Here is a 113,533-nt window from a genome sequence, read left to right as displayed (position 1 = left end):
CAAGCACACTTGCCATACAAAGCCCTGCTCCAAATGACTTGACGTTCATGATACCCACTCTCCCTTTCGTTTCTTTTTGTCATTTAACTACATTTTTAGACAAAAAGAAACGACCGTTTGTCCTATTTTTTAAATTTTTCCATTTATTTGATCTAGTTGTCACAAAAAAGCAAAATAAAAATGCTTATGATCCTCTTGATAGTGATCATAAGCATTTCGTCCTTTATGTTTTTTCATCATGTGCTGCAAGACTTCTTGTTTTGTTTTTGTCTTCCTTTCGTGTGTGCTAAAATGCGGCATGTTTCCTCTCGACAGTTCTGGATTTCGGCTGTGCTGTCTTTGGATATGCTCTCGTTTTTTCTTTGCTTTGCTTTTTCCCATTAGGCAAAACCCCTTTCGTTGACGTTATGATACACGATGTTACATAAAAAAGATAGACGTAAATACGTCTATCTTTCTGTTTTTACCATATCAAGATGCGGAATCCCATCTTCATCATAAACATCTGAGACGGCCTTGAAACCAAATGATTCGTAAAATGACTTCAGGTAGGCCTGCGCCTGTATTTTGACACTTGTTTCACCTAGTTCACTAAGCTTTTCCAAAGCCTTGATGAGTAGCATCTTTCCATACCCTTTTTTCCGGCCGGCCTGCGTCACAAGAACGCGGCCGATGGACGCCTCTTTGTACACGATCCCGTTTTGAAAAATTCGGCAATAAGCCACAATGGTGCCGTTCTCTTTTGCGATGAGATGAATTGCTTCTTGGTCCCTGTGATCAATTTCAGGGTAAGGGCATGTTTGTTCTACAACAAACACGTTGACTCTTTCCATTAGAATCAAGTAAAGATCCTCTTTTGACAATTGTTCAAACGTTTGACATGTCCATTTAATGTGACTCATGATTGATATCCACCTTACCGTACACTCCGCCTCCACCAGCGATTAGTTCGACTTCACCCTTTCTTGCTTTGATGATGTAGCCCGCTGTCTTTTCTGGCAGAACGGCTTTTAGTTCTTGTTCTGTTGCTTGATGCAGAATATTCATCTCTGTGTGAAACACGGCTTTTAGCTTCTCCAGCGTTTTGGGTCCAACACCCGGAATAAACTGAAGCGGAAGCTGATGAACATAAGGAGGTCTCGTTCTTTTTTCACTTTCTTGGTCAGCAAGCTCTTTTAAACGCTCACTTACTCCTTTTGTCATCCGGGTATGTCCGCATACGTGGCACCCTTCTTGATCTGGTGCGTGAGGTCTTCCCCCGCATTTCTCGCAGGTCGTATGATAATACTTGCCAAGCCGCGGAGCAAGTCCATAATTTCCTGTGACAGCTCTGCCATCTTTTTCTTCAAGGGCTAGCTTGAATTCGGCAAAAGAGGCATGATCCATTCTGATTTTTGTATATTCTCGCGCGATTTTCCCTAAAGAATGAGCATCTGAATTCGTTAAAAAGGGATACCGGTTCAGTTCACTCAGCTGGGACGCCATAGACGTATCACAGCTAAGACCAAGCTCAACTGCATCAATAAGTTCCGGATCAAATACTTCCGTTAAAGAAGTGTTGACCCCTTTGCCGTATAGACTTTTATGCGGCGTAAAAATATGAGCAGGAATAAACAATCCTCCTAGCTCCTTAACCTTGCGCTGAAGTGTTTTCCCATCAACATAGAGGCGCTGTGAACTCAAATGCACATTTTTCATATGAAGCGAAAGCCATGCGGAGAACTCAGACATTTTGTGTAGTGTGGGCATAAATGCCAGCACATGAATCGGTCCCTTTGAATGATCATCATTGATTTCTAATTCACTGCCTAAAAGCAGCACTGTCGGTCCAAATGATAGACCGCCGTCATTTAGTTCCGTGTACCGGCCTTCCTTTACACCCTCTATTAGCTCTTCTAAGACTTCTGGAGATTGTGCATCAATCACACCAATCATCCCCATCCCTTTACTTTCTGCTGCTTCAATGAGAATTTGGTCAATTGTCAATGACCTTGCACCTGTAATTTTGACAGCTCTGCCTGTTCTTGTTCTGCCAATATGAATATGGATGTCTGCAAAAAATTCCTTCATTTTGTTGACTCAAGTACCTCTTGCAGTTGTAAGTATTGAATGGCATAGGCTGTTTTTGCATCGTAAATATGTTGCTCTTCAATGAGGTGCAAGGCTTCTTCTAATGAAACTTCCATTACTTCGACAAATTCATCTTCATCCAGCTCTCTTTTTTCTTCAAGCGGAGCTAGCTGATCTGCTAGATAAATGTGAACAATTTCATCTGCAAAACCAGGTGATGTATAAAAGGCCGTCAGCTTTTGAAGCTGCTGAGTTGTATATCCTGTTTCTTCTTCTAATTCTCTTAATGCTGTATGTGCCGGCTCTTCCCCTTTTTCTAGTTTTCCAGCCGGAATTTCAACGATGGCTCTCTCTAGTGCTTTACGGTATTGTTTGACCAAGATGATTTTATTTTCGTCTGTACGTGCAATGACAGCTACTGCACCAGGGTGTTTAATGATTTCGCGTTTGCCTTGTTTTCCATTAGGCAATTCTACATCTTCAAGAACCAAATCAATGATTTTTCCGTTGTATAATTCTTTCGACGATAATGTTTTTTCTTCAAAGTCCTTCAATTTTGTCAGCTCCTCGTTCTACTTTCACTTTTTACTTCATTTATTTTAACATAGATGATTTAAGAGAAGCGAAAAGCGAAACGCTTGCTTCAATGCGCCATTTGAAATCACCTAACTTGAATTCCTGATTTTTTTCACTTACTGTGAAAGGATAGGAGTGTGATGGAATTGAAAAAAAGACGAATTGGCACCTCAGATCTTTTAGTGAGCGAGGCGGCACTAGGATGCATGTCTCTTGGAACTGAAAAAGAAAAAGCGCTCTCTTTATTAGATGAGGCCATTGATCTCGGAATTAACTATTTGGATACAGCCGATTTATATGATTTTGGGACAAATGAGGAATTTGTTGGAAAAGCCATTAAAAACAGACGGCAGGATTTGATTTTGGCGACAAAAGGCGGCAACCGCTTTGAAAAAGGCAAACCAGGCTGGGACTGGGACCCTTCAAAGGCGTACATAAAGGAAGCAGTAAAACAAAGCCTCAAGCGGCTTCAAACAGATTATATTGATTTATATCAATTGCACGGAGGCACGATTGATGACCCCATTGATGAAACAATTGAGGCTTTTGAAGAATTAGTAGAGGAAGGCGTTATTCGCTATTATGGCATTTCATCTATCCGTCCAAATGTCATTAAAGAATATGCCAAAAAGTCCAATATCGTAAGCGTGATGATGCAATATAGCTTACTCGACCGCCGCCCGGAAGAATGGTTCTCTCTTCTTGAAGAACAAAGCATTAGTGTCGTCGCAAGAGGTCCTTTAGCGAAAGGATTATTAACTGAAAAGCCACTTTCTCAAGCAAGTGCAGCGATTCAAAAAAACGGCTATCTTCAATATTCATTTGAAGAGCTTCAGCAGATCATTCCTTCTTTAAAGAAAGTCGCTTATGACCTGTCCCTCACTGAACTGTCCATTCAGTATGTACTGAAACATTCTGCGGTCAGTTCCGTTGTATTTGGCGCGAGCTCGGTGGATCAGTTAAAAGAAAACATAGCAGCAGCAAATGCACGTTCTTTAAGTGACCAAGAAGTCAAAGCATTAACTTACTATACAAAACCGTTTGTGTATGAAGCGCACCGATCCAAATAAGAAAAAAATCACATCATTTGATCTCGTCAGATTGTAGAAAAACTCATGTTTTTCTACATTTTTTTATGTTTTTCTCTATATAAAATAAGGAGGGGCTTAAAGCCCCGTTGTCTTATCTTGCACTTTCGTAATATGCATAATTTCCAGATTTGCCTTTAAGATAAAATGTGATACCAAAACGACTGAAACTATTTGCAAAAGAACCATTATCTGAATACATACATAATCGATTACTTGCACCTTTAAAAGGAGCTACAGAACAATCTACAATTGAAGTAGCCTTTGTGCAAGAGTTTGTCCAGAAACAGGTAAAAGCAATCCTAAAGATAAAGCGACTCCAGCCATTGTTTTTCTCAATTTCACGTGAATCATCCTCATTACCAATTTTTGTAATTCATCTTCATTATAAGGAGAATGACTCTCTACCAAAAGGGGTTTAATGGTCATATTTTCGATACACCTTTTTACTTCTATTTCAAACATAAGTTATGGGATTTCGTTTCGTTTGACTGTAAAAATCATACTGTCACGATTCTAAAATGAAGTGATATGAAGGGGGCAAAAATGCTTTTCTCTTTATGGACCTATGTTTATTCTGTGGATCTATCTCAAGATGATCACATGAAAAAAGGAGCATCATTGCTCCCTTTTTAGCTTTTATACTTTCTCCAGTCTAAATGGCTTTCATCTAGCAGCTCTGAAAAGCTTTTGTTTTTTTCTTTTTCTTTCTGCTGCCGAAGGAGGTCTTGTCGTTTTTGTTCTTCTCTTTTTTCTGTTTCGACGGCGAGGTTCTGTTTCATTTGAAGAAGCTGCTGTTTGACATCGTCCTTTATGCCGTCCTTTAATTTCGCTTGATCCTGCTTGATCTTTTTCATTGTGCCTCTCTCCTTTTGACTTAGTGTATCATCCGTTTTATTTTCTGAGCAAGAGGCACGCCCATCTACCAACATGTGGTATGATCGTCATAGAAAAAACTCCGGAAAGGAAGAATCGGCTAGATGAAGAAATGGATCGCTATATTTGCCTTCATATTATGTCCACTCGCTGTAATCGGCATTTTTTTCACCAATAAAATGATGTATATTCGAAAATTAACGGATGAAGAGCTCATCAAACGAGAATCAGATGGAGGCCATTATCATCACGAGGAATTTCAACAGCTTAAGAAAGAGAAAGTGTGTATTCCTTCAGCATTTGGTTATAATCTACATGGCTATTTTGTGCCGTATCCTCATACAACACGCACAATCGTACTTTGCCACGGTGTGACAGTCAGTTTGATTAATTCCGTTAAGTATATGAAATTATTCCAAAAGCTCGGATGGAATGTGCTGCTTTATGATCATAGAAGACATGGGATGAGCGGCGGGAAAACCACGAGTTATGGATATTATGAAAAAGAAGATCTAGCAAAGATCGTAAAGTGGCTCAGACAAAGACTCGGAGAAAGTGCCATCATTGGGATACACGGAGAATCAATGGGTGCAGTCACGACCTTGTTATATGCCGCAAAGCCGGAAACAAACGCCAATTTTTACATAGCAGACTGCCCTTTTGCTTCTTTTGAGGACCAGCTTCTGTATCGATTAAAAACAGATTTTCGCCTTTCAGGGCAATGGATTCTTTCACTAAGTGATCAAGTATTAAAATGGCGGGACGGATACCGCATCCGGCAAGTTTCTCCTCTTGATGTGATCGATGAGGTGAAAGAACCTGTACTTTTTATTCATAGCCGCCATGACGACTATATCCCCTGTGAGCAAAGTCAGCAGTTATATGCACGAAAAAAGGGTGACAAACAGTTATTTATTGCGCCACACGGTGCGCATGCAATGTCTTTTAGCGAAAATAAGGAAGCTTATGAGCAAGAAATTCAAGCATTTCTTCAAAGATTTGAATTGAATGAAAATAAAAGAGGAGAATGAACAGCAGTTCGTCCCCTCTTTTTGAGCTAACTTATGCGATAGTCACCACTGTTGTATGGTGTCTGCCCGCAAGCTCCATATGGCTCTCTTCCGATTGCTGCTGACTCATGACCGATAATCCTGCAGTTGCTGCCAATAAAAGAACTATCAAACTCGTTTTCATATAAATGACCCCCATTTTGAATTTTTGATATGGCTTGAATTTTCCTTTCGTAAAACCGGGTAGATACTTCAAACAGTCCAAGCTCATTGTAATAATGAGCCGCATCAAGTGCCAATTCCTCAATATCTGGGTATAAGCGCTTGTCCTCGAGCAGGTCTAATGTATCGTCTATGATTGTTATGTCTGCATCAACGTATAATGCTTTTAAGAACTGAAATTTGCAGATGTAAATTTCATCTTCTAATTCACAGGCCTTCATAATACCTTGTTGATAGAGGGTTAACGACTCTTCTATTTGTTTTTGTTTAAACAGGATTTGTGTCAGCATAAATAGTGGGTCTAGAGAGCGATTAAGATGGGTTAAATTCTCCTTTTCAAACACTTCAATAGAGTCTTTCAGATAACGGCTTGCTTCCGCAAGATCGTTCATTTGATAATAACAGTTACCTAAGTTGAAAAGGGCCGAACCTATGACTCGAGGGTTTCCAATTGAGCGTGCTCGCTTTAGAGCATTTTTAAAGTAGGGCAATGCATGTTCATAGCATTTCAAATCATCATAGTTTGCACCGATGACAAATTCACAGTGGATGATTCTCAGCGTGTACGTTCTGTAGGCAGAATACGTATCTAACGCTTGCAAGGCATAGTGCATCGAAAAGTGGGTTTGTTTCATGTGGTAGTAAATTTCTGCTAATTTAAAGTAAAATTCTGCTCTTTCTATATCATCGGATATAAGATTGAGCTTTTTTTCTGCTGAGCGGTAATAAGCAATAGCACTTAAATAGTTTCGCTGTTCAAATTCAAACATTCCTGTGAAAAAATGAACATAGTATTCAAGCATATCCGTTAATTTCGTTTGTGAATGTTCGATCGTTTCTAGCAAATTCTTAATTTCTTCATCATTTGAGGCTTTCTTTGCCGGTTCAAAATATTCAAGCATCACCTTGTGGCGAAAATCCATCAGCTGGTAAAACAATAACAAGTTTTGATCCTGCTCCATTTCGAGGATTTCCTGCTCGATCTCCGCCTTCAGCTTCTCTGCTTTCATCACATGAAATCCGCAAATCTGCCTATACCATTCGTTTATTTTGATTCCAACCTGAGGCGATGACAGCTTGAGCTTCAATTCACTTTAGCACCTCCCTTCTCATATACGATACATGTTGTATTCTATCACATTTCCTCGAATGGAAGAAATATGAAATGTCATTTTTCGCAAAGTTTTCGGTATCCCGCAATAAACGCTGCGAATGCCTATTTTTCGGCATTTACAGCCATTATTTTTTTATTTCCAGCTTGCTCATTTTGTCGAATTGTTTGTTGAAAACTGCTTTTTCCGCTTCAAAAGATCATTTTTCAGATTAGACAACCGTGCGGTTTGATGAGATGATGAACGCACGAAAAAAACCCTTTCGAAAAAGGGCTCTTATAATACATCTGTTACTTGGTCCATATTCTCTTTGATCCAATTGACAGCTAATTCGAGCGTTGGAAATTCTTCCGTTTCAAATGTGACTTCATCTTGAAGAAGCCAAACGTCCTTTTTCACCGAATCCATTCCACCTATTGACCAGTGCAAAAGGCTATAGGGATGATTGTTATTTAAAAACGACACCCATGTTTTATTTTGTGCCGTATTTTGTATCACTTTTAGCTTTTGATCCACTACATTTCCACCTTACTTTACAAGTATACCCATTCTCGGGCTGAGTATTTGTTGAGGACTTTTCAACATGAGTGTGTTGGCTTTTTCATTAAAATCAATCGTCATTTCCTCGTCAAAAAAGACCTTTTGTGCTGTGTGTATGTACAGCTTAAAGAGCTGATTATGCTTGAGCTCTTCCCATTCGCCTGTTCTTTCACCTATGAGCCAAATCATTGGAACACCGCTTACCGCACAGCCGCACCCATCTGAATCATATCGAAGGAGCAGTTCTTTTGTTTCATGCGCTGCTTGTTGTTTTGTAAGGAACGCTGCTGCTGGTTCTGTTATATGAATATACATGCCGAACATCCTTTTTTCGTTGATTGTTACATTGTAACATATCAGTCATTAATTAAACATGTTCACGTCCTGCCAGCTCTTATGTCTGATCGTTTGTCTTTAACTGCTCTGACCAATTGTACGCTTCTTGTTCAATTTCTTTAATGAGCCCATCTTTTCCTTTCATATAACTTGCCATATCTTCAGGATAGGCTTTTGCCAATTGACGCTTTTTATCGGAATAGGCTTTGGCACGATCAGGTGCAGCTTTTAAATAATCTCGGAACACCAAATGCCTTTTTACATCATCATGTCCGGCTTCATAGGCGTGAACGTGATGTGTTCGGTTCAAGCCGCCTTTTCTAAAAAAACGTCTTCCCTTGAGTCCATTTTCTCCGAGCGGTTCATATCCAAGCTTGCGAAAAAGGTGGTTACACTCATCTAAGCTGCTGATATGCTTCACCTCTAGCAAGATATCAATAATTGGCTTAGCCGCCATTCCTATGACTGAAGTACTGCCAATATGGTGGCCATATACCCAGTTGTCACCAACTATCTTTTTCAGCTTGTCATGCTCATCTTGAAATTGTTTTGGCCAGCTCGATTGGTATTCAATCACTTCCACTTTTCGAAGCATCAAACGTTCCATCTTTGTTAACATCAGATTGTTTTCCACCTGCAAACGGTCCTTCTGTTTAAACCCTAGTTTTTCATAAAGCTTGATTGCTGGTATATTTGCTTCCGCTGTTGTGAGCTCAATTGTTTTTTGATGCTGGATTATGGATTGCAGGAGCGCTGTCCCGATTCCTTGTTTGACATGATGAGGGTGCACAGCTAACCGGCTGAGGATGATCCGATCGTCATGCAGTTCATATGAAGCGACCCCTAACAAATGCCCCTCTTTTTCAAATCCTATGAAAATTTCATTTGTTTCTATTATATCTTTAACTGTTTCTTTTAAGGGCGGTAAATCTTGATAGCCAATTTGCTCTGCCTCCCGCTGATATGCAGCCAATTGGATATGTAACAGCTCTTTTGCTTGTTCTTTATTTTTTTGATCCAGTCTAATGATCATGCTTTCGCCTCCAGCTTTTTCACAAATAGCACCCTGTCTTCATGAATGCCATCGTAATCTGAAAAAACTGAAATGCCATCAACCGTTTTATCTCCCTTTTCTATCTGAAAACCGAGCTTTGTATGGTAAGCAATCGAGACTTTATTGATAGGAGCTGTGATCGCCTTAATCGTTGTTCTTCCTTCCTTTTCAGCCGCTTCATAAAACGCTTGATAGAGAATTTTGCCAATCTTTAATTTTCTGTGGTCTGGATGTACCCCCACAAAGTGAATATACGCTTCATCTGAATGCGATTGCGATAAAAAACCGACTAAAAAGCCGATCAGTTCACCTTCTTCAACAACGACAAAACTTGTTTGCTGAAAATGTTCGAAAAATAGCTTTGGCAATTTTGCGCGCAAATCTCTGCCTCCCCACCAGCTTTGAATGACGGATGTGACCGCATAAAAATCTGACGGCTTCACTTGACGTATCATGATGGCCTCGCCCCTTTCCATTTTTAGCTGTACCGTTTCACAAAAAATCAACTGTTTCAATAGTCTACCTGTCTGATCGATTGTTTGTAAAGATGATGTATCAGCCTTTTTTCCTTTCAGCTTTGTTGGTTCTTCGTTCTTTCGCTGTCATCTCCTTTTAAATCTTCACACTTATTTCAAAAAGTTCACTTTTTGTGTGAAAGCTTTATTCTTTTGTTATGTTAAGATGGTTCATATAGGAAATGGAACAAATGTTTATTGGAGATGATGATATTGGTTTGGATTGTTACTTCACTTGTTGTGTTTAGTCTTTTAAAGCTGCTTGTCACTTCGCTGCCTTCCGGTGTTGTTGAACGCCTTTTTAGTCGTTATGCGGTGCATGCAAAAGTAACAAGTGATCAAACAACGATGACGTTTCAAGGACGTCCACTCGATGATCAGCAAACATCTGAAATTATTCAACATTTTAATGATGCGATCTTTATTGAACGCTATTATATTTATCCTGGTGACGAAGAGCGTTTTCTTCATCCACAGGAAGGACCGACGCCGCTTACCATGCAAACAAAGCTTGGCAAGCATGATGTGACCCTTTATCTGTATCATTACGATGACCACGTGGATGTGGTGCGGCAGTTTACCCATAAGCCTAAGAAAAAGCTAACGGCCTATCGTTTGCGTTCTGAGCCTCTCCAAACATCCAATAACTTGGCACATGCTTAAAATGGCTCATTTTACACAGATGAGACGAAGTGGAGACACTTCGTCTTTTTTGTATGGATTTACACTCTTCTCTTTGAATGATTTACCAGTATCAATTTCACCTTCTGGCGGTTAAAATATATACAGAACATATGTTCTAAGAGGTGAAAATGATGAATGAACGAGCCATTCTGCTTGTGGATATGCAGTCGTTTTATGCGTCGGTCGAAAAAGTGGAGGCTCCCCATTTGAAGGATGTACCGCTCATCGTTTCAGGAGATCCCAAGCGGCGGAGCGGGGTCGTACTTGCGGCCTGCCCGCTCGCTAAAAAACGGGGCGTACAAAATGCATCAAGATTATGGGAAGCACAGGAAAAATGCCCTGAAGCCGTCGTTGTACGTCCACGTATGCAGCGTTATATTGATGTTTCTGTCATGATGACAGAACTACTTGAACAATACACAGATCTTGTCGAACCCTATTCAATTGATGAACAGTTTCTTGATATTACGGGGAGTGTGACACTACTCGGTTCACCCCGCGAGATCGCCCAAAATATACAAACGACCATTATGAACCAAACGGGCATTTACGCACGTGTTGGCATTGGTCCTAATAAAGTACTTGCTAAAATGGCCTGTGACCATTTTGCTAAAAAAAACACATCTGGCATCTATGAACTTCGTGCAGACCGAGTTGCGGCTGATTTATGGCCGCTTCCGGTCGGAAAACTATTTGGCGTCGGCAAACGAATGGAGCACCATTTAAAACGAATGGGCATCAGTACCATTGGGACGCTTGCTACTTATCCGTTAGACCGGCTAAAAAAGCGCTGGGGAATCAATGGGGAGCTTCTACAGCGAACAGCTTTAGGACACGACCCTTCCCCGGTCACTCTTCACACACATGATCAGCAAAAAGCGGTTGGTCATCATATGACCCTTCCCCATGATTATGCGTCCTTTGAGGACATTAAAGTCGCCATTCTTGAATTGAGTGAAGAAGTGGCAAGACGGGCGCGCTTTAAGCATTATGTTGGGCAAACGGTGTCTGTTGGCGTAAGAGGCGCTGATTTTTCTCATCCGACTGGATTTCATAGACAAATCAAGCTCCATTCACCCACACAGTACGGGACAGATATTGCAGACGCAGCCATTCAGCTATGCCAGCAGCACTGGGACGGCCAGCCCGTTCGCAGTGTAGGTATTACTCTCTCACAGTTGCAGCCTGACAGCCAATATCAGCTGAGTTTATTTGATCACCATTTAAAAAAAGACAGACTCAGCAAAGTATTTGATGCCATCCATATGAAATATGGACCTGCTGCACTCTTGCACGCTTCGTCACTAACAAGTGCAGGGCAGGCGTATCACCGCGCCGAAAAAATTGGTGGACATTACAAATAACGGAGGCGAACAGCCATGAATCCCAATAAATTAACACCTGGATACAACATCATGTGGGAATCAAGCCGAATGATGCTCCCAGAGCACCGTGAACAGCTGCTTGCTCAAAAACGAAAGAAAAAAGAATACACGCCTCCTCCGCTGAGCACTGATCAGCTAGAGGAAATGAATTTTTTGATCACACAGTCGATTACAGAAGACCAAGCGATTTGCGTGACATATGCTGCAGCAGGTATGAAACAGCAGTTTTGGGGCTGGGTGAAAGCCATTCATTATGAAACGCAGCGCATAAAAATCGTCAATGATGAAGATGTTCTCCACCTGTCCTTACAGCAAATTGTCGCGATTGATCTTGATTAAATGGTCTTTAAGTGATCGTACGAATCAGCAGATTTAAAAGACATAGAAGCATCAGCAGAAAAAACATGCTCTCCAAATTTGTGAGCTATTCGGAGCTCCTCTGTCATATGGCGGATGTCTCCTCCATCAAATTGTGTATTTAATTTGCACAATTTTTCATGTATGATTGGAACATCTTAACACTCAGGGGAGAAACAGCATGAAAAATAACTTACGTACTTTACATCCACTTAGTTGGACGATCATCATCGGCACCATATTCGGCCGAATGGCGACGTCCATGAGCATTCCTTTTTTGGCCGTTTATTTGACACAAGTCAAAGGGGCTTCAGCTTCTTCAGCTGGGTTAATCATTGCCGTCAGCTCCCTTATTGGGATCGTGGCGAGTTTTTACGGCGGCTATGTTTCTGACCGAATCGGCAGGAAAAAGGTCATGCTTCTATCCATCTTCGGCTGGACACTTGTCTTTGTTGGCTTTGCGTTTGCAGATGCCATATGGGTCTTCTTTCTCATGAACGCTTTAAATGGACTGTGCCGGGCACTGTTTGAACCGACGTCTAAGGCACTCTTATCTGATGTCACCCCATCAAGTATTCGGTTGTTTGTTTTTAATTTACGGTATACGGCCATTAATATTGGTGTGATCTTCGGCCCGCTGCTTGGCTTATATCTCGGGTCATCGAAAACAACGTTTCCATTTCTTGTCGCTGCCTTCATTTATTTGTTATACGGTTTAACACTGGCCTGGCAATTTCAGAAGCATCCAGTTGCTGCTCCAGAAAGCACGAAACAAATCAGCGTCAAAAAAGCCCTTTCCATTATCCAAAAAGATACGGTCTTTAGCATCATCCTTATCGGCGTTACCTTATGTTCGTTCGGGTATTCGCATTTAAGCTCAACACTGCCTCAATACTTATCCGCGTCACCTATGATTGAGGATGGTCCTAAACTGTTTGGATATCTTTTATCTCTAAATGCAGTCGTTGTCATTGTCGTACAATACCCCCTCATCATGATTGCGAAGCGTTACTCCACCATTTTGTCGCTGACCACTGGGAATATTCTTCTTGCCGGCAGTTTGTTTGCCATTGCTTTTTCACAAAGTCTCGGCATGCTTGCTTTCATCATTGTCGTGTTTACGATTGGGGAGGTTCTGCTGTTTGCGATGATGGATCTTTTTGTAGACAATATTGCAAAGCCTGAAGTGAAGGGGTCGTACTTTGGGGCGATGGGATTTTCTCAGCTCGGCAGCGTCATCGGACCATTTGTCGGCGGACTGTGCATTGACTATTTTGGCGCAGCCCATCCCCTCTCCATTTTTACGGTCTTGTCAATGATCACCATCGCAGGCGTTCCATTCTTACTCATAGGATATTACCGTTTAAAAAAGCGATCGGCGGCAGACGTAGCTATTAAAGTAAGTGGAGATCATTAAAAAAACCGCTCTCTCGTTTGAGCGGTTTTTTCTTTATACCCGGCGGATGGCGATCTCTTCCACCTTGTGCTGATCACCTTTTTTCAAAATGAGATCAGCTCGATATTTTGTCGGTAAAATATTTTGATATAAATTAGGGCGGTTCACAGTATTCCAAATGGTGCTTGCCATTTGATCTGCCTCTTCATCCGTCAAATCTTTATATTGATGAAAGAAGGATTCAGGGTCTTGGAAGGCTGTTTCCCTTAGCAAACGAAATCGTTCTTTATACCATGATTGAATTTGCGTTTCAGCGGCGTCTACATAAATCGAAAAATCAAAGAAATCTGATACAAACACACGCGGTTCATCCTTCAGATCATCCAGCGCTGGTGATTGAAGTACATTGATTCCTTCAATAATGACAATATCCGCATCCTCTACCGTTTCATACACCCCTTCTAGCCGGTCATAGGTCAGATGAGAATATACCGGGGCATGCACAGTTTGTTTACCTGATTTTAATTCATTTAAAAAAGACAGCAGGGCTTTGACATCATAGCTTTCCGGGAAGCCCTTCTTTTCCATCAGCCCTCGATCCTTTAATTCTTTTTGAGGATATAAAAAGCCATCTGTTGTCACAAGACTCACCTTCAGCCCATCTCCAAGCCTTGATAAAAGCGTTTCAATGATACGAGCCGTTGTGCTTTTCCCGACAGCTACACTTCCAGCAATTCCAATTAAAAAGGGAATTTTGGCATGATGCGGGTAGTTTAAAAAGGCATTCACATGCTGGTTTTTTTGTTTTTCTGCAAAGACATGTAATGTTAGAAAACGAATAAGCGGTATGTAAATATCTCGAACTTCTTCAAGCGATAAATAGTCATTTAACCCTTGCAGCGCTCTCGCTTCCTCTTCTGAAACTGATACCGGCATATATTCTCCAAGAGCGGCCCAGGCCTCTCTCGTATGGCGCGTGTATAGCGTATTAAAATCTAGTCGCGTGTCACTCAAAGTCTTTCCCACCAATCTTCACTAAACTCGTAACCCAAAAAGACGATAATCCGATTGTAGCTTAAAATGAAGGCGCTGTCTTTATTTTTCAGCGAAAGTTTGCTTCTTTTGCGAAAAAAAGCATTAAAAAAAGGAATATGAGGGTAAATAAGAGTATTCAGTACGATAGATAGAAGGGAGCACACCAAATGAAATATGTGATGATTGGCGGAGATGCAGCAGGAATGAGCTGCGCTATGCAAATATATAGAGAGGATCCAGATGCACACATTGTTGCTTTTGAGAAAGGAGAGATTTTCTCATATGGACAGTGCGGACTTCCCTACTTGATCGGCGGTCTCATTGATCATCACAGTAAGCTGATCGCACGCAGTGCTGAAACCTTTCGTGAGAAATATGGAATTGACGCCAGATGCTTACACGAAGTGACCTCCATTGATCCAGAGCAAAAAACAGTGTCGGGTCATCATACAAAAACAAAAGAACCTTTTACAGAAAGCTATGACCGTCTTTTAATTGCAACAGGAGCAAGCCCTGTCACACTGGATTTAGACACTCAGCCATTAGAAGGCGTACACGTATTAAAAACCATCCCGCATGCGCTGTCCATTTTGAACCATTTAAAAAAAGACATCACACATGTCACCATCATTGGCGGTGGATATATCGGCCTTGAAATGGCTGAAAATTTAAAAGCGCTCGGAAAAAACGTACATATCATTCAGCGGGGAGCAGCACTCGGCCCGGGCTTTGACTCCGATATAGCAATATACCTTAAAGAAGAGGCTGACGCCAAGGGTATTCACGTGTCGCTTGGAGAAACAGTGCAGCAATTAGAAGGCAAGTCACATGTCACAGCTGTTATCACAGACAAACAAACCATTCAAACAGATATGGTCATCATAGCCATCGGCGTTACTCCGCAAACCTCCTTTTTACATCATACCGGAATCAAGCGTCTTCAAAATGGCGCTATTGCAGTAAATCAATACATGCAAACCAATATAAAAGACATTTATGCTGCTGGTGATTGCGCGGCGACCTATCACCGCATCAAAAAATCACTGGATTATATTCCGCTTGGCACAACTGCGAATAAACAAGGGAGAATCGCAGGCTTTCATATGACAGGAACAAACCGGGCGTTTCAAGGCGTGACTGGAACAGCCATCATGAAATTTATGGAAGTGACAGCGGGAAGAACAGGCTTATCAGAAAAAGAAGCAAAAGCAGCGGACATTCCTTTCTCCGTGATCACGATTGATAGTACAGATCACGCGAAGTATTACCCAGAAGCGCAGAAAATGAAAGTGAAACTGATCTACAGAAGCGATGACCATACCTTGCTTGGTGCCCAAATCATCGGCAGAAACGGTGTAGATAAACGGATCGATATCGTGGCGGCTGCCCTTTACCAAGAGCTGACCATAACAGACCTTGAAGATTTAGATATTAGCTATGCACCGCCCTTTAACAGTGTATGGGACCCGCTTCAGCAAGCGGCAAGACGGATATAGAAAGACTTCTGCAATGAAGCCTTATCAAAAAAAGAAACCAGTTCAAAACCGGTTTCTTTTTTGTTACTTTTTCATCAACGCTTTGCGTGCTGCTTTTTCAAATAAAAATGGGAATAACTGATACAATTTGCTGCCAGCGTTCATCCACCCGGGCAGATTAATCTCTCTCTTTTTTGTCATCATGGCAGATACGACTTTGCCTGCCACCTTGTCCGCACTGAGCATCATAAAATCAACGTTCTTCACATATTCACCGCTGCGGTCAGCGATGGTAAAGAAATCTGTTGCAATCGGTCCTGGATTGACCGTTGTTACGTGAATACCTGAGTCTGCCAGCTCCATTCTGAGGCTGTTTGAAAATCCAAGAACAGCATGCTTTGATGCAGAATAAATGGCTGATTTGGGAGTCGCAACCTTTCCTGCCTGGGATGCGATATTGATAATATGTCCCTGCCCTCTTTGCTTCATCTCAGGGATGACCTTTTTCGTGCAGGCGATTAAGCCAAACACATTCACCTCAAACATCGACACCATTTCTTCGATGGACGCATCTTCGACGAGATCGAATACACCAAAGCCGGCATTGTTGACCAAAATATCGACCGGCCCCACTTCTTCATACGCGCGATCAATGTCCTCGAGCTGACTGACATCAAGCTGAGCGATGTGACACACCCCGCCAGCGCTCACAATTTTTTCTTTCACATCTGTAAGCTTTTCTGTTCGTCTTGCTGAAATAATGATCTCTGCGCCTTCTTCTGCTGCCAAGTACGCCATTTTTTCACCAATGCCCCCAGATGCGCCTGTAATCCAAATTCTTTTTCCTGTCAATCGCCCCATACGTTTCACTCCTTAGTTTGCCCTGTAATAGACGATTCCGTCTTTTTCAACTTCTTCAATTTGCCCAGCCGCTAAGAGCACATCAAGCTGACCGACTGTCTCTGACATCGTTAAAAATAAGGCCTCTTCATATAGCACTGGAAATAGCTTACGGCAAAGATGAAAGGCTGTCATTTCTTTTTGTTTGAGCAGCTGATACATTGTGTTTGCCCGTTTTTCTTGTTTCTTAAATCTTTCTTCGATCAATTCATGGTGAGCCGTGATGAGCTGACCGTGTCCCGGATAAATCGTCTTGATTGGCAGACGCAATAACCGATTGAGTGATGTTTTATATTGAAGCAGTGATTTTTGACGTTCCTCGCCTTCATCCGGTGCTTCCATTAACGGATTTGAGGAAATGGTCGTCAAAAGCAGGTCGCCGCCAATAAAATTCCCCGTTCTTTCGTCTAGAAAGGAAAGGTGAGACTGTGCGTGTCCGGGTGTTTCCATCACAAAGAAGTGTTCATGCCCGCTTAAACGATCACCTTCTTTTATGACCTCATCTACATGTGAAGTACAAGAATATGTATAAGATTGCTTCACCATTTTTTCACACTCATTTTGTCGAAGCGGCACACCTAACTGCTGAAAAAAAAGAGTCATAAAGTCCACTTGGCGCTGCTTAAACACCGGATCCTGACTAATATACGGCTCATTTAGCTGGTGCCCGATCACACGGACATGAGGTTTCATCAAATTCAATAGACCCACATGATCTGCATGATGATGGGTCAGCACCACTTGATCAATATCGTCTATCGATAAACGATGTTCCTTTAGTTGGGTGACAAAGGCATGCTCTGCCTCTTCTGTCATCGGCCCGCAATCTACTAAGGTTACGGCCTCTCCTTTTAATACATATGCATGCACATCCCCAACGGCAAACGGCGTCGGGATGGATAATTGAATGATGTCTTCTTTCACTTTTATATGTCATCTCCTGCTTTTTGACTCATGATTGTGGGACTCAGTCTTCTTACTTCATTGTATCTTGCAAAAGGCAGACTGTCATGCGGTTTAGATGGGCAATTTTTTTAACTGCCCCTATTGACATAAACTTGTCCATCGTTGCATAATGAACAACAAATATATGATGCGCGATGACAAGGATTAGTAAGCAAAATAATGATGCAAGAGAGTGAGGTCCGCCGGCTGTAAGACTTCACCATCCTCTTATTTGCTGAACCTGCCCTTTGAGCTGTTAGGCAAACCTAAACGTTTCCCGCGTTAAGGGACTAGAGCTGAGTATGCATGTTTGCATGCTAATTGAGGGTGGTACCGCGAAAAACCTTTCGTCCTTTTCAGGCGAGAGGTTTTTTTATTTTCTACAAGGAGGAGCAGCTTATGAGTAAAATTGGATTTATCGGTGCAGGCTCGATGGCAGAGTCTATGATCAAAGGTTTATTAAAAAGCGGCATGATGTCGAATGAAGATATCATTGTCACAAACAAAACGAATGAAAAACGATTAGAGGAATTACAGGCGCGATATGGGGTCAAAACGGATTTCGCTCGGTCCTTTATTTATGAAGAAGCGGATATTCTCGTTTTTGCCTTAAAACCGAAGGATGCAGAAAGCGGAATTTCTGAAGTCCGTCCTCATTTACATGGACAGCTGATCATTTCTATTTTAGCGGGTATTTCCATTGAAACGATTCAACACTATGCTGGCGGAAAGAGTGCAGTCGTTCGTGCGATGCCAAATACATCAGCGGCGATTCAGCAGTCAGCAACAGGTATTGCCGTAAGTCAAGAAGTGACTGAGGAGCAAAAGAAAAAGGCCGTCGAGCTGTTTGAAACAATCGGGCATGTCACCGTATTAGATGAATCGCAGCTAAATGCGGTAACAGCCATCGCAGGCAGCGGCCCTGCCTTCATTTATCATTTGATTGAAGGAATGGAGCGAGGTGCTTCGGAACTTGGAATGGACCAAGCAACTGCGAAATTACTCATTTGCCAAATGATTGCAGGCGCCGCCAATATGCTTCAAGACAGCGGAAAAGAACCTGCCGAACTGCGCAAAGAAATCACAAGTGAAGGCGGAACAACAGAAGCCGGCCTGAACACACTGGCTGCCTATCAATTTGAAGAAGCTGTTGTCGATTGTGTCAAAACAGCCACTAAACGCGCAGCAGAATTAAACGAAATGTTTTCAGCAAGCACGTATAAATGAATTTGAAAAGCACCTGTTTTGATGCAGGTGCTTTTTCACATATACCCCTCTATTTTTTTTCGCTGGCCACTGGGTGTGAATTTCGTGATTCACACTTCGGTTCTTTCTGTTCTTTACTAGAAATGGCTTGTTGTAATAAAGAATCACGTGCCTGATAAAAATTCACATCAACTAACAATTCTTGATGCTTCACTATTAGCACCTCCTCATGTAGATGATTCACTCATTGACATGATGGCTTTGATTTGATCCAGATGATGTTGTTCATGTAAAGCGATGGTTTCAGCTAATATTTGAACGGTCATCAGTCCTTCTTCCGGATGCAGGCCTGATTGTTCCCATATATCTTTTTCTAATAGCCGAAGCGTGTTGTATCTTCTCTCTTTCATCCGTTTGATCAATGCTTTGATCTCCTCTGCGTTATACCATTCATACGCTCTTTCTTTCACATACATTTCAGGATCATACGATTGAAAGGACGTTTGATCATCTGATATCGCCTGCTCTATCCGCTCTGACCAGACTTCTTCTGTGTCATACAAATGCCCGGCGAGCTGCTTGATTGACCACTTCCCCTCCCCCAAAGATTGATCCAGTGTGTTATCATTACAAGCCTCCACTAGCTTCTCAAGTTCACGCATACTTTCCTGAAGCGATGTGATGATGTCTGTTTTTGTTAATTTCCCAGTTTCCATTTAATGTTCTTACCCCCTTCAAATAAATGTAAGTCTTCATCAATATCATACTCTATTTATCTAAATGGAAAGATCATTTATTTAAAAATAGAAGCCCTATCATCAAGATAGGGCTCTTCATCACATCTACTTACTTTTTCTCTAATAAAGCATGAATCGTTGATTCTAGTAATTCTGGCAAAATGCCAAAAGAGAACGGGACGTGCAGCCGCTCTGTCCATTTGTGCGGGTCCTTTCCTAATGGACCCACGTTGATGACTGGAACGTAAAGGGCTTCCTTTTCTCCTTGTGGTAAAGAATAGCCTTTTTGGTAAAGTGGCATATTGGTCGTGTAATGACCTACCTCCTGCTTTTCGAGCTGTAAGTAACTTAAATCAGACAATCCCGGGAAATATTTCACTTCCTCCACTTCAAGTCCGTACGCCTCTTTTGCCTCTTCTTGAATCTTCTTTAATGTCGTCTGAATATGCGGATCTTCTGTTGAGGACACAGAAGGGTAAAATGGCGGACTATAAAATAGAACAATCAGCGGTCCTTCTTCCTTACAAAGCGTCGTCAGCTCCGAGACAATTTTCGTTGAAAAATCACGATCTCCAAGCTCACCTCGGTTGGCGAATGCATAGTTGACAATGCGCTCGACTTCCTGTTCACCAGAACGTTCTGCGGCTTTTTGATACAGCTCGTGATACGTGAGAACCGTAACCCTCGCATCGATGGGTGTAAAGTGTTTGAAGCGCTGAAAGTCAGCTGTTTTTTGCTGAAGATTGGCCTCGATTTGGTCTGCGGCTTGTTTCGCAGTATCATAGAGAAGGCAATGCAGTTCTTCACTTGAACGTTTCATCATGAGCACATTAAATAAAGATACGGCTGTGTGAGGTGTTTGAACGGAATAGGCTTCTTTTAAGTCTTTTTGCATTAAGTTCGTAGGGGGAGGCGTTACTTCACCATCTACTTCCTCACAATAATCACTATTGAGCTCTAACAGCCGGTTTAGTTCAGATACCATAAAATTCGCATTTAAGCCTGAGAATGGTTCTCCTACATGCGTTTCAATCCCTTTACAGAAAAATCCGGCTAATACCTTTCCTATACTGCCTGTATACATATAATGATGTTCATCCCCTGGATACTTTTCAAACATGGGCTCACTGTTTAAACACGCGGTATAGTCAAGGTCATGCTTTTCTTTAAGCTCCTTTAGTTTCGGGACAGCCTCAAGCATTCCTTGTGAATTCACTTCTTCATCAGGGACTGTGACGAGCAGGACATTTCCATCAAATGTTTCTGTCATCGCTCTTTCCAGCATAGAAAGCTGCACGGTGAGACCTGCTTTCATATCCATGGCCCCTCTCCCAAACAGCCAGTCGCCTGAAGCAAGGTCCTCTCTTGCCCTCTTTGGAAGAAGCGCACTTTTTTGCGAAAAGGATGCCATTAACTCTTCAGGCTTGCATGCCATGTTTTGGAATTCGCCGTAATCTTCTGTATCAACTACATCAAAGTGACTAAGAAGCAGCACGGTACACCGCAGCGTACTGCGCTTCACAAGTGCCGTTAAATAATACCGGCCATCTTTCATCGGATGCAAAGCCAAATGATCAGGGTTCTGCTCAAAATAAGGCCGTTCCCTTAGCAAATAATATAAGTATTCCGCTAACGCGACTTCTCCTGTTGTACCTGATATGCTTTCATATTGCATAAGAGCTGTCAGGAGCTCCTTTAGTTCACTCTCTGTTTGCCATTTCATCCGTTCTCCCCCTTTGATGTCTCTATCTCTCCATTATACAAAAACGTGTATAAAAGCTATATTCTTTGAGCACCTTTTATGACGAAAGTTTGAATGGCTGTTATAATCGGCTATACAATTCCATGAGGAGGCGAAGGTATTTGGAAACAAAACTCTTTTCACCTTGGACATTAAAAGGTGTTACACTGAAAAACCGCATCGTGATGTCCCCGATGTGTATGTATTCATCCTATGACCGTGATGGGAAATTACAGCCTTTCCACTTCACACATTATATTTCCCGTGCACAAGGTCAGGCTGGCCTCATCATGGTGGAAGCAAGTGCTGTATCTCCTGAGGGAAGAATTAGTGATCAAGACCTCGGTATTTGGAGCGATGAGCACATTGAAGGATTTGCTTCATTAAACGAACAAATCAAAGCATACGGAACGAAGACAGCCATCCAGCTAGCCCATGCAGGACGTAAAGCTGAACTTGATGGGGACATCCTTGCACCATCAAGCATTCCATTTGATGAAACATCTAAAACCCCTGTCGAGATGTCTGTTGATCAAATCAAAGATACCGTTCAGGCGTTTCAGGATGCAGCTGTACGGGCAAAAAAAGCGGGCTTTGACATCATTGAAATTCATGGTGCACATGGCTATTTAATCAATGAATTTCTTTCACCGCTGGCGAACCACCGAACAGACGACTATGGCGGTTCACCAGAAAACCGCTATCGTTTCTTAAGAGAAGTCGTAGACGCAGTCAACGCCGTATGGGACGGACCTTTATTTGTCCGTGTGTCGGCTTCTGATTACACAACAAAAGGACTTGATATTGCAGATTATATTGGCATTGCCACTTGGCTCAAAGAGCAAGGTGTCGACTTAATCGATGTCAGCTCAGGTGCTGTCGTACAGGCGAAAATCAACACATTCCCCGGCTATCAAGTAACATTCGCTGAGAAAATAAAAGAAGGTGCCGGCATTCAAACAGCTGCTGTCGGTCTGATCACATCTGGTGTACAGGCAGAGGAGATTTTACGAAATCAGCGTGCAGATTTGATCTTTATTGGCAGAGAATTTTTACGCGATCCATACTTTCCAAAAACAGCTGCTCAAGAGCTCCGTACATCCATTGAAAGCCCGCGTCAATATGATCGCGCTTGGTAAAAGCTCTTAGGAAAAAAGGTGTCTATTTTTCGAAATAGGCATCTTTTTTGTTTTTAAGAGAAACATATCTGCCTTTTGTGCCGTCTTTTAGCTAAAGAACCACTTAGAGGAGATGGAAGAATGAATTCGGCAATGATTGAAAAAATGTATCATATAGATGGACACCATTTTTATACAAAACATCGTCAAGGCAAAAGGCAAGCCACGATTATCTTTGAAGCCGGCTACGGCATTTCTAGTGATACGTGGTCGAATATGGCCCGTGATATTGACCCAGAGCTTGGGGTTTTCTTATACGACCGTTTAGGAAATGGAAAGAGCAGTGAGAGCTGTGAAGGAAGAACCTTGCATGACCTCGCTGATGATTTAGATGCGCTACTGAAAGAAGCCAATATTCAGCCGCCATTTCTCATCGTCGCTCACTCATTCGGCTCTCTTGTCAGCCGGCTATGGGCAAGCCGAAGAGGAGATGATGTCATTGGCATGGTGCTGCTAGACCCAGCAAGCGAGGAACAAGAGCAGGTGATCTTGCCGCTTTTATCAAAGGAAGAACGCACTTCATATATGACGCAATTTACAGCAGAATGTACGCATGAGGACTTTCAGCAAATGTTAAGCACAATCAAAGAGGAGCAAAACCATTATGGGATGATGCCGCTTCTTGTCATTTCATCAGGTAAGAGCCGATTGTTTCATCCAGCGCATGAAGCTTGGCTCAGACTTCATAAACGCATGCTGTCTTTGTCATCCCAAAGCGGATGGATTCAGGCGCAGAACAGCTCGCACTATATTCATCAAGATGAACCGCATATTGTACAGCTTGCCATCTATGATGTATGGTGCGCAGCCAAACAACCTGTCTCCTATTATCAAACTGCCAATTAAAACGAAAAACTCCTTGACCTGTTATGAGTCAAGGAGTTTCTTTAATTTATGCCATTGGAGCAGATTGACTTTTTTCAGAAAGCAGCTTTTCAATGCTGACAAGCTGAACACATAATGTAAAGATGTCAATCGCTTGCTCTAGTTCTTCAAGAGCCGGGAATGTTGGTGCAATGCGAATGTTACGATCAAGCGGATCTTTTCCATATGGATATGTTGCACCTGCACCTGTCATTGTGACACCTGCTTCTTTAGCTTTTTGCACAACAGCTTTTGCACAATGATCAAGTGTATTTAAACTAATAAAATATCCGCCATTTGGCTTGTGCCATTCAGCGATGTCTTTCCCGCCAAGTTTCTCATCAAGAATAGAAAGAACGAGGTCAAATTTCGGCTTAATGATCGCTGCATGCTTTTTCATATGTTCCTTCAAACCTTCTGGATTTTGGAAGAAACGAAGATGTCTTAGTTGATTGATTTTGTCCGGTCCGATCGTTTGAATCGATAATTGCTTTTGAGTAAAGCTCACATTGTCCGGGCTAGACGCCATCAGAGCAACACCTGAGCCTGGGAATGTAATTTTAGACGTAGACGCAAACATAAACACACGGTTCGGGTATCCTGCCTCTTCGACTGCTTGAAAAATATCTTTTAACGTATCAGGTGTATCCGTTAGATGGTGGACTGCATATGCATCATCCCAAAAAATTCGGAAGTCGTCTGCTTTTGTTTTCATTGAAGCTAGGCGGTCAACGACTTCATCTGAATACGTAATGCCGTCTGGATTGCTATATTTCGGTACACACCAAATGCCTTTAATCGCTTCATCTTCTGCGACCAATTTTTCTACCTGATCCATATCAGGTCCATCAGCCTTCATATCGACCGTGATCATCTCTATGTTAAATAGCTCACAAATGGCAAAATGACGGTCATACCCTGGGCTTGGTGCAAGGAATTTTACCTTTGGCAATTCTCCCCAAGGTGTTTTGCTGTCACATACGCCGTGAGTCATCGCACGTGCAATGGTATCATGCATCATATTCAGACTTGAGTTACCGCCGATGATGATTTGTTCTGGCTTTAAATTCAGAACTTCTGCAAAAAATTTCTTCGTTTCAGGAAGGCCTGTCAAGCCGCCATAGTTTCGCACATCTGTGCCATCTTCAGCTGTCATTGCATCCTTTGATGTCACAACATCGAGCATGCCCATAGACAAATCGAGCTGTTTTGGTGAAGGCTTCCCTCTAGACATGTCTAAGTGCAAGTTTTTACTTTTGTAAGTTTCATACTCATTTTGTAGTGCCACATATAGGTCATTCAATTCTGCTTCACTTAATGCTGTAAAACCGCTCATCTTTGATTGTGCCTCCCGTATTCTTCATAGTTTGATTCGTCATTTGTTTTTTCTTCACCATTTTACCACTACCTGAAAAAGAGCGTCATCATAAATATCAAAAAAATCACACAACTTTTTTTGACGATTCATCCAATTTTTACAGGGTGCGTTCAATGGGGAAAGAAGAGAAATCATGTGCAGCTTCTGTCAGCGGAAATATATCGCGGGCTTCTTTCAACAGTTGTTTCAGTGCCTCTTCTCCTTGGTAACGTGCACTTATATGGGTCAAAATAAGCCTTTTTGCGCCTGCTTCCTGTGCTGTTTTCGCTGCTTGTTCTGTTGTGCTGTGATAATAATTGTAGGCTAAATCTGCATCTTCTTTACCGAATGTTGCTTCATGGACTAACACATCCGCATTTTTGGCAAGCCTTGTTATATTCTCGCACAAACGGGTATCTCCTGAAAATGCAACGATTCTCCCTTTTTTAGGGGGTTCCAAATAATCGGTTCCATCGATAGTTCTTCCATCTTCGAGTGTCACGGATTCCCCATTTTTCAACTTCTGATACAAAGGTCCAGGTTTTACACCGATTTCTTTTAGGTCTTCGGCTTTTAATGCACCAGGCATATCTCTTTCCACAACCCGGTAGCCGTAAGCTGGAATCCCGTGAGAGACTCTTCTTGCTTCTACTTGAAAGGTATCATCTTCAAATACGATCCCTTCATCTATTTCTATGATATGCAGCGGATATGTCAAATGCGTTTGCGAGGCTGAAAGTGCTGCGTTTACAAAGGCCTTGATGCCCTTTGGTCCATAGATCGTCAATTCATCCTCCCCGCCTTGAAAGGATCTGCTGCCAAGAAGTCCCGGAAGGCCATATACATGATCTCCGTGCATATGTGTGATAAATATTTTCTCGATTTTTCTCGGTTTAATCGTTGTATGTAAGATTTGGTGCTGCGTTGCTTCTCCGCAATCAAAAAGCCACACTGCATTTCTTTCTTCTAAAAGCTTTAGCGCTGTGCAAGTGACGTTTCTTGTTTTTGCAGGAATGCCTGCACCTGTTCCTAAAAAGAGCAGTTCCATTACTTTTCCTCCTAAAGCCGGTATACAATATCTTCATTCATATAGAATACATGAAGACAAGGTAAATGTGAATTCAGCGGAATTTTTGAAAAAAGTGAAACGAGAGCAGAAAAAGTCGAATCAAATGTTTGCTTTACGAACAATGAACCTTTAAAATAAAGAAAATGTACATACATTCTCGGTTTTTACAACAATGCTACGAATAAAGTGAGGTACTTCTCGTGAATACAGAAACTAATAACCCTAAAGCAGTCATTGTCATTTTTGGCGCAACAGGAGACCTTGCCAAACGCAAGCTCTACCCTTCTATACATAGACTTTATCATAGCGGAAAGCTCGGTGATCAATTCGCTGTTGTCGGAGTTGGACGCCGTCCGTGGTCTCATGAGGACCTCAGAGCTGTGGTAAAAGAATCTGTTTCTTCTGATGATGCAGAAGCGAAAACAGAGGAATTCATTTCACATTTCTATTATCACGATTTTGACGTATCAAGCCCTGCTTCCTATCAATCACTTAACACGCTTCTAACAGGCCTTGAAGATACGTACAGTATTCCAAATAACCGCATGTTCTATTTAGCTATGGCACCGGAATTCTTCGGAACGATTGCGAAGTTCCTAAAGAGTGAGGGCGTATCAGAAACAACCGGCTGGTCACGACTTGTCATTGAAAAGCCATTTGGGCATGATCTGCCAAGTGCGAAAACATTAAATGAAGAAATTCGTGATGCATTCACAGAAGATCAAATTTATCGTATTGACCACTATCTTGGTAAACAAATGGTTCAAAACATTGAGGTTATCCGTTTTGCGAATGCCATCTTTGAACCACTTTGGACAAACCGTTATATCTCAAACATTCAAATTACATCCAGTGAATCATTAGGGGTTGAAGACCGGGCTCGATATTACGAAAATTCTGGTGCACTAAGAGATATGGTCCAAAACCATATGCTTCAAATGGTTGCCCTTTTAGCAATGGAGCCGCCAATTAAACTGAATACAGAGGAAATCCGCAGCGAAAAACGGAAAGTATTGCGCGCTCTTCGTCCTTTCTCTAAAGATGAGGTCGATCAATTCTTTGTCCGCGGACAGTATGATACGGGTACGATTGATGGCAGCGAGGTTCCTTCTTATTTGGAAGAGCAAAATGTTGACCCGAACTCAAACACAGAAACATTTGTGGCAGGGAAACTGCTCATTGATAACTTTAGATGGGCCGGGGTGCCATTTTACATTCGGACAGGAAAACGGTTAGAAAAGAAATCTACTCAAATCGTGGTTCAATTTAAAGACATTCCAATGAACCTGTACTATGGTAACGGAAATGCCATGCATCCAAACCTACTTGTCATTCATATTCAGCCAGATGAAGGCATCACCCTTCACCTGAATGCTCGCAAGCTGGATGGCGGCACGTATGCGAAACCGATTAAACTCGACTACCAAACAAACTATAACGACATCATGAATACACCAGAAGCATATGAAAAACTGATTCATGACTGCTTACTAGGCGATGCAACAAACTTTGCTCACTGGGATGAAGTAGCACTTTCTTGGAACTTTGTTGATCCGATTTCTGAGAAATGGGCAGAAAACAAAACATTAAAACCAAACTATCCTGCTGGTTCTATGGGACCGAAAGAAGCGGATGAGCTTCTAGAAAAAGATGGATATCATTGGTGGAATATATAAAAAAGAGCAGTCTCCCTCGGGGGTTCTGCTCTTTTTTTAACGTCCTGTTTTCGTGATTTCAACCGTTGAAAAGTCAAATTTATCATAGCGGTGATGGCTAAATGAGTATTCAAACGGCCGCCCGGTGTTTAAATAAGCAACCTGCTCGACTTCAAGCACGGGATCCGTTGGGTCACAGCCCAAATACTGCTGATCCAGCTGATCTGATTTAGCCGCTCTGATTTTCTTGTGCGCTCCTGCTACTTTTAAATGAAGATCATTTGAAATGTAGCTATAGATAGAACCAAGTAGAACCTCTTCATCTATGCCCTTAATGAGATTGACAGGCATAAACGTTTTTTCTAATACATAAGGCTCTTCATCCACTAGACGGAGCCGGATGATATCATAAACAGGTGTGGTTGAGTCAATAGATAGATGGGCTGCCACCTCTTCGCTTGGAAAATGGACATCAAAGTGAATGATTTGAGTCGTGACGTTTTTATCCGCCATGACTTTTGTGAACCCTTTATTTTCATGGCCTGAGACATTGATGGCCCCTTGATTGAGCGCTGCCTTTACAATAAATGTACCGTGGCCTCTTTTTCTAAAGAGCAGACCTTCTGCAACGAGAAGATCAAGCGCACGCTTCATCGTCATTCTGCTGCATTGAAATTCAGCGGCAAGCGAGTTTTCATCTGGAATGGGTTGATCTTCTGGATAATATGCTGTTCCTATTCGTTTTCTGATTTCTTCTGAAATGAGTTCGTACTTCTTCATCTCACACCACCAACTGACTTGTTTTTTCATAGCGCCTTATTTCTAGAAGGAATATGGCGTTTTTGTAGCCTTCCTCTCATTCTACACTAAGGGATGTGAGCTTAAAAGGTGCCAGCCATTTTTGTTTCATCCACTTACCGTCACATAAGAAAAATACTTGCCCTTTTCAAGGAAAGAGCAAGTATTTTGATTAAAAACCGTTATTCTTTGAAACTGATTGAAACCAGTATCCACTCTTCTTAATCGTTCGTTTCCCGTCTTTTTGAAGATCAACTGAGACAAATCCATAACGATTTTTATATGCATTCGACCAGGACCAGTTGTCCATAAATGTCCACAGATGATAACCTTTCACATTGCTTCCTTCTTGAATGGCTTGATGCACCCACTTGAGATGCTCAGATATAAAGTCAATGCGGTAATCGTCATGAATCATTCCTTCTTCATCCTTAAACCGCTCCTCTCCTTCGACACCCATTCCATTTTCAGAAATAAAGCATTCGATATTATTATAGTCTGTCTGGACTTTTTTCAATATATCGTAAATGCCCTTTTCATAGATTTCCCAGCCTCGATACACATTCATTTTTCTTCCCGGCATCTCAAAAGAATCAAAGTAATGGTTCGGCATAAATGGTGCTTGAGGATGCGGCATATACTCTTTCGCTTTCACTCTTCTTGGTTGATAATAGTTGATGCCAAGAAGATCAATCGTATTCTCTTGAATCAGCTCAAGGTCCCCTTCTTCCATACTTGGCATAAAGCCTTCTTTCTTTAAGACTTCTACTAGTTTTTCCGGGAAATGTCCTTTCACCGCAGGATCTAAGAAGGAGCGGTTAAAGAAAGCATCGGCCATCTCTGCTGCTTCTACATCGCGCGGATTCTGACTTCGCGGATACGAAGGGGTCAGGTTTAAGATGATGCCAATCTTACCGTCTTGCTGCATCTCTTTATAAGCCGCAATCGCCTTCGCATTTGATAACAGTTCATGAAAACCGACCTGCACAGCCTTTTGGAAATCGACTTCGTTTGGATAATGAAAGCTATACATATATCCGCCTTCTACAGGGACAATCGGTTCGTTATGGGTAAACCATTTTTTCACCCGGTCACCAAATAATTGGAAGCATAATGTCGCATAGCTGACATAATCGTCGACCACCTGTCTGTTCACCCAGCCGCCTTTCTCCTGCAGCGCCATTGGCATATCGAAATGGTATAGGTTCACAAATGGCTCGATATCATGTGCAATCAGTTCATTGATCACATCATTATAAAAGGACACCGCTTCTTCATTGACGGCACCTGTTCCTTCAGGTAAAAGTCGTGACCATGAAATCGACAGCCGAAATGAATTGTGGCCAATTTCTTTCATTAGACGGATATCTTCTTTATATTTTCGATAAAATTGAGATGTCACGTTCGGCCCTACGCCATCAAAAAAACGAGTCGGCTCTTGTTCAAACCAATGATCCCAAATGTTTGGTCCCTTTCCATCACCAGGGACGCTCCCTTCCGTTTGCGTCGCCGAAGCAGAAGATCCCCACCAGAAACCTTCTGGGAATGTATATGATTGCTTGTTAGTTTCCATCGACATGTATTGAGTCTCCTTCACCTTTGATGTTTGCTGCCTTCGTATTTTCTGTTGTCGTTATTTTTTCATTTTTCACATTCATCCGGTCAATAAATTTCAGGAACGGGAACCAAATGACAAACACAATCATCAGGTTAAACAACTGAAGCAGACCGCCAGCTAGTGAATTAGTCGCCATCATTCCGCTAATAAAGATCGGTACTGTCCACGGGATATTCACGCCTGTAGGCGGCGGTACAATGCCTGATGCCATCGCAAAATAAGTAATACATGTAATGACCATTGGCGCCAAAATCCACGGAATCAGAATAAGCGGATTCATAACAATTGGTAAACCGAAGATAATCGGTTCATTGACGTTAAATAATCCTGGTCCTAAGCCGAGCTTGGCTACTTGTTTTAATTGCTTACTTTTCAGGAAAATTAAAATGGTAAATACAACAGCAAGCGTCATACCGGTTCCACCCATTCCAACCGTATAGATTTCAATAAACTGCTTGCTGATGATATTAGGAACCTCACCTGTTTTTGTATAGCTCTCTAGGTTTTGAATGGATAATGTATTCCAAATCGGATCCATGACAGAGTTGATAATAATTTGGCCGTGGAGCCCAAAGAACCAAAGAATTTGTATAAAGAAAACAGCGATCAACGTCGGAATGATACCGCTTCCAAGACCGACAAGCGGCGCCTGAATTGCATGATAAATCAGATCATGCATATTTGTTTTGAAGCCTTGTGTAATGATGATATTAATTAATAAAAAGGTTGTAAGTGTCAAAGTAGCCGGGATCAGTGCAGCAAAAGACTTGGAAACAGCTGGCGGAACCCCTTGCGGCATATTGATCACAAATTTCTTCTGGACAAAATAACGATAAATTTCAGCAGATAAAAAGCCTGTGATCATTCCTAGGAACATCCCCTTTGCACCTAAACGATCGACTGGGATGACGCCTGCAATCGTTGCACCGCCTTCTTGTTCTAGTAAAAACGGAGTTAGAAGCAAGAAAGAGGCTAAAGCAATCACGCCGCCAAAGACAGCTTCTACATCATAGCTTTTTGATAAATAGTAGCCGATCCCAAATACAACAAACACACTCATAATGCTGATGGTCGCACTCGGTGCGATATTCAGTGCAGACTGGACGCCTTCCAGTACGGTTTTACTCATGATTTTATCTAAAAATGGCAAATTCATCAGCACAACCATAATGGAACCAAAGATGGTGAGCGGGAACGCAAGCATAAAGGCATCCCGTAATACGCCTAAATAGCGGTTGTTGTTCAATCTCCCAGCAATCGGAACCAAAATGGCACTTATTTTATCAAACATTGGTTTCCCCCCTTGTTTACACCCTTTATTGTTTCAGCGATTGGAATATCGGCAGGAGCTCTCCCACAAGCTCCTTGATAGTAATGGTCGACATTAAGTGATCTTCGGCGTGCATGAGCAGTAAGGAAAAGGATGTTGTTTCTCCTCCTGCCTCCTTCTGTACGAGTTGAAAATGGATGTCATGTGCATGCCGTAAATCTTCTTCCGCTTCTTTCATGAGACCAAAAGCCTGTTCTTCTAGACCTTCTCGATATTGTTTCAGAGCCTCGAGCAATTTGCTGCGTGCATTCCCACTGTGTAAGATCAATTGAAAGCTGACTTGTTCCTCCGTGAGCCCTTCGAGTGTTTTCTTTTCCATCCTTTAAGATTCCCCCATCAGTGTAAGTGCCTGTTCATACGCTTTTTGTCCATCAGCAAGCCCGTACGCCTGCATATCAATGACCTCTACCTCAATTCCGTATTTTTTTGCTTCTTTTTGCAGGTCTCCTTTTAAAAAGCTCATTTGCGGTCCGATTAACACAACATCCGCATTCGCCATTTCTTTTCTCGCTTGATCTTGCCCAACTGCCCAAATTTCTGCTTCGTCCCCAATTGAATCGGCATGTGCTTTCATCTTTGTCACTAGTAAACTCGTAGACATTCCTGAACTGCATGCTAATAAAATACGTTTCATTTCTCTCACCCCATTGTTGTAATAAAAGCGCTTCCAATTAATATTATATATTTTTATTTTTAAATGTCTAGACATTTAGTTTTATTTGTCTGTATTTAATATAAAAAAGAGCGTATTTTACGCTCTTTTTTTATATTATCCTTTTCCTGCCTGAAACCCAGGATACTTTGTCATGCCGCCGTCTACATATAACGTTAGGCCCGTAACATAGCTTGCTTCTTTTGATGCCAGCCAGACAGCGCATGCTGCCACTTCTTCCGGCTTTCCAATATAGCCGATTGGAATCAGCTCAATCACGCCTTTTTTCAATTCTGGATCATCGAATTTTTCCGCATTAATCGGGGTATCAATGGCGCCTGGTGCAATACTGTTTACACGGATTTTTTTAGGGGCATATTCAAGCGCCAATGTTTCTGTCAAAAGCTTGGCGCCTCCTTTACTAGCTGCATAATGCACAAAATGAGGCCAAGGAATTTGCTGATGAACCGACGACATATTAATGATCGAGCCTTCTATCCCATGATCTGTCATATACCTCAGTGCATCACGGCATCCTAGAAACATACCTGTTAAATTGGTAGACATCACTTTGTTCCAATTATCCAGTGTCATTTCGGTGGAAGGCACTTCATTTTCAATGCCTGCGTTATTGATCATCACATCAAGACTGCCGAATGTATCAACAGCTTTATTAATCATCGCCTGCATATCCTCTTCCTTTGATACATCTCCCTTGATTTTCACAGCCTGTCCGCCATGTTTTTGAATTTCTGCAATGGTGTCATCCGGATTTTCTTTATCGAAGAAGTAATTGATCACCACATTGGCTTTTTCTTGTCCAAATCGGCGTGCCATCGCTTGGCCAATTCCTGTACCTGCGCCTGTAATTACAACTGTTTTTCCTTCTAAATCTGGATACATTCGTGTAACCTCCTATTTTGTAAAGCCTAGCAGCACACCGCCTGCAATAATCATCAAGCAGCCTGCAATGACAAAGCTTGTTCTCGATGCTTTCTCTTTTAATAAGTAAATGCCGCCTAGCGTTGAGATAACAATCCCTGTTTGTGACATCGAAAAGCTTACGGCTACGCCAATTAATGGAATGGCCAAAAGCAGCCCAAGATTTCCTGTTGACCAAACAAGACCGGCAATGATATTTCTAAACGTATATTTACTAAATGGATCCTGCTTTAAACTAATCGCTAAGGATGAAAGCAGCATGCCGACAGATTGCGGGACGAGTGCAGACCAGCCATCAATATCAAACCATCTTAAAATGACGACATATCCGACGTAGCCAACGGTTGAGATGAGAAGAATAATGATCCCTTTTTTAAAATTGCCTCTGCCATCCTCACCGCCATTCTTTTTTTGACCGAGCGATGTCATGACAACACCTGCAATGATTAGTAAAATGGCGCAAGAACCAATGAGTATGACCGTCATCGTCTGCCATTCTTTGAAGACCATGACGCCAAATAGCGTTGTGCTCACAAGCTGCATGCCCGTTGATAAAGGAACCGCTTTAGACACGCCGAGAAAAGCGACACTTGAAAGCTGATTCATTTGTCCAATACTCCAAAAGATTCCTGAAATGACGGAAACCGCAAATATAAGCGGTGTCAGCTCTGGCATTTTGATGAAAAAAGCTACAATCGAAAATAAAAACGCGCCGAGCGTAATGCCGAGGGTTTGCTGATACGCATTCCCGCCTAATTTGACACTGATGAGAACAATACTTCCCCAAAATATCGCTGGGAGAAGTGCATATAAGATGCCCACCTCTATCCCTACTTCCTTGTCTTTTTTACATAGCATCCCTCTTTTTCACATTTTTAGCCGAAAAGATGCAAACAAAAAAACCTTACCAAAGGTAAGGTTTTTCAGTCGTTCTCTATTTATTTCATCCATTCAGTATGGAATACGCCTTCTTTATCTGTGCGCTCATACGTATGTGCACCGAAATAGTCACGCTGTGCTTGAATTAAATTCGCTGGAAGGACAGCTGTGCGATAGCTATCAAAGTAAGCAAGTGCACTTGAGAATGAAGGAACAGGAACTCCTTGTTCCACTGCAAGTGAAATGACTTTACGAAGTGATGATTGATAGTTTTGAGCAATATCCTTAAAGTATGGATCAAGCAATAGGTTTTTCAGTTCAGGATTACGGTCATATGCTTCTTTAATTTGTTGTAAGAAGGCTGCACGAATGATACATCCGCCGCGGAAGATCATCGCAATTTCACCGTATTTTAAATCCCAGTTATATTCATCAGACGCTGCTTTCATTTGCGCAAAGCCTTGTGCGTAAGAACAGATTTTACTCATGAATAGGGCTTTTCTAACCGCTTCGATCAGCTCTTGTTTATTCTCAGCTGATTGCGCAGGCTCAGGACCTTGGATCAATTGACTTGCTTCCACTCGCTCATCTTTCATTGCTGAAATGTAGCGCGCAAAAACAGACTCAGTAATGATTGGAAGCGGGACACCTAGATCAAGTGAGCTTTTGCTTGTCCATTTTCCAGTTCCTTTTTGACCAGCTTTATCTAAGATCACATCCACAAGCGGCTGGTTTGTTTCTTCATCCACTTTTGTGAAAATGTCAGCTGTAATTTCGATTAAATAGCTGTCAAGCTCGCCTTTATTCCACTCTGAGAATACTTCATGAAGCTCCCCTGCTGACAATCCAGCAACATGCTTCAAGATAAAGTAGGATTCAGAGATCAATTGCATATCTCCGTACTCGATACCGTTATGAACCATTTTGACATAATGTCCTGCTCCATCTGGGCCGATATACGTTGTACAAGGCTCGCCATCTACTTTCGCAGAGATCGCTTCTAAAATTGGTTTCACTAGCTCATGTGCTTCTTTTTGACCGCCTGGCATGATGGAAGGACCTTTTAGCGCGCCTTCTTCACCGCCGGAAACACCTGTACCAATAAAGTGAATGCCACTTTCTGCAAGCTCTTGATTACGTCTTTGTGTATCCTTGTAATATGTATTTCCACCATCAATTAAAATGTCACCTTTCTCTAGGTGAGGAAGTAATGATTGAATGGTTGCATCTGTTGCTGCACCAGCTTTTACCATTAAAAGAATTTTACGCGGTGTTTCAAGCGACTGAACAAATTCTTCGATGCTGTATGTGCCAACAACGTTTTTTCCTTCTGCTTCTTGCAGAAACTCTTCTGTTTTGCTGCTAGATCTGTTATAAACGGATACGGAGAAACCGCGGCTTTCAATATTGAGGGCAAGGTTTTTCCCCATAACGGCTAGTCCAACCACACCGATTTGTTGTTTTGACATAATTCTGACGTCCCTTCTAACACACTATATTGATTACTGCTGAAATGATGTACCCTTTGAAATTACCACAACATCACCTCTTTTATCAAGTTTTCAGGCTAGTCATTTCCTCTTTCGTCCTGAAAAAAATCTTTATTGAAACTTGTCCCGCTTGTTTTACTCTCTTTTTCCTTAATGGTGATCCCTCTTTGCACCAATGGTTTTCCATATTTTTCTTTCAGTCCATCTAAAATGGTTTGGAGGGGCTCTTCTTTTGCATCTTCTGTATATGAAAATAAATCAAGCTGTTTAACGGCTGCTTTTCGTTCGACAAGGTCTGTCCCCGTTACACCTAAGAGCCTCACTGGCTGGTCATTCCAATGTTTCAGGAATAACTGCTTTGCCGCTTCAAATATTTCTTCCTTTCGATCCGTTGGATTTGTGAGCATGACACTTCGCGTGATATTTTTCCAGCTTGCATACCGAATCATGATGAGCAGCCGATTCGCCATCACTTCTTTTCTCCTTAACCTTGCACTCACAGATTGTGACAGCTTATCAATTAACGTGACAAGTTCATCTGAATCATCCGAATCATGAGGCAGAGTGGATGAATTGCCGACGGATTTAAATTCGTATATTCTTTCTGGGTCCACGATGCCGTCATGTTCACCATTCGCCTTTTGCTTTAATCTCGGTCCATTAATGCCAAGCAATTCTTTTAGCGTATACTCATTCGCTTTCGCTAAGTCTTCTATAGTATGAATTCCGATGGTTTTCAATTTATCTGCCGTTTTTTGTCCAACCCCGTGCATGTCACCAGCAGGGAGCGGCCAAAGCATATTCGGAACATCTCGTTTACGCAATATGGTGATTCCCATTGGCTTTTTCCAATTAGACGCCATTTTCGCTAAAAATTTATTCGGTGCAATGCCGATACTTGAAGGAAGCATCAGCTCCTCTACTAGCCTTGTTTGAATATCATGAGCCGTTTTTACCGCATGTTCGGCATATGGCGTATGCGTTAAATCAATGTAGCCCTCATCAATCGATACAGGTTCGACTAAATCACTGTATTCTCTTAGTATTGTAAACATCTCTTGTGAGGAGCTGCGGTACCGGTCAAAGTTCGGTGTGCGGACAATGAGTCCCGGACATAGCCGCTTCGCCTCCCACAAGGGCATCGGGGGCTTCACACCTAATGCTCTCGCCTCGTAGCTGCACGTCACAACAATCCCTTTACGCTCTTTTGCATTTCCGCTGATGGCTAAAGGTTTCCCTCGCAAAGAAGGATCATACGCCATTTCTACATTGGCATAAAAAGCATTCATGTCTATATGAAAAATAATATTTGACATTGGCATAACCCCATTTTCTGTCTACCTGAATTTTGATCAGCTATTTTTGATTATACATTGATTTATTTCATCTTTCCTTAAAAAAACCTTCTCTAAAAAAGAGAAGGTTTCACGTTCATTTACACTTTTTCTTCAAGTATACCATGTTGATATTGAATGTCCTCATATGTGAATACTTCATTTTTTTGAGGATATAATTGTTTCACAACCGGAGTAGGCTGTTGATTAAAATTCATACTCAAACTTTGATTGGAGTAGTGTCCAGCCGGATCAATATAATACTTGTAATCAATGACTCTTTCTACATCAATGTCAGCGTAAGCAATTCCCTCTGTTTCAGCTGGAACCATATCACTGATCGGCTCCCCATCCGGCCCGTAAATGCACGTATGCCCGCTCTTAAATGTTTCAAAGTAATCTCTTTGCTCCTGCGTTAAACAAATCATCGCTTTCATTTCTTCCGTATATATAGATGATGTCATCAGCACAAATGTCTGTGTCGCGATGGCATAATATCTGCTTGATATTTCATCATCAAAATAACCTGGCCAAGAGGCTACATGTACCTGCTCATTTTGGGCATTCATCGCCATAAGATTTAGCGGGACTTGATGCTCCCAGCACATCAATCCGCCTAGGTTTCCAATTTCAGTTTGAAACACCGGCATCATACTGCCACTTCCATCCCCCCAAATGAGTCTTTCTGCTACAGAAGCTCTCATTTTCCGATGTTTTCCTATTAAATCCCCATTTGGATTAAACCAAAGCTGAGCTAAATAGAGAGAGCCGCCATCTTTTTCACTGCATGATATACAAACGTACGTTTCATTTCTTTTTGCTGCTTCACTGATTTTTTGAATGGCTAAGCTAGGGATTTCAACTGCATTTTTATATAATTCATGATAGAACTTTCTTGTATATTCTGGATGACCAATAAAAGCAAACCAAGGGTAACCAGGTAAAAATGCTTCTGGGAATGCCACAAGCTTTGCACCATTTGAAGCTGCCTCGTCAATCAGGTCGCATGATTTCTCAACGGTTGCTTCCAAATTTAAGTAGACTGGTGCTGCTTGTACCGCAGCTGCTCGAAACTTTGGATAAATACTTGTCATATTCAAAACCTCCATTTCTTTTCATCCCCCTCATTATAGGATAGGAAATATGAAGTTTGGATGACATTACCTATTTTGAACAAAATAGGTAATTTTATTTTATAGAGAAAACACGCGGTTCTGTTAGACATTTAACCATGTGTATAGTACACTGTGAGTAATGAAATGGATGTGATAATCATGATTATTGATACATTCAATGAAGTCTTTTTCCTTGTTGAATTCTTTACGATTATTCTTCCAGCGCTGACGGCCATCGGCATTGCGTTTTTACTAAAAGACTGCCGTATGAACGAACACCTTGGTGGGCATCGTTTGGAAGAGTTGGACGCATCTTGCTTGAATCGAACAGACTTTCTGTTTATCATATATGATCGCATTACAACTTGGATTAGTAAAGTCATTCGAATGAAAAGATCATCTAATGATGATGAAGACCATTCGCTTCTTCTCACGAATTAAATTTTTTTAATCATGAGGAGGAAACGAATTGAAACGTTTATTGACTGTGTTTACGACTTTATGTTTGATGATGATTGCGTCACCTGCATTTGCAGCGAGTGCGCAAACGAATACGAGCTCTGATGGGTTTTTCCATCATTATTTTGTTCAGCCTTTTTCTGAGCTGATCATTTGGCTTGCGAACTTTTTCCATGATGATTATGGTTTATCCATTATGTTCGTCACCTTGATTGTCCGCCTGCTGATTTTCCCGCTTTTTGCGAACCAATTTAAGAAGCAAAGAGTCATGCAGGAAAAAATGGCACTGGTGAAGCCTCAGATTGACCAAATACAAAGCAAATTGAAGAAAACGAAAGATCCTGAAAAACAAAAAGAACTGCAAATGGAAATGATGAAAGTTTATAAAGAGAACAATGTGAACCCGCTTGCCATGGGCTGTCTGCCGATGCTGATTCAAATTCCAATTGTTCTTGGCTTTTACTCAGCGATCCGCTCAACACCTGAGATCGCAACACACTCATTCTTATGGTTTAACTTAGGACAAACCGATTTATTGGTGGCTATTTTTGCAGGAGCTATGTATTTCTTGCAATTTTATGTCACGCAAAAATTTGCGAAGCAATCAGGCACCCAGACAGAGGCTGCGCTGAAGCAAGCGAAAGTAATGGGCATGATTTTTCCAATCATGATGCTGTTTCTTTCAATTAATGCACCCGCTGCTCTTCCTTTATACTGGATGACAAGCGGACTACTACTCACGATTCAAACGATTATTTTAAATGTCATGTACCAAAAATCAAAAACGAAAGCTGCGGCTAACGAACAAGCCAAACCAGCTGCTGAATAAAAATAAACCCCTTATCTAAAGATAAGGGGCTTTTCATTATGCCAATTCTTCTTTCAACCGGTCTGGCAATTGATCGAGGTCCTCAATTTTCCCAAGGAACTTATTTGGGTCCACTTGTAAAATCATTTTGTTTTCTCTCTCAACAACGCCGAAGAAATATTCAGAGGCCTTCGTGTTCATATGAAATGGCTTGATCTCGCTTTGCTCGATATCGATAATATCTTTTGCATCTGAGACAAGACAGCCAATCATTTGATCGTTTACTTCAAATAGCAGTACCTTTGACTGCTCGTTTACATCAAGAGGCTTTCCGTGAAGCATCACACCTGTGTCACTGACAGGAATGACCTCTCCTCTTAATGACATCAGCCCTTTAATTTCTTTTGGAAGGTTCGATACTTCTTGTAAGTAAGGGACCTTTTCAATCGAACGAATATGCTCTACACTGATGCCAAACTCCTCTTGCCCCACCTGAAAAATAATAATCTTTTGCGCGCTCACAGAGTCTCCTGCCTTTACGATGGATTTGTCGTTTCTTCGATAATGGCGAGAACCATTTCAGCTGTTTTGACTAATTCTTCAATCGGCATTTTCTCATTTTTCGTATGAATATCTTCATATCCAACAGCTAGGTTGACAGTTGGGACGCCGTTGCCTGCAATGACGTTTGCATCACTGCCTCCGCCGCTCGTCTGCAGTTCTGAAGGACGACCAATTTTTGCTGCCGCTTTTTTCGCCACTTCTACGACTTGATCGCCGTGTGAGAATTTGAAGCCTGGATACATGATGTCAATTTGTACATCGGCACTTCCGCCCATTTCTTTAGCGGTTTTTTCAAAGGCTTCTTTCATCTTCGCTACTTGAGCTTCCATTTTTGCTGGTTCTAAAGAGCGTGCTTCCGCCAAAATATCGACTTGATCGCACACAATATTCGTCTGTGTTCCGCCTTCAAAACGGCCGATATTCGCCGTTGTTTCTTCATCAATCCGGCCAAGAGGCATGCTGGCAATTGCTTTTGATGCAATAGTAATCGCAGACACACCTTTTTCAGGCGCGACACCTGCGTGAGCTGTTTTTCCATAAATCGTTGCACGTACTTTTGCCTGTGTTGGTGCAGCGACGATAATCGTACCAACCTTGCCATCTGAATCAAGGGCATAGCCGTATTTCGCTGTCATCAAATTCGGATCTAACGCTTTTGCTCCAACAAGTCCTGATTCCTCACCTGCTGTGATCACAAATTCAATCGTCCCGTGCGGTAAATTTTTCTCTTTCAACACGCGGACCGCTTCAAACATAGCAGCAAGTCCTGTTTTATCGTCAGCTCCAAGAATCGTTGTTCCATCTGTTTTCACATAGCCGTCCTCAATGACTGGTTTTACGCCATTTCCCGGTACAACTGTATCCATATGGGAAGTGAAATAAATCGTATCTGCCTCTTGATTTCCTTCTAATGTGCAGACAAGGTTGCCTGCGCCGTGGCCTGTTACCGCTTTTGAATCGTCTTCAACCACTTTTAGACCAAGCTGCGAGAATTTTTCTTTTAGGACTTCAACAATTTTCTCTTCGTGTTTTGTTTCTGAATCAATCTGAACTAATTCTAAAAATTCGTCTAGTAAGCGTTTTTCATTGATCATGATGATGCTCCTCCTCTTATAGCGGCATGTTGCCATGCTTTTTTAACGGTCTATCTTCTTCCTTACTGCGCAGTACATCAAATGAGCGGATCAATCGCTTTCTCGTTTCAGCCGGCATGAAAATATCGTCTATCAGACCTGCCTGAGCCGCTTTCCATACACTTGGTTTGTTCATAGACTCGCGCGAAGCAGGATGAACGATTTCGTCTGCGAACGTTTTCCCCATGACATCAATTTCGGCCTCTGGCCATGCATAAACAAAGTCAGCGCCTAAGCCCTTACTATTCATCGCGACATAAGCACCGCCAAACGCCTTTCTTAAAATCACAGTGATTTTGGGAACGGTTGCTTCAGCATACGCATATAAAAGCTTTGCACCGTGGCGGATAATTCCTGCATGCTCAGCTTTCTCCCCTGGTAAAAAACCAGGAACGTCCACAAGGGTTAAGATCGGAATATGAAACGCATCGCAAAATCGAATAAACCTGGCCGCTTTATCGGCAGCGTCAAGATCAAGGCTGCCTGCCAGCACCTTTGGCTGATTGGCAACAACACCAATGGAGGCTCCTTGTAATCTGGCAAAACCTGTGACAATATTTTTTGAGAAACAAGGCTGCGTTTCAAAGAATGAGTCTGGATCGGTTATCGCTGTCACCACTTGTTTGACATCATAGGTGCGTGATGGATTCTTTGGCAGAATTCTGCCTGGATCGGCGGAATCGTGCTTTCGTGCCCCAGCGCGTGTGACAGCCTGTTGTTTCGTTTGTATGTACGTTAAAAGAGTTCGAACCGCTTTTAACACGTCCTTCTCATCTTTCCCAGTATAGTGCACATTTCCGCTTGTCTGATGCTGAACACTTGCACCGCCAAGACGGTCAGGACAGACCGTTTCTCCTGTTGCTTTTTCTATTACTTTCGGACCAGTTAAAAACATATGAGCTGTTTGCTCTGTCATGAAGACAAAATCAGTCAATGCAGGAGAATAGACTGCACCTCCAGCACATGAACCTAAAATAACAGATATTTGCGGGATTCGACCAGAGTACAGCACATTCCGTTTAAAAATCTGTCCGTATCCTTCTAATGATACCACACCCTCTTGAATTCTCGCACCACCTGAGTCTTTTAGACCGATGACCGGCATCTGATTTTTAGCGGCCAGATCCATTAAAGCGGCAATTTTCTTCGCATGCATTTCGCCTAATGAGCCCCCATATACTGTTGCATCTTGTGCATAAACACATACTGGTTTTCCATGAATGAGTCCCGTTCCAATGACGACACCGTCTCCAACATGCTCTGACAGATCGCCTGTTGCAAATGACTGAATTTCCATCAAGCTGCCCTCGTCAAGAAGTTCATGAAGCCGCTCTCGAGCCGTCAGCTTTCCTTTGTTCTTGTGAACCGCTGCTCGTTTTTCGCCGCCACCCATTAACGCTTTCTTCCGCCATTCAGACAAGTCATTGAACGATTCATTCATCACTATGTTTCTCTCCTTTCAAGGACTCGCACAATTCAAATAACACACCTGACGTTTCTTTAGGTGAAATAAATGCAATTTGCTTTCCGCTGGCGCCCAACTGTGCTGTTTTTTGGAGAAGCTGCACGCCAAGGTGATCGAGACGGCTAAGATCAGCCTGAATGTCACCCGACTTTAGCGCAATATGATGAAGCCCCTCTCCTCTTTTTGTTAAGAAATTATGTAGTTTGCTGCGTGCTGACATCGGCTCAATTAATTCAATGTACAGATCATCAAGTGAAGCGAAGGACGCTTTTATCTCCTGCTCAGGAATCTCTTGTATGTCTGAAAAATGCCAATTAAATAGCTGATGAAGCGTTTGAGATGTTTCTTTAATAGAAAAGACGGCAATGGCAATATGATCGATTTGTGTCATCCGTTCACTTCCTTTGCTGATCACTTGTCGCATATGAAAAAACCAGATAAAATAAAGACAACTGCGCTTGTCGCAAAAATCTTCGGTTATAGGGGTGCGATATGTCTCAAAAATTCATGAAATTTATGGTATTGCTTATGATTAGCCTGCTGTTAGTTTCTTCACTTTTAGCAGGAGCAGCAGCCTTTTTATAAGGATTGAATAAAAGCAGACAAGCAGGTGATTCGGGATATCAACGAATGGCCTGTTTGTCTTTGGCAAGCGTTTCAAAGGAAGCACTTGATTTTGTAATCCATACCTTTGTTCCAATTGGAAGCTGATCAAACAGCAGCTCTACATCTTGATTATGAAGTCTCACACAGCCTGCCGTGATAAATTTCCCAATCGAAGTTTCATCACTTGTTCCATGAATTCCATAGGTTCTGCCATCTGTTCCTCGTGCATCAAATCCAATCCATCTTCGTCCAAGAGGATTATTCTTCGCACCGCCTTCAATATTTTTTCTTCTGTAATAGGGATCTTTCGCTTTGATCATAATGGTAAATTCACCTTCTGGCGTTAAATCTGCTGTTTTTCCTGTAGAGGCAGGATATACTTTTTGAATTTTCCCATGATCAATAAAGGCAAGTTCATTCGTTTGTTTATTAATAATGACAAATGGGTCACCTGGCAGCGGGTTTTGTCCAAGCGGCCAGATAGGTGAAAGGGACATGGTCAGTACGGTATAAAATAAAAGACGCATAGGCTCCTCCTTTTTCATTAGATTGACCAATGAAGGAGGAACTCATGCGTCTCTATTCTTTCATCCCTTTAAAATAGCTTTTCAGTACTAAATATTGTTCCATTTCACCGAGGAAATGAAAGAGTGCCGCTCTTGCCTCAAATTCTTCTCGTGTTTGCGGGAGCGGAAGTGCGTCGAATTCTTCTTTCATATCAATGAGACGTCTTAAAAACTTATGCGCTGTGTTCCCTGGGTGAATATGTTCGCGTAAGTCTCTAATGTATTCTGCAATGATTTGTCCATGCTCCGTTGTGACGGAAATCGACGTAATTTTGGGCAGCACACGCTCAATGATTTCAAATTGCTTTTGTCTCATGTTGAAATAATGATAGTACAGGTTTTCATGTCTTAATACATGGTTTTCAACATCACGATATGCAAGAGCTTTTGCTTCTTTAATCAATTGATGTGTCTCTGGTATTTCTTTTCCTGTCCAGTCTTGCTTCCCTGTCATTAAGTATTGCTCGATTTCTTCAAAGATTTTAGCAAAGTTGGCTTCAATCTGTTCGCTGTAGCGTTTGAGCTTTTTATCAACACTAGGCATATATAGGTTCATAATCAGCGCTACCCCAACACCAATAGTAATCAGCAGCAGTTCATTCCAAATGAGATGCAGGGTAATCCCGCCAGACATGTATAAATGGAGAATGATGACTGAACTTGTGACAATCCCTTCTTTAATTCGAAGCAGAACCGTTGTTGGAATAAAGACAAGCAGCATCAAACCGATCACAAAAGGATGATACCCGATCAGATCGAAAAATAAATAAGAAAATAAAATAGCAAGACTGCATGCTGCAAAGCGGGCTCCCGATGCTAAGAGGGATCTTTTCTTTGTCACCTGAATACACAGGATCGTAATAATCCCGGCAGCTGAATAATTTTGCAAGCCAAGCAATTGTGCAATATAAATAGCGATCGCTGTTCCTAATGCTGTTTTCAGCGTTCGGTAGCCGATTTTAAACATGATATGATTCACTCTTTTCTGTCTTGTTTCCATTCACTTTTGTGAAATGATGAACTTTTTTTACTTTCCCCATTATAATCAAAAAAAGAAGGAGATGTTAAGTCTCCTTCTCTTTTTTCTTTATAATATTTTTTGTAAGAAGTCTTGCGCACGCTGTGAAGACGGTGATTCAAAAAATTGTACTGGGTTTGCATCCTCTACAATTTTCCCGTCATCCATAAAAATTACACGGTCAGCCACTTCTTTTGCAAAGCCCATTTCATGTGTGACGATGACGAGTGTCATTCCAGATTGAGCCAGCTCTTTCATGACCTCTAATACTTCCTTGACCATTTCTGGATCTAGGGCAGACGTTGGTTCGTCAAACAGCATAATGTCTGGTGTCATTGCAAGCGCACGTGCAATCGCCACACGCTGTTTTTGACCGCCGGACAAACGGTTCGGGAAATCATCTTTTTTCTCTAAAAGCCCTACCTTTTTGAGCAGGTCTTCAGCTTGCTTGATGCTGTCTTCCTTCGATTGATTCTTCACATTCATTGGCGCATATGTGATATTTTCCAGCACCGTTTTATGCGGGAACAGATGGAAATGCTGAAATACCATTCCGATGTTCTCACGCACTTTTAGTGCATTCGTTTTTGGATTAGTGATTTCGGTGTCCTGAATCGTAATGACACCAGAAGTCGGCTTTTCAAGTAAATTCATGCAGCGGAGGAAGGTCGATTTTCCTGAACCAGATGGTCCAATAACCGCAACAACTTCCCCTTCTTTAATGGTCGTGTCGATCCCCTTTAAAACTTCGTTTTTACCAAAAGATTTTGTGAGTTTCTCTATTTTAATCATTTGATTTTAACTTCCTTTCCACCGACTTGCCGACAAAGGTGAGAACAAGCACGATGACATAATAGATAAGACCCGCAAAAATAAGCGGTTCAAGATAATTATACGTGACGGCCCCTGCTTGATAGGCTCGTCTCATGACATCACCCAGTCCGATGACTGTTACAATCGCTGATTCTTTTGTCAGTGTAATCGTTTCATTCACAAGTGCAGGTGAAATATTTTTAAACGCCTGCGGAAGCAATAAGTCCTTCATCATTTTAGCATAAGGGATGCCTAAAGCAACGGCCGCTTCTTTTTGACCTTTATCAATGGCATTAATACCCGCACGAATAATTTCAGATACGTATGCCGCCGAGTTGAGTGAAAATGCCGCTACAGCAGCCCAGTATTGATCGATTTGGAACCCAAGAAGCTGCGGCAGACCAAAATAAATAATGAGCAATTGAAGCACAAGCGGTGTGCCTCGGAAAATTGACGTATAAAAGTCTGCAAGCCAAATGAGCGGTTTAAACACACTAATTTTACAAAGCGTTAATAAAATCCCTAAGATAAATCCAAGGAAAAGGGATACCACTACAATAGAAAGCGTGACCTTAAGCCCTTCTAGAATAAAGGGCATCTGAGGTATTACATCTTTAAAATCAAACATGACATTCTCCTTTTTTTTGCCTTCATACAAAACAGGAAAAAAGTTCAACACGAGTTGAACTTTTCAGCGCTTTTCTACTTGATTTTCTTGAATGACGCTGATCCTTTTCCTGACTTACTTTTCATCAGCAAACCATTTTTTAATTAATTTATCAAGTTCACCATTATCTTTCATTTCATTTAATGATTTATTAAACTTCGCTGTTAAGTCGCTATTTTTCTTGAATGCAATGGCTGAACCTTCGTTTGAGCTGTTCAATCCAAATGCTTGGAAGTCTTTTTCCTTTTTCAAGTAACCAGCAGCTACTTTATCTTCAATAATTGCTGCATCAAAACGGCCTGCTTTGATCTCTTGAATGATATCAGAAATTTTATTACGGTCTTCGACTGTTAGGTTATATTTCTTTTGCAATCCATTTGCTTCATCTTGTTGAATAGAACCTAATTGAACGCCGACTGTTTTATCTTTTAAATCTTTCTCTGCCTTAATACCGCTAGATTTCTTTGATACAACCAAGTTTTTAGCATTGTAATAAACATCAGAGAAATCAACTTGCTTTTTACGTTTTTCTGTAGGTGTCATTCCTGCAAGAACAATATCAGCTTTGTTTGTTTTAAGGGCTGATACAAGGCTAGCAAAGTCCATATCTTGAATTTCTAGCTTGTAGCCGTTCTTTTTCGCTAGTGCTGTTGCAAGATCTACATCAAAACCGACAATTTTATCTCCGTCTTTTGATTCAAATGGCGGATAATCTGCTGATGTCGCCATCACGAGTGTTTTGTCATCTCCTGATGCGTTTGAATTATTAGAAGAAGTTCCGCATGCTGCGAGTGCAGCTGCAAGACCAGCTGTCATAAGTAATAATAACCACTTTTTCATATGATGATGCCTCCCAGTATTTAAAATCATGTATTAATTTGAATATTTATTCACTATAATGTATTTTAAACACTTTCTTTTTAAGATGCAATAGTATTTTGCTAAAATTATTTTGATTCTATTGTCTTATAAAACAAAAAGCAGACCGATCTAAAGACCGGACTGCTTTATATTTATTCATTCAAAAGTCATATGTTAGATTTCTTCGCAATGCTCATCAAAAGCGGATTGTAGTTTTGACACGACTTCCATTGGCTCGTGCCCTTCAATTTCATGACGCTCAACCATTTTAATGATTTTTCCATCTTTTAATAAGGCAAAGGATGGTGAAGATGGCGGGAAGCCTTCAAAATACTCACGAGCTCTTGCTGTTGCTTCTTTGTCCTGCCCAGCAAACACTGTCAGTAATTGATCTGGACGCTTATCATAATGAACAGAATAGCCGGCAGCTGGTCTTGCAATACCGCCTGCACAGCCGCATACTGAATTCACCATAACAAGTGCCGTTCCTTTTTTAGTCAGTGCTTCGTCTACCTCTTCAGCTGACGTAAGCTCAGTGTAGCCTGCCTGCTTAATTTCTTCTCTCGCTTGTTTTACAATATCATTCATAAATAAATTAAAATCAATATTCATGTCCGTCCACTCCTTTTGCGTACCATAACCATTTTAACTCCATCATATCAAGGAAAACGCCTGCGGGCAAATGTGTTGTCTTATCCGTCGGCTCTTTTTCCGAACATCGTTTATGAGCTGTCAAATTGGGGAAAAGTGATGATAAAGAGATGAAAGGGAGAACTGCGTGATGGCACAATTCAAAAAAGCGATGCTCATTTATAATGGAAATGCTGGACAAAAAAACATGGAAAAAACACTCGGTCAAACAGTGCCTCTTCTTTCTCTACATATTGATGAACTCATTCTAAAAGCAACAAAGCAGCCAAATGATGCTTATGATTTTTGCCGTCATATTGATGAGACGGTGGAATTGCTCATCATATTAGGCGGAGATGGTACCGTGCATGAATGCATAAACGGTATTGGCGGTTTAGAAAAAAGGCCTGCGGTAGCGATATTACCAGGCGGGACATGCAATGATTTTTCTAGAACGCTTGGAATTCCCCAACAGATGCAAAAAGCCGCTCAAATGATTGTAGACGGCATAGAAAAAAAGGTTGATTTAATCAAGGCTGAAGATCGATACTTGTTAAACTTTTGGGGCATTGGGCTGATTGCAGACACGTCCACCAATATTAATGACAAGGAAAAAGCCGTACTCGGCAAAATCAGCTATTTCACAAGTGCCCTGCGCACTCTGCAGCAAACAGATCCTTTTCACGTACGGATTGAGACCGAAGAGGAAAGCTGGGAAGAGGAAGCAGTCATCGTTCTTGTCATGAATGGACATTTTATCGGTACAAATAAAATTGATTTGCCTAATGCATCCATTGATGATGGAAAAGCTGAAATCTTAATTTGCAGAAATACAAGTTTCTCTGCTTTAAAAGAAATCTTCTCAATGAACCGGGAAGAGCTGGAGGATTTCACCGGCGATCTGTCTCTCATTCAAGCGTCCAGTATTCGTATCCACACAAAAGAGGAAATGGATGCTGATACGGATGGTGAGGTTTATATGAAGGCTCCCTCTTCTTTAGAAGTGTTAAAACAGCATTTGACCTTTATTGTTCCAGCAGAATAAAAAAAAGCCCGACATCATTTTGATTCGGGCTTTTTTTTGATATAGCGTCTGTATAAATATTCAAGTGCATATCCGAGAAGTGTTCCAGCGAGAAGTGATATTCCTAAAAAGCTATTGGCTGCTCCTTTAAACCCACCGACAATCAGCAAACAGTACACGATTTGAATGATTGAAACGATCGATATGATAAGCAGTAATCGTTCAGGATGATTGCGTGATTTAGAAATGTACCGTAGAAAAGCGAAGGCAATCGCTGTGATAAACATGAGACCAATCGTTAGAAAAGCAAAAAAATCTAGTCCAGACATATCATCGCTCCTTTCTCCTAGATGTGGAAATCCCCCTCTCATGCCGGGAGGGGGAAAATGATTGTTTTAATAAACAGATGTCTGCTCGTCGATGCCTTCAAGGATTTGTTTAATTCGCTGAAGGAATCTGCCGCATACAAGACCATCTAGTACTCTGTGATCTAATGAAAGACAAAGATTGACCATGTCTCTTGCCGCAATCATTCCGTTTACTATCATCGGACGCTTCACGATCGATTCTACTTGTAAAATCGCCGCTTGCGGGTAATTAATGATTCCCATTGATTGTACCGAACCAAATGATCCGGTATTGTTGACAGTGAAAGTACCGCCCTCCATATCACTTTGCTTGAGTGTTCCTTGTCTCACTTTAGACGCAAGCTCATGAATTTCTTTGGCGATGCCCTTAATGGTCTTTTCATCCGCATCCTTAATGACTGGAACAAAAAGCGCGTCATCTGTAGCGACAGCAATCGAAACATTGATCGCTTTCTTCTGCACAATTTTATCTCCAGCCCACATGCTGTTCATTTCAGGGAATTCCTTTAAGGCCTGAGCCACTGCTTTGACAAAGAACGCAAAGAACGTCAAGTTAAAGCCTTCTTTTGCTTTAAACTGATCCTTCAGCTGATTTCTTCTTGTCACTAGATTTGTCACATCGACTTCCATCATCGTCCATGCATGCGGAATTTCATGTTTGCTTCTCAGCATATTTGCCGCAATTGCCTGCCGGACAGGCGTGACTGGCAGCTCAACATCACCAGGCATGGAAGGGACGGGAGGCACCGCTTTTGCTTTAGATGGAGATGGCTGCGCAGGCTCCGATTGAACAGCACGTTCATTGACAGTTACTGTCTTTTCTTTGACGCCGCCGTTTTCAATGAGCTGCAGCAAATCTTTTCTAGTAATTCGGCCGCCTGCTCCCGTACCTTGAACAGCTGTTAAATCAATGCCATGCTCATCTGCTAAACGAAGAACGGCTGGAGAGTAACGTTTCTTTTGACTTTGATTCTCATTTGTTTGATCTGCTTCAGGCGCTTCGCTTTGCTCAGGTGCTGCTGCTTCTGTCTCGCTCTGCTGCTCGCTTCCTTCAACTTCAATCTCACAGAATACTTCTCCTACTTGCAGCGTTTCGCCTTCCTCAGCCGATAGCTTTGTAATCGTTCCTGTAAAAGAAGACGGGACTTCTGCGTTCACTTTATCCGTCATGACTTCCGCAATCGGATCGTATTTATTCACATGATCGCCAGGTGAAACGAGCCATTTGCTAATGGTTCCTTCTGTTACACTTTCACCTAACTGAGGCATTTTCATTTGTTCAATTGCCACTTTGAAACCCTCCTCTTTCTTAAAACGCCGCTAGCTCTCTCATTTCAGCTTCTACCTTATCCGGGTTGACCATGAAGAATTTCTCCATTGTCGGCGCATAAGGCATTGCCGGAATATCTGGTCCTGCCAAGCGTTTGATTGGTGCGTCTAAATCGAATAAGCAATGCTCAGAAATGATCGCCGCAACCTCACTCATGATGCTGCCTTCTTTTGTATCTTCCGTTAACAGAAGCACTTTCCCTGTTTTAGAAGCCGCTTCTATAATCGCTTCCTGATCAAGCGGGTACACTGTTCTCAAATCGAGAATATGAGCGGAAATGCCGTCTTTTGCAAGGCGGTCTGCTGCTTGCAGCGCAAAATGGACACAAAGGCCATATGTAATGATCGTAATATCATCGCCTTCTCGTTTCACATCTGCTTTTCCAATCGGAAGAGTGTAATCCTCTTCAGGCACTTCTCCTTTAATAAGGCGGTATGCACGTTTATGTTCAAAGAACAATACAGGATCTGGATCACGCACTGCAGCCTTCAAAAGACCTTTGACATCATAAGGTGTAGAAGGCATCACAATCTTCAAACCAGGCTGGTTAGCAAAAATCGCTTCGACCGATTGTGAATGATAAAGTGCCCCGTGTACTCCGCCCCCGTAAGGTGCGCGGATGACCATTGGACAGCTCCAATCATTATTTGATCGGTATCTAATTTTTGCAGCCTCTGAAATGATTTGGTTGATTGCAGGCATAATGAAATCCGCAAATTGCATTTCTGCAATTGGGCGCATTCCATACATCGCTGCCCCAATACCTACACCAGCAATGGCTGATTCTGCAAGAGGTGTATCCATGACGCGCGCTTCTCCAAATTGCTCGTAAAGACCCGCTGTCGCTTTAAATACGCCGCCTTTTTTCCCGACATCCTCTCCGAGCACAAACACTTTCGGATCTCGTTCCATTTCTTCTTTCATCGCCAGTGTAATGGCGTCTATATATGACATAACAGGCATTTTTCTTCCCCCTTACTCCGCATACACGTAACGAAGTGCGCTTTCTGCCTCAGCATAAGCTGCGTTTTCCGCTTCATCAGTAGCTTCGTTTACGATTTGCATGATTTCTTTTGTCATCTCTTCTTTCATTTCAGAAGTCATGACGTTTCCTTCGATTAAATACGTTTCATATTGGATGAGCGGATCTTTCTTTCTTGCTTCGAGCACTTCTTCTTTTTCTCGATAGCTTGAATCATCGTCATCACTTGAATGCGCAGTTAAACGGTAAGAGATTGTTTCAATTAATGTCGGGCCTTCGCCTCTAGCCGCACGGTCTCTCGCTTCTTTGACAGCGGCATATACTTCAAGCGGATCATTTCCATCTACAGTTACGCCAGGCATCCCATATCCAATCGCACGATCTGAAATGCGTTCACAGGCCACTTGTTTGTCATATGGCACGGAAATCGCGTACTTATTGTTTTCACACATGAAAATCACAGGCAGTTTATGCACAGCAGCGAAGTTAGCGCCTTCGTGAAAATCTCCTTGGTTTGATGAGCCTTCACCGAACGTGACAAAGCTGACAAAGTTTTTCTGCTCTAATCGTCCAGCAAGGGCAATTCCCACCGCGTGAGGAACCTGCGTTGTTACAGGTGAAGATCCGGTCACAATTCGATTTGCTTTTTGTCCAAAATGCCCCGGCATTTGTCTTCCGCCTGAGTTTGGATCGTTTTGTTTTGCGAAACCAGACATCATTAAATCTTTTGCTGTCATCCCAAAAGCAAGGACAACCCCCATATCACGGTAGTAAGGTAAGACGTAATCTTCTTGTCTATTAAGGGCAAATGCAGCACCGACTTGCTGTGCTTCCTGTCCTTGACAAGAAATGACGAATGGAATTTTTCCTGAACGGTTTAAAAGCCACATCCGTTCATCGATTTTTCTTGCTAGAAGCATTGTTCTATATATGTCAATTGCTTGTTCATCTGATAATCCTAATTCCTGATGACGCATGTTACTCATCATGTTTCCCTCCTTGATTAAAAATGGATCGCCTTCCCGTCAACAGCAAGGGCTGCCTCGCCAATCGCCTCTGATAAGGTCGGGTGCGGATGTATCGTTTGCCCCACTTCCCACGGCGTTGCATCAAGTACTTTGGCTAATCCAGCTTCAGATATCATATCTGTTACATGAGGACCAATCATATGAATTCCTAAAATATCATCTGTCTTTTGATCGGCGATGATTTTGACGAATCCATCAGACTCCCCATACACAAGCGCTTTTCCAATCGCCATAAATGGAAATTTCCCTATTTTGACTTCAAAGCCCTGCTCTTTTGCCGCCTGTTCAGTGAGTCCAACACTAGCGGTTTCTGGGTGAGAGTAAACACATTTAGATACGAGCGTTTCATCGAGCGGCTTTGGATCTTTCCCAGCCATATGTTCAACAGCAATCATACCTTCGTGTGAAGCCACATGTGCCAGCTGAAGCCCACCAATGACATCTCCTATTGCGTAAATATGCGATTCTTTCGTTTGATAATGTTCATTCACGACAATGCCTTGCTTTTCGGTTTGGATGTCCGTGTTTTCAAGACCTATGCCCTCGATATTAGGTACTCTGCCGACTGAAAGAAGGAGTTTTTCCGCTTCAAATGTCTGAATGTCTCCATCCTTTTCCGCTTGAATTGTCACGAGATTTTCCTGCTTTTCTACGCTATCTGGCAGTACCTTCGCATTTGTCACAAAGGTGATGCCTTTTTTAGATAATAGCTTTTCCATTTCTTTAGAAATGTCATGATCCTCTGTTGGCAAAATGCGGTCTGCAAACTCAATCACAGTGACATTCACACCAAAATCATTGAGCATGGATGCCCACTCGATTCCGATCACTCCGCCTCCGACAATTAGCATCGACTGCGGAAGCTCTGGCAGTTCAAGTGCATCATCTGATGTGAGGATGTGTGTTCGATCTGCTTCAAGCCCTGGCAGCACCCGCGGTCTTGAGCCTGTTGCAATGATGACCTGCTTTGGAATAAGCATTTCATTTTCCTCTCCATTTGCCATCTCTACGGAGATCGTTCCTGGCATTGGCGAAAAGATAGATGGGCCAAGAATACGGCCAATCCCTTCATATACATCAATTTTTCCTTGTTTCATTAAATGTTTGACGCCGCCTGCTAGTTTTTCGACAATCTCTGTTTTTCTTTTCTGCACATTAGCAAATTGCAAAGCAATGCCGCCTGCCTCAACACCAAAGTCAGCTGCGCGTTTGACGGTTTGATAAACTTCTGCACTTCTGAGCAGCGCTTTAGACGGAATGCAGCCTTTATGAAGACATGTTCCGCCGAGCTTTTCTTTTTCTACAACTGCTGTTTTCAATCCAAGCTGTGAGGCACGGATGGCTGCTACATAGCCGCCTGTGCCTCCACCAAGAATGACGAGGTCATATTCAGTTGCCATGACTTGTCACTCCTTTCTTTTCCTGTTGATCATTTGGGTATTCTTTCGGTGATTCTTCGTCTTTTAAAACACGAAGCGCACCTTCCGCTAACGATTGCAGCTCATTTTCACCTGGATACACGACAACATCTGAAATCCAGTCAATATAGCCGCGAATACTTGATGTAATTTGTTTGCTGTACGCAAGTCCGCCTGTTAATACAATGACGTCAACTGCTCCTTTTAAAACAGCGCTAGCCGCACCAATTTCCTTGGCAATTTGATAGCACATTGCTTCATAAATGAGCGCCGCACGCTCATCACCTGCTTCAATCATGCGTTCCACTTTTACAGCGTCTGTCGTGCCAAGATAGCCCGCAAGTCCGCCTTCGCCAATAATGCGTTTGAGCATTTCCTCTTGGGTATACTCTCCCGAAAAACAAAGATTTACAAGATCACCTGTCGGCAAGGTTCCCGCACGCTCAGGACTGAAAGGACCTTCGCCATGCAAACCATTATTCACATCGATGACTTTCCCTTTTTCATGAACACCAATGGTGATACCGCCGCCCATATGAGTAATAATCATGTTCAAATCTTCATAATTTTTTCCAAAAGAAGCCGCTGTTTTCCTTGCGACCGCTTTTTGATTTAATGCATGAAAGATGCTTTTTCTTTCGATCGTTGGCAGCCCTGAAATACGAGCAATTGGCTTTAGTTCATCCACCACAACTGGATCGACAATAAAAGCTGGGATATTCAGGCCAAGTGCGATTTCTCTCGCGATGATTCCGCCGAGATTGGATGCATGCTGGCCGGCATATCCTTCTTTTAGATCTTTCACCATTTGCTCATTGACTTCATATGTGCCTCCTTCAATCGGACGAAGGAGACCGCCACGCGCGCACACTGCATCAAACTTTGAGATATTCATCCCCTGTTCATGCAGTGTTTTCAAAATGGTTTCTTTGCGGAAAGAAAATTGATCAATGATATGAGGAAACGACTTTAATTCCTCATCTGTATGTCTAAGTGTCGTTTCAAAAATAGAACGTTCATTATGAAACACACCAATTTTTGTTGAAGTAGAGCCAGGATTAATCGTGAGAATACGCCATTCTTTTGTCAGCAAAAACAAAACCTCCGTTTCAACTCATTCTTCCAATTAGCGACGACTTAAAATATGTTGACCATTTTGCAAGAATTGACTTCTTGATTTGCGCATTCTTTCAATTCGCTCTTCAGCCAATCGGTCTGCCGCTTTATAAGTTGGAATGGCATCACGGTTTGAAATTTCAATCACACGTTCAATATTTTGATAAATGCCTTCGACTTTTTTCATCGCACGATCTGCATTATAGCCATAAAGCTCATCAGCCACGTTAATCACACCGCCTGCATTGATCACATAGTCAGGAGCATATACAACCCCCATTTCATGGATAAGGTCTCCGTGATGCGTTTCTCTTAGCTGGTTATTTGCAGCACCTGCAATCACTTTTGCTTTTAACTTTGGAATGGTTACATCGTTAATGGTTGCACCAAGTGCGCACGGTGCATAAATATCACATGCTTGATCATAAATATCGTCAGGATCGACTGCTTTTGCGCCGAAGTCTTCAACAGCTCGTTTGACAGAGTCTTTGTTGATATCTGTGACAATAAGCTGTGCGCCTTCTTCGTGCAGATGTTTACACAGATTGTAGGCCACATTTCCAACACCTTGGACAGCAATTGTTTTTCCTTCTAATGAATCTGTACCGAAAGCAGCTTTGGCAGCGGCTTTCATCCCTTTATATACACCGTAAGCTGTGACTGGAGACGGATTTCCGGATGAACCAAATGCAGGAGAGATCCCTGTGACAAAATCGGTTTCTTCATGAATGAGGTCCATGTCTTCTACCGTTGTACCGACATCTTCCGCTGTAATATAGCGGCCATTCAGCCCTTGAATGTAACGTCCAAATGCACGGAACATTTCTTCGTTTTTGTCTTTTCTCGGGTCACCGATGATCACTGTTTTTCCGCCGCCAAGATTAAGTCCTGCTGCCGCGTTTTTATAAGTCATTCCTCTTGCTAGACGCAGTGCATCCTCAATGGCTGCTTCTTCGTTTTCATACGTCCACATTCTCGTTCCGCCTAGTGCAGGCCCAAGTGTTGTATCATGAATCGCAATAATCGCTTTTAAGCCAGACTGCTCATCCTGACAAAATACAAGCTGTTCATAATCGTAACGTTCCATATATTTAAAAAGTTCCATTGTGTTATTCCTCCTATTACTTCCGCTTAATTTGATGTACAGATGGCAAGCGCAATTGAATAAAGCTTACTTTCAGCTGAATCAGACCGGCTTGTTAAAGCAATCGGCGCCTTCGCTCCTGCCACCACAGCTCCCACCTTCGCATGTGCAAAGTAGATGAGAGATTTATAAAGAATGTTTCCTGCCTCAATTGTTGGCACAAGCAAAATATCTGCATGGCCGGCTACATCACTCGTAATATTTTTATGAGAAGCTGCCGTTTGAGAAATGGCATTATCTAAAGCAAGAGGCCCATCAATCAGGCATCCAGAAATTTGCCCCCGCCGATTCATTTGCGCAAGACTTGCCGCAGTTAAAGTTGAATCCATTGCCGGATTCACGACCTCGACCGCAGAGAGCACTGCAACCTTTGGCATGTCGTTTCCGACAGCTTGTGCTACTTGAACAGAATTGATCGTAATCTCTTTCAGCATATTTAAATCGGGCGCGATGTTCATCGCAGAATCTGTAACATAAATAAAGCGGTCAAAGCCCGGTACTTCGAATGCTGCGACATGTGATAGGACACTTGCTGTCCTGAGCCCATATTCTTTATTCAGTACCGCTTTTAAAAGAACGGCTGTCGGGACATGCCCCTTCATCAAAATATCTGCATGCTTCTCGCTCACTGCCTGCACGGCTATTTTGGCAGATTCTTCGGGAGAATCTGAATGAATGATATCTATCCAGTCCTCATCGATTTCATGCTGTTTCACTAGCTCCTTCAGGTTGCGTTTGTTCCCAACCAGGAGAAAGCGAGCGACCTTTCGCTTAATTGCCATCTTGATGGCATGAAGCACTTCTTCGTCTTCTGCATGAGCCACAGCCGCCGTTTTATTCTGCAGCTGGGCGGCTTTCATAATCAGATCGTCAAGCTTCATATATGCCCACCTTTCCTTGTGCTCGGTTCATGTTTTATATGCAAGTTCCGTGCCAGTTTGAAATGCAGTAAAATGAGGCAGTTTGCATGACATTCGTGCAATCTATTGCAGGTTACATGCATTTTATTGCATGCTATCTTTTGCAAGTTGATATTTATCCATTTTATAGTAAAGGTTACGAATGCTGATCCCTAACGTTTTCGCTGTTTTCGTGCGATTAAATTGATGCTTTTCAAGGGTTTGTTTAATCAGCTGCGCTTCAAATGCCTCAACAGCATCCGAAAGCGTCTCTCCCTCAAATTGACTGACAGCCAGTTCCTGCTGCTCTTTTTCTTCCTGATCTTCAGACTCCATGAACGAAATATGCCCCTCATCAATCCATTCTTCTTGCGGGTTTAAAAAGATCATGGCTCGTCCAAGTACATTTTCAAGCTCTCTTACATTTCCAGGCCACTTATATGATCGCAGTCTATGAAGCGCCTGTTCTGTTAACCCGCGCACGTTTCGTCCATAGTCTAAATTAATCTTTTGGATGAGACGTTTGCTTAACGAGTCAATATCCTCAAGGCGCTGCCTTAGCGGCGGGATGGAAATCGGGTATCTGTTCATGCGATAATATAAGTCCTCTCTGAACTTTCCTTCTGCCATCGCTTTTTCAATATTGACATTTGTCGCCGTGATCACACGAACATCGACCGGTATGGCCTTTGTTCCGCCTACTCTTACAATTTCTTTCTCCTGCATGACGCGCAGCAGCTTCGCCTGTGTACTTGGCGTCATTTCACCAATTTCATCTAAAAAAATGCTGCCTTGATTTGCCTCTTCAAAAAGCCCTTTTTTCCCGCCGCGCCTTGCACCAGAGAACGCCCCTTCTTCATAACCAAAAAGCTCTGACTCTAAAAGGGTCTCTGATAAGGCTGCACAGTTGACCCGTACAAAGCGATTATATTTTCGGTCACTTTCATTGTGAATGGCGTGCGCAAACAGCTCTTTACCAGTACCTGATTCTCCCCGGAGTAAAATGGTGGCTGGCGTTTTTGCTCCTAGCTTTGCCTGCTCAAGTGCCACAAGCATTTGCTCACTTTCTCCAATGATGTCTTCAAATGTGTACTTTGCTTCAAGCGTCCGGATGAGCTGCCTTGCTTTATTTAGTTCATTCGTGAGCGATTGAATTTCTGATACGTCATGAATGACGCCGACGCTGCCTTTTAAGATGCCATCAACGATGACTGGCGCTACGTTGACGATCACATCTTTTTTATTCGGCCCGACTTTCATTCTGACACCTCGGACCGGTCTTCTTGTTTCAAGTACCTTCAAATGCATGCTTTCTCCTTCAGAAATATCTGCACCTGCAGGTTTCCCCACAACTTCTTTATCTGTTAATCCAGTCATTTTCGTATAAGCTCGGTTGATCAAGATCCCTTTTCCCTGCTCATCAACAACCGATATGGCTTCATCTGACGATTGAATGATCGCCTCCAGCATTGTTCGCACTTCTTTAAGGTTGGTTACTTCCTCCGCAAGCTCAACGGCATCTGTAATATCTTTAAAGATAGATAAAGCACCTAGCATTCTCCCCGCGTCATCAATAATCGGCAAACGCGTTGTGACAATTTGTATTTGCTGGTTCAGAAATTGTTTTTGATTAAATTCTGGCTCTCTCGATCTTAAAATGTCGGGAAGTTTTGTGTTTGGAATCACTTCTCGTATGTGGCGGCCAATCGCATCTTTTTGCGAGCATCCAACCATTTTGGCCGCTGATCGATTAAACAGGACGACTTCTTCGTCCATGTTTATAAAAATCATCCCATCGTTCGTTGCATTAAAAATGCGGTCATGCTTATAGGTTTGTTCCTTTAATATTTGAATTAGCTGCTGTTTTTCTGACATTAATTCTGATATGACATAAGCCATTGAACTTGGAACAATGACTGCGTGCTCTGGCTTTTTTTCCATCAGTTCTTTCAGCACTGCTGAACTGCCTGTTGTTTCAATGATGATATCAATGTCATCTTTTATGTATTCTTTCCAATCCGTTGTTGTATCAATTCCATTCTTTTTCGCTTCTGCCATCCCCGGTGCCTCAAGATCAAGGTCGGCGATCGCAATGATTTGAATCATATTTGTTTTCAGCAATGTTTCTAGTAATGCTGATCCACCCTGTCCTGCACCGACAATCAAGACTCTCTGCATCCCGTTACCCCTTTATATGAAGAAATTTGCACACCATATTTTTCCGTTGCAAAAAATTGCACAACTCTTATATTACCACGTTTTCCTTTCTTGACAAAATATTTTTTGAATTAGACAATGGAAGTAAATGACGTTTAAGGGGACATTTGATGGGGAGAATACTTGCACTAGTGATTATTTTAATACCTGGCGCGCTTGCTGCACTTGGGATTAAGCTGCTGCGTGACACTGTTTTCGGAATCATCATTGCACCATTTCCATTTTTATGGCTGCAAGGAATTGCAGGGTTGTTATTTTTAGGGGGAGGTCTTTATGTAGTGGCTGGCTTTATTTTATATAGAGACCGTAAACGAAATAAAGTGACTGCTCGCTTTAAGCAGAGATAAAACGTGAAAAAAAGACCCGCTGATGATAGCAGGTCTTTATTTCATTTCTTCTCTTATTTTCACGGCTCGGTCAGGAAAATCAGTGAAAATGCCATCGACACCTAAGGAAAACATGTTTTTCATTTGCTTTTCACTATTTACTGTAAACGGCCTGATCACTTGCTGAGATGCATGGAGAGCTGACACGACCTCTTTAGTCACGCCTGCACCCTTAATATTTGGATGATAGCCTCTTGCTGGTACTGTTTTTATATACTTCTCCGGCTGATGAATCACATCCATTGTGAGTACAGCAAGTTCAACATGCGGCATCAGTTTGTGAAAAAGAGCTAAACTGCCGTGATGAAACGATGAAACAAGTACACGGTCTTCTATTTGAAAATGCTCGATTTGCTTTTTTACTTTCTCCTCGATACCTGGATATCGATAAATGGAGTTTTTCAGTTCAATATTAATGATCAATGATGATTGCTGCGTCACTAGCTCTAATACTTCCTCTAAAAGAGGAATGGATACAGCACCGGTTTCTTCATAAAAAGAATGACTCGCATCTCCCGCTTTTAATTCTTCATATGTATGGTCTTTCACTAAACCTTTCATATTCGTTGTTCTGTTCAGTTTCTCATCATGAATGACAGCAAGTCTACCGTCTTTCGTCAGCTGAACATCCAGCTCAATTCCGTCAGCTCCGGAATGGAGTGCATGCTCGAAGGCTATCATGGTGTTTTCTGGATAAATGCCTTTAAAGCCTCTGTGTGCAAAAATTTTCGTCATAGGTCACCTCTAAATATGATGCTTCCTTTCATTATGACGTGTCTTTTTTCGTTTTTCCAGTTTTGAGCGCATAAAAAAACCTCTTCTGATTCGCATGAAGAGGTTGACAGATAAATTCGATCACGTAATCGCTCTGATGGCTTGCTCTGTCGTCTCTGCGTCAAGAGCAAAAAGGGAAGAAACAACTGCGACTGCTGTAACAACGGTTACACCTAACAACAACTTTTTCATAAGATAACCTCCACTTTCTTTTGAAGTATTTGTGCATCGAATTTCTTTTCAAGAAAACGAATGGCATTTTGATAATCATTTCGTTCCTTGAAGTATTTCGATATTTGTTCAGACAAATCCTCAAGCTCCACATATAATCTATTTTTTTCTATGTAGTCTAATTTTTCAGAGAATACGTCTGCTGCCCCACTATTCTCGCACATCAAATCTAAAATTTCAAATTTTACTATATATTCATTATTTTGGATATCGCAACTATACAAAATACCCTCTTTAATATATTCCCTCGCCTCTTGATCTCCTAGATGTACTAAGGCATTTGCCAGAACATATAAAGATTGGATGTAATAATGACTATTGTCACGGTGAATTTGAATGCCCATTCCTTTTTTTGCATAATGTGCGCTTTTATCATAATCATGCTTTGCATAATAAAGAACAGCTAAATTGTGATAGCATTTTCCAATCAGCACTTCATTGTTAATGCGCTCACTTTTCTCAAGTGCTTCTTTATACTTTTTCTCTGCTTCATCGAATTGGAACAAATCAATACAATTACTTGCATGTAAAATCAAGCTGTCAATTGCCTGCGCTGTGTACTCTTCATGCGCTTTGAATGTATCGATAGCTTTTTTAATATGATTAATGGATATGAAATTTTGTTTCAGTTCGTAATAGATCGAAGCGACCTTATGGTGAAAAGTTCCTACTTCCAGGTCTTCATTCACACGTTTTAGCCGCTGTTCTGCAATTTTGTAAAAGCTAATGGCTTCATCATACTTTTTCACATATGCAGCATATTGGCCTTTGTAAAAGTAAAAATAAAAATTAATAATGTCATCTGCCTTCTCATCGAGCGTTCCGACACTTTTCATAATTTGATTGGCTTTTTCAATATTTCCAAGTAACATTTCATGTCTGCCGTCAACAAGCTGATAATAAAGGAGAACTTCACGGTCTTCATCTGTATTTTTTAGCAAATTCTGAATTTTCGCTTTATAGACAGCAGATTTTTCTAAGTCATTCTGAGAAATGACCCTCGTCCACTTGCTAATTTCGTTCGCTACCTCAGCAGAGTGGATTTTCAGCTTTCCCATAACCTCACCCTCTTCTTTTCATTATTATAGCATAGTAAAAGAATGTGAAAATTATTAAATTCGACAATGGGAATATTCAGTTCAAATGGCACAATCTCTAAGAAGCCAGTGACTTTAAAACGCCAACCAATCAGGTCAATAGAAATAGAACTTTCGATCTCGTTTGCTTTAATTACCAAATCCATAAGACCTTTTCCTCTCATCCTTTTTCTTACGAATGAGCGTTTTCTTCTTCTATTTTGAAGACTTCATGATCGACTGGCGCAGCTGATTACCACTACTCTATGTCTTTTTTATTTTTTTCATGCTTTATTTTTCATTTTATTCTGAAAATAAAGCAGCCCGTTTGTCCAATTTAAACATTAAAATGATTTTATCAACCTAACCAATTTTTGACAACATGTTTCAAAATAAAAAAACGTCTCAATGAAGAAACGTTTTTTCATGAAAAATAAACTAGCTAGCTCTATGCTCTAATCGCAGACGATCAGCTACCATGGCAATAAATTCTGAATTGGTTGGTTTCGCTTTTGACATGCTGACAGTATAACCAAAGAGTGAGGAAATGGAATCAATGTTTCCTCTGCTCCAAGCGACTTCAATGGCATGACGAATCGCTCGTTCTACCCTGCTGGCAGTCGTGTTAAATTTCTTTGCAATGTCTGGGTACAACACTTTAGTAATGCTTCCGAGAAGCTCAATGTCATTGTACACCATAGAAATCGCTTCTCTTAAGTATAAATAGCCTTTAATATGAGCAGGCACGCCAATCTCATGAATAATGGTTGTAATGCTCGCATCTAAGTTTTTACGTTTCGGTTCAGGTTTGTTACGAAGAACACTGTTTTGGATTGATGAAGAGCGATGGGTAACTTGTGTGCCGTTTCCACTGACTTGACGAATATGACCTACTAGGTTTTCCATATCAAATGGCTTTAAAATGAAATAGGATGCGCCCAAATCAACTGCTTTTTTCGTGACATCTTCTTGTCCAAATGCCGTTAGCATAATCACACTTGGCTGTTTTGACATTTCATTGTTTTCACGGAGGCGTTCTAGTACAGCAAGACCGTCTAAATGAGGCATAATAATGTCTAAGAGGAGAACGTCGGGCTCTTTATCTTTAAATAATGTCAGGCATTCCTGACCATTATACGCCACGCCAAGTACTTCCATATCTTCCTGTCCCTCAATGTACTCTGTCAAAAGGCCAACAAGCTCTCGATTGTCATCAGCTACACACACTTTAATTTTCTCCACGTTCTTTCCTCCCCAATGTCGATTCCTTTAGTCTTTTGCATTTCTCTTCTGAGTGTTCAATTCGACAAAACCATGCTATCCCCTTTAAAAAACTTTAATTTTCCGAATAATAGAGCATTATCTAGCTTTTTCTACGTTTTTCTTAACGAATCGACGATTATTGCAATTTGACAACATGCTTTTTTCCATTTTGTCGAAAAATCTCTTTTTCCTTATTTTATAACATGATGGAAGAGAAAGAAAGGGTAGAAAAAAACTGCCGGAAGATTCGCGGCAGTTTGATGATCAGCTTGCTTTTTTGTTTTTTTGATAAAGGTCGATCCCTGCTTCTGACAGCATCCATTCAATGTGTACGCCGTACCCGCTAGTCGGATCATTGACGAATACGTGTGTGACAGCTCCAATGACTTTGCCATTTTGGATGATAGGGCTTCCGCTCATTCCTTGGACGATTCCGCCCGTTTTGCTTAAGAGCCGCTCATCTGTTACCTTCAATACCATTCCTTTAGTTGCTGGGAATTTCTGCGGTGTTGTGCTGACGATTTTAATATCAAACTTCTCCACTTTATCATGATCCACAACGGTTAAAATTTCTGCTGGGCCTTCTTTTACTTCATTTGATAAAGCGACTGGAAGTGGCTTATCTGCTACATGATTTTCAAGCTTTTCCGTTAACGTACCAAAGATACCAAAAGGGCTGTTGCGGGAGATATCTCCTATTGTTTTTCTTTCGGAAGAAAATCTCGCCAATTTTTCTCCAGGATTGCCTCCTGTGCCTTTTTCAATCGATGTCACGGTTGATCTGACAATTTCACCATTGTCGACAACAATTGGTTTTTTTTGTATCCATGTCAGAAATCACATGCCCAAGGGCACCATATTTTTTAGATGAAGGTTCAAAAAAGGTCATCGTGCCGATTCCTGCTGCAGAATCACGAATGTAAAGACCAATTCGATAGATGCCTTCACTTGCATCTTTTGCCGGTGTTAATGTTGTTTGAAAGGTTTTATGATCTCTCTTTATGAGCAAACGAAGCGTTTCACCCGTTTTCCCTGCTTTCTGAATAAATGGGGTGAGGTCATTCATTTTCTCCATTTTTTGACCATTGATTTCAATGATCATATCCCCTGACTGAATGCCTGCGGCTTCACCTGGTGATTTTTTGCCGTCTGCTGTTGTGATTTGATGAAAACCTACAACGAGAACTCCTACAGAGTGGAGCTTGACGCCAATGGATTGTCCTCCAGGAACGACTTTTAATTCAGGGAGAACGTCAACTTTTGTTTTCTTAATAGGAAATCCTTTAAAATCATAAACAATTTCGGCTTTTCCCGCCTTTTGTCCTGTAATATCCAGCTGATTCTTTTTCTCTGAAAGGCTAAAGGCTGGTGAAGAAGCATTGGCTGACGCTTCAATCGATGTGTCAATTGAGTGCTTCTGTTTTTCAAATACAGCAACATTTGTTGGAATGCTGATGTATTCCTTCACTATGCTCATAAACCCTGTACTTATTAAAGAAACAAGGAGAATCACACCAATGGCTTTTCTCATCTTTTCGGGCATTCATTTTTCACTCTCCTCGCTCCTTACCCACACCAGAACACTCATGTTTTGGCTACATCTTTACTTTTGCCTTCTTCGAGAGGATTTATAACCGACAGCTTTAGAAAATGATTGGATAAATTGATAAAAGAAAAAGACGATTTTATGGGTATATACGCCGGCTTTTACACAACATAAAAAAGGCAGCTGATGATTCAGCTACCCTGTTGTTTTGACATCATTTGCTTGGTGCAATAGTTCTTTTGCGTGTTGTTTTGTCAGCTCAGTCACTTCCACACCGGCAATCATCCGGCCAATTTCACTCACTTTTTCTTCATGACTTAATGGTTTGACACTCGTCAGTGTTCTGCCCGCTTTCGAGCGTTTCGAAATGAAGAGATGTGTGTCAGCCATTGCGGCTACTTGAGGCAGATGTGTAATACAGAGCACTTGTGATCCAGACGCAACTTTGTAAATTTTCTCAGCAATGGCTTGTGCGACTCTGCCGCTCACGCCTGTATCAACTTCATCGAAAATAATGGATGTGACGTCTTGTTTGGCTGAGAAAATACTCTTCACAGCGAGCATGACACGTGAGATTTCTCCACCTGAGGCCACTTTCGATAAAGATTTCATCGGTTCGCCTGTATTTGTAGAAATGACAAATTGTGCTTGGTCGATTCCATTTTTCCCGAGCTGGACCGGTTTTCCGTCTAATAGCGGACAATCGGTGCTGCCAAAAGGCGCATATCGAACAGAAAAAGCTGTGTCAAATGATGACTTCTCCATATACAAATCCTTGAGCTCCGTTTGAATTTGCTTCGCTAGCTTTTTGGCCCATTTTTTACGTAACTCCGAAACGTTAAGTGCTTCCAGCAGGGCATCACGGCTCATCGCATCCAGTTTATTTTTGAGCGTCTGCAGATGGCTGTCTCGATTTTGGATTTGATCTATTTCTTCTTCAATCTTCGCCGCATACTCCAAAATTTCCTCAACGGTTGTGCCGTATTTTCGTTTTAACTGCTTCATTTCATTCAGCCTGGATTCAATAAAATCAAGACGAGCCGGATCGAATTCTAATTGATCCAGCATGCTTCGCATTTGGAAGGTTGAATCCTCTAATAAGTAGTAGGAATTCGATACTTGTTCAGATAGCTTTTTCAAATCATCATTGATCTCAGACACTTGCTCAAGCTCGCTTGAGGACATGCCAACCCAATCTAGTCCTCCTTGCTCATTACGCAAAGCGTTATACGCGTTTTGGAGTGAGGAATAGATTTTCTCGTAGTTGCTGATTTGATGACGCTCTTCCTGAAGCCGCTCATCTTCTCCCGGCTCTAACTGCGCTGCCTCAATCTCCTCTAGCTGAAATTGCAGTAAATCTAAGCGGTGCACCATTTCCTGCTCATTCTCGGACAACTGTCTTAGCTTTTGAGCCGTCTTCATATATTGATCATATGCTTCTTGATACTGCAAGAGAGCCGGTGCAATTTCTTCTGCTCCAAATTGATCGAGCAAATGCAGATGATTTTCATCTTCCATAAGCAGCTGGTTATCGTGCTGACCATGTATATCAAGCAAAAGCCGCCCTACTTCACGTAAAAGTGAGATGGTGACAAGCTTTCCATTAATGCGGCAAATGCTTTTCCCGCTGTTGTTAATATCACGGCGGAGGATCATCATTTCATCTGATGCGTCAATTCCCTGCTCTTCGCATAGAGAAAATACAGGATGATCGGCTGGTACAAGAAAAAGCCCTTCCAGCTCTGCCTTTTTTTCACCATAGCGAACAAATTCAGAGGACCCTCTTCCTCCCACAAGAAGTGAGACAGCGTCAATCATGATGGATTTTCCGGCACCTGTTTCCCCTGTTAGGACTGTGAGTCCTTTTTCAAATGAAACCGTTAACTCTTCAATGATTGCAAAGTTTTTAATGGTTAGTTCTGCTAACACTCAGTTGACACCTCTTTAGTAAACCTGATTCTTTATAGAAGCTCTAAAATTTTGCTCGAAACTGTCTCTGTATCATCTGGGGTGCGGCAAATGATTAGAATGGTATCATCTCCGCAAATCGTTCCCATAATTTCTTCCCAATCTAAATTATCCATTAAAGCACCGATCGCCTGAGCATTACCCGGCATTGTTTTAAGAACAATTAAATGACTGGCAGCATCCATTTTTATAAATGCATCCATTAGGGATCGCTTCAGCTTTGACAGCGGGTTAAACCGCTGATCAGCAGGAAGACTGTATTTATATGTTCCATTGTTCGTCGGAACTTTCACTAAATGTAATTCTTTAATATCTCTAGAAACGGTCGCTTGTGTGATGTTATATCCATCGGCTTTCAAAATATCGACCAATTCATCTTGTGTTTCGATCTCTTGGCTTGCAATGATTTCTCTAATTTTAATATGCCTTTGACCTTTATTCATATTTGACCCCCCTAGGCGTTTTATTCTCAGTTTGTCTTTATGTTCTATGTTATATGATGCACACTTCAAAAAACAAGCATTACGTGAGATCCTGTCGATTCTCGTCTTTTGACCATGTAAAAAGGAATAATAGCGAGCTATTATTCCTTTTGTTTCAATGATTTCATGTGTCAGCCGGCTCAGAGCTGTTTTTCTTTTCTTTCAATACAGAATGGGCTTCCTTCACGACTTTCTCAAGTTCTGAAACCGGAAGCGCCATATTCTCCTCTTGATCAGGATGAAGCACTAAATGAAGCAGAAATTCAATATTTCCGTCTCCACCAGTGATAGGCGAAAATGAAACATCCTTTACATCATAGCCTTCTTTAGCAGCAAATTGATTCATCTCTTCTAGTACACCGAGGTGAACAGACGGCTCGCGCACGATGCCTTTTTTCCCAACAAGCTCTCTGCCCGCTTCAAATTGAGGCTTGACGAGTGCAATACAGTCCCCACCCGGAACAAGAATATGCTTTAAAGCTGGCAGAATGAGTTTAAGTGAAATAAAAGATACATCAATTGAAGCCACTTCTGGTAATCCTTCAGTAAAATCAGCTGGAACGGAATGGCGGAAATTGGTGCGCTCCATGACGATGACCCTGTCATCCTGCCTTAATTTCCACGCAAGCTGATTGTAGCCAACGTCTACAGCATATGATTTGACCGCTCCATTTTGAAGTGCACAATCAGTAAATCCACCTGTTGATGAGCCAATATCAATCAGCAATTTCCCTTCAACTGTCAGGTCAAATTCTTTGAGCGCTTTTTCGAGCTTTAACCCGCCGCGGCTTACGTATTTGAGAGGATTCCCCTTCACTGTGAGCGGAGTATCACGAGCAATTTTCTCTCCTGGTTTATCCAAACGGTTTTCATTTGAGTAAACGATTCCTGCCATGATGGCACGCTTTGCTTTCTCTCTTGTTTCCATTAGTCCTTGTTCGACTAATAAAACGTCAAGTCGTTCTTTCTTTGATGTCATGATCCAATTCCTTTTCTTGGTGCTGCGGGAAGCAGGTCACGTAAAGTCTCAGCAACCTGTGCTTTCGTCAGACCAATTTCTTCAAGCAGGGCATCAACACTTCCATGCTCAATAAATTGATCTGGGATACCCATACGTTCTACTTTGATATGTGATGCTTTTTTGTCGTGTAGATATTCTAATACGCTGCTGCCAAATCCGCCTTGGAGCACAGCTTCTTCAATTGTTAAAATCGGAATCCCTTCTGAAAGAATGTCATTTAGCATCGCTTCATCAAGCGGCTTAATAAATCGAGCATTGACGACACGAATTGATTTTCCTTCTTTTTGAAGTTCCTCAGCTGCTTGCAGCGCCATTTTAATCGTCGTACCAAATGTTAAGATGACGGCATCCTTCCCTGGACGAAGAACCTCCCAAGACCCAATCGGAATGGTTTTCAGCTGTTCATCCATTTTCACGCCCAGCCCATTTCCACGCGGGAAACGCATGGCAATAGGACCGTCATCATACTGAATGGCTGTATTGACCATGTGCTGACCTTCATTTTCATCCTTCGGCATCATGAGCACCATATTCGGCATATGACGCATAAAGGCAATATCAAACACACCTTGATGCGTTTCTCCATCTGCGCCGACAAGACCCGCACGGTCAATCCCGATAAAGACATTGAGGTTCTGACGGCAAATATCATGCAGCACTTGATCATAAGCTCTTTGCAGGAACGTTGAATAAATCGCTAAAAATGGCTTCATATCCTGCGTCGCAAGCCCAGCTGCCATTGTGGCTGCATGCTGCTCAGCAATCCCTACATCAAACATTCGCTCTGGAAATTCCTTTGCAAAGCCTTCAAGTTTTGAGCCAACAGGCATCGCAGGCGTGATGGCCACAATTCGCTCATCTTTCCGCGCCAGCTTTCTGACAGTTTCACTGACAAGACCACTCCATGACGGTGCAGCTGCTGCCGGTTTTACAAAATCACCCGTATCAATTTTGTATGGACCTGTGCCGTGCCATGTCCCAATTTTATCGGATTCTGCCGGCTGATAACCTTTTCCTTTTTTCGTGATGACATGCAGCAGGACAGGGCCTTTTGTTTTCTTTGCATATTCAAGGTTTTCAAAAAGATCGTCATAAGAATGTCCATCGACAGGACCTAAGTAAGTGAATCCCATTTCCTCAAAGAACATGCCAGACACAAGTAAATACTTGAGACTGTCTTTAATACGCTCTGCTGTAGCAGCAAGCTTTCCGCCTACAGCTGGGATCCGCTTGAATAAATATTCAAGCTCGTCCTTTACCCATTGGTATTTGCCTGCTGTGCGTAGTCTGCCAAGCATTGTGTGAATTGCACCGACGTTTGGTGCAATACTCATTTCATTATCGTTTAAGATAACGATCATATCTTTCTTTTCATCACCGATATGATTCAAGGCTTCCAGCGCCATACCTCCGGTTAATGCACCATCTCCGATAATCGGCAGGATATATTCATCTGTCCCTTTAATATCCCGCGCCGCTGCCATACCCATCGCGCCAGATAATGAGGTTGAGCTGTGGCCTGTTTCCCAAACATCATGCTCACTTTCATTTCGTTTAGGAAAACCGCAAAGTCCTTTATATTGACGAAGTGTATCAAACTCCGCCCCTCTTCCAGTTAACAGTTTGTGAACATAAGACTGATGTCCAACATCCCAAAGGAATTTGTCTTTCGGGCTGTCAAATACTTTATGAAGGGCAACCGTAAGTTCAACGACACCCAGATTCGGACCGATATGCCCGCCAGAGTTAGCCAAGGACTCAATTAAAAACATTCGAATGTCAGCACTAAGCTCCTCTAATTCTGCATTTGACATTCCTTTTAGAAACGTTGGATTTTTTATTGATAAAAGATCCAATCAGGATCAACTCGCTTTCAACAAAATTTCTATCTACATATATAATGCCTTATTCCTTTGAAAACCAAGCGGGAATAAGAGTTGTCTCATCATGATAAACTGTTTACAGTTTACCACAATTGCTCGAAGACCCTCAAATCTAGGCTGTTTTTAATGATCTCTTGAGGCGATTAGATCACATAACTCATGCAGCAATTGCTGCTCTAATTCAAGATTTGAGACAATTTCTTTTGCACGTGTGATGTGTTCATGCAGTTTTTCTTTTGCTCCTGAAAGCGTTAATAAAGAAGGATATGTCGACTTTTCATTCGCTGTATCAGAGCCGACCCGTTTTCCTATTTTTTCTTCGCTTCCTTCGAGGTCTAAAATGTCATCACGGATTTGAAAAGCAATGCCAATATGATAGCTGAATTCTCTTAGTTTTTCGATATCGTCATCTGATGCTCCTGCCATCATTGCACCTGCTGTGACGCTGAATGTGAGAAGCTTTCCTGTTTTCCGGGCGTGAATGGATTCTAGTTCTGCAAGCGGGACTTGTTTTTGCTCTGCTTCCATGTCATCAAATTGACCGCCAACCATTCCTAGTGCACCTGCTGACCTCACAAGCTCATCTACGATTCTGAGCTTTTGGTCAGCAGAGACGCTGCTAGATAACTCCGATGTAATCAGACGGAAGCTTTCTGTTAAAAGAGCATCGCCAGCAAGAACCGCTGTTGCTTCCCCGTATACTTTATGGTTGGTCGGCTTTCCTCTGCGAAGGTCATCATCGTCCATGCAAGGAAGGTCGTCGTGTATCAATGAATACGTATGAATCATCTCTACAGCACAGCCCACCGGTATGCCGTCTTCTTCGTTTTTTCCGTAGGCATGTAATAAAGCAAGAACGAGAACAGGACGAAGTCTTTTCCCTCCAGCTTTAAGAGAGTAAAGCATCGAAGATTTTAGATCTTCTGGAATCTTCAATTCCTGAACATATGTAAATAAATAATCTTCAATGGCCTGTTTTCGTGTTGTTAAAAAATCCTGCAAATTACTTGTCACCAGCATCTGCCTCCTTCACTGAGAAAGGAGCCAGCTCACCGTCCTCTTTTAAAATGAAATCCATCTGCTTTTCAACGTGCTGTAATTTTTCATGACAAAGCTTTGAAAGTGTCATTCCTTCTTGGAAATAATGAATGGCTTGCTCAAGTGGTACATCTCCTTCTTCGAGCTTCCCAACGATCTCCTCAAGACCTTTCATCGCTTCCTCAAATGTCATTTGTTCTTCTTTTTGTTTATTTGGTTCTGTCATGATGATTGCCCCTCCTTCTCAATAACCTCACAAATCAGACGTCCATCCTTCATAGTAATAGCCAGCTGATCCTTCGTATCAACTTGGTTCACACTTTTAATCAGTTCATCATCTTTATAGGCTAAACTGTAGCCTCTTTCCATCACTTGAAGTGGATTTAATGCATTTAGTTTACCAAGAACAGATTGGAACTGCGAATGAATTGTTTTCATTTGCACATTCATGCTGCGGATGAGCTGTTCTGTTTCATTGGCATGGCGTTTTTTCGCCTGAAGCAGCTGCTCTTTTGGATGAAGCGGCTTCAACCTGTATGTCTGGCGATCTAGTTGACTGCGTTTTTGTTCAATTTGTCTCGTCAGCTGTTTTTGAAAACGGTCAAATACCAAATCGAATTGCTGCTCTTTTTGCTCCTGCAATCGTTTTGGAAATCGGAAAGCATAAGAGGATTGCAGCGCCACAAGACGATCTTTCGCTTGTGAAGTTCGATTCTTCACGGCCCTTGTCAGCCGAATGTCGATGGATTTGATTCGTTCTATTAAATCGGCTGTGCTTGGAACAGCGAGCTCGGCTGCTCCTGTTGGTGTGGGTGCTCTCATGTCTGCAGTGAAATCACTGATCGTAAAGTCCGTTTCGTGCCCCACTGCAGAAATGATTGGAATGTCTGATGCGAAGATCGCTCTTGCAACAGCTTCTTCATTAAAGGCCCAAAGTTCTTCGATCGAACCGCCTCCTCTTCCGACAATCAAGACATCACAGAGCTGTTTTTCATTTGCTTCCTTGATCCGCTCTACGATTGAACGGATGGCATTTTCACCTTGGACAAGCGCCGGAAGCACAATGATTTTCGCCTGCTGATAGCGCCGGTTAATCGTTGTAATGACATCCCGGACAGCCGCTCCTGTTGGGGATGTAATGACACCAACAATCTCTGGATATTCAGGAATTGGTTTTTTATAGCGCACATCAAATAAGCCTTCACTTGCCAGCTTTTTCTTCAGTTCTTCATAAGCGAGATGAAGAGCACCAACACCATCAGGCTGCATTTCTTTTGCATATAATTGATAGTTGCCGCTTGGTTCATATACTTGAATCCCGCCGCGTACAAACACTTTCATTCCGCTTTTTGGTGTAAAAGGCAGCTTTGCTGCGGAACGCTGGAACATGACAGCTTGCATGCGTGCGTTTTCGTCTTTTAAGGTGAAGTACACATGACCTCTTGAATGAATCTTCACATTGGATAACTCACCTTTGATCCAAATATCTTCTAAATGCGGATCAACATCAAATTTTCTTTTTATGTATTTTGTAAGGGCTGTGACCGTCACAAAGGCTTTTTCACTCATGACGTATTCCTCCTCTTCAAAAACGCACATTCATCCACCGGCAACATGCAGGTGGATGAATGGATAAAGCTTATGCTAATGTACGTTTTGCTGATTTAACCGTATTGTGTGCAAGCATCGTGATCGTCATTGGACCGACTCCGCCAGGGACTGGTGTGATGTAAGAAGCTTTTTCTTTTGCTCCTTCAAAATCAACATCCCCGACAAGCTTCCCAGTATCCAAACGATTGACTCCTACATCGATGACAATTGCGCCTTCTTTGATTTGGTCAGCTTTAATAAAGTTTGCTCGACCGACGGCAACAACTAAAATGTCCGCTTTTAACGTGTGTTCTGAAATATTCGCCGTTCTTGAATGGCAGTAAGTAACCGTTGCGTTTTCATTTAACAGCAATTGTCCAACTGGTTTGCCGACAATATTGCTGCGCCCCACAACAACCACTTTTTTTCCAGAAAGATCGACACCCGTTTTGTTCAATAATTCAACAATGCCTGCTGGTGTACAAGGAAGGAATGTATCTTCCCCAAGCAGCATTTTCCCGATATTTAAAGGATGGAAACCATCTACATCTTTCTCAGGTGAAATACGTTCAATAACGGCTTTTTCAGAAATGTGTTTAGGCAGTGGAAGTTGAACAAGAATCCCGTGGAATTGATCGTTCGCATTGTACTGATCAATCAGCTGAAGCAATTCTTCTTCTGTTAAAGAAGCATCTAAATGATCAAGCTGGAAATGCATGCCCATTGCTTCTGCTGCTTTTTTCTTCCCGCGCACGTAAGAAAGTGAAGCCGGATCATCACCGATTAGAATAACGGCAAGACCAGGTGTGACTCCTTTTTGTTTTAGCTCTTCTACTTCTTTTGCTAATTGTTCACGCTTTTCTTTTGCTGTTTCTTTCCCATCGATGATTGTTGCTGTCATGTCGAATCCTCCTATTGCTGCTTTAGGTCGTTTTTAATGTTCGAAAGTACACCATTTACAAATTTCGGTGCTTTATCATCGCCGAATAATTTGGCGAGTTCAATCGCTTCATTCATTGAGACACTAACTGGGATGTCTTCTTGATACACCATCTCGTACACAGACAGCCTTAAAATGGCTCTGTCTACGTTTGCAATACGATCGAGTTTCCAATTCACTAGGTGCTGGGAGATCATGTCATCAAGCTTGTCCTTTTGTTCAAGCACACCGAAAACCAGTTCCTCGAAAAAAGGATCTGATTCTTGTTCATCCAGCGCATGTGTAATGGCCTCTTTCGGATCAATATTGCTCACATCAATTTGAAATAATGTTTGTAGCGCCTTTTCTCTTGCAGTTCTTCTTTTCATTATTTACTCCTTTAACCACTTTATCCGCTTGTCGTTAAGCCATACAGAGATCATAACATATTTTGACCGTGGTCGCACCAAGATCCATGCGAGCTGTGACGAAAAACGAATCCATCAACGCGTGACGTTATCAATATTCGGAAATCACCCAAAAATGGGCTTTAAAAAACCAAAGAGGCAATGCCTCCTTGGTTTCACTTGAACCCTTCTTTACATTTCTTGATCTACTTCAGCCTCAGGTGCTTTTGTATCAAATTGAATGCCAACAACATGAATGTTAATTTCATTAATCGTTAAGGCAGTCATGTTTAAAAGGGTTTGACGGATATTTTCTTGTACAGCAGTGGATACCTTTGGAATGGATAGGCCAAATTCAACCACACAATACACATCGATTGTGATGCCTTCATCAGAGACATCTACTTTTACACCTTTACGGTGATTTTTCTTACCAAAGCGTTCTGCTACATCAGCAGCGAAATTGCCTCGCATTTCGGCAATGCCTTCGACTTCTGAAGCGGCGATCCCAGCAATGACTTCAATCACTTCTGGTGCAATTTGCACTTTTCCCAATTGATCTTCATCAAGGTTCATTTCAAGCAAATTGTTTTCTGACACGATCATTCACCTCCGAAAGCTGTAATTATTTCATGATTTGGTATGTTTCTAAAAACTTCGTATTAAAATTACCGCTCACAAATGTTTCATGCTCGAGCAATCTAAGGTGGAATGGAATCGTTGTGTAGACTCCTTCAATGACGAATTCTTGAAGCGCACGTTTCATTTTCGCAATCGCTTCTTCTCTCGACTTACCATATGTGATCACTTTTGCAATCATGCTGTCATAATATGGCGGAATCACATAGCCCGGATAAGCGGCAGAATCAACACGTACTCCTAAACCGCCTGGCGGAAGATACATTTTAATTTCACCAGCTGAAGGCATGAAGTTTTTCTCTGGGTTCTCTGCATTGATACGGCATTCGATTGCCCAGCCTTCATATACGACATCCTTTTGTGTAAGAGAAAGCTTCTCACCTGATGCAACCTTGATCTGTTCTTTGATCAAGTCTACACCTGTGACCATTTCTGTCACAGGATGCTCTACTTGAATACGAGTATTCATTTCCATGAAGTAGAACTTCTCTTCATTATAATCATAAATGAATTCGACTGTTCCAGCACCTGTGTATTCAACAGCTTCTGCTGCTTTTACGGCTGCTTCCCCCATTTGTTCACGGATGTCTGCATTCAGTGCTGGTGATGGTGTTTCTTCAAGCAGCTTTTGCATTCTTCTTTGGATCGAGCAATCACGCTCTCCTAAGTGAATGGTATTGCCATGCTGATCTGCAAGCACTTGAATTTCCACATGTCTAAAGTCTTCAATGAACTTTTCTAAATAGACACCTGGGTTCCCAAAGTTTTGCGCCGCTTCCTGCTGCGTGATGGTGACTCCGTTAATAAGCTCTTCTTCTGTACGAGCCACACGGATTCCTTTACCGCCTCCGCCTGCAGTTGCTTTAATAATGACAGGATACCCAATACTAGCTGCTGTTGAAACAGCATCATCCAGATCTTTTACAATTCCTTGCGAACCAGGAACGATCGGGACGCCTGCACTCTTCATTGTTTCTCGCGCAACATCTTTCGTTCCCATTTTGGAAATCGCTGACGCGGTTGGTCCAACAAATATCACATTACATTCCTCGCAAAGCTCTGCAAAGTCTGCATTTTCTGCTAAAAAGCCGTATCCTGGATGGATCGCATCTGTTCCTGTTAATTTTGCTACGCTGACAATATTCGTGACATTTAAATAACTATCTTTAGAAGCAGTCGGTCCGATGCAATATGCTTCATCAGCCATTTGTACATGCAGCGCATCGCGATCCGCTTCAGAAAATACCGCAACAGTTTCAATTCCAAGCTCTTTACAAGCGCGGATAATTCTAACTGCGATTTCTCCTCTGTTTGCAATTAATAGCTTTTTAATCATGATCGTACTCCTTACTCTGCTTTCACTAGAAAGAGGGGTTGTCCGAATTCTACAAGCTGACCGTTTTCAGCTAATACTTCGACGATTTCACCTTTTACTTCTGCTTCGATTTCATTAAACAGTTTCATCGCTTCAACGATACATACAACTGAATTTTCCTTCACCTTAGAACCTGTTGTCACGTATGGATCTGCTTCTGGTGAAGAGGAAGCATAAAATGTGCCAACCATTGGGGATGTGATTTTATGCAGATTTTCAGACGCAGTTGCCTCTTGTGCAGGGGCTTCAGTCTGAGCTGGAGCTTGTGCTGTAGGAGCTTGTTGAGCTGGAGCTGCTTGGACAGGAGCCACTGGTGCTTGTGCCGCAACTTGCTGAACGACTTCTTTATTTTTCTTCAGTTTGATTTTCGCACCTTCGTTTTCGTACGTAAATTCGTCGATTGTAGAGTCGTCAATTAATTTAATCAGTTCATGAATTTCTTCAATTTTTAACATGGATTTGCACCCCTATGTATGGATTTATCTTTTAATTATAGGCTAGTACTAAAAGTACGTACTATACACATCTTACAGGAGGATTTCAATGAATTCAACTACTATTGTGGCGAAGCGTCTCGCGAAAGCACCTTGGAAGGGGCGTCAAGCCGCATCAAAAAACGCCCTTTTCGGCAAAGGGCGCCAATTCATTTTTTATTGATTAGTGGGCTCAAAAGTGACAGCTACGTTATCAAGACCTCTCATTTCTTTTGTGACCATATCAATAATATCGGCCGCTTGAGACTTTGATTTTTTATCAGAACGAACCGTGATGCTCACTTTATCTCCTTCAGCACTTACGAGCGCATCTTTATAGCCTTTTGTTTTGATCAAGGTCTCGAGCTGACGCTCAGTTCCTTCTGCCTCACTAAGTGCTGTCATTTGATCGTATGCTTCACTTTTTTCTTGTGCCGTCGCATCGTCACTAGAAACGATTTCGTTGTATTCTTCGCGCTGCTTGCTTCGTTTATCTTCAAGCTCTAGTCTGTATGTTGTAAATAGCTCATCGTCTGTTTGCTCTGACACAGCCTTTCCTTCTTCACCGCTTGTTTCGATATCCTCTTGTTTGCCGTTTGTTTCTTTGTCAGTGGATTTCTTATCAGCGCCTTTTTCCATTCCCTTGTCCGTCCCTTTTTCGGTTTCAACCTTTTTCTCTTCAGTCCCTTTTGATTTCGTATCTTCTACTGTCACTGCATTTTCACCCTGTGGAGACATGATATAGTACACACTTAATACGACAACTAAACTTAGCATCGTTAATAGCCAAACCGTTTGTTTTTTTAACATCATTCCGAATCCTCCTTGATTTTTTTAGGGGCAACAGCCACTCTATGGCTCGGTACATCAAGCACTCGTGTAACCGCTTCAATGATGGTTTTCTTTATTTGAACGTTGTCTACTCCTTGAGCAACAACGAGGACACCTCGAATTTCTGGTTTTTTCGTTTGCACAACGACTGGTGTTTCTTCATTGCCATTTTTGATGATGACGACTTCTTCTTCTTTTGTTTGATCGGTGACACTTCGTACGCCGCCTTCTTTATCTGTTTCCTCGGTCGTTGTACTTTTATTGGATTTGTTTTTTTCAAACACTTTTAAAGACGTTGCATCTACATTGACCACGATGGATACATCCTCAACGCCGATGATGGTCTCTAAAATTTCTTTCAGCTGGTTTTCGTATTCTTGCTCCACGTCCTCAATTGAATTCTTTGGTTTACCTGAGGATGCCGGTTTGAATACCTCCTGCTCTTCTGAGGATGTTTTTGCAGCAGGAACCGCAGCTTGTTGTTTGCTTGATGGCGGTGACAAGATCTGACTGACTAACATGAAAGATACGCCGATAATGAATACAAGCAGCAAGTAATGGTGCTTCGTTAATTTGGGTTTCCCTTCACCTTTTTCAGGCGGCTGGAAGAATGATTTCAGCTTTTGTTTCCAGTCCTTGTTATTCATGATCTGCTGCGTCACCTCCCTCAATGTTCAGCGCGATGTGCTCAGGACTCGTATTCCAAACATCAGCCAGTGTCTCTTTCACCCTTGTGATCTCTTTGCTAGAAGATTCAGCGCTTTCCTCCTTTTGCCTGGAGAGATCAATGTCCACCTTTGCCACCGTTTCTACAGCATCACCTGTGAGCCGGGAAAGAACTGCTTTGATGCGAAATTGATCCGCCTCCATATTCTGATCCAGATGCTCCTCATCAGCCAGCACTTCTATGTGTTTCATTTCATAGCTCTCCTTCTCCAGTGGCTCCTTTGCGCTTTTTTCTAGTTGGACAGCCATTTGCTTTAAAATATATGCACGCTGAGAGGCTTGTATTTCTTTTTTTTCTAAATTCATCTGATTTTTTATTTCTTCTGACTGCGCTTCTTCCTTCCCTTTCATCAATTCTGCAAAAATTTGGTCAGGATCTGCTCGAAATAAAGCAAAAATCGGATTGAGCATTACCACGATGAGCAGCAGACTGACGACCATTTTTGCATACTTTTGCATGCTCGAATTGGGAAGCAGAAGATCAATGACAATCGCAAATAAGATAAAGAGAATAATACTTGTGATCCATTCCGTGAGAAAGCTCAAAAGGTGTCCCCTCCTTACTTCATCATCATGGTCAGGTTACCCGCAGTAATGATGACGGTAATGCTTAAAAAGAACATGAGCGACACAACAGCAAGTGCGGCAAATATATACAGCACACTTTTTGAAATGACATCAAGACAGCTAATGATGGGTCCGCCCCCTAACGGCTGAAGGATCGCTGCAGCAAGCTTATATATAAGGGCTAACGAAAGTACTTTAATCGCCGGGAAGGCGGCAATTGAAATCAAAATGGCGACCCCAACTAGTCCAACTGTATTTTTAAGTAAAACAGAGGCGCTGATCACGGTATCCGTCGCATCTGTAAACATTCTGCCTAGGACAGGGATGAAGTTTCCGGTAATGAATTTGGCTGTACGAAGAGCGATTCCATCAGTAACCGCTGCAGATGCACCCTGAACGGAAATGACGCCGAGAAAAACGGTTAAAAAAACGGCAAGCCCGCCAATTGCCACATTTCTTAACAGCTGCGCAAGCTGAGTGACCTTGTATTGTTCGGTCAGGGTACTGATAATGCTTAATATTGCTGATAAAAAGATGAGCGGGAGAACAACATATTGAATGAAAACACCGCTCGTGTTCATTAAAAATAAAATAACGGGATGAAAGAATCCGGCTGAGACAAGTCCGCCTGATGAAGCAATAAGCGCTAGTAAAAGAGGAATAAGAGCAAGAATAAAACTGGTCATCGTTTGAATGGCTTCTGTGGCATAGGAAATCGCCACATGAAAGCTGTTGAGTGCAATAATAATCAGTACCATATAAACAAGAGCATATGCGACTTTGCTGACAGTGCTTTGTTCAAAGGCATTTTGCAAAAGCTGCAAAAGCGAACAAAAGATGGTGAGTAAAATGAGAGTACCTAGGAGCTTTCCGTTTGCAATGACCTCGTGAAATAGATAATGTACAAAGGCTTTCAGCCATGTTTGGGGAGACAGCTCTTTATCGCCGTCAATCATTTCCTTCACTGTGCCCTTTTGGCTTTCTGGCAAAAAGCCGCCATACTCGTCCAAAATGGTTTCCCAAAAGTCACTGATGGAATGAAGCTCAAGTGCATCAGCCTGTCCATTCGCCACTTCCTGTGCTGCTGGCTGTTCATTAGATAAAGGTTCTTTTTCTTCTGCCCCTGCATGCGGAGCAATCAGCCAAAAGAAAAGCATCAATCCCATTACAGCGGTCACCCGTTTCATTGTCATCACCTCTTTTCATTTACGTCATGGACGGGATCATTCCTAAGATCGTCTCAATGATGACTGTTAAAATCGGGACTGCCATGACCAAGATGAGAATCTTACCGCCTAGCTCTATTTTTGATGCAATGGCGCCTTGCCCAGCATCTTTCGTCAGCTGAGCACCAAATTCCGCAATATAGGCAATGCCGATGATCTTCAATATGGTTTCAACATACTTCATATTGACGCCGGCACTTGCTGCAATTTTTTCAATCATTGAGATAATGGCATAGATTTGATCAATTAAATAAAGGAAAATCACACATCCAGTAAAAACGACAAGCATAAAGGCGAAGGTTGGCTTTTGTTCTTTGACGATTAATGCTAAAAAAGTAGCGATTAAACCAAGTCCAACAATTTGTATGATTTCGATTTGTAAGCCCTCCCCTATCCTTGAAATAGAAATACGGCTTTAATCTTTTTAAACAAATCGTCTACAATGGTTGCCACCATAAACAAAATGTAGATAAACCCAAGCAGCGTCACCCACTGAGCGTACTCTTTCTTCCCCATTTGGTCTAAAATCGTATGGAGAAAGGCCACGACGATGCCTACTCCGGCAATTTGAAAAATGACGTTTACATCAACGCCCATGCTCTCGACTCCCTTCCTCTCACATCAATAAAAGAATCAGTAACAATCCGCTTAAAAACCCGAGGCTTCTGACCATTTTTTCATTTTTCGCTTGGGCGATTTCTGCTTCTTTCTCCTCTGATTCCAAATGGCCTAAAGCAAGCTTGATGTACTTTTGCTGAGAAGTGACATCATGCTGGCCAAGAGTTTCCCCAAAGTGCTTCAGCGCCTCATATTCGCCTTTTTTCAATACAGTCTTTTTCCAAACATCTTCAAGACTTTCGTTCCATGCATGACGTGCAGAAAAAGTCCCCACTTTCAGCTTTTCTGCAAATTGTTCAAACAGCTGATTCACAGGAGGACCTACCTGCGCTGCAATTTGCTCTGCAGCCCGCGCTAAAGGGGTTTGGCCATACATAATTTCAGCTTCAAGAGACTGGAGAGCAAACCGCAGCTGCCGAATTTGTTTAGGTCTGTCGCTATATCGTTTGGCAAACTCGAAACCTCCCCAAGTCGTGGCCGCGACAATGAAAATAGCGCCAATGAGCTTTAACATACGTCCACTCCCCGCCTCCATTTCATCTCTTGGCCGTCCCCGCCGTACATCCGCCCGATCGTACCTGGTCCATTGTTTCGATTTAATTCAACATATCGTTCAAACACACGAAGCTCCCATAACGGCTTAAATGAAGGACGTTTATATACATCTTCAAGTGAATAGCCATGAGCTGAGACGATGATGTTGACTCCGGCATGAATCGCTTCTAAAAGTGCCTCGACATCCTCACTTTTTCCGATTTCATCGACAATCATGACCTCTGGGCTCATTGACCGAATCATCATCATCAACCCTTCAGCCTTTGGACACGCATCGAGTACATCAATCCGGTGGCCAAAATGGTGCTGCGGCACCCCTCTTATACAACCGGCGATTTCAGAACGCTCATCAATAATGCCTGTTTTTCTAGGAGGGATTGTCTTTGTGCCAGTACTAGCAAGACGTGCTATATCTCGGAGCAATGTGGTTTTTCCCGTTTGCGGGGGACCGATGATCAGTGTATTGTGCCAGTGCTTTTCATATAAATAAGGAAGAAAGGGAAGCGCAATCCCGATTTTTTCTTTCGCAATGCGGATATTAAATGAAGAGATATCTCTTAGCCCTTTGACAAATCCGTTTTCAACGACCACCTTTCCTGCCAGTCCTACTCGGTGTCCGCCAGATATGGTGATATAGCCCTGTTTTAGCTCTTCCTCAAGTGTGTACATGCTGTAATTGCTCAGCCTGCCTAATAGCTGAGACGCATCTTCCCAGGTTGTGTGATAAGAAAGAAAACGTGGTTTTCCTCCTTGCATCAGTTCAATAGGACGATCCGTGCGAATGCGGATTTCTTCTATTTGCGCCCATTCCGCCTCATTCAGCAACCTGAGTTCTTGTCCAATCGAGTGCGGGAGAATATCCAACAAACTCCGCAACGAATTCCCCTCCTTTTTTTCTTCTCTAAAATGTATGATGTGAGCCGTTAATTATGCCAAGCCGTTTCACTTATAGATCCCAACAAGAATAAACACGACACCAATGAAAATGAACACGAGCTTTGCATAGGATAGCTGCCCTGCAATTTGATAGATTCCAATCGTCATCGTGATGATAAAAATGAGTGGCCCGATGATCGCCAATATACTATTGATGACCACCGCTTTCCGTACATCATTTGTGATTAAAATGAGGATGGCTGCCGTCAGTTCAATGGCGGCGGATAAGAACCTCATGCCTGCCATTGCAGCGACCGACGGGTGTATGCCTGGGAGAAATTGTTTCATATAGAACCTCCAGCTTTTTTTACACTATATGCTTGACCAGCTGGAAGTAGTCTTGTTTTTCAGGAAGGAAGAGAGATGAATGAGAGAATTGAGAGAAGACCAGTCTTGAGGAGTCATTTTTCAATAAAAAAAGACTGTAAACACGAGGTTTACAGTCTCAGCGTGTAGACAAACCCTCGCATTCGGTGTCAGGTCTGCGCGCTGGTGCTCACGAATAACAAATTCGCTCCGCGCCAGTGCTCACCCTTCCTAGACTGCAAAGGTTTTCTATCACGCTGAAAAGAAGACAAAGGCTGTAAACACGAGGTTTACAGCCTTTTTTCGTTCATTACGCTCTTGAAACGTATGAGCCGTCTGATGTATTAATTACTAGTTTATCTCCTTGGTTCACAAAGAAAGGAACGTTGACGATTAAACCAGTTTCAGTTTTTGCAGGTTTTGAACCGCCTGATGTTGTATCACCTTTAATACCAGGCTCTGTTTCTACTACTTCTAGTTCTACTGTGTTTGGAAGTTCTACTCCAAGTGTTTCAGCACCGTACATCACGATTTGAACAGACATATTTTCAAGCAAATATTTCAGCTCATCTTTAATTTGTGCTTCACTTAGTTCAAGCTGCTCATAAGAACTTGTATCCATGAAGACATGCTGATCACCATTAGCATACAAGTATTGCATTGTTTTTGTTTCGATTTGAGCTTTCGCTACTTTTTCACCTGCGCGGAATGTTTTTTCTTGAATGGCACCAGTACGCAGGTTACGCAGTTTCGAACGAACAAACGCTGCGCCTTTCCCTGGTTTTACGTGCTGGAAATCCACTACTCGCCAAATACCGCCGTCCACTTCAATTGTCAGGCCAGTACGAAAATCGTTTACTGAAATCATTTTGTCATCCTCCTACATTTCACCATCATAATATGATAAGTTCTTTCGGTGAGTGGGTCAATCGTTTATTGCCGTCAGCTGTCAGGACAATATCATCCTCAATTCTCACGCCGCCGACATCTGGCAAGTAAATCCCCGGCTCAACTGTGACGACCATTCCCTCTTCTAAGACGACCTCTGATCGTGAGGAAAGGCCTGGCGCTTCATGTACTTCCATACCTAGCCCGTGCCCGGTTGAATGCCCGAAGTATTGACCATAGCCGTACTTTTCAATGATGTCTCGTGTGATGCGATCAGCTTCTTTTCCTGTTAAGCCTGGCTTGATTCTATCCACACCAGCGTTTTCTGCTTCTAATACGATATGATAAATTTCCTTTAGCTTGTCGCTTGGTGTTCCGACAGCAATCGTTCTTGTCATATCAGAACAATAGCCTTTATAGTAAGCACCGAAATCGAGTGTCACTAAATCACCAGATTCAATTACCTTTTCACTCGCTCTTCCGTGCGGCAGGCTTGAACGAACACCAGAGGCAACAATCATATCGAATGAAGATCCTTCAGCACCTTCTTTTCTCATGAAAAATTCAAGCTCGTTCATGACAGCAATTTCCGTCAGGCCCGGCTTGATGTAAGTGAGAATATGATCAAAGGCTTGATCTGCAATCTTCGCAGCTTCCTCTAATATCTTAATCTCTTCACTAGACTTAATCAAGCGCAACTTTTCAACTGATTCAGAGACTGGAACAAGCTCTATATCACCTGCTTTGGCTACGTACTGCTGATATGTGGCAAATGTCATATGGTTTTGTTCAAACCCAAGGCTTTTTACTCCAAATTCCTTCGCCGTTTGGGCAGCCGTTTCCACAATGTTTCCTTTATGTTCAATGATGTCATAACCTTTGACTTGGTCCTTCGCTTGCTCTGTATAACGGAAGTCCGTGATAAAAGCTGCCCGGTCCTTTGAAACAACTGCAAGGCCGGCAGATCCGGTAAAGCTGGTCATGTACTGTAAATTAAAGCTGCTCGTAATGACAAGGCCATCGATCTCTAATTCACTTAAAAGTGTTCTTAGTTTTTCAAGTTTCATGATGCTGCTCCCCCTTCACTGACTAAATAACGAATCGCCAATTTATACCCTTCTAAGCCTAGTCCAACGATTTGCCCTTGGCATACTGGAGCAAGTACAGAATGATGGCGGAATTCCTCTCTCTTATGAACATTTGAGATATGTACTTCAATGACTGATAAAGAAATACTTGCAATGGCATCTCTCAGCGCATAGCTGTAGTGGGTAAATGCACCCGGGTTAAACACGACACCATCGTACTGATCTTCTGCTTCGTGGAGCGCATCAATCAAATCCCCTTCGTGATTTGATTGAAAGAACGTTAATTGGATGTTTGCTCGTTCTGCAAACTGGAACAAATCCGTCTCTAAATCTGTCAGCGTCTTACTTCCATAAACAGCAGGCTCTCTTTTGCCAAGCCTATTTAAATTGGGTCCATTCAGTACAAGAAAATGAGGCATATGACCACTCCTTCACCCTAATTCAATCTATATTGAGATCTGTTTCTTTTTCCTTAGAAACCTTTCGTTTCCAAAAATATTTTATCATATGAATAGGTGATTTACACTTTATTCTGTCTTTTTCCCGAGTGCCCTCGCAAGCTTTTGACTCGTCAATTCATTATATTCAAACGAAATGCTGTACCCGACAAACATGCCATATAAAATATATAGGCAAAATGTCGTAACAATGGTGCTTTGCTGCAAGTCTTGTACTTGCTTGACATCTGGGAAAATGGGATTAAATACGTAAAAAACAAGGAGCCATAAAAGCCCGCCATAAACCAGACCCATCCAAAAGCCTTTGATCCTTTTTAAAAGCCCATAATAAATAAAGGCGGCTCCAATCGATAAAATTCCTAACAGCACAATACTGATAAAAGTACCAAGTCCTCCCTTTTTCCATTCTCCAAGCACAAATGGCTGAAGCAGCATATTGGGACTCACCTCTGAAAAATGAAACACATGGGTCAGAAACCCAATAAAGCCCCAAAAAACACCGCCTACAAAGCCTGTAGCAGCTGCTCTTGCCACAAGTGATGTCGTTTGCACGGACTGATTTTTTTCTTCTTGGTTTTTCTTTTCATCACGTTTCATTTGTGAACACCTCCAGCAAGTAGTATGTCCAAAATGTCATGAAAAAAAAGGATTTCCATACGTGAGTGTAAAATTTTTAAAACAGGGTATACTGGCTAAAAAGAGGTAGATAGAATTCTAGTAGATAATCGACCTGTGCGCTAGTGATTTCCCCTCTTTTCCTGTACAATAAAGGTATAAGGAAATGCATGTAAATTACAGGAAACAGGCAGGTTGATGAAATATGTCCAATCAAACAAAACCTCCAGCTTATGGAGGGCAGGCAGTTGTCGAAGGTGTCATGTTTGGAGGTAAGAAGAACTATGTGACAGCGATTCGGCGAAAGGACCAGTCCATTGAGTTTTTGAAGCTTCCCCGGACCTCCAATAAACGAACCGCCTTTCTCAAGAAAATCCCCTTTGTCAGGGGTGTTGCTGCACTTGTTGAAGCAAGCGCAAACGGCAGTAAGCACTTAAACTTCTCCAGTGAGCGATATGACTTAGATCCTTCTGAAGATCATACTCTTGAAAAAGAACAAAAAAGCTCGAAATTATCCATGATTTTCGGCATTGCTGTGATCGGAGTTCTCTCTCTTCTCTTTAGTAAATTTGTCTTTACCCTGGTACCTGTCTTTTTAGCAGAGCTTGTGCGCCCCATCTTTTCAGGGAATTTCGCACAAATCGCAGTGGAAACATTCTTTAAATTGGTCCTTTTATTAGGCTATATTTACTTTATTTCTATGACCCCTTTAATTAAAAGAGTATTTCAATATCATGGGGCAGAACATAAAGTCATAAACTGCTATGAACAGAACCTTGACATCACAGTGGAAAATGTCCAAAAGCAATCCCGTCTGCATTATCGATGCGGCAGCAGCTTTATTTTATTCACTGTCATTGTTGGAATGTTCGTCTATTTACTCGTACCGACAGATCCTTTATGGGTGAGAGTTCTGAACCGCTTGGCGCTCATTCCGGTTGTTCTGGGCATTTCATTTGAAGTGCTTCAGCTCACGAACAAACTCCGAGAAGTGCCTGTGCTTAAAGTGCTTGGCTATCCTGGCCTTTGGCTGCAATTGCTTACAACAAAAGAACCTTCTGACGATCAAGTCGAGGTAGCCATTGCAAGTTTTAATGAACTTCTTCGTTTAGAGGAAGCATCTCTAAAACAAGCGTCAGATTCTGCTCATCAAGTGATCTAACTTATAAATCCGGTAAATTCCTTCGGAGGTGGACAGTTATGAATCGCCGAGTACATCCTGCTTTTACCATTATTTTCGCTTTAGGTGTTTTGGGATTTGTGTACTTACTCACAACGAACCCAGGCAGACTTTTTACAATGCTGCTGTCTGTTGTGATCATTGGAGCGGCCCTATTTTTCCTATTTAGATGGCTGATGAATCGAAGAACTGGAACAGAAGGCAATCTTTATCGCAAAGCAGTCAAACAATCAAAACGTCGCTACCAGCAGCCTAAACCAAAAACGAAAAGCCAGATGAAAAATCGGGTCACTCATTTGCGAAGCGTGCCGACTGACCACAAGTCTAAGCCCGTCCTTCTCAAAAAGAAAAGCCAAACACATTTGACTGTCATTGAAGGCAAGAAAAACAAAAAGAAGAATCGCGCCTTATTTTAAAATGTCCAGCTTTTTAAAAATTGCTCGGCCTTCTGTCTGCCTAGATCGACGAGCGCCTTTTTCTTTTCTGTCATGAGTTGAAAATCAGTGGCAATGACGTGTTCTACAGGAATAAAAATAATATGACGTTCGTGTTTTGTGGCAATATGTCTTTCGTCATGAGCACCACGCATCGTTTCAAAAAGAGCGCCAAACAGTTCAAACGCATTGCGGATGGAGTGTTGAGGGCGTTCTTTTTCGTTTGGGGTTAATGTGACACCGACGAAAGGTCTTTTTTTCTCTTCAGCAAACAGCCAAATTGGAAAATTGCTAAGCACTCCTCCATCTACAATGGTACAAATGCCTTTTGAAGACTTCAGTTTGACAGGTTCGAAAAAATAAGGCAGGCTGCAGCTCATTCGAATGGCCCTCGCCACGGAAAACCGCTCTGGATTTAAGCCATATGAAGGAAGGTCGTCTGGCAGTACGAGGATTTTTCCATTCGTTAAATCGGACGCAACAATTTTCAGCGAATCTTTTTTGAGGTCTCCAAACACGGTGACCCCTTTTCGTTTTAGCACATCAGTCAGCCATTTTTCCAGCCGGTCTCCTTTATAAAGACCAAGACGCCAGTAAATGGATACCCACCTAAGCATTTTGAACGGGATGAATTGACATCTTCTATCAAGTAATTGATGCTCATCCATTTCATCTAAAAGCTCCCGAATTTCCTGGCTTGTAAAACCTGCTGCGATGAGTGAAGCAATGATTGCTCCAGCACTTGTACCAGCAAGACGGACAAATTGAAATCCTCTCGCTTCAAGCGCTTCATAGGCACCAGCAAGCGCTGCCCCCTTAATGCCTCCACCTGAGAACACACCATCTATCTTCATCAAGGAGCCCCCTTTGATTTCACGCTAATAATAGTGTAGGAGTATTTGCTTTCAATTAGAACTTTAATCAAAAAGGACACCCATGCTAAGGGTGTCCTTTTTGATTAAGATTCTTGATTTGTTTGTTCGTTTTTCTTTTGAATCGCTTTCAGCTGAACAGATCGCTCATCGTTTTCTTCAAAAAATTGAACGAGATCGCCGATGCGGTCAATGCTGTTCCAGCTGAGATGATGTTCAATGCCTTCTACATCATCATAAATTTTCTCTTCATCTACACCAATGATTCTTAAAAATTGCTCCAGCAGTTCATGTCTGTATACGAGACGTTTTCCAATTTTTTTGCCTTTCGGGGTTAAAATTAGACCACGATACTTCTCATAAATGAGGTATTCATCTTTATCTAGCTTCTGAACCATTTTTGTTACAGAGGAGGGATGGACAGCGAGTGCTTCTGCAATATCAGAGACTCTGGCATATCCTTTTTCTTCTATCAGCATATAAATTTGTTCAATGTAATCTTCCATACTAGGTGTAGTCATAAAACCCCTCCATAATGCACCTTTACTTAATAATCAACCCAATTCTACACCATCGTTCATTAAAAAACAAGGAGTGTCCATCGTCTTAACGCTTGTAATTCCAATCATCTGAGGCATATTTCGTTTTGGCGAGATGATGGACAAACGCTAATTCTTCATCTGTCAGCTCATAAGGTTCAAGCTCAATATTTAATCCTTTTTCAAATCCTCTTTTAAACGCAACACGCGCATCGTCTATCGTACAAGTTCGGTCTGAGATTTCATTGATGGCAACCGCTTTGTTTTTAAAGCTTCGCTGCATCCGCTCTCTTACCCGGTCGTTAGGATAAAGGAACAAATCGAATAATTTATCCTCATCAAGGTCAATTAAAATAGATCCATGCTGGAGGATGACACCTTTTTGTCTCGTCTGAGCACTGCCCGCTACCTTTCTGCCTTCTACAACAAGCTCGTACCAAGAAGGGGCATCAAAGCATACAGAAGATCTTGGATTCTTTAAGCTTTCCTTTTCTTTATCTGTACGAGGAATGGCAAAATATGCATCGAGTCCCAGCTCTTTAAAGCCCTCTAAAATACCTTCTGAAATGACGCGGTACGCTTCTGTCACCGTTGCAGGCATTTCTGGATGTTCCTCTGACACAATCACGCTGTAGGTCAGCTCCTGGTCATGTAGTACTCCTCGTCCTCCGGTTGGTCTGCGGACAAATCCAAGACCATAGCGCTTGACGGCTTCTAGGTTGATTTCTTTTTCAACGTTCTGAAAATACCCAACAGATAATGTCGCCGGATCCCATCCATAAAAGCGGATAACAGGCGGGATGAGCTTCTCACTATGCCAATAAAGCAAGGCTTCGTCCATTGCCATGTTAAAGGCAGGGTCTTGGTTTCCTGAATCAATGAAACACCATTTCTCTTTTTGCATATAAAATCCCTTCTCTTTTACGTAGTCAATGTTAGATGATGGTGGTCACCACCGATTTTCTCTCTTCATCAGTCTATCAAATAGGGACGGAATTGAAAATAATTCTTACCATTTATGATGACAAGTTTCTTATGCTTTACTATAATAGTATTTGTCTAAAACGTACCATCAGACAGGCTACTGTGCTGATGCTCAAGAAGGAGTCGAGTTGTATTGTCAATATTCAACTATATCGTCCTCTCACTTTGTGGACTTTTTGTTCTTTATTCCATCGGCAGCTACATTTATCAGCAGCGCATTATGAAAACGCTGACGGAAGCAGAATTTATTAAAGGTTACCGCAAAGCCCAGCTCATTGATGTGAGAGAGCCAAATGAGTTTGAAGGCGGACATATTTTAGGGGCAAGAAATATCCCCCTTTCCCAACTAAAGCAGCGCAAAAATGAAATACGTCCTGACAAGCCTGTTTATCTTTATTGTCAAAATAATTTCAGAAGCGGAAAAGCAGCCCAAACTTTACGTAAAAACGGCTGCCGTGAGATTTATAATTTAAAAGGCGGCTTTAAAAAATGGGGCGGCCGCATTAAAACGAAGAACTAACAAAAAAGACTCTGGGAGCATGATTCTCCCTGAGTCTTTTTTCTTTATTTTCTTTCAAAAACGAGAACTGGGTTCCGTGCGGCCTTTGTTTCGTCCATACGTTTGACGACCGTTGTATGCGGCGCTTCCTGCACCACTTCAGGATTCTCTTCTGCTTCTTTCGCAATTTGAATCATTGCTTCGATGAATGCATCAAGCGTTTCTTTTGATTCTGTTTCAGTCGGTTCAATCATGATACATTCCTCTACATTAAGTGGGAAGTAGATCGTTGGCGGATGGTAGCCAAAATCAAGTAATCGTTTGGCAATATCCAGTGTCCGCACACCTAATTTTTTCTGACGTTTACCTGAAAGGACAAATTCATGCTTACAGTGACGATCAAACGGCAAATCATAATGAGCACTTAAGCGTCGCATCATATAGTTCGCATTTAACACGGCATTATCGGTTACAGCCTTTAAGCCGTCTGGACCCATAGAGCGGATGTACGCATAGGCTCTGACGTTAATGCCAAAGTTTCCATAGAATGGCTTCACACGCCCAATTGATTCCGGACGGTCATATTCAAAGTAAAAACGACCTTCCTTCTTTACAAGCACCGGCTTTGGCAAATACGGAATTAAATCCTTTTTAACGCCAACAGGACCTGAACCAGGACCTCCGCCTCCGTGTGGGCCTGTGAAGGTTTTATGAAGATTTAAGTGGACAACATCAAATCCCATATCTCCTGGTCTTGCTCTACTTAAAACAGCATTCAAGTTGGCTCCGTCATAATAAAGTTTACCGCCAGCTCCATGAACGATTTCAGCCATTTCTAAAATATTTTCTTCAAAGAGGCCAAGTGTATTCGGGTTTGTGAGCATTAAAGCAGCTGTTTCTTCATTAACAACGCGGCGTAAATCTTCTAAATCAACAAGCCCGTTTTCATCAGAGGCGACAGTAATGGTTTCAAATCCAGCGACTGTCGCAGATGCTGGGTTCGTTCCATGAGCCGAATCAGGCACAATGACTTTTGTACGCTGATGATCTCCTCTTGCTTCATGGTACGCACGGATCATCATGAGTCCCGTCCACTCGCCATGTGCTCCTGCCGCAGGCTGTAATGTTACAGCGTCCATCCCCGTAATTTCTTCAAGATGTTCACCTAGATCGTATAGTAATTCCAATGCACCTTGTACAGTGTCTGCCTCCTGCAGTGGATGGACCTGCGAGAAACCTGCAAGGCGTGCAACCTTTTCATTAATCTTTGGATTATATTTCATCGTACAAGAGCCAAGAGGATAAAATCCGGAATCGACCCCATGATTGCGTCTTGATAATGCTGTATAATGACGCATAATATCAAGCTCAGATACTTCAGGAAGCTCAGCATCCTCATCACGGATGTACGCCTCATCAAATAAAGACGGGATCTCCTGTTCAGGTACATCTAAATCAGGCAGGCTGTACCCAATTCTTCCTTCTTTAGATAATTCAAAAATAAGCGGCTGATCTTGTTTATTCATGGCGATCCCCCAATTCCTTGATAAACGTATCAATTTCTTCTTTTGTTCTCAGCTCTGTCACGGCTACAAGCATGTGCTGCTCAAGCTCTGGGTAGTCTAGCCCTAAGTCGTAGCCGCCGATAATTCCTTTTTCAAGCAAGCGTTTATTGGCTTCTTTTACAGTCTCCTGTAACTTGATCACAAATTCATTAAAATGAGCCCCTTCTACATCCGCCTGCAGTCCATATTTTTCTGCCTGTGTTTTGGCATAATGGGCTTTTTGCACGTTTTGATAGGCGATGTCTTTTATGCCTGTTTTCCCTAGTGCCGTCATGGCAACAGAAGCAGCTAGCGCATTTAATGCTTGGTTTGAGCAAATATTTGACGTCGCTTTATCTCTTCGAATGTGCTGCTCACGCGCTTGAAGAGTCAGGACAAATCCACGAACACCATTTTCATCTTCTGTCTGCCCGACTAAACGACCTGGCACTTTTCTCATCAACTTTTTCGTCACGGCAAAATATCCGCAGTGAGGTCCGCCAAATGCAGCTGGGATACCGAACGGCTGCGCATCACCAACGACAATGTCTGCCCCAAGTTTTCCAGGCGGCGTCAATAGCCCGAGTGCGAGGGGATTGCTAGAGACAATGAACAGGCTTTTTCCTTTATGTGCAATGGGTTCAATGTCTTTTAACGGCTCGACGACACCAAAAAAGTTTGGATATTGCACAAGAACTGCTGCTGTATCATCGCAGACCGCCTTTTCCAATGCAGCTAAATCTGTCTGCCCTTTTTTCGCAGGCACTTCAACAACTTCAATGTTTTGTCCTTTGGCGTATGTTTTCAGCACTGCTCTTGATTCTGGGTGAACCGTTTCAGAAACCACCACTTTTTTCTTCTTTGTGTGTCCCGCAGCGAGCATTGCCGCTTCAGCTAGTGCCGTCCCGCCATCATACATCGAGGAGTTGGCAAGATCCATACCAGTCAGCTCAGCGATCATTGTTTGGAATTCAAAGATCGCTTGCAATTCACCTTGCGAAATCTCCGGCTGATAAGGTGTATATGCTGTATAAAATTCAGAGCGTGAGATGACATGATCGACAATGACAGGCTGGTAATGATCATATACACCTGCACCAAGAAACGATGCATAGGAAACTGTATCCTTATTCTTTGCAGCTAGCCGGGATAATTCCCTGACAAGTGCTGTTTCAGATGCGGCTTCTTTGATGTTGTATGCTCCTTTGAATCTCACCTTCTCTGGGATATCTGAAAAAAGCTCATCAATCGACTGAACGCCGATGACATCCAGCATTTCTTTTTGATCTTGCTCTGTTTGCGGCAAATACCTGTGCTTCATCCTCTATTCCCCCTCGTTATTTGGCTCTTTTATAAAATGGTGTTGCGACGATTTTGGCTTTTAGACGTTTTTTGCGAACTTGTACTTCCAGCTCTGCCCCAAGCTCCGCTTCTGAGGTTTCGATCAAAGCAAGCCCGACATTTTTCTTTAATGTTGGGGATTGAGTGCCCGTTGTGACAATCCCAACCTGCTTTTCTCCTGAAAAGACTGGATAATCTGTACGCGGAATGCCTTTATCAATCATTTCAATGCCGACAAGCTTTCGCTTCAGTCCCTCTTCTTTTTGTTTTTTTAGAGCTGCTTTTCCGATAAAATCAGCTTCTTTATCGGTTTTGACAGCAAAACCAATTCCGCCTTCTAATGGCGAAATATCCTTTGTCAGTTCCTGGCCATAAAGCGGAAGCCTTGCTTCAAATCTCAAGGTATCACGTGCACCAAGTCCGCACGGTATTAATCCTTTTGGCTGCCCTGCTTCTAATAAAGCTGACCAAAGGTGGACCGCATCTTCTGACTGGCAGTAGATTTCAAAGCCATCTTCCCCTGTGTAGCCTGTTCTGGAAACGAGCACTTCTTTATTTGCGACCTCAGCTTTTGATAAAAACGTAAATGGTTTAAGCGATGTCACCTCTTCATCCGCCACCTCTTTGATGATGTCAGCTGCAAGAGGTCCTTGAAGCGCTAGCAAGGCGATTTGATCAGACATATTTTTGATCAATACGTCATCCTTCTCTTGGTGCTTCAAAAGCCAATCCACGTCTTTATCGATATTTGATGCATTGATGACAAGTAAATAGTGGTTCTTTTCTTTTTGGTAGACGAGCAGGTCATCTACCGTTCCGCCATCTTCATAACACATGGCTGTATATAGTGCCTTACCGTCTGTCAGCTTAGACACATCATTGGTTAATAACCTTTGTAAAAAAGGAAGGGCATCTTGACCTTTGACGTCCACCTCACCCATGTGAGACACATCAAAAAGCCCTGCTTTTGTTCGAACAGCTTCATGTTCTTCTTTAATGGAAGAAAATTGGACAGGTAATTCCCAGCCCCCGAAGTCAATGGTTTTTGCGCCAAACGTTTCATACGCATGAAAAAGCGGTGTTCGTTTCAACATCAATCGTTTCCCCCTTTTTTTTAGTGCAAATGCAAGCTGAATTTTCAGAAAAAAATCACAGCAAAAAAGGACAGAGCGCTCCCTTTTATCAAAAAGAAGTCTCTGTCCTTGCACCTGAAAGTTTACAGCACAACATCATTGTGCGTTTTCCCCTTTGGTGGTTTGCTAAAACGATCAGCAAACACTCTCCAGAGTTGCGTCCGGTAAGAGTACTTTTGCCTGAGAGATTCACTGAATCATACAGCTTGCTCCTTCGGCGCCTGCCAGTGCAAAATAACCGCCAAGTCTCTCCCCATACCATCATCCGCTCATATTTTTCACATTTATTGGACATACTATCAAAATGGGTGACTTATTTTCTAGATCACTTATCAACATCCTACCATTAGAAATGGATGGAGAGCAATAGAAAAATCATTAACATTTTTAAAATACCCTTTCGATATCGTTCGCTTTTATTCATATATCTAGTCTTTTAGAGACCTCTTAAAAAATGAAGCGTTTAAAAACAGAACAATTTATCAGACCCTACTAGAAAGGCAGGCGACCACATTGAATATTCAAATGATTTTTGATCAGGAATGGGCAAATGAATTTCAGCAGCGGCTTTCATCAGACGGCCCCTGGGCGAACTGGGATATGTATCGATTAGCGACGCAGGTTCAAAAAGTCACAGCCATTGATTCATTCGAGGGGCTGCAAGCTCCCGCGCACCTGCCTGCATTCACACCTTTACAGCACCAGCTCGAAGTAGCCAGAAGAGTCGTAGAAGAAATGAATGGGAAAGCCATTCTAGCAGATGAAGTGGGACTGGGAAAAACCGTAGAAGCAGGACTCATTATCAAAGAATACATGATTCGTGGACTTGCCAAAAAAATTCTTATTCTCGTCCCCGCCTCCCTTGTATCTCAGTGGGTACAGGAGTTGCGGACGAAATTTTATATTGATGCTGTTGAACAAAAAAAGAGCTATGTGTGGGAGCAGTGCGACGTTGTCGTTTCTTCCATTGACACAGCCAAAAGACAGCCGCATCGAGACACGATTTTATCGATTGCCTACGATATGGTCATTATCGATGAAGCACACAAACTGAAAAACAATAAAACGAAAAACTATGAATTTGTGAGAAACCTGAATAAGAAGTTCTGTCTGCTGCTGACAGCGACACCTATTCAAAACCGGATCGGGGAAATATTTAATCTCGTTTCCCTTCTGAAGCCGGGCCACCTAGGAAATGAACATCAATTTAAAGATATCTTTGCCAAAAAGGACTTGCAGCTTGAAGACCATGACCGATTAAAACAGCTCGTCAATAAAGTGATGATTCGAAACCGAAGACAAGACACAGGCATCGAGTGGACAAAACGGCATGTCAAAACGATTTCTATTGATTTTTCTCCGACAGAACAAGCATTGTATGATGAAATCTGCAAGCTGAAAGAGAATCCGTCTTATACAAAGCATATGTTTTCCATTATGACCTTGGAACGAGAATGCTGTTCAAGCCGTGAGGCAGTTTATATGACGATTAAAAAAATGCAGGAAGAAGAAAAGCATATTCTCGGCTCTTCTGCTATAGCGCAAATCATGGAGAAGATCAATCAAGTGGAGCAAAACTCAAAGGCGCTTGAAGTGGTCAAACTCATTCAACAGTTAAATGAAAAGGTTATTATTTTTACCGAATACCGCGCGACACAAATTTATTTACAATGGTTTCTACAGCAAAATGGCATTAGCTCCGTGCCATTTCGGGGCGGCTTTAAGCGGGGCAAAAAAGATTGGATGAAAGATTTATTTAGAGAACGGGCGCAAGTGTTAATTGCTACAGAAGCTGGCGGCGAAGGGATCAATCTTCAGTTTTGTAATCAAATCATCAACTACGACCTCCCGTGGAACCCGATGCGTTTAGAACAGAGAATCGGACGTATCCACCGCCTTGGCCAAGAACGAGATGTCCACATTTACAATATGGCAACGAACGGAACAGTTGAAGAGCATATTTTAAAGCTTTTATATGAAAAAATTCAGCTGTTCGAAAACGTCATAGGCGATTTAGATGATATTTTAACGAGAATTGATATTGAAGATGTCGAAACAGAGTTGCATCAAATTCTCTTCCAGCATGAATCCGATGGAGACATGAAAAAGAAATTAACCCAGTTTGCTTCTTACTTAACTGAAGCACAAACACCACTTTTAGAAAAGAGACAGCAGGGCTCATAAAGGAGAGTTGATCAATGGAGCAGCATGACATTCACACCTTTCTTCTCCGTTTTTTCAAGGCGAATCAATGCAGCATAATAGAAGAAAGTGCAGGACATATGACCGTACAGCTGACAATCGAAATGGATAAATTGATTATGAACCGTCCTTTTTATTGGCACTGGCTTGAAAAAACTGGCGGTGTACCTGAACCGAGGCAATTGACTTTCATCACAGATCAAAAAAAAGCGGGTGATACGGTCAGTGGTGAATTCATCCATTTCGGCTCCCCCCGGTTATTTCAAATATTTGAGGCGGTCAAACAACAGGGACGTTTTATCCGGCTCTATGAACGAGTCAGCCCGCTCACGAACAATCAGATCGCACTTGAGCCATGGCTTGGTCTCAATGTAAAAATTTCTTACCTTGCAGACCGGAAGAAGGATAAGCTTTTATCATTAGGACTTCATCTTATACGCGGAGAAGTCATTGAACAGTTTCAAGAAAAGCTGGAAGCTCGCGAGCTTTCTTCTCAAATTCCCGATTATTGTTTTACGATGAGTACAATGATTAAGCCAGAAAGCGGAATCAAACGGCTCTACAGCCTCATGGAGCGTTATGCCCATGAGGAACCGGACGACTGGGCAGTGCGGGCCGTTCAAAAGTGGAAGGAAGACTCCGAACTTTTAAACCAGTTTTATGAAGGGACTTCAGACACATCTGTAGAATATGAAATAGAAAGGCAAGCACTCAAAACTTTATACGAACCAAAAATCAGTCTTACGATTGAAAATGGCGGACTTTTTTACTTACAGCAAAAAAGAGGAGGATGACCCATAGTCCCCTCCCCTTTTATGTGACTTACAATTTTCGATCAGTCTAAAGCTAAGTTTGTCTGTTTGTATTGGGCGGAAACATGACGCAAGCAAACTATGAGGTCTTACCACCTATGTCTTTCCATTTCATGCGTTAAGTGCCTGAAATACATGATTCAGTATTTTAGGAGGGTATTTGTATGGAAAAGAAAACGAACAAATTAGACAGTGAATGGGTTCAATTATTACGTGAAGCTCGCAAGGCAGGACTAACAGTTGAAGAAGTCCGTCATTTCCTCAAATCAAATGAAAAGTCCTCTGAGTCTCCCCCTCTGGTAAGAAGTCATTCTATCAAACCTTTCTGAATGTGCTATAATATCGAAAGGAAGGTGATGACATTGATTGGCCAGCGTATTAAACAATACCGCAATGAAAAAGGCTACTCACTATCAGAACTGGCCGAAAAGGCTGGGGTAGCGAAGTCTTATTTAAGCTCAATAGAAAGAAACTTGCAAACAAACCCCTCCATTCAATTTCTTGAAAAAGTCTCCGCTGTTCTGGACGTCTCGGTTCATACACTTTTAAACGAAAAAGATGAAACCGAATACGATGGTCAATTAGATAGTGAATGGGAAAAACTAGTTCGAGATGCAATGACATCAGGGGTTTCGAAAAAGCAATTTCGTGAATTTTTAGATTATCAAATCTGGAGAAAAAAGCAAGAAGAGGAGTAAAGCGCACGTTTTAGCGCATACTCCTCCAATTGCTATGCAGATCTTGATATCAGCCTAAAGACTGGCTTTATTTTTTATCTTCGCTGTGTGCTTTTTCGTTTTCTTTCACGTAGCCTTTTTCATCCGTATGCTTTTTTGGATTGATCGTTAAACCATTCCACTGAGTCGCTTCGAAGGAAAGATCAATTTGAATCGCATCGCCTTGGTATTTATTTTGGATATAGTGACCAGCTTTATCCTTCGTCTGGTCATTGATAAATTCAATGGTCATTTCCACTTTATCGTAATCAAACGGATTCTTTGGAATGCCGTCATACTCTGGAGCCACTGTTCCATCAACAGTTGCTACATTAATTTTCCCACTTTCATGTAAAAACTTCTCATCGACGGCATGACGAAGCTTTTCAAATGCGGTCTGATCCTGTTTTGACGTTAATTGATGCAAGTCAAGCAGGTTTGCATGGTCTAAAATAATGCTTTTCGGATAACCATTTCCACCTTCGGCTCCAACCGTCAGAACACTCACCTGAAACTGACTGAGAAATTCTTCAGCTGTATTCTTACCGCCATTCTTCGCGGAAGATCCATCTGTAAACTGGCTATAATCAAGACTCATCAGCACTTGGTTTATCGCTAGTGATCCCTTATTATCAAAATGAAATTCTTTCTTGATCCGATCACCAGGTTTTAAGTTCGAAAGGTTGATGGCGCCGGAGTTCTCTTTAGCAGATAAATCCAGCTCTCCTGTCGAGTAGACCGCATTTGCCTTTTCAAAATCATTAAACGCCGCCCATGTCCCCCCGCCGATTAATGCAAGACCTAAAGCCCCTGATAATACACCTAAACGAATTGATTTCTTCATTGCCATGAATAATAAACCCCCTAATATTTTGTTTTATTGAAACCTAATTAGGTTACAAACGATTTAAGCTTGTTCCTCTGACATATGTACATCAGCCGTGTGTCTACGGTGTTTCGCTGCGCCCACAAAATGAATGGTTGAATAAACAAGCAGCATGACACCTGGTATAATAAGGAGCAAAGCAGTTCCAGCTGATGTCCCTGCATACGAAAGAAGCTTGCCTGCATAAGGAATGTTCACTCCCATATACTGCGCAGTCACCTGATCCGCTTTTACCAGCGTGCCGTCCTGATACATATTATTGTCACCCTTCGTCTCAAACGCTTTATTTGCATCCTTTCCCTTCACCCCAACAATTCGGTGGGTCACAAAGGACTGATCCTGCTTTGTTTGAAACGTAATAATATCTCCTTTTTTGAGCGTCTCAGGTGAGGCGACCTGCTTTACAACAATCAGTGACCCAGCTGAAAATTCTGGTTCCATCGAACCTGATAATACTTGCTTCAATTGATAACCGAAAATCTGAGGTTCTCCTCCTGTTGTTCTTGATGACAACACGACAATAATTGAGGCTATCATCACCGTGAACACCACCACATAAAGAATACTCCCAGACATCTTCATCCATTTTTTCATGATCTCTTCTCCCCTTCGCCTATCATTTCTCGATTTAAAAGACAGCCCCATCTAGGACGCCTTTTCTTGACACTTTGAGAGCACCATCTGTTTAGACCAAAAGTACGCCTGATCAGATGCGCCAAATCCTTTAGGATAAAAGATTTTAAATGCATAGATTCCATTTGTTTTTGCTTTATCTGTCGTGACAGTCGCTGTTTCTTGCGACAATAGGGACTTTATTGAGCCCTTTTCAAGAATATGACCATCTTGTAATGGTTCTTGGCCATTTCCCACTTTATGTAGTTCCCAGTTCCATTCAGAGTACGCAATAGGCTGTCCACTATTTTTTAGTGTCATGCTCAGCTTTTGAGGTGCGCAGACTGTTCCTTCGATCATCGTTTGATCGACAAGCTCCAATTGACTTTGATCCCATTTTTTAGGCTGACAATGCTGATCTGTCTGTTCAAAGTTTTCACATGTTTTCATGACAAAATTTTTGTGCTCGACATCGTTAAAAGAGGCATTCGTTGGTGTCATGAGGTAAGACGTCAACATCAAACAAATGGCACAAAAAAGGACAAAGAGCGACTGTTTCATTAATCCCTTCAACTCCTTGAACGGTTGTTCTTTAAAAAGAACGATTATATACAGTATAAGGAAATACCTATAAAATCCAAAACGTCAAATTAGTTCATTTTGTTCTTAAACAAGAACCATTGCGAGAAAATTCTTCCATTTTCTCATTCTTTCGCCATATTCAATATTTTTTTGTGTGACATTTGTACTTCTTAAAACTTACATAAAAATGTAGGATTTGGTCAGGATATGAAGAGATGAGGTGATGTTAAGTGAAATATGGAAAAATCATAATCATGCTCAGTTTACTGCTGAGTCCTATGATGCTAGACGTCAAACCTGTTGATGCGAGAGATTTGACTGCTGCAGCAGATCAATGGGAAACGCGAGCAGTCAAAGAAGCCAAAAAAAGATACCCGCTAACGCAAGTCTTATTTAAACAAAAAGTATGGGACCGCCACCGTGATAAGGAATCTGTAAAACAGTATCATATTACGTTAAAAGACCATACAAAGGAATTTGGGGTATTTGTCACCATTTCCTATAATCCTTACTCAAACAAGGTGAATAAAGTGATTGTTGTGGAGGAATACAACTAAAATGGCATAAAAAAAACCGCCTGCTGGCGGCTTTTTACTTTCGTCGATGTCGCTTACGTTTTTTAAGCATCATGGAGAAACCAAACGGTAGAACCCCGAATAATCGCTGTGAAAACGGCGGTTTTGTTTCCATTTTTTCTTGTTTGTGTTCCTTCCGTTCGTCTCGTGGCGTATTCATATATTTAATGATTTCCTGCGTCATATATTTTACATAGTCATTTGTTTTCAAGCAAATTCACCTCTTCTTCCTTCAAGTGTTACCAGAAAGAGGATGATTTTATACACTGGCTAATCAGGGTTTGCCCATCTCATGATTTCACCGGTCTTCCAATCCAGCATCAGCTCCCGCTCATCGGATAGGCCATCCTTTGTTTTCACCCTCACCAAAACGAGGACACGTTTATTCTTTTGATCGCATTTCATCTGCTTCAGTATCACATGGCCTTCTTCAGTATCAATATGAACCTTCTGCTTTTCACAAATGCGTTTTACTGAGCTGGCAGCTTCACTCACACCCACCCTAAAAAGCTGCTGTTTTTTATAAAAAGAAATCGTGAGCTCTGCACTTCTCAGCTCTTTTTGAAAGCCCATCGTTATCGCTCCTAGGATCAAGAGAAAAAATAGAATCACAGCAAGCACATGCGGATAGATAAACCCTTCCTCTCTTTTCACGATGCAGGAACCACCCCTTTATATGTGAAAAAAACGGCTTCATGAACCTTACCAGATCCATCTGTGACTTTCAGGATGGCTCTATGCTGACTCGTTCTCACATGAAATTGTTTTACCTTGTGCAATAAAGGAAGATGTCCAGCTTGATCCGTTCGTTTTCGAAGCATATCTTGATATGGCTCAATCGTTACCACTCGCCCTTGATCAGATACATACTCTAACACTTTACCTCCTTGTACCGATCGAACTGCCGTTGCACGGCTTAATTCCTCATCTAATTGCAGGACAGTCTGTTTCCACTCCATTTGTGAAAATCGGTTAATTTCTTCAAAAGGAAGGGCTTTCTCAGCTGTTGAAAAGATCAGTACACAGCCAAAAGAGAGGAACAAAAATAGCTGCAATTGCCACAAAGCCTGGACAAGGGTAAAACCTTGTTCACCGTTCCGCAACCTGGTGAAAGCATATGGTCTGCTTTTTTTGCAATTTGTATGATACACATCCCTTCTCTTTACTCCAATTGAATACATATGTGTTGTCGCCTCGCTTCTTTTTGACAGAAGATTTTTTACCTTCTATGAACGCTTCATTCATCTGTTCATGCAAGATTTGATAAGCTTCAAGCTTGGCTCTTACTTCCTTTTTCCCCATCATGAGTTTTTCATAGGCAGGCATGAGCACAAGAGCAGCAAATAAAAAGAGATGGCAGGCAAACAGCGTTTCAATCGTACTAAACCCTCTATTGCTTTTGAACATGGATTCGCCCGCTTCCTAAATAAATCGTGAGTTTATACGTTTGACCGCCAAATTCGACAATGAGAGATCCTCCGCTGCTTGGATGTCCGTTTTCATTAAAATAGATACCTTGCGAGAATGTAGAAATTTTGATGCTGCCCTTTTTATGCTGATAAGAAGCAATGACTTCGTTACTCTTTTGATCTATTACCTGATAAGATACATGCGGCGGTTGGATCTCAACAAGCACACGTGTTTTTTTGATAAATGCAGTATATGATGCCAATTGAAGATCTTGTTTCATGATGTTTACTTGTCTTTTGGCTTCAGCGCTTACTATTAAATTTGGGATTTTCATTCCTATGATCGACAATAGAATCGATAGAACTAGTAAGATCATTAGCTGCTCCATGAGGGTAAAACCCTTCTCATGTAAAAGTAATTTATTCATGCTTCACGTTGCCGTTTTGAATGACAATCGCTTTTCCATTAGGACAGGTTAATCCCTTTTTAACATAACCTTCTTTTTCTAACTCAGCTAAAGATGGCGTCTTCCCATCATGCTCCAATTCATATGCCATCACTTGTGTGCTGACCATTGATTTGAGCCCTTCACAGCCCTTTGCTTGAATTGCTTGGTGATGACGTGTGATATTCGGTATGGTAATGAGTAAAAGAATGGATATCACGAGCATGACAATTAACATTTCTAACAGGGTAAACCCTTTATCATTCATGTCTTTGTCCTCCTTCTTACACTTGCTCCATTAGTTGATACATTGGTAAAAGAATAGATAAATACACGATGAGTATAAGAAGTGCCGTCACACCATAGATCACCGGCTGCAGCCAAGACATCCATTTTTCAATTTTCAGCTCTGCATTCTCTAATAGAAATTGGCTGTACGTGTACATTTCTCTTGCAAGCATCCCGCTTGCTTCACCATGTTTGATGATGGCTGCAAAATGTTTTTCGAAAAAAGGACTCTCACTTACTTGATGTGCCATGCTTTCTCCTTTTCTTAACTCATCCATCATTTGTTCACCTATTTCTTGAAGAAAAGGTAAGTAGCTTTGCTGTTTAAAAGCTTGCAAACCCTCGTACATCGATAATCCAGCCTGAAGCAGTCCGCTTAGCTGAAGAGAAAAAAGGTACGTATGCATCAGCTGCATCCCTTTATATAAAAAAGGCAGCTTACTCATCACCCTCAATTTCTCAAGGGTCGACTTTTTCCTAAAAAACAAAGCATAATAGCCGGTAAGACAAATACACATACAACTGATGATGAGCAGAAAAGCATGAAGGAATTGAAACATTCCAAACATTCCTTGAATCAGCCAAGACATGCGGGTATCCATCGATGAGTACAAAACAGAAAATTGAGGAATGATCATATTCTGAACGAGTATCAGCACGACCAAAACCGTGAAGATGAGGAAGAGCGGGTAACGTAACATGCGTTTAAACGTGTCTAACTGCTTGACTTTTTTCTCTAAAAAACGGGCGCTTTGTTCTAAAGCACGGGCTAGACTGCCATGCTTCTCAGAAAAACATAGTATGGCGATGACTTCCCGCTGAAAATGGAGTCGCTCGAGCACTACATAAAAAGGCTCGCCTTCGTGCAGCCACTGAATACCTAGTTTTAATTGCTGCCGCTGTTGTTGTGATAACTGAATATTCACCATCACTAATGCCTCAATCAATGTATATCCAGCCTGAATTAATTGAGCCAGTTTTGATAGGCATTCAGCTTGGTCCTTTTTAGACCATACTTTAGAGGCTCGCTTCTTCATAAACCCAGCGATGGTAAGTGTTTTTTGGTAGATAGCCAAGTGCCACTCCTTTACGAATTAATCTTTGCAGTGTTTCATATGACGAGTGAGCATATTCTCCTTTAGCTTCCTTGATACACTCACCAAGCTCTTTTCCGAACAGCAGTTCAAATACATTTGTTCGTCTGATTGATCGATTTAATTTACAGTAAAGCTGACATGTTTCTCCGCAAAAAGGACAGGTGAGCTCGATTAATCGCTGGGCAGCAATCGCAACCATCGTTTGCTCAAGTTCATTCATCGTGACACCAAATTCAAGCATACGATAAAGGGCTCCTTTTGCATTTTTTGCATGGAGCGTACTCAATACTAAATGGCCTGTCAGTGCTGCTCTAATCGCCGTTCTGGCCGTTTCAGCATCTCTTATTTCTCCTAGCACAATCATATCTGGATCATGTCTTAAAATAGCGCGTAATCCAGCGGCATATGTGATGCCGGCTTTTTCATTTACTTGAACCTGTAACACTTCTTCATTTCTTGTTTCCACAGGATCTTCAAGTGTAATAATATTTCGGTTGAAATTCTTTTTTGCAAACTGGATCAGTGAATAGAGGGTTGTTGTTTTCCCCGAATTGGTTGGACCGGTAAATAAAATGAGCCCATGCGAATGCTTCAAAAATGACAATAACCTGGCTGAAGCTTTCGGAAATAGTGACAGATGTTTTATTTTCGGAACATGATCCTGCGGCAATATTCTGATCACTAAACTCTCATCATTTACAGTTGGTAAGGTAGACATTCGAATAAACACCTGGCCGCTTCTTAGCATCACAGCTAATGACCCATTTTGCGGTCTCCGTTTTTCTCCGATATCCATGGATGATAAAAATTTAAAATGAGCAATGAGCCGCTCACCGTTTTTTTTATCAATGGTTCGCTGCTGGATTAAATCTGAGTCTACGCGGAAAGATACCAACGCTTCCTTTTCTTTTGGGACAATGTGCACATCAGATGCTCTCATGCGGCATGCTTCTTCTAGCAGCTCTTGCCTTAAATATTCAATCCCATACAAGTGGATCACTCCTTTCATTGATCACATTGTAGAATGGAGGAATCTGAATGACAAAAGAGCATTTTATGATTTTCATGGCTAATAAAGCATGAAAACCATCAACTCAAGATGCATCACATCATTTTTTAGAAAAGAGCATATAAAAAAACCTGACTTTTACAAGTGCAGGTTTTTTCGTCATGATGTGGCTTCTTGCTGCTGCTCTTCAAAAATGCGAAATCCTCTTTTTTCTAAAGCTTTTGCAAGGCTGTGTTCTGTATTTACTTTTGAGAAATCAATGCCGAGTTTCACTACAGTTTGAGCGATCTCTGGGCGAATGCCTGATATAATCGTCTCAATTCCTAATAGCTTCGCACTATCGACCACTTTAAACAGCTGATAAGCAACCATCGTATCAACAACGGGAACGCCAGATATATCAATAAATAAGTGCGTTAGGCGCAGTCTTGAAGCCTGTTCTAGCACGGATTCCAAAATGATTTTAGCCCGGTACGTATCGATTTCTCCGATCAATGGCAAAATCCCGATTTCCTTTGATACTGGAATAACAGGGGCACTCAGTTCTTGAATCATCTCTCTTTGTGCATTCAGCTGACTGAGTGTCACGCGGTCATACTCTTCTGATAAACGCTCAATCATATCATCAAATGTGGCGTGAAAGTGCTGATTCCACTGACACACATCTTGCAGCGTCACTTCAAGCTCTGTTTCTTGGGTGAATGTCTCAATTCTCGAACAGAAAATGTGGCGGAAAATCTTAAATTGTCCAATGATCTCATATAACGGCACCTCGTGCACTGCTCGATCACGAGCAATATCAACAGACCACTTTTTCAAATGGTTTTCTACTTTGTCTGACAGTGTCACAAGTGTTGCTGCAATGGTTTGAATAAACGCTGTGTTCTGTTCCTTCAGCTTCTTTTCCGTTTCCTCTGAAGCATGTTTAGAATATAATGAGCCTTCTTCTGTTCTTGTCTTTAGCCATTCTTCGGTCATGACAGGGGCTTCTTTTAGGATAAATTCGTATAATTGCTTTGATTTTTCATTTTTCATTTATTTCTTTCGCTCCTTTTGCACTTAAAACTCGTGACATACAATTTTTATGTATAAATGACCGTAGATGGTGAACAATATCATTACACGTTTGATATTGGGCTATAGCCAAGTGGTAAGGCAATGGACTTTGACTCCGTGATCGTTGGTTCGAACCCAGCTAGCCCAGTTCAGCACAAAAACGAAGACGGCTGAAGCATGTTTCAGCTGATCTTCGTTTTTTATTAGGAAACTGATTGATGAATCGCTTTCTTTTTAGATATTTTCATAAGTTCTCCTGGATTATAACCAACTACTAATTTATTTCCATCAATGATGATTGGTCTTCGAAGCAGTTTTGGTTTTTCAATGAGAAGCTGCAAAACCTCGTTTACTTTTAAGTCATTAATATTTAAATTTAAGCTTTTAAAAGCTTGACTTCTTGTGGCTAAAATTTCATCCATTCCTTCTGTTGTTAAAGAAAGAATCTTTTTTAATTCATCTAGAGTTGGCGTTTCTCTGAAAAGGTGACGCTCTTTAAAATCAATTTGATTCGCCTTTAACCAATGTTTTGTTTTGCGGCAAGACGTGCAGCTCGGGTATGAATAAAAAGTAATGTCACTCATTAGTCTTCCTCCTTAGGTCATTAACCTTTTCTCTTATGGAGTAAGTACCCTCATGTTTTTCGACATAAACACTTTTTCATCATTTTTTCAAAAAAATTTTTTCTACATTCAAAATAAATTGTTCACACGTTGTCAAAAATGTAAATGTTTACATAACAAGTGGTGATCAGCTATAATATGAATCAAAGGGGTTTTTTTAAGGGGAGGGAAAGAAATGAATCGCATGTTCCGCGTGCTTGGCTTTTGGACGGGTATTTTTGCTGTCATGTTCTATTTAGGACATATGAAAGATGCATCGCTGCTGTTCTTCGGTCAAACCGTTCTTTTTGTATTTTTATCCTACTTGAATTTATCCGAAAGAATGTATATTTACATTTTCGGAGCGTACTTGACGATTTTCTTTGCCGGATTTACATATTATTCGATTTTCATCATGGTTCCCGGTACCGGACATTAATTGAAAAAAGCATCTCTTCTAAAGAGATGCTTTTTTCATGCATGCAATTAAAGAGAAAAACCATTAATAAACGGATTTTGCTCCTGCTCCGTCAGCACAGTGGTTTCCCCGCCATGCCCGCTTAATACAAGAGTTGATTCTGGCAATGACAATAATTTATGATGGATTGATTGAAGCAGCACTTCCTGACTGCCGCCTACTAAATCTGTTCTCCCAATGCCGCCTTCAAATAGCGTGTCACCAGAAATAACAAAGCCCTCTTCCGCCGAATAGTAAGACACACTGCCAGGTGAATGCCCAGGTGTATGGAACATTTCTAATGTAAACGACCCAATTTGAAGCGTTCCTTCTGTCGTAATCAATTTTTCAGCTTCTTTGACCGTAATTCCATTTCCAATCAATCGAGCTGAACCGTTTAATTCAGCGTTCGTGAGCCATTCTTTTTCATTTTCGTGTACATACAGCGGCACTCCCCACTCTTCGCGCACCTCATCTGCCGCACCAATATGATCAAAATGAGCATGTGTCAATAAGACAGCAAGCGGTGTGAGCTGTTTTTCTTTTACATAGGAAATCAGCTTTTGCGCTTCACCGCCTGGATCAAAAATTAAGCATTCTCCCTGCTCGTTTTTCCAAATATATGCGTTCGCTTGTACATAGCCTAGTGGCATTCTTCTCCAATTCATTTTCATCACCTACTTTATTCATTCTTTTTTATTATGAAGGCTATTCAATAAAAATTCAAACAATCGTCAACTGGAATCTACTCGACAAGCTTTATGAAAACGGTTAAAATGAAAAGAAAGGAAATCAAGGGGATTGATGACAAAGGGGGACTTTCACATGATGCTCGTCATTATTTTTGGTCTAGTCACGATTTTAGCTGCGCTCGGTATCTATCGCTCACTAAAAAAAGTGAACGTACTTGCCATCGCTTTTGCTGGCGCTACATTTTTGGTTTTTGGATGGTTCACTGTCATGACCATCATCTATAGCGGTTATCCAACTGCACATTAAAAGCCTGTTTATAGCAGGCTTCAGATTGTTGACAAAGGGCTAAAATGATCTTGATTTTAGCCCTTTGTCTTCTTTTCAGCGTGATAGAAAACCTTTGCAGTCTAAGAAGGACGAGCACCGGAGCGGAGCGAATGTGACATTCGTGAGTACCGGAGCGCAGACCTGACATCGAATGCGATGGTTTGTCTACACGCTGAAAGCCTGCTTATAGCAGGCTTTTTTATTGATTTAAATGCTTATTCACGCTTTCTAATTTGCTTGTAAGCGTTGTGGTTTGATCCCGCCTGTCATCGATGCGAATATTGGTCGCTACTCGGTGCAATCCCTTTTCAAAAGGGGCTTCATGAATGCGCTGAATGACCTCAAATAAAATGGATAATTCGCCTTCAATTAACGTATTCATCGGTGTTAATTGATATTTGATTTTCCCTTCTTGTTGAAAGCCTTCTAAAATTCTTTGTACATCTGCTACGTAAGCACTGACACTTGGTGTTTCAGTGCCTATCGGAATGATGGTGACGTCTGCTATAGCCATCGTTTTTCCCCTTTCAATCAAATTCTCATGTTTTCTCGTCCTCATTGTAACCTATCTTCAATCAATCATGCCATGCTCACGTTGCGTTTACGGCAGGTTTGTCTCGTTCTATCGTCAAATCCGCCCTCTCTACCTTTCCGATCTTTGTAAACAAAAGCAGGCATATACCTGAAACAGCTTCAATGATGCCGCCAGCCGCAATGACATACCCAGATCCAAACAGTGTTGCCATATAACCGCCAATGAGGGCGCCTAACGGAATCATCAAGTAGGAAATCATGTTGATAATCGCGTACACTTGCGGCTGATCCTCTGCCTTTACTGACAATTGAATCATCGTATGTTCGGGTACGTTAACTGCACTAATGGCTGCTCCTAAAGCAAAAGCTGATATAAACACAAGTGGTAACAATGCGTTCATGCCTGTGATGAAGAAGGCGATTCCATCAACAATCCCAGCACCTATAAACAGCAATCCATACCGATTCACTTTTATTTTTGTCAAAACAAACCCCATCAAAAATGCGCCTAGTGCGGTTGTGACTTTGATGAATGAATAGACGACCGGTCCACTATGTAAATCTTCAGTTAAATAAATAACAGACAATGCTTCCCATGGTGCCGCAGCAAAGTTTGAGCAGACACAAAAAATCGCTAAGGGAAACAAAATATGATGGCTTCTAACAAGTGAAAAACCTCGAATTAATCTTTTGCCATAGGATAATCCTTTTTTGGCTTTATCGATGATGGCTTCTGTTTGATATGAAATCATGAACACCAATAAAGCGGACAAAAGATAAAGAGGAATGATCACAAGCATTGTATAGCCTACGCCTACAAATGCAATCATGACACCACAAATCGTTACCGTCACAAGTCTTACGACATGACTTGCTGATTGGATGGTTGCATTCGCTTTTTGTATGAGATCCTCATGGACAAGCTTTGGAATAATCGATACAGATGCCGGTTCGTAGGAGCCTCCTGTCGCCGAATGAAGCAGCATGCAGCCAATGATGAGGACTAGCGGTGTGAAACCATAAAAGTAACTAACCACGATCACAAGAATAATCGCTCCTCGTGTTAAATCAGCAAAGCACATCCAAAATTTCAATTGATGCGGCTTCATCATGGGCGTAATAAATGGTCCAACAATCGCTTGAGGGACAAAGCTGACCGCAATAAAAAAAGCTGTCCCTATTGCTCCTTTCCCTCCTAGTACCAAAAGCCATAAGATGGTGTTGAAAGATAAACTATCAGCTGTAATTTTGCACATTTTAGAAACAAATAGATAAGTAAAATTTCTTTTCCACAGGCTTTGAGCACTCAATAGTCGACATCTCCCTAAATCATATCCTTTTTTTTACATCCATATCTTTCACAATAGCTTACAAGAAAGCCTTCGTCAATTACTTCAACATTGTTTTTATTGACCATAAGCAATTGATTGTTTCTCTGAATATGAAAAAGCACCAGACAGGTGCTTTTAACACTTACACGCTTCCCACAAAAGCCGCTTTGTTTTTTCATAAATCGAATCAAATTGATCCATGGAAAGAGGATTTTTCCCTAGACCAAGCTCAACTGTATAGCCCTCATTATGAAATTGATAAATAAACCAATCGCGATAGCCTGCATAGCTGTCGAGATATTGGATCGGTTTGTAGCCGCTCACTTGTTCGAATCGTTTGACCATTTCTTTTGAGATGGCTGGCTCATGGCCAAGAAAACCCCAATAAATTTCTTCTCCTTGTGTATGAAGGGCAATCAGCCGGTCAAATCGTTTTCGCAGCGCAAGATTTGCCATCGCTTTCGCTTCTGGTTCTGTTAACGGCTCGCGCCCAGGATAATCCCGGTAGGACGGTGCCTTCGACTGATGACGATAGTACTCGATCTCCCAATAAGCAGGGAATTGATTGTTTAAATCCACCCCTCGAATATTTGCTTTCCATTCCCGGTAATCGGAATATCCATCGTTTAGCAGTGTGAATTCTTCACGATGAAGCCCTAGTGACTCCGGTCCATTACGAACCAAATCCACTCCATCTGGATTGACCATTGGTACGATGGATAAAGCGGTGGTCTGCAGAATATGAACCGCTTCATAATGTCTTGCCTGCACCGGGTCAGACGCTGATAAGCAAAGCGATTTCAACCATTTTAATAAAACAGACGTCGTGATCCATTCATTTGCATGAAATGAGGCATTGAGATGAATAGAATGTAAATGCTGAACAGGCTCTGTTCGGATTTCATAAATAGGTGTATCAAGCACTGAGTGGCCAATGACGCTGATATGAAGAAAAGGAAATACGGCTTTCAAGCGGCTCAGCTCTTCTTCTAATTGAGCGCTATCATATTCAAATGTTCCATTGATCCAATCATCGGATTGCTGCAGTCTGTAAGGCGCAATAAATCTCTGCACATCACCGATGGAATCAAATATATGGACTCCTTCTGGAAGTCTATATCCCGGTAAAAGAAGGTCATCAGTGCTTGTTTGATTAGATAAATGAAAAGCAGCTTTGCCAATACCAAGCTGCTTTGCCACAGCATCCCTCTCCGCTTCATCGAGCTGCCATTCAATTTTTCCAAACGACGTTGTCTTCATTTACATCCCTCCTCTCATACTATATGAACCGTCAGGCAAAAAAAGAAAACCTCTGCTTCTAAAAATAACAGAGGTTTTTTCATCTATTAGGACGCCTTTTTCAGCTCCGTTTCACCTTCTTTTTTGGATGGTGAATGGTCCGGGCTGTTTCGATCATAAAATCTAAGGAGATCTCCGTAGATGATTTGATCAGAGAATTGAAGCTCCTGCTTCGCCTTCTCTTCATAAGACTGACACACATTTTTATCATCTGCTGGCTCGCCCGTTTCTTTATTGTAGCAAACACCATCTGTAAAAATGCTGTCCTTCGTAATAAAGCTTCCATCACGGAGTACTGTAAAGTCATTCGTATCTTTCGATAAAAGGTCATGACCAAATTGAATTTGTTTACTTGTATCAATGCCTAGAAGATTGAGTACAGTTGGACGGATATCGACCTGACCGCCTACAGTATCAATTTCTTTTGGATGTTGATCCGTTACCCCTGGAATGTGTACAACAAACGGGACTTTTTGAAGCTGTACTTCTTCAAATGGCGTAACCTCTTTATTTAAAAATTGTCCCATGGCTTCGTTATGGTTTTCAGAAATTCCGTAGTGATCCCCATATAAAACAAAAATGGAGTTATCGTATAACCCAGCTTCCTTCATCTTTTTAAAGAAAAGCTTAAGGGCTTCATCTTGATAACGCACTGTAGGGAAGTACTTGTTCAGCGTTTTGCTCTTTGAATCATATTCATCAATGAGCTTATCTTCTTCATCTAAATCAAAAGGGAAATGGTTCGTTAATGTAATCAATCTCGTATAGAAAGGCTGCGGGATCGATTTCATTAATTCAGCGGACTGCTCAAAGAACGGACCATCTTTCAGTCCCCAGCCAACTGAGTTTTCCTCATTCACATCAAATGATTTAATATCAAAGAACTTATCGTAGCCAAAGCTATCGTAGATAAGGTCACGGTTCCAGAAGCTTTTGTTATTCGCATGAATAACAGAAGAGTGGTAGCCCTCATCCTTTAACAGCTCAGGTGTCGCTGTAAACTCATTACTTGGATTTGTGAAGAACACAGCCCCTCTTCCAAGTGGATAAAGAGAATTATCTACAATAAACTCTGAGTCAGATGTTTTCCCTTGACCTGTTTGGTGATAAAAATTAGTAAAGTTATAGCTCTTCTTGATCAATTTGTTTAAAAACGGAGTAATTTCTTTCCCGTTTAATTTTTCATTGATCACGAAACTCTGTGTAGACTCAAGTGATACAAGAATGACATTTCGTCCTTTTGCTTGACCAAATGTCTTTTCATTACGGTCCGTTTGATTTGCGCTTACATAGTTTTCAATTTCCGTTAAGCTATTACTGTCAGCAAGGGCTCGTTGAGCAGACTGCTTCGATTGCAATACCCCATCATAAATATGGAAGTTATATAAGCTGATATTTTTCACCAGCATCTCACGGTCAAATGAGCGAGTAAGCAGTTCTGGTCTTTCTGTTTCAGCTAAACCAAGGTTAAAGAAAAATGTAGCTGCCACAAATAAGTAATATGCTGCTCGTTCTTTTCGTGAAACTGTGACATCTGTTCTAAAGGAAGGCTGTTTTTTATAGAGCCAAATTAAAATGATGATATCAACAAACATCAGTAAATCGACTGGTTCAATTAAAGAGGTAATACTTGACCCGAGGTCACCCATATTGTTTGTTTGAAATAGGACGGGGATGGTTAGAAAGTCACTATAGAATCGATAAAACACAATGTTGGCTAACAAAATGAATGTCAGGATAAAGCTTGTCACGATGATATATCGATTTCGATTTTTCTCTTTGAAAAATAAACCGATACCGAAGATAAACAAGAGAAAGCTAAGCGGATTAATAAACAGGATAAACTCCTGCATGAAATTTTCAATTTTAATATTGAAGCTAGATTTATAGATAACATAGGTTTTGACCCACATCAGCAATGTCGCAATCAGTAAAAATGAAATCGCCTTTAATCTTTTCTTTCGCATTGTAACCTCCTTATGCTAAGCGCGCACCTAGGCTCTAGATATACCCTAATTATTGGTGCTTCTAGAAAAATAACTAAAGTATATCTTATCCTGTATATGATGGAAAATCAATGTCTTTTTCCTCATGACAAACTTATGAATATGCTAAACATCCAATTTCATGCCTATCTATCGCTTTTTTTAATAAAAATGACATCATTATGACTTTTTTGTTCAAGACAGCCATTTGGTTTTTGCCATCCATGCACCGCCGATGACACCCGCATCGTTTCCGAGAGATGCAATCACCACTTCAACATCGTCTGCGCAAGGCGGGAACGCATGTTGTTTCACAACGCGTTCTACTTTACTGCGAAGAAGCTCACCTGCTTTTGAAACACCCCCGCCAATCACAATTTTTGTTGGGTTTAGAGCACTGGCAAGATTCGCAAGGACAAGTCCAAGATGTGTCGTCACTTCTTCTACGACACGCATTGCAAGATCATCTCCGTTTTCTGCCGCTTCAAATACATTCTTTGCTGATAGCGAAGCGAGCGTGCCAAGTGAAGATGTATGCTGCTCGGTTTCTAATTTATCCTTTGCAATCCGGACGATGCCAGTTGCAGATGCGATCGTTTCAATACAGCCTGTTCTTCCGCAGTTACACTGTGCTCCTTGAAATGGAACGGCACAAATATGGCCAATTTCTCCGCCAGCTCCTGTCTCCCCTTGAACAACTTCACCGTTGACGATGATGCCGCCGCCAACCCCCGTTCCAAGTGTGACCATCAGGATATTTTTTGCGCCATCTCCTGCACCCTTCCACATTTCACCGAGTGCAGCAATATTCGCATCATTTTCAATGACAGATGGAAGTCCTGTCTCTGCCTCTAGGTGATCTTTCAACGGATAGTTTGTCCAGCCCAGATTCGTTGTTTTATAGACGATTCCAGATACTTTATCTACAGGTCCAGGTGCACCCATTCCGATCCCAATAAGTGCTGATTTTGGCATACTGATCTCAACCAGTTTATGGTCAATTGATTTGGCAATATCGACTGTGATCGTCTGCCCGGATTTATCCGTAGGAATCTCCCACTTATGCTGAATTTCACCATATAAATTAATGAACGCAAGCTTAATTGTCGTACCGCCAAGATCAATACCTACAAACCAATCCCCTGTCATATGCCCTCCACCTTCACATTGTTTTTCGATTTAATTTGGCTAGCTCCATTTGAAGAATCGTCATTGCGTTTGACCATTCAGTCCGGTCAATAATGCCCGATGTATACATTTCCTTCAATTCGTCTGCCATAAATTCTAATTCTACTTCACGATCTCCGAAATACACATAATTCCCAAATCTCATGAGCAGCTGCTGTACATCATATAACGTTTTCATTGTTTCCACCATTTCTTCTCATCAACAGATAGGATAAGCGTATTCATAAATGCGCTTTCAGTCAAGTCATTCAACGTGTTTGACTATTTTCGATATATTGTTTCAGCTTTAAAAATTGATCATTTTGAGGATCCTGGTTTAATGCTTTCTCTAATAGTTCTTCTGCTTTCGTTGTCTCTCC

130 protein-coding genes, 1 tRNA gene, 1 pseudogene, 1 riboswitch and 1 other annotated feature (2 of these 134 running past the window's edge) are annotated in these 113,533 nt (G+C 41.8%); of the genes and pseudogenes, 27 read left to right on the top strand and 105 right to left on the bottom strand.

Annotated features, from left to right (window positions below; all coding sequences use genetic code 11):
- From V6Z54_RS15480 to V6Z54_RS15460, 5 genes are all read right to left on the bottom strand, one after another.
- Positions 1-49, bottom strand: partial view of a S8 family peptidase gene (locus V6Z54_RS15480; protein WP_338527472.1) — the start only. The gene continues 1,082 nt to the left of window position 1, outside the view; 49 of the gene's 1,131 nt are visible here — the first part of the coding sequence; the start codon lies at positions 47-49; its stop codon lies off the left edge, out of view.
- A 110-nt stretch (positions 50-159) separates the two neighbouring features.
- A complete protein-coding gene (locus V6Z54_RS15475) occupies positions 160-381 on the bottom strand; it encodes a hypothetical protein (protein WP_039179694.1) in 222 nt (73 codons plus the stop codon).
- A 68-nt stretch (positions 382-449) separates the two neighbouring features.
- Positions 450-902, bottom strand: coding sequence for a GNAT family N-acetyltransferase (locus tag V6Z54_RS15470; RefSeq protein WP_041086016.1), 453 nt, complete (start codon positions 900-902; stop codon positions 450-452).
- Positions 889-2,070 (bottom strand): TIGR00375 family protein, encoded by a 1,182-nt coding sequence (locus tag V6Z54_RS15465; RefSeq protein ID WP_073979651.1) that lies wholly within the window; start codon positions 2,068-2,070, stop codon positions 889-891. Before V6Z54_RS15465 ends, V6Z54_RS15470 begins: the two co-directional genes overlap by 14 nt.
- On the bottom strand, positions 2,067-2,624 hold the full coding sequence (locus tag V6Z54_RS15460) for an NUDIX hydrolase (protein WP_041086019.1): 558 nt from the start codon (positions 2,622-2,624) through the stop codon (positions 2,067-2,069). The genes V6Z54_RS15465 and V6Z54_RS15460 overlap by 4 nt, the downstream gene beginning before the upstream one ends.
- A gap of 168 nt (positions 2,625-2,792) precedes the next feature.
- Here V6Z54_RS15460 and V6Z54_RS15455 point away from each other — a divergent pair, with 168 nt between their 5' ends.
- Positions 2,793-3,716 (top strand): aldo/keto reductase, encoded by a 924-nt coding sequence (locus tag V6Z54_RS15455; RefSeq protein WP_338527981.1) that lies wholly within the window; start codon positions 2,793-2,795, stop codon positions 3,714-3,716.
- A 112-nt stretch (positions 3,717-3,828) separates the two neighbouring features.
- On the opposite strand, the gene V6Z54_RS15450 is transcribed toward V6Z54_RS15455, so the two are convergent.
- Both V6Z54_RS15450 and V6Z54_RS15445 read right to left on the bottom strand, forming a co-directional pair.
- Complete coding sequence (locus V6Z54_RS15450) at positions 3,829-3,936, bottom strand: LCI fold-containing protein (RefSeq protein ID WP_231120193.1); 108 nt, start codon at positions 3,934-3,936, stop codon at positions 3,829-3,831.
- A 430-nt stretch (positions 3,937-4,366) separates the two neighbouring features.
- Positions 4,367-4,591 (bottom strand): YqkE family protein, encoded by a 225-nt coding sequence (locus V6Z54_RS15445; protein ID WP_059377147.1) that lies wholly within the window; start codon positions 4,589-4,591, stop codon positions 4,367-4,369.
- 123 nt (positions 4,592-4,714) lie between these two features.
- On the opposite strand from V6Z54_RS15445, the gene V6Z54_RS15440 reads away from it, so the two are divergent.
- Entirely contained in the window at positions 4,715-5,641 is a 927-nt protein-coding gene (locus V6Z54_RS15440; protein WP_338527471.1) for an alpha/beta hydrolase, read from the top strand.
- 26 nt (positions 5,642-5,667) lie between these two features.
- Here V6Z54_RS15440 and V6Z54_RS15435 read toward each other — a convergent pair whose 3' ends face one another.
- The 5 genes from V6Z54_RS15435 to V6Z54_RS15415 form a co-directional block, all read right to left on the bottom strand.
- Positions 5,668-6,930, bottom strand: a complete 1,263-nt coding sequence (locus V6Z54_RS15435; protein WP_024428051.1) for a tetratricopeptide repeat protein — start codon at positions 6,928-6,930, stop codon at positions 5,668-5,670.
- A 300-nt stretch (positions 6,931-7,230) separates the two neighbouring features.
- The gene (locus V6Z54_RS15430) at positions 7,231-7,470 is read right to left on the bottom strand and encodes a YqkC family protein (RefSeq protein ID WP_024422884.1); all 240 of its coding nucleotides are present in this window, start codon (positions 7,468-7,470) and stop codon (positions 7,231-7,233) included.
- A gap of 12 nt (positions 7,471-7,482) precedes the next feature.
- Positions 7,483-7,809 carry an iron-sulfur cluster biosynthesis family protein gene (locus V6Z54_RS15425; protein WP_041086027.1) on the bottom strand — a complete coding sequence of 109 codons (327 nt, stop codon included), beginning with the start codon at positions 7,807-7,809 and terminating at the stop codon, positions 7,483-7,485.
- A gap of 79 nt (positions 7,810-7,888) precedes the next feature.
- Positions 7,889-8,863: a GNAT family N-acetyltransferase gene (locus V6Z54_RS15420; protein WP_073979649.1), complete on the bottom strand. Its 975-nt coding sequence runs from the start codon at positions 8,861-8,863 to the stop codon at positions 7,889-7,891.
- Entirely contained in the window at positions 8,860-9,339 is a 480-nt protein-coding gene (locus V6Z54_RS15415) for a GNAT family N-acetyltransferase (RefSeq protein WP_041086032.1), read from the bottom strand. Before V6Z54_RS15415 ends, V6Z54_RS15420 begins: the two co-directional genes overlap by 4 nt.
- Before the next feature lie 273 nt (positions 9,340-9,612).
- Here V6Z54_RS15415 and V6Z54_RS15410 point away from each other — a divergent pair, with 273 nt between their 5' ends.
- From V6Z54_RS15410 to V6Z54_RS15395, 4 genes are all read left to right on the top strand, one after another.
- Positions 9,613-10,062 (top strand): YfmQ family protein, encoded by a 450-nt coding sequence (locus V6Z54_RS15410; protein ID WP_073979648.1) that lies wholly within the window; start codon positions 9,613-9,615, stop codon positions 10,060-10,062.
- Positions 10,063-10,214: 152 nt separating this feature from the next.
- Positions 10,215-11,447, top strand: coding sequence for a DNA polymerase IV (locus V6Z54_RS15405; protein ID WP_338527980.1), 1,233 nt, complete (start codon positions 10,215-10,217; stop codon positions 11,445-11,447).
- Between the two features lie 15 nt (positions 11,448-11,462).
- Complete coding sequence (locus tag V6Z54_RS15400) at positions 11,463-11,807, top strand: YolD-like family protein (RefSeq protein ID WP_041086037.1); 345 nt, start codon at positions 11,463-11,465, stop codon at positions 11,805-11,807.
- A gap of 199 nt (positions 11,808-12,006) precedes the next feature.
- Positions 12,007-13,242 carry an MFS transporter gene (locus V6Z54_RS15395; protein ID WP_041086039.1) on the top strand — a complete coding sequence of 412 codons (1,236 nt, stop codon included), beginning with the start codon at positions 12,007-12,009 and terminating at the stop codon, positions 13,240-13,242.
- Positions 13,243-13,275: 33 nt separating this feature from the next.
- Here V6Z54_RS15395 and coaA read toward each other — a convergent pair whose 3' ends face one another.
- Positions 13,276-14,235, bottom strand: coding sequence for a type I pantothenate kinase (gene coaA / locus V6Z54_RS15390; RefSeq protein ID WP_024428044.1), 960 nt, complete (start codon positions 14,233-14,235; stop codon positions 13,276-13,278).
- A gap of 188 nt (positions 14,236-14,423) precedes the next feature.
- Between coaA and V6Z54_RS15385 the strand changes: the two genes are divergently transcribed.
- Positions 14,424-15,752 carry a CoA-disulfide reductase gene (locus tag V6Z54_RS15385; protein WP_305960284.1) on the top strand — a complete coding sequence of 443 codons (1,329 nt, stop codon included), beginning with the start codon at positions 14,424-14,426 and terminating at the stop codon, positions 15,750-15,752.
- Between the two features lie 63 nt (positions 15,753-15,815).
- Here the strand turns inward: V6Z54_RS15385 and V6Z54_RS15380 are convergent, their stop codons facing one another.
- Positions 15,816-16,592, bottom strand: a complete 777-nt coding sequence (locus V6Z54_RS15380; protein ID WP_039179737.1) for an SDR family oxidoreductase — start codon at positions 16,590-16,592, stop codon at positions 15,816-15,818.
- Between the two features lie 12 nt (positions 16,593-16,604).
- Positions 16,605-17,555 carry an MBL fold metallo-hydrolase gene (locus tag V6Z54_RS15375; RefSeq protein ID WP_269103305.1) on the bottom strand — a complete coding sequence of 317 codons (951 nt, stop codon included), beginning with the start codon at positions 17,553-17,555 and terminating at the stop codon, positions 16,605-16,607.
- 167 nt (positions 17,556-17,722) lie between these two features.
- Positions 17,723-17,934 (top strand) — a binding site (T-box leader).
- A gap of 41 nt (positions 17,935-17,975) precedes the next feature.
- On the opposite strand from V6Z54_RS15375, the gene proC reads away from it, so the two are divergent.
- Positions 17,976-18,803 (top strand): pyrroline-5-carboxylate reductase, encoded by an 828-nt coding sequence (gene proC / locus V6Z54_RS15370; RefSeq protein WP_269103304.1) that lies wholly within the window; start codon positions 17,976-17,978, stop codon positions 18,801-18,803.
- A 49-nt stretch (positions 18,804-18,852) separates the two neighbouring features.
- On the opposite strand, the gene V6Z54_RS15365 is transcribed toward proC, so the two are convergent.
- The 3 genes from V6Z54_RS15365 to V6Z54_RS15355 form a co-directional block, all read right to left on the bottom strand.
- Entirely contained in the window at positions 18,853-18,996 is a 144-nt protein-coding gene (locus V6Z54_RS15365; RefSeq protein ID WP_155761598.1) for a hypothetical protein, read from the bottom strand.
- Between the two features lie 13 nt (positions 18,997-19,009).
- Positions 19,010-19,498, bottom strand: a complete 489-nt coding sequence (locus tag V6Z54_RS15360) for a DinB family protein (RefSeq protein ID WP_305960286.1) — start codon at positions 19,496-19,498, stop codon at positions 19,010-19,012.
- 130 nt (positions 19,499-19,628) lie between these two features.
- A complete protein-coding gene (locus V6Z54_RS15355; protein WP_041086050.1) occupies positions 19,629-21,242 on the bottom strand; it encodes a M20/M25/M40 family metallo-hydrolase in 1,614 nt (537 codons plus the stop codon).
- Positions 21,243-21,382: 140 nt separating this feature from the next.
- On the opposite strand from V6Z54_RS15355, the gene namA reads away from it, so the two are divergent.
- The gene (gene namA, locus V6Z54_RS15350; protein WP_080772260.1) at positions 21,383-22,399 is read left to right on the top strand and encodes an NADPH dehydrogenase NamA; all 1,017 of its coding nucleotides are present in this window, start codon (positions 21,383-21,385) and stop codon (positions 22,397-22,399) included.
- Between the two features lie 120 nt (positions 22,400-22,519).
- Positions 22,520-23,284, top strand: a complete 765-nt coding sequence (locus V6Z54_RS15345) for an alpha/beta hydrolase (RefSeq protein WP_041086052.1) — start codon at positions 22,520-22,522, stop codon at positions 23,282-23,284.
- Positions 23,285-23,330: 46 nt separating this feature from the next.
- On the opposite strand, the gene V6Z54_RS15340 is transcribed toward V6Z54_RS15345, so the two are convergent.
- Both V6Z54_RS15340 and rnz read right to left on the bottom strand, forming a co-directional pair.
- Positions 23,331-24,638 carry an aminotransferase class I/II-fold pyridoxal phosphate-dependent enzyme gene (locus V6Z54_RS15340; protein ID WP_075611604.1) on the bottom strand — a complete coding sequence of 436 codons (1,308 nt, stop codon included), beginning with the start codon at positions 24,636-24,638 and terminating at the stop codon, positions 23,331-23,333.
- Between the two features lie 139 nt (positions 24,639-24,777).
- Positions 24,778-25,707: a ribonuclease Z gene (gene rnz, locus V6Z54_RS15335; protein ID WP_338527470.1), complete on the bottom strand. Its 930-nt coding sequence runs from the start codon at positions 25,705-25,707 to the stop codon at positions 24,778-24,780.
- Between the two features lie 221 nt (positions 25,708-25,928).
- Here rnz and zwf point away from each other — a divergent pair, with 221 nt between their 5' ends.
- Complete coding sequence (gene zwf / locus V6Z54_RS15330; RefSeq protein WP_269103299.1) at positions 25,929-27,404, top strand: glucose-6-phosphate dehydrogenase; 1,476 nt, start codon at positions 25,929-25,931, stop codon at positions 27,402-27,404.
- 36 nt (positions 27,405-27,440) lie between these two features.
- On the opposite strand, the gene V6Z54_RS15325 is transcribed toward zwf, so the two are convergent.
- From V6Z54_RS15325 to V6Z54_RS15280, 10 genes are all read right to left on the bottom strand, one after another.
- On the bottom strand, positions 27,441-28,163 hold the full coding sequence (locus V6Z54_RS15325; protein WP_075611607.1) for a GntR family transcriptional regulator: 723 nt from the start codon (positions 28,161-28,163) through the stop codon (positions 27,441-27,443).
- Positions 28,164-28,353: 190 nt separating this feature from the next.
- Complete coding sequence (locus tag V6Z54_RS15320) at positions 28,354-29,760, bottom strand: glycoside hydrolase family 1 protein (protein WP_218677411.1); 1,407 nt, start codon at positions 29,758-29,760, stop codon at positions 28,354-28,356.
- Positions 29,744-31,090, bottom strand: coding sequence for a PTS cellobiose transporter subunit IIC (celB, locus tag V6Z54_RS15315; RefSeq protein ID WP_039179764.1), 1,347 nt, complete (start codon positions 31,088-31,090; stop codon positions 29,744-29,746). Before celB ends, V6Z54_RS15320 begins: the two co-directional genes overlap by 17 nt.
- 25 nt (positions 31,091-31,115) lie before the next feature.
- Positions 31,116-31,448 (bottom strand): PTS lactose/cellobiose transporter subunit IIA, encoded by a 333-nt coding sequence (locus V6Z54_RS15310; RefSeq protein WP_041086062.1) that lies wholly within the window; start codon positions 31,446-31,448, stop codon positions 31,116-31,118.
- Positions 31,449-31,451: 3 nt separating this feature from the next.
- Complete coding sequence (locus tag V6Z54_RS15305) at positions 31,452-31,763, bottom strand: PTS sugar transporter subunit IIB (protein WP_041086064.1); 312 nt, start codon at positions 31,761-31,763, stop codon at positions 31,452-31,454.
- Positions 31,764-31,898: 135 nt separating this feature from the next.
- The gene (locus tag V6Z54_RS15300) at positions 31,899-32,684 is read right to left on the bottom strand and encodes an SDR family oxidoreductase (protein ID WP_338527469.1); all 786 of its coding nucleotides are present in this window, start codon (positions 32,682-32,684) and stop codon (positions 31,899-31,901) included.
- A gap of 12 nt (positions 32,685-32,696) precedes the next feature.
- Complete coding sequence (locus V6Z54_RS15295; RefSeq protein ID WP_218677562.1) at positions 32,697-33,545, bottom strand: GRP family sugar transporter; 849 nt, start codon at positions 33,543-33,545, stop codon at positions 32,697-32,699.
- A gap of 116 nt (positions 33,546-33,661) precedes the next feature.
- The gene (gndA, locus tag V6Z54_RS15290) at positions 33,662-35,071 is read right to left on the bottom strand and encodes an NADP-dependent phosphogluconate dehydrogenase (RefSeq protein WP_041086071.1); all 1,410 of its coding nucleotides are present in this window, start codon (positions 35,069-35,071) and stop codon (positions 33,662-33,664) included.
- A 98-nt stretch (positions 35,072-35,169) separates the two neighbouring features.
- Complete coding sequence (locus tag V6Z54_RS15285; protein ID WP_041086073.1) at positions 35,170-36,414, bottom strand: DNA polymerase IV; 1,245 nt, start codon at positions 36,412-36,414, stop codon at positions 35,170-35,172.
- Positions 36,415-36,527: 113 nt separating this feature from the next.
- Complete coding sequence (locus V6Z54_RS15280) at positions 36,528-37,520, bottom strand: carbon-nitrogen hydrolase family protein (RefSeq protein WP_073979723.1); 993 nt, start codon at positions 37,518-37,520, stop codon at positions 36,528-36,530.
- Positions 37,521-37,700: 180 nt separating this feature from the next.
- Between V6Z54_RS15280 and V6Z54_RS15275 the strand changes: the two genes are divergently transcribed.
- Both V6Z54_RS15275 and V6Z54_RS15270 read left to right on the top strand, forming a co-directional pair.
- The gene (locus V6Z54_RS15275) at positions 37,701-37,982 is read left to right on the top strand and encodes a hypothetical protein (protein WP_041086075.1); all 282 of its coding nucleotides are present in this window, start codon (positions 37,701-37,703) and stop codon (positions 37,980-37,982) included.
- A gap of 67 nt (positions 37,983-38,049) precedes the next feature.
- Positions 38,050-38,829 carry a membrane protein insertase YidC gene (locus V6Z54_RS15270; protein ID WP_231120215.1) on the top strand — a complete coding sequence of 260 codons (780 nt, stop codon included), beginning with the start codon at positions 38,050-38,052 and terminating at the stop codon, positions 38,827-38,829.
- A gap of 36 nt (positions 38,830-38,865) precedes the next feature.
- Here V6Z54_RS15270 and V6Z54_RS15265 read toward each other — a convergent pair whose 3' ends face one another.
- From V6Z54_RS15265 to mce, 4 genes are read right to left on the bottom strand one after another with little or no spacing between them, the layout of a single operon-like run.
- Positions 38,866-39,330, bottom strand: a complete 465-nt coding sequence (locus tag V6Z54_RS15265) for a chemotaxis protein CheW (RefSeq protein ID WP_039179788.1) — start codon at positions 39,328-39,330, stop codon at positions 38,866-38,868.
- A 14-nt stretch (positions 39,331-39,344) separates the two neighbouring features.
- On the bottom strand, positions 39,345-40,466 hold the full coding sequence (locus tag V6Z54_RS15260) for a tripeptidase T (RefSeq protein ID WP_111292258.1): 1,122 nt from the start codon (positions 40,464-40,466) through the stop codon (positions 39,345-39,347).
- A gap of 16 nt (positions 40,467-40,482) precedes the next feature.
- Positions 40,483-41,946: an acyl-CoA carboxylase subunit beta gene (locus V6Z54_RS15255; RefSeq protein ID WP_081378156.1), complete on the bottom strand. Its 1,464-nt coding sequence runs from the start codon at positions 41,944-41,946 to the stop codon at positions 40,483-40,485.
- Complete coding sequence (mce, locus tag V6Z54_RS15250) at positions 41,939-42,361, bottom strand: methylmalonyl-CoA epimerase (protein WP_338527468.1); 423 nt, start codon at positions 42,359-42,361, stop codon at positions 41,939-41,941. The genes V6Z54_RS15255 and mce overlap by 8 nt, the downstream gene beginning before the upstream one ends.
- A gap of 101 nt (positions 42,362-42,462) precedes the next feature.
- Between mce and prli42 the strand changes: the two genes are divergently transcribed.
- Positions 42,463-42,555 (top strand): stressosome-associated protein Prli42, encoded by a 93-nt coding sequence (prli42, locus tag V6Z54_RS15245; RefSeq protein WP_149126490.1) that lies wholly within the window; start codon positions 42,463-42,465, stop codon positions 42,553-42,555.
- Between the two features lie 38 nt (positions 42,556-42,593).
- Here prli42 and V6Z54_RS15240 read toward each other — a convergent pair whose 3' ends face one another.
- The 6 genes from V6Z54_RS15240 to V6Z54_RS15215 form a co-directional block, all read right to left on the bottom strand.
- Positions 42,594-43,103: a L,D-transpeptidase gene (locus V6Z54_RS15240; protein ID WP_041086088.1), complete on the bottom strand. Its 510-nt coding sequence runs from the start codon at positions 43,101-43,103 to the stop codon at positions 42,594-42,596.
- A 52-nt stretch (positions 43,104-43,155) separates the two neighbouring features.
- Positions 43,156-44,109: an aromatic acid exporter family protein gene (locus V6Z54_RS15235; RefSeq protein WP_024422917.1), complete on the bottom strand. Its 954-nt coding sequence runs from the start codon at positions 44,107-44,109 to the stop codon at positions 43,156-43,158.
- A gap of 120 nt (positions 44,110-44,229) precedes the next feature.
- Positions 44,230-44,952, bottom strand: a complete 723-nt coding sequence (locus V6Z54_RS15230; RefSeq protein WP_338527467.1) for an amino acid ABC transporter ATP-binding protein — start codon at positions 44,950-44,952, stop codon at positions 44,230-44,232.
- A complete protein-coding gene (locus V6Z54_RS15225) occupies positions 44,945-45,601 on the bottom strand; it encodes an amino acid ABC transporter permease (RefSeq protein WP_041086093.1) in 657 nt (218 codons plus the stop codon). Before V6Z54_RS15225 ends, V6Z54_RS15230 begins: the two co-directional genes overlap by 8 nt.
- 114 nt (positions 45,602-45,715) lie before the next feature.
- Entirely contained in the window at positions 45,716-46,480 is a 765-nt protein-coding gene (locus V6Z54_RS15220) for a transporter substrate-binding domain-containing protein (protein ID WP_041086095.1), read from the bottom strand.
- Positions 46,481-46,675: 195 nt separating this feature from the next.
- The gene (locus V6Z54_RS15215; protein WP_041086097.1) at positions 46,676-47,113 is read right to left on the bottom strand and encodes a BrxA/BrxB family bacilliredoxin; all 438 of its coding nucleotides are present in this window, start codon (positions 47,111-47,113) and stop codon (positions 46,676-46,678) included.
- A 169-nt stretch (positions 47,114-47,282) separates the two neighbouring features.
- Between V6Z54_RS15215 and V6Z54_RS15210 the strand changes: the two genes are divergently transcribed.
- Positions 47,283-48,176 (top strand): YegS/Rv2252/BmrU family lipid kinase, encoded by an 894-nt coding sequence (locus V6Z54_RS15210; RefSeq protein WP_338527466.1) that lies wholly within the window; start codon positions 47,283-47,285, stop codon positions 48,174-48,176.
- Positions 48,177-48,190: 14 nt separating this feature from the next.
- Here V6Z54_RS15210 and V6Z54_RS15205 read toward each other — a convergent pair whose 3' ends face one another.
- The 9 genes from V6Z54_RS15205 to V6Z54_RS15165 form a co-directional block, all read right to left on the bottom strand.
- Positions 48,191-48,484 (bottom strand): YesK-like family protein, encoded by a 294-nt coding sequence (locus V6Z54_RS15205; protein WP_039179818.1) that lies wholly within the window; start codon positions 48,482-48,484, stop codon positions 48,191-48,193.
- 66 nt (positions 48,485-48,550) lie between these two features.
- Positions 48,551-49,813 (bottom strand): dihydrolipoamide acetyltransferase family protein, encoded by a 1,263-nt coding sequence (locus tag V6Z54_RS15200; RefSeq protein WP_041086103.1) that lies wholly within the window; start codon positions 49,811-49,813, stop codon positions 48,551-48,553.
- Between the two features lie 19 nt (positions 49,814-49,832).
- A complete protein-coding gene (locus V6Z54_RS15195) occupies positions 49,833-50,816 on the bottom strand; it encodes an alpha-ketoacid dehydrogenase subunit beta (RefSeq protein ID WP_338527465.1) in 984 nt (327 codons plus the stop codon).
- A 12-nt stretch (positions 50,817-50,828) separates the two neighbouring features.
- Positions 50,829-51,821: a thiamine pyrophosphate-dependent dehydrogenase E1 component subunit alpha gene (locus V6Z54_RS15190; RefSeq protein WP_073979636.1), complete on the bottom strand. Its 993-nt coding sequence runs from the start codon at positions 51,819-51,821 to the stop codon at positions 50,829-50,831.
- A gap of 17 nt (positions 51,822-51,838) precedes the next feature.
- Positions 51,839-53,263 (bottom strand): dihydrolipoyl dehydrogenase, encoded by a 1,425-nt coding sequence (gene lpdA, locus V6Z54_RS15185; RefSeq protein WP_073979635.1) that lies wholly within the window; start codon positions 53,261-53,263, stop codon positions 51,839-51,841.
- Positions 53,253-54,380, bottom strand: a complete 1,128-nt coding sequence (gene buk, locus V6Z54_RS15180) for a butyrate kinase (RefSeq protein WP_269103294.1) — start codon at positions 54,378-54,380, stop codon at positions 53,253-53,255. Before buk ends, lpdA begins: the two co-directional genes overlap by 11 nt.
- A 27-nt stretch (positions 54,381-54,407) precedes the next feature.
- Positions 54,408-55,502, bottom strand: a complete 1,095-nt coding sequence (gene bcd, locus V6Z54_RS15175) for a branched-chain amino acid dehydrogenase (protein ID WP_041086113.1) — start codon at positions 55,500-55,502, stop codon at positions 54,408-54,410.
- A 26-nt stretch (positions 55,503-55,528) separates the two neighbouring features.
- Entirely contained in the window at positions 55,529-56,422 is an 894-nt protein-coding gene (gene yqiS, locus V6Z54_RS15170) for a phosphate butyryltransferase (protein ID WP_047202267.1), read from the bottom strand.
- Between the two features lie 123 nt (positions 56,423-56,545).
- Positions 56,546-58,618: a sigma-54-dependent Fis family transcriptional regulator gene (locus V6Z54_RS15165; RefSeq protein WP_041086117.1), complete on the bottom strand. Its 2,073-nt coding sequence runs from the start codon at positions 58,616-58,618 to the stop codon at positions 56,546-56,548.
- A 149-nt stretch (positions 58,619-58,767) separates the two neighbouring features.
- On the opposite strand from V6Z54_RS15165, the gene V6Z54_RS15160 reads away from it, so the two are divergent.
- Positions 58,768-59,004, top strand: a complete 237-nt coding sequence (locus V6Z54_RS15160; protein ID WP_039179838.1) for a DUF2627 domain-containing protein — start codon at positions 58,768-58,770, stop codon at positions 59,002-59,004.
- 36 nt (positions 59,005-59,040) lie between these two features.
- Here the strand turns inward: V6Z54_RS15160 and V6Z54_RS15155 are convergent, their stop codons facing one another.
- From V6Z54_RS15155 to V6Z54_RS15015, 29 genes and pseudogenes are all read right to left on the bottom strand, one after another.
- Positions 59,041-59,778 carry a glycerophosphodiester phosphodiesterase gene (locus V6Z54_RS15155; protein WP_041086120.1) on the bottom strand — a complete coding sequence of 246 codons (738 nt, stop codon included), beginning with the start codon at positions 59,776-59,778 and terminating at the stop codon, positions 59,041-59,043.
- Between the two features lie 227 nt (positions 59,779-60,005).
- Entirely contained in the window at positions 60,006-61,106 is a 1,101-nt protein-coding gene (locus V6Z54_RS15150) for a Rap family tetratricopeptide repeat protein (protein ID WP_073979631.1), read from the bottom strand.
- Positions 61,107-61,562: 456 nt separating this feature from the next.
- A complete protein-coding gene (gene spo0A, locus V6Z54_RS15145) occupies positions 61,563-62,366 on the bottom strand; it encodes a sporulation transcription factor Spo0A (RefSeq protein WP_041086125.1) in 804 nt (267 codons plus the stop codon).
- A 285-nt stretch (positions 62,367-62,651) separates the two neighbouring features.
- Positions 62,652-63,930, bottom strand: a pseudogene (gene spoIVB / locus V6Z54_RS15140) (SpoIVB peptidase).
- A gap of 198 nt (positions 63,931-64,128) precedes the next feature.
- Positions 64,129-65,862 carry a DNA repair protein RecN gene (gene recN / locus V6Z54_RS15135; RefSeq protein WP_269103293.1) on the bottom strand — a complete coding sequence of 578 codons (1,734 nt, stop codon included), beginning with the start codon at positions 65,860-65,862 and terminating at the stop codon, positions 64,129-64,131.
- A gap of 32 nt (positions 65,863-65,894) precedes the next feature.
- Positions 65,895-66,344 carry a transcriptional regulator ArgR gene (gene argR, locus V6Z54_RS15130; protein WP_024422938.1) on the bottom strand — a complete coding sequence of 150 codons (450 nt, stop codon included), beginning with the start codon at positions 66,342-66,344 and terminating at the stop codon, positions 65,895-65,897.
- 163 nt (positions 66,345-66,507) lie between these two features.
- Positions 66,508-67,362, bottom strand: a complete 855-nt coding sequence (locus V6Z54_RS15125; RefSeq protein ID WP_338527464.1) for a TlyA family RNA methyltransferase — start codon at positions 67,360-67,362, stop codon at positions 66,508-66,510.
- Entirely contained in the window at positions 67,359-69,260 is a 1,902-nt protein-coding gene (dxs, locus tag V6Z54_RS15120) for a 1-deoxy-D-xylulose-5-phosphate synthase (protein WP_073979628.1), read from the bottom strand. Before dxs ends, V6Z54_RS15125 begins: the two co-directional genes overlap by 4 nt.
- Before the next feature lie 150 nt (positions 69,261-69,410).
- Positions 69,411-70,301, bottom strand: coding sequence for a polyprenyl synthetase family protein (locus V6Z54_RS15115; RefSeq protein ID WP_075611623.1), 891 nt, complete (start codon positions 70,299-70,301; stop codon positions 69,411-69,413).
- On the bottom strand, positions 70,291-70,551 hold the full coding sequence (locus V6Z54_RS15110) for an exodeoxyribonuclease VII small subunit (protein WP_041086137.1): 261 nt from the start codon (positions 70,549-70,551) through the stop codon (positions 70,291-70,293). The genes V6Z54_RS15115 and V6Z54_RS15110 overlap by 11 nt, the downstream gene beginning before the upstream one ends.
- The gene (xseA, locus tag V6Z54_RS15105; protein WP_075611624.1) at positions 70,548-71,894 is read right to left on the bottom strand and encodes an exodeoxyribonuclease VII large subunit; all 1,347 of its coding nucleotides are present in this window, start codon (positions 71,892-71,894) and stop codon (positions 70,548-70,550) included. The genes V6Z54_RS15110 and xseA overlap by 4 nt, the downstream gene beginning before the upstream one ends.
- A gap of 70 nt (positions 71,895-71,964) precedes the next feature.
- Positions 71,965-72,816 (bottom strand): bifunctional methylenetetrahydrofolate dehydrogenase/methenyltetrahydrofolate cyclohydrolase FolD, encoded by an 852-nt coding sequence (folD, locus tag V6Z54_RS15100; RefSeq protein ID WP_338527463.1) that lies wholly within the window; start codon positions 72,814-72,816, stop codon positions 71,965-71,967.
- 11 nt (positions 72,817-72,827) lie between these two features.
- Positions 72,828-73,223, bottom strand: a complete 396-nt coding sequence (gene nusB / locus V6Z54_RS15095) for a transcription antitermination factor NusB (protein WP_012010530.1) — start codon at positions 73,221-73,223, stop codon at positions 72,828-72,830.
- A 210-nt stretch (positions 73,224-73,433) separates the two neighbouring features.
- Positions 73,434-73,841 carry an Asp23/Gls24 family envelope stress response protein gene (locus tag V6Z54_RS15090; protein ID WP_034280262.1) on the bottom strand — a complete coding sequence of 136 codons (408 nt, stop codon included), beginning with the start codon at positions 73,839-73,841 and terminating at the stop codon, positions 73,434-73,436.
- A gap of 25 nt (positions 73,842-73,866) precedes the next feature.
- A complete protein-coding gene (gene accC, locus V6Z54_RS15085) occupies positions 73,867-75,216 on the bottom strand; it encodes an acetyl-CoA carboxylase biotin carboxylase subunit (RefSeq protein WP_075611626.1) in 1,350 nt (449 codons plus the stop codon).
- Between the two features lie 11 nt (positions 75,217-75,227).
- The gene (accB, locus tag V6Z54_RS15080) at positions 75,228-75,710 is read right to left on the bottom strand and encodes an acetyl-CoA carboxylase biotin carboxyl carrier protein (protein WP_039179875.1); all 483 of its coding nucleotides are present in this window, start codon (positions 75,708-75,710) and stop codon (positions 75,228-75,230) included.
- 195 nt (positions 75,711-75,905) lie between these two features.
- Entirely contained in the window at positions 75,906-76,538 is a 633-nt protein-coding gene (locus V6Z54_RS15075) for a SpoIIIAH-like family protein (protein ID WP_024428006.1), read from the bottom strand.
- Positions 76,538-77,206 (bottom strand): stage III sporulation protein AG, encoded by a 669-nt coding sequence (gene spoIIIAG / locus V6Z54_RS15070; RefSeq protein WP_338527462.1) that lies wholly within the window; start codon positions 77,204-77,206, stop codon positions 76,538-76,540. The genes V6Z54_RS15075 and spoIIIAG overlap by 1 nt, the downstream gene beginning before the upstream one ends.
- Positions 77,199-77,831, bottom strand: coding sequence for a stage III sporulation protein AF (spoIIIAF, locus tag V6Z54_RS15065; RefSeq protein ID WP_338527461.1), 633 nt, complete (start codon positions 77,829-77,831; stop codon positions 77,199-77,201). The genes spoIIIAG and spoIIIAF overlap by 8 nt, the downstream gene beginning before the upstream one ends.
- Before the next feature lie 14 nt (positions 77,832-77,845).
- Positions 77,846-79,039 (bottom strand): stage III sporulation protein AE, encoded by a 1,194-nt coding sequence (gene spoIIIAE / locus V6Z54_RS15060; RefSeq protein ID WP_073979624.1) that lies wholly within the window; start codon positions 79,037-79,039, stop codon positions 77,846-77,848.
- 19 nt (positions 79,040-79,058) lie between these two features.
- The gene (spoIIIAD, locus tag V6Z54_RS15055) at positions 79,059-79,472 is read right to left on the bottom strand and encodes a stage III sporulation protein AD (protein WP_087978339.1); all 414 of its coding nucleotides are present in this window, start codon (positions 79,470-79,472) and stop codon (positions 79,059-79,061) included.
- Entirely contained in the window at positions 79,469-79,675 is a 207-nt protein-coding gene (gene spoIIIAC, locus V6Z54_RS15050; protein ID WP_003153142.1) for a stage III sporulation protein AC, read from the bottom strand. Before spoIIIAC ends, spoIIIAD begins: the two co-directional genes overlap by 4 nt.
- Before the next feature lie 19 nt (positions 79,676-79,694).
- Positions 79,695-80,210 carry a stage III sporulation protein SpoIIIAB gene (gene spoIIIAB, locus V6Z54_RS15045; protein WP_024428003.1) on the bottom strand — a complete coding sequence of 172 codons (516 nt, stop codon included), beginning with the start codon at positions 80,208-80,210 and terminating at the stop codon, positions 79,695-79,697.
- Complete coding sequence (gene spoIIIAA / locus V6Z54_RS15040) at positions 80,204-81,127, bottom strand: stage III sporulation protein AA (RefSeq protein WP_338527460.1); 924 nt, start codon at positions 81,125-81,127, stop codon at positions 80,204-80,206. The genes spoIIIAB and spoIIIAA overlap by 7 nt, the downstream gene beginning before the upstream one ends.
- Before the next feature lie 66 nt (positions 81,128-81,193).
- A complete protein-coding gene (locus tag V6Z54_RS15035; protein WP_039179893.1) occupies positions 81,194-81,475 on the bottom strand; it encodes a YqhV family protein in 282 nt (93 codons plus the stop codon).
- Between the two features lie 328 nt (positions 81,476-81,803).
- Positions 81,804-82,361 carry an elongation factor P gene (efp, locus tag V6Z54_RS15030; RefSeq protein ID WP_024422954.1) on the bottom strand — a complete coding sequence of 186 codons (558 nt, stop codon included), beginning with the start codon at positions 82,359-82,361 and terminating at the stop codon, positions 81,804-81,806.
- A gap of 25 nt (positions 82,362-82,386) precedes the next feature.
- On the bottom strand, positions 82,387-83,451 hold the full coding sequence (locus V6Z54_RS15025; protein WP_175297149.1) for a Xaa-Pro peptidase family protein: 1,065 nt from the start codon (positions 83,449-83,451) through the stop codon (positions 82,387-82,389).
- Positions 83,445-83,888 (bottom strand): type II 3-dehydroquinate dehydratase, encoded by a 444-nt coding sequence (gene aroQ / locus V6Z54_RS15020; RefSeq protein WP_041086149.1) that lies wholly within the window; start codon positions 83,886-83,888, stop codon positions 83,445-83,447. Before aroQ ends, V6Z54_RS15025 begins: the two co-directional genes overlap by 7 nt.
- 108 nt (positions 83,889-83,996) lie before the next feature.
- The gene (locus V6Z54_RS15015; protein WP_041086150.1) at positions 83,997-84,524 is read right to left on the bottom strand and encodes a YqhR family membrane protein; all 528 of its coding nucleotides are present in this window, start codon (positions 84,522-84,524) and stop codon (positions 83,997-83,999) included.
- Positions 84,525-84,747: 223 nt separating this feature from the next.
- Between V6Z54_RS15015 and V6Z54_RS15010 the strand changes: the two genes are divergently transcribed.
- The gene (locus V6Z54_RS15010) at positions 84,748-85,704 is read left to right on the top strand and encodes a DUF1385 domain-containing protein (RefSeq protein WP_041086151.1); all 957 of its coding nucleotides are present in this window, start codon (positions 84,748-84,750) and stop codon (positions 85,702-85,704) included.
- 38 nt (positions 85,705-85,742) lie between these two features.
- Complete coding sequence (locus V6Z54_RS15005) at positions 85,743-86,138, top strand: SA1362 family protein (RefSeq protein ID WP_039179905.1); 396 nt, start codon at positions 85,743-85,745, stop codon at positions 86,136-86,138.
- Here V6Z54_RS15005 and V6Z54_RS15000 read toward each other — a convergent pair.
- From V6Z54_RS15000 to V6Z54_RS14990, 3 genes are all read right to left on the bottom strand, one after another.
- Positions 86,135-87,010: a patatin-like phospholipase family protein gene (locus V6Z54_RS15000; RefSeq protein ID WP_047202281.1), complete on the bottom strand. Its 876-nt coding sequence runs from the start codon at positions 87,008-87,010 to the stop codon at positions 86,135-86,137. The two genes, V6Z54_RS15005 and V6Z54_RS15000, sit on opposite strands and share 4 nt — an antisense overlap.
- A 104-nt stretch (positions 87,011-87,114) precedes the next feature.
- Positions 87,115-87,549 carry a transcriptional regulator MntR gene (mntR, locus tag V6Z54_RS14995; protein WP_003215946.1) on the bottom strand — a complete coding sequence of 145 codons (435 nt, stop codon included), beginning with the start codon at positions 87,547-87,549 and terminating at the stop codon, positions 87,115-87,117.
- A gap of 85 nt (positions 87,550-87,634) precedes the next feature.
- Positions 87,635-88,471 (bottom strand): biotin/lipoate A/B protein ligase family protein, encoded by an 837-nt coding sequence (locus V6Z54_RS14990; RefSeq protein ID WP_039179911.1) that lies wholly within the window; start codon positions 88,469-88,471, stop codon positions 87,635-87,637.
- Between the two features lie 219 nt (positions 88,472-88,690).
- Here V6Z54_RS14990 and V6Z54_RS14985 point away from each other — a divergent pair, with 219 nt between their 5' ends.
- Positions 88,691-89,071 (top strand): rhodanese-like domain-containing protein, encoded by a 381-nt coding sequence (locus V6Z54_RS14985; RefSeq protein ID WP_039183198.1) that lies wholly within the window; start codon positions 88,691-88,693, stop codon positions 89,069-89,071.
- A 44-nt stretch (positions 89,072-89,115) separates the two neighbouring features.
- Here V6Z54_RS14985 and gcvPB read toward each other — a convergent pair whose 3' ends face one another.
- Genes gcvPB through gcvT form a run of 3 tightly spaced genes read right to left on the bottom strand, consistent with a single transcriptional unit; the run spans position 89,116 to position 93,029 of the window.
- On the bottom strand, positions 89,116-90,576 hold the full coding sequence (gcvPB, locus tag V6Z54_RS14980) for an aminomethyl-transferring glycine dehydrogenase subunit GcvPB (RefSeq protein WP_041086155.1): 1,461 nt from the start codon (positions 90,574-90,576) through the stop codon (positions 89,116-89,118).
- Positions 90,569-91,915 (bottom strand): aminomethyl-transferring glycine dehydrogenase subunit GcvPA, encoded by a 1,347-nt coding sequence (gene gcvPA, locus V6Z54_RS14975; RefSeq protein ID WP_305960298.1) that lies wholly within the window; start codon positions 91,913-91,915, stop codon positions 90,569-90,571. Before gcvPA ends, gcvPB begins: the two co-directional genes overlap by 8 nt.
- 16 nt (positions 91,916-91,931) lie before the next feature.
- Entirely contained in the window at positions 91,932-93,029 is a 1,098-nt protein-coding gene (gene gcvT / locus V6Z54_RS14970) for a glycine cleavage system aminomethyltransferase GcvT (RefSeq protein ID WP_269103282.1), read from the bottom strand.
- Positions 93,030-93,226: 197 nt separating this feature from the next.
- A riboswitch (glycine riboswitch) is annotated at positions 93,227-93,333 on the bottom strand.
- A gap of 248 nt (positions 93,334-93,581) precedes the next feature.
- Between gcvT and V6Z54_RS14965 the strand changes: the two genes are divergently transcribed.
- The 4 genes from V6Z54_RS14965 (at position 93,582) to sinR (ending at position 96,780) form a co-directional block, all read left to right on the top strand.
- A complete protein-coding gene (locus tag V6Z54_RS14965) occupies positions 93,582-95,252 on the top strand; it encodes an SNF2-related protein (protein ID WP_338527459.1) in 1,671 nt (556 codons plus the stop codon).
- A gap of 14 nt (positions 95,253-95,266) precedes the next feature.
- On the top strand, positions 95,267-96,064 hold the full coding sequence (locus V6Z54_RS14960; protein ID WP_041086163.1) for a YqhG family protein: 798 nt from the start codon (positions 95,267-95,269) through the stop codon (positions 96,062-96,064).
- A gap of 182 nt (positions 96,065-96,246) precedes the next feature.
- Entirely contained in the window at positions 96,247-96,411 is a 165-nt protein-coding gene (locus V6Z54_RS14955) for an anti-repressor SinI family protein (protein WP_073206269.1), read from the top strand.
- A 33-nt stretch (positions 96,412-96,444) separates the two neighbouring features.
- Complete coding sequence (gene sinR / locus V6Z54_RS14950) at positions 96,445-96,780, top strand: transcriptional regulator SinR (protein ID WP_024422969.1); 336 nt, start codon at positions 96,445-96,447, stop codon at positions 96,778-96,780.
- A gap of 67 nt (positions 96,781-96,847) precedes the next feature.
- Here the strand turns inward: sinR and V6Z54_RS14945 are convergent, their stop codons facing one another.
- Genes V6Z54_RS14945 through tapA form a run of 3 tightly spaced genes read right to left on the bottom strand, consistent with a single transcriptional unit; the run spans position 96,848 to position 98,857 of the window.
- Complete coding sequence (locus V6Z54_RS14945; protein ID WP_338527458.1) at positions 96,848-97,648, bottom strand: TasA family protein; 801 nt, start codon at positions 97,646-97,648, stop codon at positions 96,848-96,850.
- Between the two features lie 57 nt (positions 97,649-97,705).
- On the bottom strand, positions 97,706-98,278 hold the full coding sequence (locus tag V6Z54_RS14940; RefSeq protein WP_047202287.1) for a signal peptidase I: 573 nt from the start codon (positions 98,276-98,278) through the stop codon (positions 97,706-97,708).
- Between the two features lie 51 nt (positions 98,279-98,329).
- On the bottom strand, positions 98,330-98,857 hold the full coding sequence (gene tapA / locus V6Z54_RS14935; protein ID WP_075611636.1) for an amyloid fiber anchoring/assembly protein TapA: 528 nt from the start codon (positions 98,855-98,857) through the stop codon (positions 98,330-98,332).
- A gap of 299 nt (positions 98,858-99,156) precedes the next feature.
- On the opposite strand from tapA, the gene V6Z54_RS14930 reads away from it, so the two are divergent.
- Complete coding sequence (locus tag V6Z54_RS14930) at positions 99,157-99,435, top strand: DUF3889 domain-containing protein (RefSeq protein ID WP_241768915.1); 279 nt, start codon at positions 99,157-99,159, stop codon at positions 99,433-99,435.
- Between the two features lie 34 nt (positions 99,436-99,469).
- Here V6Z54_RS14930 and V6Z54_RS14925 read toward each other — a convergent pair whose 3' ends face one another.
- From V6Z54_RS14925 to V6Z54_RS14885, 9 genes are all read right to left on the bottom strand, one after another.
- Positions 99,470-99,664 (bottom strand): YqzE family protein, encoded by a 195-nt coding sequence (locus V6Z54_RS14925; RefSeq protein WP_041086171.1) that lies wholly within the window; start codon positions 99,662-99,664, stop codon positions 99,470-99,472.
- Positions 99,665-99,723: 59 nt separating this feature from the next.
- The gene (gene comGG / locus V6Z54_RS14920) at positions 99,724-100,107 is read right to left on the bottom strand and encodes a competence type IV pilus minor pilin ComGG (protein WP_073979615.1); all 384 of its coding nucleotides are present in this window, start codon (positions 100,105-100,107) and stop codon (positions 99,724-99,726) included.
- Complete coding sequence (gene comGF / locus V6Z54_RS14915; RefSeq protein ID WP_338527457.1) at positions 100,104-100,634, bottom strand: competence type IV pilus minor pilin ComGF; 531 nt, start codon at positions 100,632-100,634, stop codon at positions 100,104-100,106. Before comGF ends, comGG begins: the two co-directional genes overlap by 4 nt.
- Entirely contained in the window at positions 100,543-100,860 is a 318-nt protein-coding gene (comGE, locus tag V6Z54_RS14910) for a competence type IV pilus minor pilin ComGE (protein ID WP_338527456.1), read from the bottom strand. The genes comGF and comGE overlap by 92 nt, the downstream gene beginning before the upstream one ends.
- Positions 100,844-101,290, bottom strand: coding sequence for a competence type IV pilus minor pilin ComGD (gene comGD / locus V6Z54_RS14905; protein WP_338527455.1), 447 nt, complete (start codon positions 101,288-101,290; stop codon positions 100,844-100,846). Before comGD ends, comGE begins: the two co-directional genes overlap by 17 nt.
- Positions 101,283-101,576 carry a competence type IV pilus major pilin ComGC gene (gene comGC / locus V6Z54_RS14900; RefSeq protein WP_024422977.1) on the bottom strand — a complete coding sequence of 98 codons (294 nt, stop codon included), beginning with the start codon at positions 101,574-101,576 and terminating at the stop codon, positions 101,283-101,285. Before comGC ends, comGD begins: the two co-directional genes overlap by 8 nt.
- Before the next feature lie 16 nt (positions 101,577-101,592).
- Entirely contained in the window at positions 101,593-102,672 is a 1,080-nt protein-coding gene (gene comGB / locus V6Z54_RS14895; protein ID WP_338527454.1) for a competence type IV pilus assembly protein ComGB, read from the bottom strand.
- A complete protein-coding gene (gene comGA, locus V6Z54_RS14890; protein WP_080772262.1) occupies positions 102,614-103,684 on the bottom strand; it encodes a competence type IV pilus ATPase ComGA in 1,071 nt (356 codons plus the stop codon). Before comGA ends, comGB begins: the two co-directional genes overlap by 59 nt.
- Before the next feature lie 177 nt (positions 103,685-103,861).
- Positions 103,862-104,737: an STAS domain-containing protein gene (locus V6Z54_RS14885; protein WP_039179956.1), complete on the bottom strand. Its 876-nt coding sequence runs from the start codon at positions 104,735-104,737 to the stop codon at positions 103,862-103,864.
- A gap of 98 nt (positions 104,738-104,835) precedes the next feature.
- Between V6Z54_RS14885 and V6Z54_RS14880 the strand changes: the two genes are divergently transcribed.
- Positions 104,836-104,906 (top strand) — tRNA-Gln (locus V6Z54_RS14880).
- A 55-nt stretch (positions 104,907-104,961) separates the two neighbouring features.
- On the opposite strand, the gene V6Z54_RS14875 is transcribed toward V6Z54_RS14880, so the two are convergent.
- Entirely contained in the window at positions 104,962-105,342 is a 381-nt protein-coding gene (locus V6Z54_RS14875; RefSeq protein WP_007501232.1) for a Spx/MgsR family RNA polymerase-binding regulatory protein, read from the bottom strand.
- A 214-nt stretch (positions 105,343-105,556) separates the two neighbouring features.
- Here V6Z54_RS14875 and V6Z54_RS14870 point away from each other — a divergent pair, with 214 nt between their 5' ends.
- Positions 105,557-105,799: a DUF2626 domain-containing protein gene (locus tag V6Z54_RS14870; RefSeq protein WP_003217440.1), complete on the top strand. Its 243-nt coding sequence runs from the start codon at positions 105,557-105,559 to the stop codon at positions 105,797-105,799.
- 47 nt (positions 105,800-105,846) lie between these two features.
- Here V6Z54_RS14870 and V6Z54_RS14865 read toward each other — a convergent pair whose 3' ends face one another.
- Entirely contained in the window at positions 105,847-106,485 is a 639-nt protein-coding gene (locus V6Z54_RS14865; protein ID WP_039179959.1) for an MBL fold metallo-hydrolase, read from the bottom strand.
- Between the two features lie 157 nt (positions 106,486-106,642).
- Here V6Z54_RS14865 and V6Z54_RS14860 point away from each other — a divergent pair, with 157 nt between their 5' ends.
- Positions 106,643-106,816, top strand: a complete 174-nt coding sequence (locus tag V6Z54_RS14860) for a DUF2759 domain-containing protein (RefSeq protein WP_003217333.1) — start codon at positions 106,643-106,645, stop codon at positions 106,814-106,816.
- 220 nt (positions 106,817-107,036) lie between these two features.
- On the opposite strand, the gene V6Z54_RS14855 is transcribed toward V6Z54_RS14860, so the two are convergent.
- The 7 genes from V6Z54_RS14855 to V6Z54_RS14825 form a co-directional block, all read right to left on the bottom strand.
- Positions 107,037-107,351 carry an MTH1187 family thiamine-binding protein gene (locus V6Z54_RS14855; protein WP_034319597.1) on the bottom strand — a complete coding sequence of 105 codons (315 nt, stop codon included), beginning with the start codon at positions 107,349-107,351 and terminating at the stop codon, positions 107,037-107,039.
- 76 nt (positions 107,352-107,427) lie between these two features.
- Entirely contained in the window at positions 107,428-108,681 is a 1,254-nt protein-coding gene (locus tag V6Z54_RS14850) for an MFS transporter (protein ID WP_163114805.1), read from the bottom strand.
- 156 nt (positions 108,682-108,837) lie between these two features.
- Positions 108,838-109,962, bottom strand: coding sequence for a M14 family metallocarboxypeptidase (locus V6Z54_RS14845; protein WP_338527453.1), 1,125 nt, complete (start codon positions 109,960-109,962; stop codon positions 108,838-108,840).
- Positions 109,963-110,048: 86 nt separating this feature from the next.
- Positions 110,049-111,968 (bottom strand): LTA synthase family protein, encoded by a 1,920-nt coding sequence (locus V6Z54_RS14840; protein WP_041086189.1) that lies wholly within the window; start codon positions 111,966-111,968, stop codon positions 110,049-110,051.
- A gap of 213 nt (positions 111,969-112,181) precedes the next feature.
- A complete protein-coding gene (locus V6Z54_RS14835) occupies positions 112,182-113,135 on the bottom strand; it encodes an ROK family glucokinase (RefSeq protein WP_338527452.1) in 954 nt (317 codons plus the stop codon).
- Positions 113,136-113,148: 13 nt separating this feature from the next.
- Positions 113,149-113,352, bottom strand: a complete 204-nt coding sequence (locus V6Z54_RS14830; RefSeq protein ID WP_008342322.1) for a YqgQ family protein — start codon at positions 113,350-113,352, stop codon at positions 113,149-113,151.
- Positions 113,353-113,422: 70 nt separating this feature from the next.
- Positions 113,423-113,533: the end of a rhomboid family intramembrane serine protease gene (locus tag V6Z54_RS14825; protein WP_338527451.1), read on the bottom strand. It continues 1,428 nt past the right edge of the window; 111 of the gene's 1,539 nt are visible here — the last part of the coding sequence; its start codon lies beyond the right edge, outside the window; its stop codon occupies positions 113,423-113,425.

This window comes from Bacillus sp. MAG717A (genome assembly GCF_036884855.1).
GTDB classification, from domain to species: domain Bacteria; phylum Bacillota; class Bacilli; order Bacillales; family Bacillaceae; genus Bacillus; species Bacillus safensis.
Note: the sequence above shows the minus strand (reverse complement) of the source record. Positions and strands in the feature narration are given on the sequence as shown.

Coding starts and splice junctions, on each gene's coding strand:
- V6Z54_RS15475 (WP_039179694.1), bottom strand. CDS start 381: ATGGGAAAAAGCAAAGCAAAGAAAAAACGAGAGCATATCCAAAGACAG.
- V6Z54_RS15470 (WP_041086016.1), bottom strand. CDS start 902: ATGAGTCACATTAAATGGACATGTCAAACGTTTGAACAATTGTCAAAA.
- V6Z54_RS15465 (WP_073979651.1), bottom strand. CDS start 2,070: ATGAAGGAATTTTTTGCAGACATCCATATTCATATTGGCAGAACAAGA.
- V6Z54_RS15450 (WP_231120193.1), bottom strand. CDS start 3,936: ATGTATTCAGATAATGGTTCTTTTGCAAATAGTTTCAGTCGTTTTGGT.
- V6Z54_RS15445 (WP_059377147.1), bottom strand. CDS start 4,591: ATGAAAAAGATCAAGCAGGATCAAGCGAAATTAAAGGACGGCATAAAG.
- V6Z54_RS15440 (WP_338527471.1), top strand. CDS start 4,715: ATGAAGAAATGGATCGCTATATTTGCCTTCATATTATGTCCACTCGCT.
- V6Z54_RS15425 (WP_041086027.1), bottom strand. CDS start 7,809: ATGTATATTCATATAACAGAACCAGCAGCAGCGTTCCTTACAAAACAA.
- V6Z54_RS15420 (WP_073979649.1), bottom strand. CDS start 8,863: ATGATCATTAGACTGGATCAAAAAAATAAAGAACAAGCAAAAGAGCTG.
- V6Z54_RS15415 (WP_041086032.1), bottom strand. CDS start 9,339: ATGATACGTCAAGTGAAGCCGTCAGATTTTTATGCGGTCACATCCGTC.
- V6Z54_RS15405 (WP_338527980.1), top strand. CDS start 10,215: ATGAATGAACGAGCCATTCTGCTTGTGGATATGCAGTCGTTTTATGCG.
- V6Z54_RS15400 (WP_041086037.1), top strand. CDS start 11,463: ATGAATCCCAATAAATTAACACCTGGATACAACATCATGTGGGAATCA.
- V6Z54_RS15395 (WP_041086039.1), top strand. CDS start 12,007: ATGAAAAATAACTTACGTACTTTACATCCACTTAGTTGGACGATCATC.
- V6Z54_RS15385 (WP_305960284.1), top strand. CDS start 14,424: ATGAAATATGTGATGATTGGCGGAGATGCAGCAGGAATGAGCTGCGCT.
- V6Z54_RS15380 (WP_039179737.1), bottom strand. CDS start 16,592: ATGGGGCGATTGACAGGAAAAAGAATTTGGATTACAGGCGCATCTGGG.
- proC (WP_269103304.1), top strand. CDS start 17,976: ATGAGTAAAATTGGATTTATCGGTGCAGGCTCGATGGCAGAGTCTATG.
- V6Z54_RS15360 (WP_305960286.1), bottom strand. CDS start 19,498: ATGGAAACTGGGAAATTAACAAAAACAGACATCATCACATCGCTTCAG.
- V6Z54_RS15355 (WP_041086050.1), bottom strand. CDS start 21,242: ATGAAATGGCAAACAGAGAGTGAACTAAAGGAGCTCCTGACAGCTCTT.
- V6Z54_RS15345 (WP_041086052.1), top strand. CDS start 22,520: ATGAATTCGGCAATGATTGAAAAAATGTATCATATAGATGGACACCAT.
- V6Z54_RS15340 (WP_075611604.1), bottom strand. CDS start 24,638: ATGAGCGGTTTTACAGCATTAAGTGAAGCAGAATTGAATGACCTATAT.
- rnz (WP_338527470.1), bottom strand. CDS start 25,707: ATGGAACTGCTCTTTTTAGGAACAGGTGCAGGCATTCCTGCAAAAACA.
- V6Z54_RS15325 (WP_075611607.1), bottom strand. CDS start 28,163: ATGAAGAAGTACGAACTCATTTCAGAAGAAATCAGAAAACGAATAGGA.
- V6Z54_RS15320 (WP_218677411.1), bottom strand. CDS start 29,760: ATGTCGATGGAAACTAACAAGCAATCATATACATTCCCAGAAGGTTTC.
- celB (WP_039179764.1), bottom strand. CDS start 31,090: ATGTTTGATAAAATAAGTGCCATTTTGGTTCCGATTGCTGGGAGATTG.
- V6Z54_RS15310 (WP_041086062.1), bottom strand. CDS start 31,448: ATGGAAAAGAAAACACTCGAAGGGCTCACGGAGGAACAAGTCAGCTTT.
- V6Z54_RS15305 (WP_041086064.1), bottom strand. CDS start 31,763: ATGAAACGTATTTTATTAGCATGCAGTTCAGGAATGTCTACGAGTTTA.
- V6Z54_RS15300 (WP_338527469.1), bottom strand. CDS start 32,684: ATGTATCCAGATTTAGAAGGAAAAACAGTTGTAATTACAGGCGCAGGT.
- gndA (WP_041086071.1), bottom strand. CDS start 35,071: ATGTCAAAACAACAAATCGGTGTGGTTGGACTAGCCGTTATGGGGAAA.
- V6Z54_RS15285 (WP_041086073.1), bottom strand. CDS start 36,414: ATGCCAATGTCAAATATTATTTTTCATATAGACATGAATGCTTTTTAT.
- V6Z54_RS15280 (WP_073979723.1), bottom strand. CDS start 37,520: ATGACAAGTATTTATCCAAAGTTTCGAGCAGCTGCGGTACAAGCAGCA.
- V6Z54_RS15275 (WP_041086075.1), top strand. CDS start 37,701: ATGATTATTGATACATTCAATGAAGTCTTTTTCCTTGTTGAATTCTTT.
- V6Z54_RS15270 (WP_231120215.1), top strand. CDS start 38,050: ATGATGATTGCGTCACCTGCATTTGCAGCGAGTGCGCAAACGAATACG.
- V6Z54_RS15260 (WP_111292258.1), bottom strand. CDS start 40,466: ATGATCAATGAAAAACGCTTACTAGACGAATTTTTAGAATTAGTTCAG.
- V6Z54_RS15255 (WP_081378156.1), bottom strand. CDS start 41,946: ATGAATGAATCGTTCAATGACTTGTCTGAATGGCGGAAGAAAGCGTTA.
- mce (WP_338527468.1), bottom strand. CDS start 42,361: ATGACACAAATCGATCATATTGCCATTGCCGTCTTTTCTATTAAAGAA.
- prli42 (WP_149126490.1), top strand. CDS start 42,463: ATGTCTCAAAAATTCATGAAATTTATGGTATTGCTTATGATTAGCCTG.
- V6Z54_RS15240 (WP_041086088.1), bottom strand. CDS start 43,103: ATGCGTCTTTTATTTTATACCGTACTGACCATGTCCCTTTCACCTATC.
- V6Z54_RS15235 (WP_024422917.1), bottom strand. CDS start 44,109: ATGTTTAAAATCGGCTACCGAACGCTGAAAACAGCATTAGGAACAGCG.
- V6Z54_RS15230 (WP_338527467.1), bottom strand. CDS start 44,952: ATGATTAAAATAGAGAAACTCACAAAATCTTTTGGTAAAAACGAAGTT.
- V6Z54_RS15225 (WP_041086093.1), bottom strand. CDS start 45,601: ATGTTTGATTTTAAAGATGTAATACCTCAGATGCCCTTTATTCTAGAA.
- V6Z54_RS15220 (WP_041086095.1), bottom strand. CDS start 46,480: ATGAAAAAGTGGTTATTATTACTTATGACAGCTGGTCTTGCAGCTGCA.
- V6Z54_RS15215 (WP_041086097.1), bottom strand. CDS start 47,113: ATGAATATTGATTTTAATTTATTTATGAATGATATTGTAAAACAAGCG.
- V6Z54_RS15210 (WP_338527466.1), top strand. CDS start 47,283: ATGGCACAATTCAAAAAAGCGATGCTCATTTATAATGGAAATGCTGGA.
- V6Z54_RS15205 (WP_039179818.1), bottom strand. CDS start 48,484: ATGTCTGGACTAGATTTTTTTGCTTTTCTAACGATTGGTCTCATGTTT.
- V6Z54_RS15195 (WP_338527465.1), bottom strand. CDS start 50,816: ATGCCTGTTATGTCATATATAGACGCCATTACACTGGCGATGAAAGAA.
- V6Z54_RS15190 (WP_073979636.1), bottom strand. CDS start 51,821: ATGAGTAACATGCGTCATCAGGAATTAGGATTATCAGATGAACAAGCA.
- lpdA (WP_073979635.1), bottom strand. CDS start 53,263: ATGGCAACTGAATATGACCTCGTCATTCTTGGTGGAGGCACAGGCGGC.
- bcd (WP_041086113.1), bottom strand. CDS start 55,502: ATGGAACTTTTTAAATATATGGAACGTTACGATTATGAACAGCTTGTA.
- yqiS (WP_047202267.1), bottom strand. CDS start 56,422: ATGAAGCTTGACGATCTGATTATGAAAGCCGCCCAGCTGCAGAATAAA.
- V6Z54_RS15165 (WP_041086117.1), bottom strand. CDS start 58,618: ATGCAGAGAGTCTTGATTGTCGGTGCAGGACAGGGTGGATCAGCATTA.
- V6Z54_RS15160 (WP_039179838.1), top strand. CDS start 58,768: ATGGGGAGAATACTTGCACTAGTGATTATTTTAATACCTGGCGCGCTT.
- V6Z54_RS15155 (WP_041086120.1), bottom strand. CDS start 59,778: ATGACGAAAATTTTTGCACACAGAGGCTTTAAAGGCATTTATCCAGAA.
- V6Z54_RS15150 (WP_073979631.1), bottom strand. CDS start 61,106: ATGGGAAAGCTGAAAATCCACTCTGCTGAGGTAGCGAACGAAATTAGC.
- argR (WP_024422938.1), bottom strand. CDS start 66,344: ATGAATAAAGGTCAAAGGCATATTAAAATTAGAGAAATCATTGCAAGC.
- V6Z54_RS15125 (WP_338527464.1), bottom strand. CDS start 67,362: ATGACATCAAAGAAAGAACGACTTGACGTTTTATTAGTCGAACAAGGA.
- V6Z54_RS15110 (WP_041086137.1), bottom strand. CDS start 70,551: ATGACAGAACCAAATAAACAAAAAGAAGAACAAATGACATTTGAGGAA.
- xseA (WP_075611624.1), bottom strand. CDS start 71,894: ATGAGTGAAAAAGCCTTTGTGACGGTCACAGCCCTTACAAAATACATA.
- folD (WP_338527463.1), bottom strand. CDS start 72,816: ATGACAGCAACAATCATCGATGGGAAAGAAACAGCAAAAGAAAAGCGT.
- nusB (WP_012010530.1), bottom strand. CDS start 73,223: ATGAAAAGAAGAACTGCAAGAGAAAAGGCGCTACAAACATTATTTCAA.
- accC (WP_075611626.1), bottom strand. CDS start 75,216: ATGATTAAAAAGCTATTAATTGCAAACAGAGGAGAAATCGCAGTTAGA.
- accB (WP_039179875.1), bottom strand. CDS start 75,710: ATGTTAAAAATTGAAGAAATTCATGAACTGATTAAATTAATTGACGAC.
- V6Z54_RS15075 (WP_024428006.1), bottom strand. CDS start 76,538: ATGTTAAAAAAACAAACGGTTTGGCTATTAACGATGCTAAGTTTAGTT.
- spoIIIAG (WP_338527462.1), bottom strand. CDS start 77,206: ATGAATAACAAGGACTGGAAACAAAAGCTGAAATCATTCTTCCAGCCG.
- spoIIIAE (WP_073979624.1), bottom strand. CDS start 79,039: ATGAAACGGGTGACCGCTGTAATGGGATTGATGCTTTTCTTTTGGCTG.
- spoIIIAC (WP_003153142.1), bottom strand. CDS start 79,675: ATGGGCGTTGATGTAAACGTCATTTTTCAAATTGCCGGAGTAGGCATC.
- spoIIIAB (WP_024428003.1), bottom strand. CDS start 80,210: ATGTTAAAGCTCATTGGCGCTATTTTCATTGTCGCGGCCACGACTTGG.
- V6Z54_RS15035 (WP_039179893.1), bottom strand. CDS start 81,475: ATGAAACAATTTCTCCCAGGCATACACCCGTCGGTCGCTGCAATGGCA.
- efp (WP_024422954.1), bottom strand. CDS start 82,361: ATGATTTCAGTAAACGATTTTCGTACTGGCCTGACAATTGAAGTGGAC.
- aroQ (WP_041086149.1), bottom strand. CDS start 83,888: ATGCCTCATTTTCTTGTACTGAATGGACCCAATTTAAATAGGCTTGGC.
- V6Z54_RS15015 (WP_041086150.1), bottom strand. CDS start 84,524: ATGAAACGTGATGAAAAGAAAAACCAAGAAGAAAAAAATCAGTCCGTG.
- V6Z54_RS15010 (WP_041086151.1), top strand. CDS start 84,748: ATGTCCAATCAAACAAAACCTCCAGCTTATGGAGGGCAGGCAGTTGTC.
- V6Z54_RS15005 (WP_039179905.1), top strand. CDS start 85,743: ATGAATCGCCGAGTACATCCTGCTTTTACCATTATTTTCGCTTTAGGT.
- V6Z54_RS15000 (WP_047202281.1), bottom strand. CDS start 87,010: ATGAAGATAGATGGTGTGTTCTCAGGTGGAGGCATTAAGGGGGCAGCG.
- mntR (WP_003215946.1), bottom strand. CDS start 87,549: ATGACTACACCTAGTATGGAAGATTACATTGAACAAATTTATATGCTG.
- V6Z54_RS14990 (WP_039179911.1), bottom strand. CDS start 88,471: ATGCAAAAAGAGAAATGGTGTTTCATTGATTCAGGAAACCAAGACCCT.
- gcvPB (WP_041086155.1), bottom strand. CDS start 90,576: ATGAATAAACAAGATCAGCCGCTTATTTTTGAATTATCTAAAGAAGGA.
- gcvPA (WP_305960298.1), bottom strand. CDS start 91,915: ATGAAGCACAGGTATTTGCCGCAAACAGAGCAAGATCAAAAAGAAATG.
- gcvT (WP_269103282.1), bottom strand. CDS start 93,029: ATGTTGAAACGAACACCGCTTTTTCATGCGTATGAAACGTTTGGCGCA.
- V6Z54_RS14960 (WP_041086163.1), top strand. CDS start 95,267: ATGGAGCAGCATGACATTCACACCTTTCTTCTCCGTTTTTTCAAGGCG.
- V6Z54_RS14955 (WP_073206269.1), top strand. CDS start 96,247: ATGGAAAAGAAAACGAACAAATTAGACAGTGAATGGGTTCAATTATTA.
- V6Z54_RS14945 (WP_338527458.1), bottom strand. CDS start 97,648: ATGGCAATGAAGAAATCAATTCGTTTAGGTGTATTATCAGGGGCTTTA.
- V6Z54_RS14940 (WP_047202287.1), bottom strand. CDS start 98,278: ATGAAAAAATGGATGAAGATGTCTGGGAGTATTCTTTATGTGGTGGTG.
- tapA (WP_075611636.1), bottom strand. CDS start 98,857: ATGAAACAGTCGCTCTTTGTCCTTTTTTGTGCCATTTGTTTGATGTTG.
- V6Z54_RS14930 (WP_241768915.1), top strand. CDS start 99,157: ATGATGCTAGACGTCAAACCTGTTGATGCGAGAGATTTGACTGCTGCA.
- comGF (WP_338527457.1), bottom strand. CDS start 100,634: ATGTATTCAATTGGAGTAAAGAGAAGGGATGTGTATCATACAAATTGC.
- comGE (WP_338527456.1), bottom strand. CDS start 100,860: ATGTTCAAAAGCAATAGAGGGTTTAGTACGATTGAAACGCTGTTTGCC.
- comGD (WP_338527455.1), bottom strand. CDS start 101,290: ATGAATAAATTACTTTTACATGAGAAGGGTTTTACCCTCATGGAGCAG.
- comGC (WP_024422977.1), bottom strand. CDS start 101,576: ATGAATGATAAAGGGTTTACCCTGTTAGAAATGTTAATTGTCATGCTC.
- V6Z54_RS14885 (WP_039179956.1), bottom strand. CDS start 104,737: ATGAAAAATGAAAAATCAAAGCAATTATACGAATTTATCCTAAAAGAA.
- V6Z54_RS14875 (WP_007501232.1), bottom strand. CDS start 105,342: ATGAGTGACATTACTTTTTATTCATACCCGAGCTGCACGTCTTGCCGC.
- V6Z54_RS14870 (WP_003217440.1), top strand. CDS start 105,557: ATGAATCGCATGTTCCGCGTGCTTGGCTTTTGGACGGGTATTTTTGCT.
- V6Z54_RS14865 (WP_039179959.1), bottom strand. CDS start 106,485: ATGAATTGGAGAAGAATGCCACTAGGCTATGTACAAGCGAACGCATAT.
- V6Z54_RS14860 (WP_003217333.1), top strand. CDS start 106,643: ATGATGCTCGTCATTATTTTTGGTCTAGTCACGATTTTAGCTGCGCTC.
- V6Z54_RS14855 (WP_034319597.1), bottom strand. CDS start 107,351: ATGGCTATAGCAGACGTCACCATCATTCCGATAGGCACTGAAACACCA.
- V6Z54_RS14845 (WP_338527453.1), bottom strand. CDS start 109,962: ATGAAGACAACGTCGTTTGGAAAAATTGAATGGCAGCTCGATGAAGCG.
- V6Z54_RS14840 (WP_041086189.1), bottom strand. CDS start 111,968: ATGCGAAAGAAAAGATTAAAGGCGATTTCATTTTTACTGATTGCGACA.
- V6Z54_RS14835 (WP_338527452.1), bottom strand. CDS start 113,135: ATGACAGGGGATTGGTTTGTAGGTATTGATCTTGGCGGTACGACAATT.
- V6Z54_RS14830 (WP_008342322.1), bottom strand. CDS start 113,352: ATGAAAACGTTATATGATGTACAGCAGCTGCTCATGAGATTTGGGAAT.